Raw genomic sequence first — 109,559 nt, forward strand, 5'->3', positions numbered from 1 at the left:
AAGAGGCGGCTGCTTCTTCGTCACGCAGGCGATGCAGGTGTGCGATGTAGTAACGCATGTGCGCGTTATCGACAGTGCGGTGTGCTTCGGCTTTCCACGCGTCATACGCGGTATCGTAGTCGGGATAGATTCCGACGATGTGGATGTTATCGACATCCTTGAAAACGTTCTTTTCCGGAGTGACCAGTTCACCGCCAAATACAAGGTGAAGTCGTTGCATATCCTGTCCTTTTCGGAGGGTAGAGAGGCAGGCGCGACCCTAGTGATCACACCCGGAAGGTCAAGCTAACAACGCAAAAAGCCGGCAGAAGGGCGATTCGGAAAATTGAACAAAAAGTCAGGAATTCCGGAATTGCCGAACTATCCTTTCGGATAGTATTTTGGTTTCAGTACTTAAAGACTCTCTATGACCTAAAAATTTTCATTAAGTTTTTCTTTGGACGTTCGCCCAAAGAAATTACCGTCTTTGAGTGACCTCTCCCCAAATCTGATCCGGTGCTGCAACGATTCCGTCAGTGTGGGCCTCTGCGCTGTTGAAATGTAAGGTCTGACCGGACTGATCGCTGACTTTTGCACCGGCTTCGGCGCAGATGATTGCACCGGCGGCAATGTCCCATTCCCAGCTTTTGCGGAAGGTGAACATTGCATCGAACCGGCCCTCTGCCACCAGACACAGCCGATACGCAATGGATGGGCGGTGATGGCGTTTGAACGTCGGGATGCCCTGCGGCCAGTGATCAGGCTCCATGTTTTGCTTGGTCGCCAGAATGTTCGCACCCTGAAGCGAGGTCGCGTTCGCAACGGAGATCACCTGCCCGTTCAAATGCGCGCCCGCCCCTTGCGACGCTGTATAAAGCTGATCGCGCATAGGCACGATCACCGCACCGGCCACGACCTCGCCGTTTTTGGCAACGGCCATCGAATGCGACCACGTCTTTTCGCCGTTGATAAAGCTGCGCGTGCCGTCGATCGGATCGACGATAAAACAATACTCGGACGTCAGCCTGTTCGGGTCTTCGGCGCTTTCCTCAGACAGCCAGCCATAGTCCGGACGGGCAGAGCGAAGGATGTCTTCCAGCACCTCGTTCACCGCCAGATCGGCAGCGGTGACAGGCCCCTGTCCGTCATCCTTTTCGCGCACGTCCAACGGCCCGCCGACAAACCCGAGGGATGTTTCGGCAGCGGCGCGGGACGCACGGATCAGCAGTTCAAGATCATTCTCCGGCAAGCGTCATGCCTTCGACTAGCAGAGACGGCACCACGCGGCTTAGCCACGGACGCGCATCATTCGCGGGGATCAGGGTTTTCAACATAGCAGGAAGCGACCCTGCAATTGTCACGCCAGACACCGGATAAGCCAGTTCACCGTTTTCTACCCAATAGCCTGCAGCACCCCGCGAATAGTCGCCTGTGTTGGGGTTGATCGTGGCCCCGATCATCGAAGTCACCAACAGGCCGGTGCCCATATCGCGGATCAGATCTTTGCGGGTTTTGTCGCCTTGGGTCATTTCAATGTTCCAAGGGCTGGGCGACGGTGCGCTGGATGTGCCGCGTGTCGCGTTTGCCGTACTTTCCATGCCCAACTTGCGCCCAGTGGCCAGATCCAGCGTCCATCCCTGCAGCACGCCATCTTTGACAATCGCGCGTTTCTGCGTTGCCAGACCTTCGGCATCGAAGGGGCGCGAGGCCATTTTGCGCGGCGCATGCGGATCTTCCAACAGGTCGAAACCTTCCGGCAGCACCTGAGTTCCCATCGCATCCAGCAGCCAAGATGACCCGCGCGCAATGGCACCGCCGTTCACCGCCGACAAAAGATGCCCGATCAAGCTGGACGAAATACGTTCGTCATACAGAACCGGATAAGCACCGGTTTTCGGGCGGCGGGGATTCATCCGTTCCAGCGTGCGTTTCGCGGCGGTTTGGCCGATCTCTTCGGGGCTGCGCAGGTCGGATTGAAAGATACGGCTGTCACCGTCGTAGTCGCGCTCCATCTCGGTGCCAGTGCCTGCGATCGCGATGCAGGAAATCGAACGGGACGACCGTTTGTAGCCACCGGAAAACCCGTTGCTGGCCGCCAGATGCACATTCGACGACCCATAGCCCGCCGAACATCCGTCAATCTGGGTGATCCCGTCGACGGCAAGCGCCGCCGCCTCGGCGCGGATGGCGTCCTGTTCCAGATCGGCAGGGGCCGGTTCGGCAGAGGCATCGAACAGCTCCAGCGCCTCTACGTCGAAATCCTTGATGATCTGGTCGGCGTCCGCCAGCCCGATATAGGGATCGTCGGGGGCCTCTTGCGCCATGGCGACCGCGCGTTCCGCCATCATCGCCATGGTTTCAGGGCGCACATCCGATGCGGAAATCGTGGCGCTCCGCTGACCCAGAAGAACACGCAGGCCGATTTCCACGCCATCCGAGCGTTCCGCTTGTTCCAGCTTACCGTTACGCACATCAATACTGATCGACGTGCCATCCACGGCCAACGCATCAGCCGCGTCAGCACCGGCCTTTTTCGCGGCCTCAAGCAGTTGCTGTGTCAGGTCGGAAAGATTGTGCGCCATCGCGGTTTTGCCTTTTTGCTGCCTGTCCGAGACCTAGGGCCATGACAGCATTGGCGCAAGTCTATTGACCCAATCGGATCAACGCCAGCGGCCCAAGGGCGGCCTAAACCGCCCGTGGGACTGATATTTATTCGCAGAGATAACCCAAGCTGACCGCACCCGCGCTGACGGCTTCGACCGTCGCAACGCAATCGCTGCCGTCCAGTTCGATCTTGCTGCCACCAGTATAGGTTTCAAGCGTCAAGCCGTTCACGGCAAGGCGCGCGCTGTTGGTCTCGGTGTCGACACCAGAGACATAGATGCGCGCAGCGCCGTCGCCCAGAATGGCGGTTTTGCCGATGCCATAGGTTTCAGCATTGCCGCTAAGCGCAACTTTCTCGTCCGACGCGCCTTCACCACATGCTGCGGACAGAACGGCATGGCCGCGATCTACTGCGTCCAGCGTGATCTGGCAGTCGTCAACCTTTGTAGACCCGCCCACAGCCAGCGTTTTAGCAGACCCGTTCAGGGACAGCGCCACGGCATTGTCATCAACCCGCGACACGAACGCCCGCACGGCACCATCGTTGAAGACAGCGGTCATACCTGGCGTGATGCCTTCCGGTGCGGCCTCAACAGGCGACGATCCCGCAACAGACAGCGCGCTCAGCTGTTCGCCAAGGCTGGCTGCGGTGCTTTCCAACGATGTGGCCACATCTGACGACAGGGTTTCGATTTTGGAACCAAGCTCGGACACAGCATCTTTGGCAGAGCTGGCGCTGACCGTTTCTTCTAGCCCGTCCAGACGTTCAGACAGCCCGTCCATCTTGGCATCCAGATCACCCACCAGCTTGGCCAGAGATTCATTTGCTTCCGCGCTCGGGGCCAGCTTTTCGCTGATGGTGTCGCCAATTTCGCTGAGTTTCGGGGCAGAGGGTGCCGCCACAATCCCAAGACCGAAGCCGATCAATGCAGATACCAAACCCGTGGCAATTACTTTCTGATCCAATGTCTCCTCCTTAAACAAAGACGATCATACTGCGGCTTATGCCGCTTGGGTCCTAGCAGACCCGATTCTGAACGGGGGAGAAACACAAAAATACGCCATCGGGGTCAGATGACGCATCTTGCAAGGGGTCGCCTAGTTTTTAGGTTCGACCACACCGACAATCGGCCCCAGATACCAGCCACGATCCGAGCGATCCAGCGAAGGCGCATGGATACGGGACACATTGCCATCAAGGAAAAGCGCGTTCGGCAGTTTCAGTTCGTCGCGAAACAGGCGCCCGAATTCATGGAACGTGACAGAGCGGTCTGAAATCGCGAACACGGCCTTTTTGCCGTCTTCGGTCGTGCCCACCCCGTTCCGGATATAGCGCGACGTGCTGTCGACCAGAAACCGCGGGTGCAGTTTGCCATCAATCACCAGCATCGGACCGGACTGGGTCGCATAGCGACACTCGGGCCGGTCTTCGTTGTATTCCAGCGTTTCGATCACGCGCACGCTGTCGCTCTGGATGCACAAAACACCATTCGGCAGCATACCGAAATTGCCCGGCCCCGCATTGGGGATCACGCGCATCTGCTCTTTGCCGTTTTCGATGTAGTGGCCAACTGGGCTGCGATCGTCGTGGTACATGCCCGCGTTCATCGCAAAGCCAAGCTGTTGGCCCTTGTCCGACAAGGCCGCGTTAATCGAACTGAAATGCCCAAAGCGTTCGCCATCTTTGTCGTTCAGAAAAAGGCGCAGATCGTCCGCCTCAATATCGACCTCACACAGGGTGAACGGCAGCTTATCAAAGGTGATCTCGCGACACTCCAGCGCCAAGGCCGCCCCTGCCGTCAGGGACAGCGACGCAAGTATAGCGATGAAAGCCGTCAGGTTGCGAAGCACGTCAATCGTCCAGATCGCGACGCACATTTTCCTGCGAAAACAGCCGGCGCGTTTCGTCGAGGCGGTCAAAGGTTTCGTCCAGACGGAAGCGCAGATCAGGCGAATACTTCAGCGTCATATCCTTGGAAATCGCGCGGCGCAGTTCGGCCTTATTGCGGGCCAGCAGCTGGCACACGTCTTCCTGCCCCTTGCCGCCCAAGGGAACAACATAGGCGGTTGCCACTTTTAGGTCAGGCGACACTGTCACTTCGCCCACGGTGATGGACATGCGGTTCAGATCGGGGTCGTGGATGTCGCCGCGCATCAGCACATCGGAAAGCGTCCGGCGAATAAGTTCGCCGACCCGAAGCTGTCGTTGGCTGGGCCCAGGCCCGTCGTGGAATTTGTTTTTTGCCATGTGACCCACTTATGCCGTTACCAGTGCTTTGCCAAGCGCCCCGTCCCGCGATATGAGGGCGGAACCTTGCCGATGAAGGAGTGCCCAGAATGAGCGATTTGCCAGGTGTTGTCATTACAGGTGTGTCCGGCCGTATGGGCCAGATGCTGGTACGCGAAGTTCTGGCCAGCGAAAAGCTGCGTCTTGTTGGGGCCATCGAACGTACGGGCCACGATTGGGTCGGCAAGGATCTGGGCGCAATGATGGGCGGTGCCGATATGGGCGTGACCGTCAGCGATGATGCTGCCTCTGCCTTTGAGGGTGCGAATGCCGTCATCGACTTTACCGCGCCTGCTGCGACGATTGCCTTTGCCAAGGCCGCTGCCGCCGCGAAGGCCGTGCATGTTATCGGCACAACCGGTTTCTCTGAAGACGAATTGGCAGAGCTGTCCAAAGCCGCGCAGGGCGGCGTCCAGATTCGCGCGGGCAACATGAGCCTTGGCGTGAACCTGCTGACGCAGCTGACCAAAAAGGTCGCCGCCGCGCTGGACGAAGACTGGGACATCGAAGTGATCGAAGCCCACCACAACCGAAAGGTCGACGCGCCTTCCGGTACGGCACTTATGCTGGGTGAAGCCGCCGCTGAAGGGCGTGGCGTCAAACTGGCCGACGTATCCGACCGTGGCCGCGATGGCATCACGGGCGCGCGCAAAAAGGGCGACATCGGCTTTACCGCGATTCGCGGTGGCGACATTGTTGGCGAACATGACGTTCTGTTTGCTGCCGCTGGCGAACGCATCGTCCTACGCCATCTGGCAACCGATCGCGGTATTTTCGCCCGTGGCGCATTGAAGGCGGCGCTTTGGGGGCAGAACCGCGAACCGGGTGAATATGACATGCTGGACGTGCTGGGGCTGTAATTAAGCGAATCTCAAGTTTTTGTGATAAAATGAACCAATCGGGGGTGGGAAACGTTCACAGCACAAGTATGTGTTGAGGAGGATCGCCATGACGCCCCCGAAGTTGTTTCAAATCACAACCTTGATTGCCGCCATTTTCGGCAGTGCTGCCTACGCGGAACGATCAACCGTTCAGGACAAGCAGCAGTTTCTGAATCTTGTCTCCGGCAAAACCCTGCAGCGCCCCTTGGTGTCGCTGGTGGTCAAGCCCTCTGGCACCATCACCGGCAAAGGCGCGCTGCGCGAGGTCAAAGGCCAATGGACGTGGAAGGACGGCTATTTCTGCCGGACGCTGTACTGGGGTGGCGATGATCTGGGGTATAACTGCCAGCTTGTCACCTTTGACGGGCGCAAGCTGACCTTCACAGCCGATCAAGGCGCAGGCCAGTCGGCTGCATTTTCGCTCCGCTAAGTGGATCAGAAATCGACAGCGATTCCCTTTTTCTCCCAATCGCCATAGCGCACGGGTTCAGGGCCTTTGCGGCCACCGAGTTCTGTAGGGCGGGGATTCGCGGCTTCTTCGGCCTCGGCCTGCGCCCGGCGTTCGGCGGCTTCGGCCAATGCGCGCTGCGCGGCTGGCGGCAAATCTTCGATCTTACGGTCGTCCGAGGATGTCTCGTCACTCATGTCAGGCGTTTCCTTGTCTGATGACCCTTGATATACGCGCCACTTGTCGCGGGGCAAGGACCCCACCAGACCGGAGTGCGCAATGAACAAGACCCCTTCCCCCCGTGAAGTCGCGGTAAACCTGCTGGATCAGGTGCTGGGCGAAGAACGTTTGCTGTCGGAACTGACCGGCGCACCCCGTTTTCAGAAACTGCCCCCCGCCGACCGCGCCGCCGCCCAGCGCCTTGCATTGGATACGCTGCGGGGCCTTGAACGCGCCGACCGCATCCTGAAGCCGTTCCTGCGCAAACAGCCGCCTTTGCGGGTTTTGAACACGTTGCGTCTGGCGACCGTGGAACTGTGCCAGGGCGGTGCGGCCCATGGAGTTGTGAACGACGCCGTCGATATCGTCGCGAAGGGCAAGAAGACAGCCGGTCTGAAAGGGCTGGTGAACGCCGTCCTGCGTAAGGTCGTGACCAAAGGCCCCGAAGAATGGGAAAAGCTGCGCATCCCGCGCCTGCCGAAATGGCTGCGCGAACCGCTGGTTATGGCGTGGGGCCGTGAAGCGGTTGCCGAAATCGAGGCCGCGCATTTCGCAGGTGCGCCTTTGGATCTGTCTGCACGTGGTGATGCCGAACGTCTGGCCGAAAAGGTTGGCGGTGAATTGCTGCCCACAGGATCGGTGCGCATCCAAGGCCAAGTGCAGGTCAGCGCGCTGGCAGGCTATGACACAGGCGCGTTCTGGGTGCAGGATGCCGCCGCAGCTTTGCCGGTCAAACTGTTGGGCGACGTGAAGGACCTGCGCGTGCTGGACATGTGCGCAGCACCGGGCGGCAAAACGCTGCAACTGGCTTCTGCCGGTGCGCATGTCACCGCTTTGGACATTTCCGAAAACCGCATGGCGCGGGTGCAGGAAAACCTGACGCGTATGGGTCTTGCTGCAGAAATCGTTGTGTCCGATGCGCTGGACCATTCGGCCAAACCCTACGACGCGATCCTATTGGATGCGCCCTGTTCCGCCACCGGCACCATCCGCCGCCACCCGGATCTGCCGCATGCCAAAACGGGCGACGGCATTATGGAACTGATCGGCCTTCAATCAGCGATGATCGACAAGGCGCTGGACCTGCTGAAACCCGGTGGCACGCTGATTTTTTGTACCTGTTCGCTGATCCCGGACGAAGGCGAGGTTCAGATCGAAGAGGCGCTGGAACGTCATCCAAACCTGACCGTAGATACGCCCCTGCCCCAAGGCATCTCTGCGGAATGGAAAAGCAGCGAAGGCGGCATTCGTCTGCGGCCCGATTACTGGGCAGATCGCGGCGGCATGGATGGGTTCTATATGGCCCGCCTGATCAAAGCGGCGTAATCGCGCGCCATCCCGCCAAGACTGTCAAATCGACACGCATTCAAAGGTGACTTTGAAGGTCAACGCAGGTATCTTCTGCCACAATCACACGCCGAAGTGCGGGGTAAGAGGCAGGGTATGTCGATTTTGGAACGCTGGACCGACAGGCGCACGCGTCTGATGAACCGCTTTCACGCGCGTCGTGCGGCGCGCGCAGCGGCTGCGACCGGCTTTCAATCCAATCCCGAACCACGCACCGTCGGCAGTTTCGCCCGTGGCCGTCAGTTGGCCGCTGGCAACCTGATGTTCGCAGGCCACCTGATCGAAGCACCCAAAACAGTGCTGTGGGATATCATCCCCCCCGATCAGGCGTTCGAAGAAGAAACGCACAGCTTTGCATGGCTGGACGACATGGCCGCCGTGAGCGAACTGCACACCCGCAAGGCCGCGCAGGAATGGGTCTGGGGATGGATCGAACGCTATGGCGATGGGTCGGGCCCCGGCTGGTTGCCCGAACTGACAGGCCGCCGCATGATCCGCCTAGTCCACCACGCGCTAATGCTGCTGCGCGGGCGGAATGCGGAACAAACTGAACAATTCTACCGCGCCTTGGCGGCACATGCGCATTTCTTGTCGCGCCGCTGGCACGCGACACCGGCTTGCCTGCCGAGGATCGAGGCGCTGACCGGTCTTTTGTATGCGGGCCTGTCGCTTCAGGGCATGGACCGTTTTGTTGAACCCGCGCGCAAAGCACTGGCACAGGAATGCGCCCGTGAAATCGATGCGGACGGCGGGATCATCACGCGAAACCCCGAAGAACTGCTTGAGGTGTTCACTCTTCTGACATGGGCGGCGGCCGCCTTGGAAGAAGCGGGCAAGACCGTCGACGACGATCTGCGCAACGCCATCCAGCGGATTGCCCCCATCTTGCGCTCGTTGCGCCATTCGGACGGCGCGTTGGCCCGTTTCCATGGCGGCGGTCGCGGGATCGAAGGCCGTCTGGAACAGGCATTGGCCGCATCCGGAGTGCGCAAACGCAAAACCGACGGGCTGGCGATGGGATTTGCCCGTTTGTCGGCAGGCCGCACCAGCCTGATCATCGATGCAGCGCCCCCACCGGTAAAAGAGGCATCTTATAATGCCCATGCCTCGACCCTTGCATTCGAACTGACATCGGGGCGCAGGCCGCTGATCGTGAACTGCGGTTCCGGCGCGATTTTCGGTGAAGAGTGGCGCCGTGCAGGGCGCGCCACGCCGTCTCATTCCACGCTCTGTCTGGACGGCTATTCCAGCGCGCGTCTTGGCAAGGAAAGCAATGTACGCGGTGCCACCCGCGAAATGTTGGAAGACGCACCAAAGACAACGCCGACACAGCTTAGCCTCACCAGCGATGGCGTGCGGTTTGAAGGCGGGCATGACGGTTACGTCAGCACCCACGGTCTGACCCACGCCCGCATTCTGGAAATGACGTCCGACGGGCGCGGCGTGGCGGGCGAAGACATGTTGCTGGCCATCGATCCGCCGCACAAAGCGACGTTCGACACCCGCATGAACGCCACTTTGCTTGAGGGAATCCCCTTTCAGATTCGTTTTCACCTACACCCCGAGGTCGATGCAGAACTGGATTTGGGGGGGACTGCAGTCTCGATGGTGCTTAAATCCGGTGAAATCTGGGTCTTCCGGCACGATTCAAAGGCCGAATTGACCATCGAACCGTCAGTTTATCTGGAAAAAGGCCGTTTGCGGCCCCGTGGCGCACAACAGATCGTTTTATCCGGCCGCGCAATGGAGTATGCGACCAGCATCCGCTGGTCCCTTGCCAAAGCGCATGACACCGCGATCGCGATACGTGACGTTGGAGAGGTAGAGGCGGAAGAACCGATCTGAACCACAGTGGAATCCGAATGTCCGATCTTCATCCCGTCCGCCGCGCCCTCCTTTCCGTTTCTGATAAAACCGGTCTGATCGACCTCGCTAAGGCTCTGTCCGAGCGCGGCGTCGAACTGCTGTCCACAGGGGGCTCTGCCAAGACCCTGCGCGACGCTGGCCTGACCGTAAAAGACGTGTCCGAGGTCACCGGCTTCCCCGAGATGATGGACGGTCGCGTAAAAACGCTTCACCCGATGGTTCACGGCGGCCTGCTGGCGCTGCGCGATGACGAAGGTCACGTGGCATCGATGAACGAACACGGCATCGGCGCGATCGACCTGCTGGTCGTGAACCTGTATCCGTTCGAAGCGACCGTCGCCAAAGGCGCGGACTATGCCACAGCGATTGAAAACATCGACATCGGCGGCCCCGCGATGATCCGCGCCGCAGCCAAGAACCACAAGTTCGTCAACGTGGTTGTCGACGTCGAAGACTATGACGCGCTGCTGGCCGAATTGGATGCCAACGATGGCCAGACATCTTACGAATTCCGCCAGAAACTGGCTCTGACCGCCTATGCCCGCACCGGTGCTTATGACGCGGCAGTGTCCACATGGATGGCCAACGCGCTGGGCGAAACATCGCCGCGCCGCCGTGTGTTTGCTGGCACGCGGGCCCAGACGCTGCGCTATGGTGAAAACCCCCACCAGTCCGCATCATTCTATGTGGATGGCTCGACCCGTCCGGGCGTCGCCCACGCGGAACAGCTTCAGGGCAAGGAACTGAGCTACAACAACATCAACGACACCGACGCGGCCTTTGAACTGGTCAGCGAGTTCCGCCCCGAAGATGGCCCCGCCTGCGCGATCATCAAGCACGCGAATCCCTGTGGCGTAGCCCGCGGCGCGACACTGGCCGAAGCCTACAGCCGCGCGTTCGACTGTGACCGCACATCGGCTTTCGGCGGCATCATCGCCCTGAACCAGACGCTGGACGTGGAAACCGCCAAGCAGATCACCGAAATCTTCACCGAAGTCGTCATCGCCCCCGGCGCGGACGAAGCGGCGCGTGAAATCTTTGCGGCCAAGAAAAACCTGCGTCTTCTGCTGACAGAAGGCCTGAGCGATCCGGCAGCAGCCGGCCTTGCGATCAAGCAGGTGACAGGTGGCTATCTGGTACAAGACCGTGACAACGGGCGCGTTGATCAATGGGAACTGAAAACAGTGACCAAGCGCCAGCCCACACCGGAAGAGCTGAAAGACCTGCTGTTTGCATGGAAGGTCGCCAAGCACGTCAAATCCAACGCCATCGTTTACGTCAAAGACGGCGCAACCGTCGGCGTCGGCGCAGGCCAGATGAGCCGTGTTGACTCCACCCGCATCGCCGCACGCAAATCGCAGGACATGGCCGAAGTCATGGGTCTGGATACACCGCTGACACGCGGTTCGGTCGTCGCCTCTGACGCGTTCTTCCCCTTCCCCGACGGTCTTTTGACCGCCGCCGAAGCAGGCGCCACAGCGGTGATCCAGCCGGGTGGTTCGATGCGTGACGACAAGGTGATCGAAGCCGCGGACGAAGCAGGCCTTGCCATGGTCTTCACCGGCATGCGCCACTTCCGTCACTGATTTCAGCGACCATTCTACAGACGGGCCGAGGAGCAATCCTTGGCCCGTTTTGTTTTGTGACAGTTGATGTGACTTTCGCTTATTCCACGGATTCGCTAGACAGTGGGCAAACAAAGAACAGGACACCTCATGTCAGAGGCGCGTAAGAGCAGGCCCTTTAAAACCGTCGCCATCGTGGCGCTGATCGTATTTGTGCTGGACCAGCTTTCCAAATGGCTGGTGGTGCATGTCATGGGCCTTGCGCAAAAGGGCGCGATCGAGGTGTTTCCGCCGTTCCTGAATTTCCGCATGGCGTGGAACTACGGCATCAATTTCGGACTGTTTTCCGGCCAGCAGGATATGACCCGCTGGATTCTTATCGCCGTAGCCATCGGGATCGTTCTGTTCGTGCTGGTCTGGCTGCGCCGTGATCCCCCCGGTTTCTGGGGTCTGGTCTCGGGCGGGATGCTTGTGGGCGGCGCTATCGGCAATGTGATCGACCGTCTGGCCTATGGCGCGGTCGCGGATTTCCTGAACATGTCCTGCTGCGGGATCAACAATCCCTTTGCTTTCAACGTGGCCGACATCGCGATTTTTGCAGGCGCGCTCGGCCTTGTGCTGTTCCCTGCCTCAAATAGCACGCGCCAAGGGAAAAACGCATCGTGACCTTGCATTCGAGTTCGGATACTGCTGTCTTTGACGGAACTGGAGGGTGGCAATGATCAAGTCACAGGTTTTGATCGCGGTTGCGCTTGTGGCACTTGGTGCCTGCAGCAAACGCGGCGACGGAGAAACGAACCTACGGGATCTGCGGCTGAACCGCGGAGCCCCCGAAGAGTTTGCTATTGTTCCGCCGAAACCGCTTGAAACACCGCCCAGCTACGCTGAACTGCCCCAGCCGACCCCCGGTCAGGCAAACCGTACCGATGCGACACCGCTGAAAGACGCCGTTGCGGCCCTTGGCGGCAATCCGGCAAGTCTGGATGCGTCGGGCGTTCCGGCCTCTGACACCGCACTTCTGAGCTCGGCTGCACGCTTTGGCACACAGGCGAACATCCGTGGCGTGCTGGCTGAAGAAGACCTTGCCTTCCGCAAGCGCAAGTCGATCTTCAACTGGAAACTGGTCAAGGACGACGAATACAACAAAGCGTATCGTGGTCAGGCGCTTGATCCGTATCTCTGGCTGCGTCAGGTGCGCAAACCGGGCAGCAATGTCCGCACACCGTCCGCTCCGCCTCAGCAGTAAGCGTCTTGGCAGTCATGCCATCCGGAAATCATACAAATCAGTAACGTTGCTTGAAGTCTCGGGCAGCCGCCGTAATTTCTTTGTTTAAAGGACTTCAGGGAGAACAATGATGCGTAGACTGGCCACCGCTTGCGTTGCCTTGGTCACATGGGCCCTGCCTGCCCATGCCCAAACCATCGACGACTACGTAACGACCTTCACCTTGGACAACGGCATGGATGTGGTCGTGATCGAAGATCACCGCGCGCCGGTCGTCACCAACATGGTGTGGTACAAAGCCGGTTCCGCCGACGAACCGCCCGGATCGTCTGGCGTCGCGCATTTTCTGGAACACCTGCTGTTCAAAGGCACCGAAACGCTGGCACCCGGCGAGTTTTCGAAAACCGTCGCGGCAAACGGCGGCACGGACAACGCCTTCACCAGCTACGATTACACCGGCTATTATCAGCGCATCGCGGCAGACCGCCTAGAGCTTGTCATGAAGATGGAGGCGGACCGTATGGTCAAACTGCAGTTGGACGAGGCCGACATCCTGACGGAACGCGATGTGATCATCGAAGAACGCAACACGCGCACCGAAAACGATCCCGGCGCGTTGTTCGGCGAACAGCGCAACGCGGCACTGTATCTGAACCATCCCTACGGCACCCCGATTATCGGCTGGCGCCACGAGATGGAGACGCTAAACCTGCAACAGGCGCTGGCCTATTACGAAAAGTTCTATGCTCCCAACAACGCGATCCTGATCGTCGCGGGCGACGTGCTGCCCGAAGATGTGCGTGCACTGGCCGAGAAATACTTTGGCCCCATCCCCGCCAATCCCGAACTTGGCGACCGCGTCCGTCCGCAGGAACCGCCACAAACAGCCGAACGTCGTCTACAATTTAAAGACCCCCGCGTGGCGCAACCCTATGTGATCCGCTCGTACCTTGCGCCGGAACGTGACCCGGGTGCGCAGGAAAAGGCCGCCGCGCTGTCACTGCTGTCCGAGGTTCTGGGCGGGGGGCAGACATCGGTTCTTAGCAAAAAGCTTCAGTTCGACACGCAGACCGCTGTCTACGCGGGCGCGTTCTATCGTGGTCTGTCCTATGACGACACGTCCTTCGGTCTGATCATCGTTCCGTCCGAAGGTGTGACCCTGCAAGAGGCCGAAGATGCGCTTGATCAGGCGGTTGCCGAGTTCCTTGAAGAAGGCATCGACGACGAACAACTGGAACGCATCAAGTTCCAATTGAAGGCCCAGCAGATCTACGCGCTGGACAACATCGAAGGCATCGCGCGCCGCTATGGCTCTTCCCTGACTGCCGGTCTGACTGTGGAAGACGTTCAGGCATGGCCCGACATCCTTCAGGCCACAACCGAAGAAGACATCCTTGCCGCCGCACGCGAGGTATTCAACCGTGATGCATCCGTCACCGGCTGGCTGATGTCCGACACAGAGGTGACGCAATGAAACATCTGATCACCCGCACACTCACAGGCGCGCTGGCCGGCATCGCTACTTACCTGCTGCCCGTGGGTGCCATGGCTGACGTGGACATTCAGGAAATCACCACCGAGGCCGGTTTTCAGGCGTGGCTGGTCGAAGAACCCACCATTCCCTTCGTCTCGCTTGAACTGCGGTTCGAAGGCGGTGCATCGCTCGATCCAGAAGGCAAGCGCGGCGTGACCAATCTGATGGTCGGCCTTCTGGAAGAAGGCTCTGGCGATCTGGACGCACGCGGCTTTGCCGAAGCGCAAGAGGCGCTTGCTGCCTCCTTTGGATATGACGTCAGCGATGACAGCATCTCTGTCTCGGCCCGTTTCCTGACCGAAAACCAGACCGAGGCGATGGCGCTTTTGCGCGAAAGCCTGATCAACCCGCGCTTTGACCAAGACGCGATCGACCGCGTTCGGGCACAGGTGATCTCGTCAATCCGCTCGGACGCCACGGACCCCGACACCATCGCTCGCAAAGCGGCCTCGGCCAAGCTTTACGGCGACCATCCCTACGCCACGATGATCGACGGCACCGAAGACAGCGTCACAGCCCTGACCCGCGATGACCTGATCGCAGCGCACAAAGGCACCATCGCCAAAGACCGCATCTACATCGGGGCCGCAGGCGACATCACTGCTGAAGAACTGTCCAAACTGATCGATGCGCTGCTTGCAGACCTGCCGGAAACCGGCCTTCCCCTGCCCCAAGACGTCGATATCACCACAACAGCGGGCATCACCGTTGTGCCCTTTGACGTGCCGCAATCCGTGGCGCTCTTCGGACATCGTGGCATCCCGCGCGACGATCCGGATTTCTTTCCAGCCTTTGTCCTGAACCACGCATTCGGCGGTGGCGGATTTGAATCGCGCCTGATGACGGAAGTGCGCGAAAAGCGTGGCCTGACCTATGGCATCTATTCCTACATCCTGAACAAACGCCACGCCGATCTGATGATGGGCCGTGTGGCATCCGCCAACGACCGCATCGCCGAAGCGATTGACGTCATCAAGGCAGAATGGGCCGAGGTCGCTGAAAACGGCATCTCCGAAGAAGCGCTGGAAGAGGCGAAGACCTACCTGACAGGTGCCTACCCGCTGCGCTTTGACAGCAACGCGGCAATTGCAGACATCATGGTCGGCATGCAGTTCATGGGCCTGACACCTGAATACATCACCAGCCGCAATGACCGCGTCGACGCTGTTACGATGGATGACATCAAACGCGTCGCCAAACGACTGCTGCTGACGGATGAGCTGCACTTTGTGGTGGTCGGTCAGCCCGAAGGGTTGGAAAGCACCCCGTCCCAATAACGCCAGAACCTGCGTCCAAGGGTACCAAACCCGAGGACGCAGGCCAACGGCCTAAGGACGAGATTAACCTGCGCGGCGCAGCCGCACAATCGGATCAGGAGTTGTCCAGTTTCGGCGACGCGTGATCCAGCACCAGTTCCGCATCCGAAAACTTGAATGGTGACCGGACACCGGGCACACCATCAGGCGAAATCTGCATGCCCCGTGCCTGCACTTGCGGATCGGCAAAGACTTCGGCCATGTCGTTGATCGGACCGGCGGGAACGCCTTGTTCCTCGCAAGCGGCCAACAACTCGGCCTTGCTCATCTTTAGGGTCGCACCGTTCAACCGCTCGGTCATTGCTTCGCGGTTCGCAATCCGGTCCTGATTGGTCAGAAACTCAGGCGCTTCGGCCATGTCATCCAGGCCAAGCAAACGGCACAGACGCTGGTACTGGGGATCGTTGCCTGTGGCGATAATGATGTGGCCATCCGCGCAATCGAACACCTGATAGGGTGTCAGATTGGGGTGATAATTGCCCGTCCGCACCGGCGGCGTACCCGTTGCCAGATAATTCAGCGCCTGATTGGCCGTTACACTCACACCGGTGTCCAGCAGCGACATATCAATGTGCTGACCACGCCCTGTGCGACCGCGCTGATGCACCGCTGCCAGAATGGCTGTGACCGAGTAGATACCTGTGAAAATATCGGTGGTCGCGACGCCCGCGCGCTGTGGCTGGCCATCGGGTTCTCCGGTGATCGACATCAAGCCGCACATGCCCTGAATGATATAGTCATAGCCCGCGCGATGCGCATAGGGGCCGTCCTGACCGAAACCGGTGATCGAACAATAGATCAGGCGCGGATTGACCTTGCTCAGGCTGTCATAGTCCATGCCGTATTTGGCCAGACCGCCCACCTTGAAGTTCTCGATCAGGATATCGGCATCACGCACCAGTTCGCGCATGTACTCCTGACCGTCCTTGGACGCCAGATCGACCGTGACCGAGGTTTTGCCGCGATTACACGAATGGAAATACGCCGCCGAGGTCTGGCCGTCGTGCTCAATGAACGGAGGTCCCCAGCGACGCGTGTCGTCGCCGCGCGGTGCCTCGACCTTGATCACTTCCGCACCAAGATCCGACAGCGTCTGACCGGCCCAAGGGCCGGCCAGAATGCGTGCCAGTTCGATAACCTTCAGCCCTTCAAGCGGGCCCTTCGGTGCCGAAACGCTCATTCTTTGGCAGCGATCTTTTCGTCCAGAGTTTCTGCAAACTCGGCATAGCTCATGTTGGAATAGGGTTCGCCGTCGATCAGGAAGGACGGCGTCGACTGGATGTTATCGCGCTCGGCGTTTGCCTGATACCATTCCACCAGCGACCGAATGTAGTTGGCGTCTGTCAGGCAGGCTTCGACCTCGTCCTGCCCAATACCTGCCAGCTTACCGATTTTGCGCAGCTCATCCGCAATCGCGCCGTCGCTACCTGCACGGGCCCATTCTTTCTGACCCTTATAGATCAGGTCGGTGATACCAAAGAATTTCTCTTCGCCACCACAACGCGCAATCAGCGAAGCCCAGATGCCGTATTTGTCAAAGTACACTTCGCGGTACACGAACTTGACCTTGCCGGTTTCGATGTAGTTCTTTTTGATGTCATCGAACACGTTGGTGTGGAAGTTCGCGCAATGCGGACAGGTGTAGGATGCGTATTCGATGATCTCGACCGGCGCATCTTCGGCGCCCAGCACCATTTCCACGATTTCTTTGGTCTCGGCATTGGCCTCTTGCGCCATTGCCGCGCCGGGAACGGCGAATTGGGATGTGTTCGTGCCGCCGCCCTGCGTCAGCAGAAAACCACCGCCCAGGACCATACCCGCCGTCAAAAGGGCGATCGGGAAGATGCGTTTCATAGTCAAACCTCTTTCATAGAAGCAGGGCTTAGCCCTGTTGTTGTGTTCTGGATAAAACGTTCGTGGCCAACCTTTCAAGCGCTGCCCGCAAATCGTCGTTGGTGACACCCATGGCGGCGGCTTGGGCTTTGGCGCGCGTGGCCTCATCGGGCACAGGCGCAGTCGGCTCTTTCGGGGCGCGGTGCTGGAACGAAACACGGCCCTCGGAAAATCCTGTCGCAGCGGTTTGCGTCACGCGGATACGTGCAATTGCGTTATAGCCGTAGATCGCATTCACCCGTTCGCGCAGCTTTTCCTTCTGCATTTCAAGCAGCGGAGCATTCGCGCCTGTGGTCAGCAACGTCAGCGTTGCGCCCATTCCGTTGCGGGCATAGCTGACATCGACGGGGCGGCTGATTGCGGCCATATCTTCGCCCGCGATTTCGGGCCAATGGGTCAACACACGTGTCTGGGCAAAACCACGACTTTCGGAAACCTTACGAATCTGCGCCTGCATCAGGCTGCTGGCCAGCGTCACTTTGCGTCTGCGCGGACTGTTGTTCGCCATGGGTTGAATCCTCTGCTCTGACGCTATTGTAGTGGTCCAGCGGCGGGCAACCAACCCGCATTCTTTGTCCTTCGTTCAAAGGCTTGTCAGTTATGCGTGAACGCGCCGATAGCAGCGCCCTTTTGGAATGGTATGACCGCCACGCGCGGGCGATGCCGTGGCGCGTGCCGCCCCATGATCGCAAGGCTGGCGTCGTGCCCGATCCCTATCGCGTCTGGATGTCGGAAATCATGCTGCAACAAACGACCGTTGCCGCCGTCAAAAGCTTTTTCGAGGCGTTCACCCAACGCTGGCCGACCGTTACCGACCTTGCCAATGCAGAAGATGCCGATGTCATGGCCGAATGGGCGGGACTTGGATACTACGCGCGTGCGCGAAACCTGCTGAAATGCGCACGGGTCGTAGCAAACGACTATGACGGCAAGTTCCCCGATGATCACGATACGCTTCTGACCTTGCCCGGCGTTGGCCCCTACACGGCAGCCGCGGTGTCCTCGATCGCGTTTGATCGGCCCGAGACCGTGGTGGATGGCAACGTCGAACGCGTCATGGCGCGGCTTTACGATGAACACACGCCGCTGCCCAATGCCAAACCGATCCTGACCGAATATGCCCGCGATCTGACGCCCGACGAACGCCCCGGTGATTATGCGCAGGCGGTGATGGATCTGGGCGCAACGATCTGCACACCGCGCAATCCGGCCTGCGGGTTGTGCCCGTGGCGCAAATCCTGCGCCGCTTGGGAAAACGGCACCGCTGCAGAACTGCCCAAGAAGGCGCCCAAGAAACGCAAACCGACGCGGCACGGCATTGTGTACCTCGCCCGCCGCATTGATGGCGCGTGGTTGTTAGAACAGCGCCCTGACAGCGGTTTGCTCGGCGGGATGTTGGGTTGGCCCGGATCGGACTGGGGCGATGACCCGTCCGAGGCTGCGCCCATCCGCGCCGAATGGAAGACCCTGAACGAAGAAGCGCGCCACACCTTCACGCATTTCCACCTGCGTTTGACAGTAAAGACCGCGCTGGTGCCGCTGGATCGCGAACCGTCCACGGGTATGTTCATTGAGGCCGATGACTTTGATCGTTCGAACCTGCCCACGGTGATGCGCAAGGCCTATGATCTTGTCGCTAAAGGCAAAACTTAACTGCATCGCCTGACGTTTCGTCAGCAATTTACCCACAGGTGCAGACATTGCCGTCGAACATGCTAGAATCGGGTCAACATGGTTGTTTGAAGGTCCGGTCATGGCTGATCAATCCATCCCACCCGTTGCCCGCAATTTCGGTTTTCTCAGCGCGCTTCCGTTCTGGATTTCGCTTGGGCTGATACCATTGGTCTGGCTTGCGGCCACGCAAGGCGGCTGGTGGCTGGCCCTGCCGCCTTTGGTGACGTGGTACCTGTTCAGCGTGCTCGACCTGGTGCTGGGCCAGAATATTGAAAACCCGGACCCGATGACGGATGAGTCAAAGCTGTTCTGGTACAAGCTGATCACCATGATCTGGGTGCCTTTGCAGGTTCTGACGCTGTTCGGCCTGCTGTGGTACGTCACCCGCACAGATCACCTGACCACAGGCGAGGCATTTGGCGTATTCTTTGGCGTGGGCGTCCTGACGGGCACCATCGGCATCAACTATTCGCACGAGTTGATGCACCAGAAATCGGCCTTGGAACGTCGACTCAGCGACCTGCTTCTGGCGATGGTTCTGTATTCGCACTTCCGCTCAGAACACCTGCTGGTGCATCACCGCTATGTCGGCACGCCGCGCGATCCAGTGACGGCGCGCTACAACGAGGGCTTCCACCGCTTTTTCCCGCGTGTGCTGGTGCAATGCTATGCCTCGGCTTTCAAAGCCGAACGGGCGATGCTGGCGCGCAAGAACCTGCCGTGGACGCACCATAAAAACCCGTTCTTCTATTACTGGGGCCTGCAAGCGATCATGCTGGCAGCGTCCTTTGCCATCGGCGGCTGGTTCGGTGTCGGACTGTTCCTGTTCCAAGCGTTCGTGGCCGTCTGGCAGCTAGAGCTTGTGAACTACGTCGAACACTACGGTCTGACGCGGAAACATCTGGGGGATGGTAAATACGAACATGTCAAACCCCAGCATTCGTGGAACGCGCCATATCTGGCGTCCAACTGGCTGTTGATCAACCTGCAACGCCACTCGGACCACCACTATAAACCCGACCGACGCTTCCCGCTCTTGCAGACCTATGACACGGTCGAAGCGCCCAAGTTGCCCTACAGCTATCCGATCATGACAATCGCGGCGATGATCCCGCCCGTGTGGAAAAAGGTGATGAACCCGCAAGTTCGCGCATGGCGGAAAAAATTCTACCCCGAGATAACGGACTGGCTGGCCTATAACAAAGCAAGAAACCCAATGCCCAGATAGGCCGGGACGTGAAACCACGTTTGTTCAGGCTGGTTTCCGAACACCCAAAAAACAAAAAACCCGGCACTAGGCCGGGTTTCTTTTTGATCCTGTCGAAGACTGCTTAGTGCAGTTTCGAACCGACTGTCGCGATTGCGTCGTCGATCAGTTTCGCCTGATCTTTCGCCGCTGTGTTCTTGCTGACGATATCTTCGGCAGCTTTTACAGCAACGGTGATCGCAGCGTTGCGAACTTCTTTGACAGCGCTTGCTTCGGCGGATGCGATCTGATCTTCGGCTGCGGCCAGGCGGCGTGCAACAGATGTTTCAAGATCGGCTTTCGCCTGTGCTGCTGTGGCTTCGGCGTCAACCTTGGCCTGTGCAACAATACGCTCTGCCTGTTCTTTGACTTCCTGCTGCTTACGCTCGTAGGAGGCCAGAAGGTTCTGGGCTTCTTCACGCAGGGCGCGTGCCTCGTCCAGATCCTTTTTGATGCCTTCGGCGCGCTGGTCCAGCAGTTTGCCCAGCATGCCGGGTACTTTGAAGTACACCAGAACGCCAAGGAAAATCAGGAACGAGATCAGAACAACAAAGTCAGTGTTGCGCAGCGAAAAGAAAGGACCCGAAGCAGCGAGCGCGGGTGTCGCGCCCATCATAGCTACAGATGCAACGGCAAGTGTCTTACGCATGTCGTTACCCTTTCAACCGGTTTGTGACCGCAGCGTCGATGTCGGCTTTGCTTGCCGAACCACCCAGCGCCGATACCAGCGCTTCTGCTGTGTCTTTGGCGACCACTTCCACGTTCTCCATTGCAGAGGCGCGGATTTCAGCGATGGCCTTTTCAGACTCAGCCGCTTTCGCAGCGATCTTGGCGTCGGCTTCGGCCTGTGCGGCTTGGCCTTGTGCCTTGATGTCATCACGAGTTGCCTGTGCGATGGCTTGCGCCTCGGAACGGGCATCTGCCAGCGCCTTTTCATAGGCAGCTTCGGCATCAGCAGCCTGAGCTTTCAGGTCTTCTGCCTTGGCAATGTCGTTAGTGATTGTGCCCTGACGTTCCGCAAGAACCGCCGCGATACGCGGCAGCGCGACGCGCGACAGGACAAAGTAGATCACGACCAGCGTGACCAGAAGCCAGAAGATCTGGTTGCCGAAGGTAGAAAAATCAAGCTGGGGCATACCCGGAGCTTGAGCCGCACCTGCAGCGTCTTGTGTTTCAGTCGCCATGTCGTCGTCCTCTCCGTCGGACCTATTCGTTTACTACGGGCGATGCCGGTTGCCGGTACCGCCCGCGCGTAAGGATCGGTCGGAGATGCTTAGACGGCGAACATCAGCAGCAGAGCAACGAGGAACGAGAAGATCCCCAGAGCTTCCGCAAACGCGATGCCGATGAACAGTGTAGCTGTCTGCGAAGCAGCAGCGGAGGGGTTGCGCAGAGCGCCGGCCAGGTAGTTGCCTGCAACGTTGCCCACACCAACAGCCGCGCCGCCCATGCCCATGCATGCCAGACCCGCGCCGATGAATGCGCCCATTTGTACGATATCGCCTTCCATGTCTTCTCTCCTTACGATGGAATTAGTTCGATTGGTTCAGTTGGATGCGCGCGAGGTGCCCCGCACGCCCCAGCATTAGTGATGCGGATGCAGCGCGTCTTTCAGGTAGACGCAGGTCAGGATCGTGAACACGTAGGCCTGAATGAAGGCTACGAGGATCTCAAGACCGTACATCGCAGTGATTGCGAGGATCGACAGCGGTGTCACAACAAGGCCGATGCCTGTCGAAATCAGCACCATCGGTGCGAACGCTGCGAAAACTTTGATAACCGCGTGACCCGCCATCATGTTACCAGCAAGACGGATCGAGTGGCTGACGGGGCGAACGAAGTAGGAAATCACTTCGATCAGCGCAAGAACGGGGCGCAATGCCAGCGGGGCCGAGCTGACCCAGAACAGGCTCAGGAAACCTGCGCCGTTTTTGACAAAGCCCAGAACAGTAACTGCTACGAAGACCAGCATCGCCAGAACCGCGGTAACCGCGATGTGGGATGTGGGTGTGAACGCGCGGGGCAGCAGGCCCAGGAAGTTCGCGAACACGATGAAGATGAACAGGGTCATGATGTACGGGAAGTACTTGACGCCGTCTTTGCCTGTGACGTCTTCAACCATCTTGTAGATAAAGCCGTAGGCCAGTTCCGCGATCGACTGTACGCGGCTGGGGATGATCGCGCGACGCGAGCTACCGACAACCATCAGGCCGATCACACAAAGAACTGTGATGATCATCCAAAGTGTCGAGTTTGTCACCGTGAACATGCTAACGGGGCCATCCCCCATCAGCGGTTTTACGATGAACTGATCCATCGGGTGGAATACCAGACCACCTTCGTCTGCGCCGTGCGATTCAGTCGCCATCGCCTTCCCTCTCATCCATTCTGGCCGTTTCAGCCAGTTTCTTCTCTTGGAGCTCTTGCGCCGAACGGAGCATTGTCTTCACGCCCGCGACGAACCCCAGCAATGTGAACAGCACCAGGAAAATGGGTTTGGTCCCAAAGAGGCTATCCAGCCCCCATCCCATGCCGAAGCCGATCAACAGACCGGCAACTAATTCGATCACCATCCGCCATGCCAGATCGGCTTGGGAATAGGATTTATCCTGATGGCGTTTCGGCGGTTCCTTGGCCTTTTTGTAGGCTTCGATCCTGGCTTCGAGATCTTCGAGCTGCCGTTTTGGATCGTTGTCGGTCACGCAAAATGCCCCAATCGGAATTTGCCCCGTTGCTAGGGGTACGGCGCGCCCGAGTCAAGCGCGATGACCGACAGCGTAAAGCGCTGTATTTTATGAATTATTTTTCACGCCAGAGTCGAAAAACACTATGTCGCAGGGGGTCAAATGCCCGTTTCGGGGGTGTTTTCTATATTCAACCTTGTGGTTGACCTTTCCCGCGCAACGGCGCTTATGGCCTTTATGACCGCCGATCTGGACCTTGTCTTTGCCGCACTGGCCGACCCCACCCGCCGCCGCATCCTGTCGATGCTGCTTGAGGATGATATGGCGGTCACGGACGTGGCGGAACCGTTTGATATGTCGCTGGCTGCGGTTTCCAAGCACCTGACCATTCTGGCGCAGGCGGGACTGATTTCTCAGGAAAAGCGCGGGCGGGTAAAATGGTGTCAGCTTGAACCCAACGCCCTGCGCGATGCCAGTGTCTGGATGCAGGGCTTTGGTCAGTTCGAACCCGTCAATCTGGACGCGTTCGAACGGTTTCTTGAATCCGAGATCAGCCCGCAGACCGACGCCGAGTGATCAGCTGATCAGTTCGGCAGTGTATTCTTTCAGATGTTTCAGGAATGCCTGAACCTTGGCCGTGCGGTGCAGGTCGACGTGCGTCACCAGCCACAAGGGCACGCGCCAGTCTTCCAGAGGCGGCAGGATTTCGACCATATCGGGTCTGCTTGTTGCCTCGCGCACCGACATAAACCCGATGCCTGCGCCCTCGATCACCGCTTCTTCCAGCACACGCTGGTCGCTGCTGCGGAACACGATCTGTTCGGCGGGCACATTAGCGCGCAGCCACGCATAGAACGGCGCACGGCTTTCGGCGTTTTCATGGCTGACGAACTGATGTGACTTCAGCTCTTCGGGCGACCGTGGCTGTCCGTATTTGTCGACATAGCTTTGCGCCGCATACAGCCCGATCGACACATGTTTGAATTCCTGCACCACGTTGTCGGGCTCATTGGGGCGCCCGCCAGCCCGAAGCGCGACATGTGCCTCTCCATACTCCAGACGGAACACACGGTCGTCCGTCAGGTAGCGCACAATCACATCGGGATAGGCATCGCGGAAGGATTTCAGCGCCGGCACAATCGCGGGGGCAAAGTTGATCAGGGATGTCACCAAAAGCTCACCCGACACGCTCGCGCCACGGCCTTTGATGCGCCCGACAAGCTGGTTGAACTGGTCATCCGTGGCCTGTGCCACACGCAGCAGGTCTTCGCCCGCCTCAGTCGCGGTATAGCCACGCGCATGACGCTGGAACAGTTTGACGCCCAAGCGCGTCTCGAGCGCGTCGATATGCCGGATCACAGTCGCATGGTGGACCCCCAGAACATCCGCCGCGCCGCTGACCGTTCCCAGACGCGCCACCTGAAAGGCGGTTCTGATCTCATCCCAATTGTCCATCATCTTACCTGTGCTGTGATTCACATAACCTGTGTAAAGGTGGAAGTTGCGTGTATTTTTGCAAGTGCCATTTCTAGGAAAGACCGCAAAATCCACCAAGGACCCACGAAATGACACACACATTGCTTCGCATCGATGCCTCCGCCCGCCGCGATGGCTCGGTTTCCCGCCAACTGACGGATCAGATCATCGAGAAACTGACACCAGACCATGTGATCGCCCGCGATCTGGCAAATCCGCTGCCCCACGTGAACGAGGCTTGGATTTCCGCCAACTTCACCCCCGTCACCGACCGCAATGACGAACAACATAAGGCGCTGGAACTGTCCGACACGCTGATCGAAGAAGTCCAGCAAGCCGATACCATCGTGATCGGCGCGCCCATCTATAACTTCGGCGTCCCCGCAGGCCTGAAAGCTTGGATCGACCTCGTCGCACGTGCTGGCGTCACCTTCCGCTATACCGAAGAAGGCCCCGTTGGCCTGCTGACCGGCAAACGCACGATTGTTGTCGTGGCATCAGGCGGCACAGAGGCCGGTTCGAACTACGACTTCGCGACAGGTTTCCTGAAACACGTTCTGGGCTTTATCGGCCTGACCGACGTTGAGTTTGTCACCGCTGACAAACTGGCGCTGGACGCAGAAGGCACAATTCGCCAGGCGCAGGAACAAGTCGACCAACTTGCCGCTTGATACAGCTGGGGGCAGTCTCCCTCCTGCCCCCGAACGTATTAATCTGGACGGACCCGCGCGGCGGTTTTGTTGGCGAAGGCTTCAAGGCGGTCGCGGCTGGCCTCTTGCGTGTTCACGATGCCGGCGACCACGGATTCTGCATAGGCCGCATCCAGAGCCGACATGTTTTGCATGTGGCTGATGGCCGAACAGATCGCAAAGTTGGACAGCGGCGGGTTTTGAGCCGCCGTGCGGGCCAGTTCCATCGCCTTAGCGTCGGTGTCGCCGTCGATAAGGTACTGACACAGCCCCACATCAACCGCTTCCTGCTGTTTATAGACACGGCCTGTCAGCATCATGTCGATCATTCGCGCCTTGCCGACCAGATCGGCCACGCGGATTGTGGCACCGCCGCCCGTGAACAGGCCGCGTTGTCCTTCGGGCAGGGCAAAGTAGGTGGACTGATCCGCCACGCGCACATGGGCAGATGAGGCCAGCTCCAGACCGCCACCGACAACAGCGCCTTTCAACGCCACGATCACCGGAACGCCACCGTATTCCATCTTGTTGAACGCCTCGTGCCAGCGCAGACAGACGTGCATGAAGTCTTCAGGGCGCCGTTCTTCTGTGTGGTGTTCCACCAGATCAAGACCGGCGCAGAAATGATCGCCCTCGGCTGCCAGAACAACAGCCCGCGCGCCCATGCGCGGCAGTTTCGAGAAGACCTCGATCAGTTCTTCGATGGTGTCCGCGTTCAAGGCATTCCGCTTTTCCGGACGGGACAGAACCACACGGACAACGCCGTCTTCGGTGCCGGTGACCTTCAGATATGTCAGGTTGAACTGTTCAAGTTTTGCGATGTCCATCCTTGCTCCTCCCGATGCGATTTCGGGCACTCTGTGAGGTGAATGAACGATTGTCCATATAGGACGTTGGGAAACTTCCTTCGAAAAATTTCGTTTTCATGATGGGATAATCGAATTTAAAAGACCCGATTTTCAGATGCCGCGCGATCCGGGAATCGACCGCTACGCCGGTGCGTACAACCATCGCAAAATGCGCGGCGGGTCCAAATGGTCGATGCATGCCTATGGCTGCGCGATTGATTTCTATGCCGAACCGAACGGGCTGCGCACCCGTTGCCCGCAGGCCTTGTTTTGCGGCACTGATTACAAGGACTTCCTTGATATCATGGAAGCCCACGAATGGCTGCCTGCGATCCGCCTGTGGGGTGCGGATGCGATGCACTTCCAAAGGGCGCGCATTTGACCGCTTCCCTTGACTCTGAGCCATATTCAGACTAACCGCGACCTAACTTTCCGGAAGTGCCAAAGCTTCCGGTCCCATGGGCCTTGCCCGGGATCGCCCTCCGTCAGCGCGTTGCGCCCACGGGGGCGCTCGTCGTTTGGTCGATTGGGATTTGCGAAACAAGACGCCCGCCCCCACCTTTCGGGGACAACAGACAAGACCGGCATAGGAGGCCGCGGACATGTTTGAAAATCTTTCCGAACGTCTTGGTGGCGTCTTTGACCGCCTGACGAAACAGGGCGCACTGTCCGAAGACGACGTCAAAACAGCCCTGCGCGAAGTGCGCGTTGCCCTGCTTGAGGCTGACGTTTCGCTTCCAGTGGCACGCCAGTTCATCAAAGCGGTCGAGAAAAAGGCCACCGGCGCGGCGGTGACCAAATCGATCACGCCCGGTCAGCAGGTGGTCAAGATCGTCCATGACGAACTGATCGCAACGCTGGCAGGCGAAGGTGAACCCGGCCAACTGCGCGTCGACAGCCCGCCCGCCCCGATCCTTATGGTCGGTCTGCAAGGTGGCGGTAAAACAACCACCACCGCCAAGCTGGCGAAACGTCTGAAGGAACGTGACGGCAAAAAGGTTCTGATGGCCTCGCTCGACGTCAACCGTCCTGCGGCGATGGAACAGCTGGAAATCCTTGGTAAGCAGATCGGCGTCGATACGCTTCCGATCGTCAAGGGCGAAGACCCCGTCGCCATCGCCAAGCGTGCCAAAACCCAAGCGGGCCTAGGCGGCTATGACGTCTACATGCTTGATACCGCTGGCCGCCTGTCCATCGACGAAGAGCTGATGGCACAGGTCGAAGCGGTGCGCGATGTCGCGAATCCGCGTGAAACGATCCTTGTTGTGGACGGCCTGACAGGTCAGGACGCCGTCAACACCGCCCAGAACTTTGACGACCGTATCGGTATCACCGGCGTTGTCCTGACCCGTATGGACGGTGATGGTCGCGGTGGTGCGGCGCTGTCCATGCGTGCGGTCACCGGCAAGCCCATCAAGTTCGTCGGTCTCGGCGAAAAAATGGACGCGCTGGAAACCTTTGAACCCGACCGTGTCGCGGGCCGCATCCTTGGCATGGGTGACATTGTTGCGCTGGTTGAAAAGGCGCAGCAGACCCTTGAGGCCGAACAAGCCGAGCGCATGATGAAGCGCTTCCAGAAGGGTCAGTTCAACATGAACGACCTGCGCATGCAGCTGGACCAGATGATGAAAATGGGCGGCATGGAAGGCATGATGTCCATGATGCCTGGCATGGGCAAAATGGCCAAGCAGATGGAAGGCGCGGGCATTGATGACCGCATCCTGAAACAGCAGATCGCCCTGATCAACTCCATGACCAAGAAAGAGCGTGCGAACCCGCAGCTTTTGCAGGCCAGTCGCAAGAAACGCATCGCGGCCGGTGCCGGCATGGAAGTGTCCGACCTGAACAAGCTTCTGAAAATGCAGCGCCAAATGGCGGACATGATGAAGAAGATGGGCAAAATGGGCAAAGGCGGCATGCTGAAACAGGCCATGCGCGGCATGTTCGGTAAGGGCGGTATGCCCGCTGGCATGGATCCGTCCCAGATGGACCCCAAAGCGCTGGAAGCGGCGGCCAAACAGATGGGCGCGAAAATGCCCGGCGGTATGCCCGGTATGCCCGGCGGCATGGGTCTGCCCTCTGGTCTGTCCGGTCTGGGCAAAAAGAAGTAAGCACTCATGCCCGCCCCCACCCTTCATACAGAGCGCCTGACGCTCCGTGGCCATGTGATGGCTGATCTCGACGCGCTTTGCGATTTGTTCGAGACCGACCGCGCGGCCTATATGGGTGGGCCGATCCCGCGCAAAGAGGCATGGCGCTGGATGGCGTCCGAGATCGCCATGTGGGACCTGATGGGTCACGGCGCATGGGGCATCGACACCAAGGAAGGCGAATTCCTTGGCCAGATCGGTATCCTGAAGCCACCGCATTTTCCCGAGGCCGAAATCGGCTGGACGCTGTTGGAGACTGCCGAAGGCAAGGGCTATGCATCCGAGGCCGCGCAGGCGGTTCTGGGTTGGGCCAAGGATCAGGGCTTTGAGACCTTGGTCAGCTACATCGATCCGTCAAACGACCGTTCTATCGCGCTGGCGACCCGTCTTGGCGCATCGCACGATCCCAAGGCCGCGCTGCCGAAAGGCGAAACAGCAGACGACACCGTCGTCTATCGCCACACATTGGGGGTCCTGCAATGAGCCTGACACCCGCACCGCGCCTTGAAACGGATCGCCTGATCATCCGGTCTTTCCACATGGATGATTTCGACTCTTTCGCCGAATTCCACGCCGACCCCGTGCGCGCCCCCGGCTTTGGCGAAGTCTACACACGCGACCAAAGCTGGCGCTGGTTTGCCTGCAACATCGGGCACTGGCACATCCACGGTTACGGCTACATGACCGTCGAAGACAAAGAAACCGGTCGCCCCTGTGGCATCTGCGGTATCTGGAACCCCGAAGGCTGGCCCGAACCTGAAATCGGCTGGGTCGTCTATGAAGCATTCGAAGGCAAAGGCATCGCCTATGAAGCCGCCGTGCGGGTCCGCCGTTGGGCCTATGAGGAACTGGGCCTGAAAACCCTGACCTCGAACATCCTGTCCTCGAACGACCGGTCGCAGGCCTTGGCCACACGTCTGGGCGCAAAATACGAACGCACCTACCACAACGTCCACATGGGCGAAGACCAGCTGTGGCGTCACCCCGGCCCCGACGAGGTGCTGGCATGACACAGATGATGCTGAGCGCGCCCCGACTGGAAACCGAACGCCTGATCCTGCGCGGCCCCGAGGAATCGGATTTCGACGCGGTAAAGGCCTTTATGGCGTCCGAGCGCACCAAATACATGGGCGGCAAGTCCTCCAGTGAATGGGAAATTTGGCGCGGCTTCCTGGGTTCTATCGGTCACTGGGCCCTGCGTGGCTACGGCTTCTTCACTGTGCTGGACAAGCAGGGAAACCGCCTTGGTCGTGTTGGTCTGCTCAATCACGTGATGTGGCCGGAACCCGAACTGGGCTGGCACATGTTTGATGGCAGTGAGGGCAAAGGTTTTGCCTACGAGGCTGCCATGGCGATCCGTGATTGGGCCGCGAAAGAGCGTAAGCTCGACCGCCTGATTTCCCAGATCCACCCTGATAACGTCCGGTCTATTGCCTTGGCCGAACGCATGGGCGCGACGCTGGAAAAAGAGACCACTCTGCTGGGCGATCCCTGCCTGATCTACCGCCATCCTTCTGTCGCAGGGGGTGCCGCATGATCGACCGCACCATTACAACAGACCGCTTGGTCCTGCGCCCGTTCCGGCCCGAGGATTGTGCAGGCTACACCGCCTATTACACCGGGCCACGCACACAATTCGTGGGTGGTCCCGTCAGCTGTGCCGATGCAGCAGCCAAGTTCTGCGCCATGATCGGCCACTGGACGCTGCGCGGCTTTGGCCGCTTTGCGATCTGCCGCAAGGGCGCGACGGAAATGCCCATCGGCCATGCCGGCCTGATGCAGATGGACCTGCTGCGCGCCCCTGAAATGACATGGACGCTGTGGAGCGAAGAAGCTGAAGGTCAGGGCTATGCGCGCGAAGCCGTAAAGGCACTCTGCGATGATGCCGAGGCGACCTATGGCTTCAAAACCCTGACCGCGATGGTCCATCAGGACAATGACCGCTCCATCGCGATTGCCAACACCTTGGGCTTTGTCGCCGATCCGTCGACGCCTGCGCCCTTCCGCGAATACCGCGTGTTCCGCCGCACCTCTGACACAGAGGCCGCCGCATGCGCGTGACCCTGACACCCTTGAACCCGAAAGGCGCCCTTGATGTCTGACACAACATCCCAAGACGACGTCGCCCGCGCGGCCGAACTGCTGAAAGAACACCGCAACAGCATTGACCGGCTGGATGCGATCCTTGTCTTTACGCTGGCCGAACGGTTCAAGCACACACAAGCCGTGGGCCTGCTGAAAGCAGAGCACGCGCTCCCTCCTTCCGATCCCGCGCGCGAAGAAAAACAGATCGCGCGGCTCGAAGATTTGGCGGATCAGGCCGATCTCGACCCTGAATTCGCTAAGGCTTTCCTGAACTTCATCATTCAGGAAGTCATCCAGCACCACCAGAAACACCAATCTTGATGGGCCACAGCCCCATCGCCTGAACTTCGCCATTCAAAGGAGAAAACCAATGGCTACAAAAATTCGTCTCGCCCGCGGCGGTTCCAAAAAGCGCCCCCACTACGCAATCGTTGTTGCAGACAGCCGCATGCCCCGCGACGGCCGTTTCATCGAAAAAGTCGGCACATATAACCCGCTGCTGGCCAAAGACGACGAGCGTCGCGTTGTCATGAACGTAGAGCGCATCCAGTACTGGCTGGGCCAAGGCGCTCAGACAACTGACCGCATCCAGCGTTTCCTCGAAGCCGCAAACCTGGCCGAGAAGAAAGAGCGCAACAACCCGAAAAAAGGCACACCGGGCAAAGCTGCTCAGGACCGTGCAGAAGCAAAAGCTGAAAAGGCGCGTGAAGCAGAAGAAGCTGCAAACGCACCGGCAGAAGAAGCAGCCGCAGAAGAATAAACCCTTCTGCCTGTTTCAGGCTTTCGAACGGCGGATCAGGAAACTGGTCCGTCGTTTTTTATTGGGTGTCCGGTATTGTCGCGCATCGACGACGCGCGCGGCGGCCTACGGCCTTTGCGCCGCGCTTTCCAAAAAAATCTACCCCGAAGCGGACAATGCCGCCAAACCATTGCCCTTGCCCCTGAACCCGCGCTATTTGAAACTCAACACGGCCTGAGGGACACACCATGAGCGACATGATCTGCGTAGGGGTAATCGGCGGCGCCTTTGGCGTGAACGGCGAAGTGCGCATCAAAAGCTATACGGCCGATCCCGAAGCCATCGAAGACTATGCGCCCCTGCAAACCGAAGACGGCAGCAAGACCTTCGACATCCAGATCACACGCGGTGTCAAACAGGGCTTTGCCGCCCGCCTTAGCGATGTGCGCACCAAGGAAGAGGCCGACGCCCTGAAAGGCGTGCGCCTGTTCGCCCCGCGTGATCGTCTGCCGAACCTGCCCGACGACGAATACTACCACGCCGATCTGATCGGCCTGTCTGTCTATGACACGGGCGGTCAGTTGATCGGCAAGGTGCGCAATGTGCTGAACCACGGCGCGTCCGACATTCTGGAAATCGCGATCGACGGCAAAAGCGGCACGACATTGCTGCCCTTTACCCTTGCGGCTGTTCCGACCGTCGATCTGACCGCCGGACGCATTGTTGCAGATCCGCCAGATGGTCTGTTCGACGACGAATAAACCATAAAATCCGCAGCAAAAGACCCGTTTTAGCCACAATCATCCCGTATGAATCGGCTGAAAGTTATTGAGGTTTTTTGGTGCGTCGTTTTTGCATTCGCGGTGTTGTGCTGGGGATAGCGGTATTCCCTGCCGCTTTTCTGTTGTCGCTGGCAACGGAAACTCGCGTTACGTTGGTGCAAACGGTGGGCGCATTCGGCCTGATCGCTTTCTTTTTCCTACTTGCCAGCGTCGCCATCCATTTTTCGTCGCTAAGCCGGAAACGCCATGCGACCACACCCGAAGACCCGCAGCCCGTCGCCCTTTTGACAGGCCGCGCCCGACGGGCGTTGCAGGCCACTTTGCCGCCCGTGGATGAGCAGCGCCAAGCGGTTGATCAGCACCTTCAACGCCACGGCACCATCAACACCCACGCGGTGTTTGGCAAAGAGCCCGAAAGCCGCGACAGCGCGATCACCCGCGTTGTGCGCCTGATTGCCGATACGTGGCACGCGCCGACGACCGCGCAAATGACCCCCGATCAGGTCACCGATATCTTTGTGCTGGAAAAGCTGCTGCGCGCATCGCCAGAAGAGGCGGGCGCTTTGGCGCAGATGTTCCGCGATCCGTCGCGCGTTCTGGAAATCCGCGACCAGATCGCCGCCTTGGCGCGGCAGCGGGCGCAATACGAACAGCAACGCGATGCGTTTTCCGCCAGCTGGACGCTGTGGCGGACCCAAACGGTGAACCTGTCGCCTTTGTCCCTGATCGACGATCTGGCCGCCATGGCGCACCCTGATCCCGACCTTTGGCACAAGGTTATCAAAGACCACGACCCAGACGATAAAACCCAACGGGACGCTGCCCTGTGGTGTGCCCTACAACCCGATTGCGACCGCGCCTCTGTCGCGTTGTTTCTGGCGCGGATCGCTGCGCAATCAACGTTGGTCTATGCCGCCGAAACGGGTGATCGCGTCTATCTGGACGGTGTTCATCAAGTGATCCGACAATGGAACGAGGCGATGTATCAGCACCACGACCTTGCCCTTGATCCACCCGAAGCGGTTCTGGACGCTGCCAAGGATTTCCATCAGGCGCTGGCGGATGTGGCGGACATTCTGGAACAACCCGAATGGCCCATGCCCAAATCCGCGTTCACCGAATACGCGGGCCGCATGCCCCTGCCACGCAGCGCGTGGGATATTGCAGACGGCGGGCTGATGCGGAAACCCGTGGTTAGCGACTATATGATCTGATCTCTGACCGTTGCCTTTTGCCTTCGCCCGCCAAGGGCGCTAGAGAACGGCGCAAACACCCTTAACCGCAGTCAGGTGGCCCCATGTCCAACCCTTCCCGCTCACTCGGACGCAAAAGCATTTCAGTCAGCCTGAAACCCCGCGACCTGATGGCCGAGCGCGCTGATCTGCACAATGTCTGGAAGGCGCAGGTGATCACCCTGATGCCCGAGGCCTTCCCCGGCATCCTTGGCGAATCTCTGACTGGCCGCGCCCTGAAAGACGGGCTGTGGCAGCTGGAAACCGTGCCGCTTCGCGAATTCGGCGAAGGCAAACACCGCAACGTCGATGACACGCCCGCAGGCGGCGGCGCGGGTATGGTCCTGCGCCCCGACATCATGGGCGCCGCCATCGAAGACGCCCGCCAGCGCATGGCACCGGGTGCGCCGCTGATCTATCTGTCTCCCCGTGGCCGCCGGTTTGACCAATCCATGGCACGCATGCTCAGCGAAGGGCCGGGCATGACGCTGATCTGTGGCCGGTTCGAAGGTTTGGACCAGCGTGTGATGGATCATTACAACGTGGTCGAGGTGTCTTTGGGCGACTTTGTCCTGACGGGCGGAGAGCTCGCAGCACAGGCCTTGATTGACGCGACGGTTCGACTTATACCGCGCGTGCTTGGGAATCAGGCATCCATCGAAGAAGAATCCTTCTCGCACGGATTGCTGGAACATCCCCAGTACACCAAACCCGCCGTCTGGAATGGCCGCGCGATCCCTGACGTTCTTCTGTCAGGACATCACGCGAATATCGCTAAGTGGCAGCGGGCTATGGCCGAAAGGCTGACTAAAGAACGACGACCTGACCTCTGGCGGGCTTATTGTGCGAACCACGATAGGGACCCGGATGAAGACCAAGAGCTCTGAGGACGCGCACACCTTTGCGGAACAAACCGCAAGCAAAATAGGAGAAGGTCAGATGGATCTGATCGCACAGCTGGAAGCAGAACAAATTGCTTCCCTCGGGAAAAACATTCCCGATTTCAAAGCCGGCGACACCATTCGCGTAGGCTATAAGGTGACCGAAGGTACGCGTACTCGTGTGCAGAACTACGAAGGCGTTTGCATCAGCCGTAAGAACGGCAAGGGCATTGCCGGTTCGTTCACCGTTCGCAAGATTTCCTTCGGTGAAGGCGTGGAGCGTGTGTTCCCGCTGTTCTCGACAAACATCGAGTCGATCGAAGTTGTCCGCCGTGGCCGTGTACGCCGCGCCAAGCTGTACTATCTGCGTTCGCGTCGTGGTAAGTCCGCGCGTATCGCCGAGGTCACCAACTACAAAGCGCCCAAAGGCGCCGAAGCGTAAGGAACCGGCGAGATGAAAAAAGACATCCACCCCGATTACCACACAATCACTGTCAAAATGACAGATGGTTCCACTTTCGAAACACGTTCGGTCTGGGGCAAAGAAGGCGATACAATGTCGCTGGAAATCGACCCGACAGCACACCCGGCATGGAACGGCGGCTCGTCCCGCCTGATGGACCAGGGTGGTCGCGTTTCCAAGTTCAAAAAGAAATACGAAGGTCTGGGCTTCTAATTCAGCTCAACCTTATGGTTACGAAAGGCCCACGCATTTGCGTGGGTCTTTTGTTTTGGGCGGTATGGTTTGTGAATTAGCCGACGCTGGGACGTTTGAACAAATCACCGTAAACTGGAATAATAGGCCAGTGATCTACTCCCCTTCCGGGTTCGTAAGAGAAAAGAAGGTACACGCTCCGGATACTCGGATGAGGCTCGATTTTTTCACCTGAAATCCACGCCCCCGCTTCATTCGAATTCAGCCAAGTCTCACCTGTGTGAATGAGCAAAACATCGATTCCCAATTCTGCTTTTTGGTACTTTTCGCCCTTCTTGAAAATAAGCTGGCGCAACTTCGAGAGCAGCCTCTCTCTGGACCATTGCATGTCCAAGAACAATTGGCCCGCGAATGGCGTTTCTCCCTTCATAGCCCTCTTTTTGTGTTCTTGCTCAACTAGCTGCACGAGTTCGACATTCAGTTTTTCGCCTCTTACCGAAACGAAGAAATCTGGCGGGTCATTTGGATTCATTTGTGGCGCATCCACCTGGACTCCAAACTCCGCAGCCATCGAACTGCGCCATTCTTCAATAGTGAAAGTCTCAACACGGCGTTTGTCGTCGCTGGTCTCGTAATTGAAAATGCCGGCGTATCCACTGCCTTTGTTCACGATGCGAACCCATCGGTATAAACGGTCATTTCCGTCGCTTCCGGCCATCGATCGAACTCCGCTCCCCAAAAATACACGAGATTATAAAGGACTCAAAACGAGACTATCACAGTTAACAAGCACACCCTTTCGTTTCCGCGGTCGCGATACCTTAGACCCTCACGCAAATATGCAGTGATCCAGTATCGCCCCTATGGCAGGGTTTCCTTCATAGGACACAATCGGGGGCGGCATGGGGATCATAAGACGGATACGCCTGTGGGGCACGCTGGTGCTGGCGTCGATGCTGTTGGTGGCTTGTGCGCTTCAGATCAGCCATTCGACCGATACCGCGATCCCTGCCCGTCCCGCCGACAGTCTGCGCGTCGCGACCCACAACGCCCATTACATCATCCTGTCCAAGGAAACCGGCGCTTGGTCGGTCGCCGATTGGAACGAACGCGCCCCTGCGATGGATGCCGCCTTCAAGGCGATGGATGCCGACATCATCGCCTATCAAGAGATGGAGAGCTTCTCGGGCGGGGATTCAGACGATGTCAATCTGGCCCGCAGCTATCTGGCCGACCGCAATCCTGATTACAGCATCGCGGCCATCGGCGACTGGCGGGAGTTTCCGTCGACCCAGCCGATCTTTTACCGCAGCGCGCGGCTGACCCTTCTGGACCAAGGCTGGTTCTTTTTCTCGGACACGCCCGACGTGATCTATTCACGCACCTTCAACGGGTCTTGGCCAGCATTCGCCTCATGGGCCGAATTTCAGGACCGTCAGAGCGGCAAGCGGCTGGCTGTTATGAACCTGCATTTCGAATACAAAAGCGCGTCGAACAGGCTGCAATCGGCGGCGCTGGTGGTTGCCCGCACAGCCCCCCTTGCCGCCCGCAACGATGCGATGATCCTGCTGGGCGATCTGAACGCAGTGGCCGGGTCCGAGACGATGGAAATCCTTGAAACCGTAGGCTACCGCTTTGCCCCCGTTGATGGCGCGACCTATCATATGAATCGCGGCATGAACCTGTTTGGTGCGATTGACCACATCGCCACCATCGGCGCGGTAGAGCCCGTCAATACGCCTGTCATTGTCCAACAAAAGTTCGCAGGCGACTGGCCGTCAGATCACTATCCTGTCCTGATGGACCTGCGTCTGGCCCCCTGAAACAGGGCAATTCGGTTGTGGCCCTGACGCCCCTATTTTTTTCGCGTTTCGCCGCAAAATTGCACCACGCTTTTCTTGCCGAGGTCCACAAGATACCGTAGGTGGCAAAGCCCGCAGGCAAACATGCGGATATAAATGAGGGACGGCAAGTGGCGCATATTATAGTTGTCGGAAACGAAAAGGGCGGTGCGGGGAAATCGACGGTTTCCATGCACGTTGCAACGGCCCTGTGCCGCGCGGGGCATCGCGTGGGCGTCTTGGATCTGGACCTGCGCCAGCAAACCACCGGCAGCTACATCCGGAACCGGAAGAAGTTTCTTGAGGCAGAAGGGCTCGATCTGCCCAGCCCGATCTATCAGGAATTGCCCGAGATTGATCAGGCGTCGCTCCAGCCCGGCGAAAACGTCTATGATCACCGCCTGTCCGCCGCTGTGGCCAAACTGGAACCCGAAACGGACTTTATCCTGATCGACTGCCCGGGGTCGCACACCCGCCTGAGTCAGGTCGCCCATTCGCTGGCCGACACGCTGATCACACCGCTGAACGACAGCTTTGTCGATTTCGATCTGCTGGCCCATGTGGACTCGATGGGAGACAAAATTCTCGGCCCGTCGGTCTATGCCGAAATGGTCTGGAACGCGCGTCAGCTGCGGGCGCAAGCCGGGCTAAAGCCCATCGACTGGATCGTTCTGCGCAACCGGCTTGGTGCCCAGAACATGGTGAACAAGCAAAAGATGGAAAAGGCGCTGGAACGTCTGGCCAAGCGGATCGGTTTCCGCATCGCGCCGGGCTTTTCCGAACGTGTTGTGTTCCGTGAACTGTTCCCGCGTGGTCTGACGCTGCTTGATCTGAAGGACGTGGGCGTCAAACAGCTGAACATCTCGAACATCGCGGCGCGGCAAGAGCTTCGTGATCTGATCAAGGAACTCAACCTGCCGGGCGTCGAGATCAACTTTTAAATAAGCCCGAATAGTTTTTATCGTGGTTCTCGGTCGCAACGAGAGCCGCGATGAAGATCGCGTAGACGCCTTTGACACAAGCGTAGACCGACAGGACAATCATCAAAATCCAAGCGTCGCGTTCGTTGCCAAGTGTTGCGGTCAGCGCCGCCATCGCCAACCAGAACACCCCTGAAAGCGCCATCATCCCGCGGCCATCCAGTGTTCTGCTGAAAAGGACGGCACCCAGATTGCCCAAACCGGCCAGCCCCATCGCTGCCGAGATGAACAAGCCAGCCTGATCAAACGGGATCGCCGTGCAGATCGCCAGAACGCCTGACGCAATCAGGGCCATCACACCAAAGCTGTAGATTTGTGTCATCGACCCCCAAAGGACCGGAATGTACCGCGCGTGCAACACCACGATAAGACCCGCCATTGCCAAGGACAGTGTTGTTACGAACGGGCTGAACGACCAATGCCAAGACACATCGCTTAATAGAAGAATACCTGCGACAGCCATCAGCCATCCGTATCCGATCAACGCCGCAAAACCGCGTTTCGTCCCTTGCTCGGGCGGGTTCTTTTTTGAATTGTTTGTCACTATCGCGATCCCCTACCGGAAAAACGAACAAAAAATGTCTACAATCAAACCGGCCCCGCGTGACAGAAACTGCCGCTAGGGATGTCGCGCAAAAGGTCGTCAAGTTACCGTACGAAACCACGCGCGACAAAGCCGATCAGGGCGTTTAAAAATCTTTACGCGCGCCAAACCAGATCGGATCACACAAAATTTAAGAAAATCGCAGGCACAGCCCGAAGGCCGTCGTGCTTGCCTTCAGTTAAGTGCTTTGCCTAGGGTTTGAACCAGCGCACTCTGCCAGAAAGGCCAGCATATGCCCGCACCGATCAACCAGTTCAAACAGCAGCTATTGGCAGGGACCCGCACCGTTGGGCTTTGGATGGGATTTTGTGATCCCTACGTGGCAGAATTGGTCGGCAAGTCCGGTTTCGACTGGGTGGTGATTGACGGAGAGCACACGCCGAATGACATCCCGCTTTTGACACGGCAGCTTCAGGTGCTGGATCCCCTGCCGACCTCGGCGATCGTGCGGCTGCCTGTGGGGGATGTGAACCTGATCAAGCAAGTGTTGGACGGCGGGGCGCAGACATTGCTGATCCCGATGGTGAACACAGCCGAACAGGCAAAGCAGCTTGTCGCCGCCATGCGCTACGCGCCCGAGGGTATCCGGGGCATGGGCGGGGCGCTGGCCCGCAGCACGAACTTCGGGCGCGATGCCGACTATGTCGCGACAGCCAACGATCAGATGTGCCTGCTGGTCCAGATCGAAACGCGCCAAGGGCTGGAAAATCTGGATGAGATTCTGGCGGTCGACGGGGTAGATGGCCTGTTTGTCGGCCCTGCTGATTTGTCCGCCGAAATGGGATACCCCGGCCGCCCCGATGCCCCCGAGATGCAGGCATTGATTTCGGAAACGCTGGGCCGGATCAGGGATGGAGGCAAAGCGGCGGGTATCATCGACTTCAGCGAAGATGCCGTCACCCGCCATTATGCCAGTGGCGCGCAGTACGTGGCTGTCGGCGCGGATATCACCTTTCTGTCACGCGGCCTGCGCGATCTGGCAACGCGGTGGAAAGATCAGGTTTCGGCCTTCGATTAACCGCCTGTTTACCATGTGGCGGCAGTCTGACGGCTATGAAGCGGTCTCTCACATTCTGCTTGCTGCTTGCAGCCTGCAACACCCCCAGTCAGGGGTATTGGGGCGCTGACAAAATGCAGTTCACCGAAGGCGGCATGCGCTTTACCGCCTATCGCAAAGGCAACCTGATCGAAGTTCTGCGCACCTCGCCCGAGGTGTTGCCGACCTTTCCGCAGGTCGCCTTGCGCGCCGTTCCGGGCGTTGAGCGCCTGACCGGATGCAAGGCTGTCTGGGCCGAAGGGGATCAGGCCCTGATGGAGATGGGGCTGTCCTGCGACGGGGCCAAAGCCCCGAAACGCAAACGCCGCCCAAAGACGCTTTATTGCGATATTGTCACCGGACCGGCGCGTGATGGCGTGACCTATGGTGATATGCGCTGCGAAACTGGCTAAGACATCATCACCCCTTGATGGATGCCCAATATCTTGTGGATAACCCGCCGATACCAGCCAGATGATGCGCAAAACGTTTGACTCAGCGCCTTTCGGCCCCGCAAACTTGATGAATATCAGGAATCGGGGTGCCATTTGCGCTTTTCGCGACTCAAACTTGCAGGCTTCAAAAGCTTCGTTGATCCGACGGATCTGGTCATTGCCGAAGGGCTGACCGGTGTCGTGGGCCCGAACGGATGTGGCAAGTCCAACCTGCTTGAGGCGCTGCGCTGGGTGATGGGCGAAAACCGCCCGACCGCGATGCGTGGCGGCGGCATGGAAGACGTGATCTTTGCCGGTGCCTCCAGCCGCCCTGCCCGCAACTTCGCCGAAGTCACGCTAACCATCGACAACTCTGACCGGCTTGCGCCTGCAGGGTTCAACGATCAGGACCAGCTGGAAATCGTCCGCCGCATCACCCGCGATGTGGGGTCTGCCTATAAGGCCAACGGCAAGGATGTCCGCGCCCGTGATATCCAGATGTTGTTTGCGGATGCGGCCACCGGTTCGACATCGCCCGCTTTGGTGCGTCAGGGCCAGATTTCGGAACTGATCAACGCCAAACCCAAGGCGCGCCGCCGCATTCTGGAAGATGCTGCTGGCATCGCGGGTCTCTATCAGCGCCGGCACGAAGCCGAGCTGAAGCTGAAGAACACCGAAGCCAACCTGCTGCGCGTCGATGACGTGATTGAACAGCTGGCCGGTCAGCTGTCGCAATTGGCCCGTCAGGCCCGCCAAGCCGCCCGCTACCGCGCGATTGGCGAAGACCTGCGCCGCGCCGAAGGCATGCTGCTGTATCGCCGCTGGAAAGAGGCGGACCTGACCCGTGCCACCGCCGAAGAACAGCTACGCACCCGCCTGACCGACGCCGCCCGCGCCGAAGCCGCCGCGCGTGAGGCCGCGAAGCTGCGCGAAACGCAGGAAAACGCCCTGCCGCCCCTGCGCGAGGAAGAGGCCATCGCCGCCGCCATTCTGCAACGCCTGATCGTTGAACGCGATGCGCTGTCGGAACAGGAAAAGCGTGCGGCGGAGACCATCGAAACGCTGAAACGCCGCATCACCCAGTTGACGCAGGATATCGACCGCGAAGGCGGGCTGAACCGCGACGCGGGCGAAACCATCGAACGGTTGGAATGGGAAAGCCGCGAATTGGCCAAGGCCAGCGAAGGCCATCAGGACAAGCTCGACGCCGCGTCTGAAGGCGCAACAGAGGCCGCCAGTGTTCTGCAAGACCGCGAAGCCGATCTGGGTCAGCTGACCGAAGACGTCGCCCGCCTTGCCGCCCGCCACCAGTCTGCGCAGCGTTTGTTGGCCGACACGCAGAAAACGCTGGAACGCAGCGAAACAGAATCGCAGCGTGCGCGGGATGCGGTGGAAGAGGCCAAGGAAAAGCTGGTCGAACTATCCGACACGTTGGAAGCCGCCGTTGAGGCCCGCGAAGCCGCGCAGGAAATGGTCGACCGCGCCGATGCCGTTCTGACGGAAACCGAAGCGCAGCGGTCCGAGACGCAATCGCGCGAAGCAGACGCCCGTGGTGAACGATCCGAGGCGGAAGGCGAACTCAGCGCACTGCGCGCCGAGGTCACGGCCCTTGCCCGCCTGCTGGAACGCGACACGGCTGAAGGTGGCCAGATCCTTGACCGCCTTCAGGTGGAACAGGGCTTTGAAAAAGCGCTGGGTGCGGCACTGGCCGACGATCTGCGCGCGCCCGAGGTTGAGGCCGACGGCCCCTCTGGCTGGACCGTTCTGGCAGCTTACGACACCGAACAATCGCTGCCTGCGGGCGTGACATCGCTGGCGCAACACGTGTCTGTCCCCGATGTTCTGGCCCGCCGCATGAGCCAGATCGGCCTTGTCGACAGCGACGACGGCGACCGCATCCAGCCGCTTTTGAAACCCGGTCAGCGCGTGGTCAGCCTTGAAGGCGACCTGTGGCGTTGGGACGGTTACCGCGCTTGGGCCGAAGACATGCCCTCGGCTGCTGCCCTGCGTCTGGAACAGCTGAACCGACTTGAGGCGCTGAAACAGGAAATGGCCAGCGCCACCGCCCGAGCGGAAGGCGCGATTGCCGCGCATGAGACACTGCAGAACCGTTTGGCCGAACTGAACCGCGCCGATAAATCCGCGCGCGAGGCGCGTCGCGAAGCCGAACAGCGCCTGACCGATGCCACCCGCGCCCTGAACCGCGCCGAAGCGGACCGGTCCGTGGCCGAGGGCCGCGTAGAAAGCCTGACTATGGCGGTTGCCCGTCACGAAGACGACGCCACCGAGGCCCGCAAACAGGTGACCGAAGCGCAGCGCGCAATGGGTGATCTGGACGATCTGGACGCCGCCCGCGCCAAGGTCGAAGACGTCAAAATGACAGTCGAAGCCGCGCGGATGACGATGATGGCCCGCAGATCTTCGTTCGACGAACTGCGCCGCGAAGGCGAGGCTCGTACAGCCCGCAGCCAGCAGGTCACCAAGGAACTGTCCGGCTGGCGCCACCGTCTGGAAACCGCCAAATCCCGTAGCGCGGAACTGGAAGACCGCCGCGCCGCAGCCGAGGATGAGCTTGTCGATGCGTCCTCCGCACCCGAGGAAATCGCCGAAAAACGCGCCGAAATGGCCGACGCGATCGAGGCGGCAGAAGAACGCCGCTCCGCCGCCGCAGATGCCTTGGCGCAGGCGGAAACCATCCTGCGCGAAGCGGTAGCGACCGAGCGCGATGCGGAACGTCTGGCGTCCGAGGCCCGCGAATCCCGCGCTGGTGCCGAGGCCCGCGCAGAAGCCGCGCGCGAAGCCGTTCAAACCGCCGCCGCGCGCATCCGCGAAGAACAGGAAACCACGCCCGACAAGCTTCTGGAACAGCTTGATGCCAACCCCGAAGACATGCCGCCGTCAGACGAGATCGAGACACAGGTCAACAGCCTGAAACGCCAGCGCGATGCCTTGGGCGCGGTGAACCTGCGGGCCGAGGAAGACGCGATGGAAGTCCAGGAAGAACACGACACGTTGCTGGCCGAAAAGATCGATCTGGAAGAGGCGATCAAGACCCTGCGCACCGGTATCGCCAGCCTGAACAAGGAAGGCCGCGAACGCCTTCTGACCGCGTTCGAGCAGGTGAATTCGAACTTCACACTGCTGTTCCGTCACCTGTTCAACGGTGGCGAGGCGAACCTAGTTATGGTCGAAAGCGATGACCCGCTTGAGGCCGGTCTGGAAATCCTTTGCCAGCCCCCGGGCAAGAAGCTGTCGACCCTGTCGCTGCTGTCGGGTGGGGAACAGACCCTGACGGCGCTCGCGCTGATCTTTGCGGTGTTCCTGGCCAACCCCGCGCCGATCTGTGTTCTGGACGAGGTCGACGCGCCGCTGGATGACGCGAACGTCACGCGTTTCTGCGACATGCTGGATGAGATGTGCCGCCGCACCGACACGCGCTTCCTAATCATCACGCACCACGCCGTCACCATGAGCCGCATGGACCGCCTGTTCGGCGTGACCATGCAGGAACAGGGCGTCAGCCAGTTGGTGTCGGTGGATCTAAAAAAGGCCGAAAAACTGGTCGCCTGAACCGCCTTACAGACGGTTCAAAAGCGCCGGTGTCGGCCACGCGTCGGCAGGCATCCCCAGTTTTCTTTGCACATCACGCACCGCCGCACGCGTACCCGCGCCCAAGATGCCGTCGATATCCCCCACGTCGTACCCACGCTGTGCCAGCTTTTGCTGCAACTGCTTCATCTGCGCACCGTTCAGGCCGGTCGCTGGGTTGCCTGCGTTATAAACCGGCGCACCATCCAGACGGGTGGCGAAATAGGCGGCGGTCAGAACGTAGGTAAAGCTTTGGTTCCATTCGAAATAAACGTTGAAGTTCGGATAGGCGATAAAGGCCGGTCCACCCACGCCCTGCGGCAACAGGATCGACGCCCGCAGCGCCGGATTGCCCAGTTTGCCGCTGCGCGGCTGAACGCCCATCTTGGCCCAGTCCGAGACCGAGCGCACAGTGTGCAGGCCCGCGTCATAGGGATCAAACCCGGCGGGCAACACGACCTCTTGCAACCACGGCTGGCCTGCTTGCCAGCCCAAGGATGACAGCATCTTGCCGCCGGACATCAGCGCATCAGGGGCGGATGTTTTCAGCGACACATGCCCGTCGCCATCGCCATCGACACCGTTTTCGATGATATCCTCGGGCAGCATCTGAACCATGCCGATTTCGCCCGCCCATGCGCCGGTGGTGGTCGCGGGGTCGAAATCGCCGTGTTCGAACAACTCAATCGCCGCCATCAATTGCGGGCGGAACAGTTCGGGACGGCGGCAATCATGCGCCAAGGTTGCCAAGGCATTGGCAGTGTTGAAATCCCCCTGAAACGCGCCGTAGTCGGTTTCAAACGCCCAGAAGGCCAGCAAAACACCGCGCGGCACGCCATAGACCGCTTCGATCCGGTCAAACACAGCATCGTATTTGCGCGACATCGAAATCCCGCGATCAATGCGGTTCTGCGAAATCAGCTTGCGCGAAAATTCAATGAACGGCGTCTGGAAGATACCCTGCTTGCGATCTGCCGCCAGCACCGCACTGGAAGGCGCGACAGTGCGGAAAAACCGGTCCACTGTGGCCTGCGAATGGCCGCGCTGCATGGCTTCGGCCTTAACGCCCTGAATGAAGGTGCCAAAGTTTCCGCCGCATGGAACAGACTGCGCCATTGCTGCGGTGGGCAGAAACAGACTGAAAGCGATGTTACGTAAAAGCATAGGACCCTCTATTTTTGGCTGTCCAACACCCTAGCGGATGGCCCATAACCTGCAACCGAACTGATCGTTATCGGCGGACTTCCCCTAGGGGGACCGATGATGCTCGTCTTGAATGGTAACTTCGGATATGTGGAATGAATGGTAAAAAGGCATTCAGTTCTCGGATGAAAGTTCTGGTCGTCGAAAGTAATCAGCCGCTTGCCGGGATTTGGCAAAAGCACCTTGAACGCCACGGCGTCGAGGTCGTTCTTGCGTCTGGGTATGACGATGCCACCGACAATCTGCGCGAAGCGGATTTCAATGTTCTGATTCTGGATGCCGCACTTGAAGACGGCAGCGCGCTGTCTGTGGCCGATTTCGCCAGCTACCGACGCCCTGAATGCGACGTGATCTTTGTCAGCAAGAACAGCTTTTTCTCGGACGGGTCGATTTTCAAGCTATGCGCCAATGCCCGCGCCCATGTGTCCAGCGCGACAAAGCCCGAAGACCTTGCCACGATGGTTCTGCATTACGGTCAGCGAAACAGCTGATCAGCCACGCCCGTGGGGTGACATCAGATCAAGTTCCGGCCCGATGGGCACGATCCGGTTCGGATTGATGGTGTCGTGGCTGTAGTGATAGTGCCGCGTGATGTGATCAAAGTTCACCGTCTCGGCGACGCCGTCCCACTGGTACAGTTCACGCAGGTAGCCCCAGATATTCGGATAATCCACGATCCGGCGGCGGTTACATTTGAAGTGACCGTGATAGACCTTGTCAAAACGGATCAGCGTCGTGAACAGACGCCAGTCGGCTTCGGTCACACGATCACCCATCAGATAGCGGTTTTCCGACAGGATGCCTTCGATCCAATCAAGGCTTTCAAACAGCGGATAGACAGCCTCTTCGTAGGCTTCTTGCGTGGTGGCAAAGCCCGCTTTGTAAACGCCGTTGTTCACGGTGTCATAGATGCGCGCATTGACGGGTTCGATGGCTTCGCGCAGGTCTTCTGGCCAGAAATCCTGTGTGTCACCCGTAATGCCGTCAAACGCACTGTTGAACATGCGGATGATTTCCGAGCTTTCGTTCGACACAATGGTTTCGCGTTCTTTGTCCCACAGGATCGGCACGGTCACGCGGCCTGACATGTCGGGCTTGGCTTTCAAATACACATCGCGGGCAAAGGGCAAGCCGTACAGCGTGTCGCCGGTTGACCCGTCAAAATCTGTGTCAAAGGTCCAACCGTCACCCAGCATATCGGGATGAACAACGGACACGTCGATCAGGTCGGTCAGGCCCTTCAGCGCGCGGAATACCAGCGCACGGTGCGCCCAAGGGCAGGCAAGCGACACATACAGGTGATAACGACCTGCTTCGGCCTTGAACCCGCCCTCACCGGATGGCCCCGCGCTGCCGTCGGCGGTGATCCAGTTGCGGAACGCCGCTTCGGATCGCTTGAATTTACCACCGGTGCTTTTGGTGTCGTACCACTTGTCTTCCCAGTTGCCGTCTACCAACAGGCCCATTCTTACATCCTTCCATTTCGTTGGGATGCAATCTAGGCCATTTGCAAAAATGAACAATCGCACGGATGCGCAGGCTGTACCTGCGCACGCGCACAGACGGCTATTTACGCCAGTGTGTCGGGACGATGATCAAGGCGCCGATAGATGCCGCGATGGCATTCGCACCGGGCGAGCCAAAGCCGATGCGGAACATGATCGTGACGAAGTAGAACAGAAACGCCCCGCCCACACAGATGATGATCGAGGGCAAAACGCCATTGCGGGTAAAGCCTGTCCGCTCGGATGCGTAGCCAACGATGCCCGCAATAACGACGGTGCCGATCAGAACTGGAAACATGGCTTATCCTTCACCCAACTGCGTGCCCTTGGGCACGGCGAACCCCCGCAGGAACACATCGGCATCTTGCGCCGCCTTGCCTGCCTTCTGCAAGCGTGTCAGCGAGACAGCCCCGTCGCCACAAGCGATTGTCAGCCCATCATCCAGCGCCACGCCTGCATCTCCTGCCCCTTGAGCCAGCTTTGAACCCAGCAGTTTGACGCGCTCGCCATTGATCAGCGTCCATGCACCAGGAAAGGGCGACAGGCCGCGGATCTGGCGATCCACCTCGGCCGCAGGGCGGGACCAGTCGATGGCCGCTTCGGCCTTGTCGATCTTTTTGGCATAGGTCACGCCGTCTTCGGGTTGGATGTCTGACGTCAGCGACGGCAGTTTTTCCAGCGCCTGGACGATCATACGCGCGCCCATGTCTTGCAGACGGTCGTGCAGTTCGCCGGTGGTTTCCGTCTCGCCAATCTTGGTCGCCTCACGCAGCAGGACAGGTCCGGTGTCCAGCCCCGCGTCCATCTGCATGATGCAAATTCCGGTTTCTGCATCGCCCGACATGATCGCCCGATGGATCGGCGCCGCACCGCGCCAGCGGGGCAGCAGGGACGCGTGGATATTCAGACAGCCGTGTTTCGGCGCATCCAGCACCGCCTGCGGCAGCAGCAAACCATAGGCCACAACAACCGCCACATCGGCGTTCAGCGCGGCAAAGTCTGCCTGCTCGTCTGCGCCCTTCAAAGACACCGGATGGCGCACGGTCAGGCCCAGCGCCTCGGCCCGTGCGTGGACGGGTGTGGGGCGGTCTTTCTTGCCACGGCCTGCAGGGCGCGGCGGTTGGCAGTAGACGGCGGCGATGTCGTGGCCCGCGTCAACCAGCGCATCCAGCACCGGAACCGAGAAATCAGGCGTACCCATAAAAACAACGCGCATGTTCAGCCCACCCTTTTTCTGTTCAACCGGATCAGCGCGCCAGTTTGCGCGACTTCTTCACCAGCATATCGCGCTTCACCTTGCTCAGGTGGTCGATATACAGCTTGCCGTTCAAATGATCGATCTGGTGTTGCACGCTGGTGGACCAAAGGCCCACGAAATCGCGCTCTTCCATCTCACCCTGCTCATTCATGAACCGCACCGTCACAGCGCGCGGGCGCGAGATTTTGGCGGAGACCCCGGGCAAGTTCGGCGATGCTTCTTCATGATCGCGCAGCTTCACGCTGGCATGCAGGATTTCGGGGTTCGCCATACGCACGACCTGCCCGCGTTCCTCGGACGCATCCACAACGGCCAGTCGCAGCATCACACCGATTTGCGGCGCACCCATTCCGACACCGGGCATTGCCTCCATCGTGTCGACCATGTCCTGCCATGTCGCGCGGACCTCATCCGTGATCTCGGTCACGGGGTCTGCGACCGTTTTCAGACGTTTGTCAGGATAAGGGATACAGGGGCGGACGGGCATGTCATTTCCTTGTATTCTGAAAATATACCTCGATCGAACAGCGCCTTACGTCCGCGCCAGTTCGCGCTTCAGCTTAACCATCTTACGGGTGATCAACTGGCGTTTCAGCGGCTTGAGGTAATCAATAAACAGCTTGCCGTTCAGGTGATCGATCTCGTGCTGGACGCAGGTCGCCCACAGCCCGCCAAAGTCGGCCTCTTGCGGGTTGCCGTCCTTGTCGATCCACGTGACCGTCACATCCGCAGGGCGCGTCACCTCGGCGAACTGGTCGGGAATGGACAAGCAGCCCTCTTCGTAGACGTTCAGATCGTCCGACGATGCCTTGATCTCGGGGTTGAACATCACGATCGGTTTAGCATCGGTCGTGTCGTCTTTTTCGCAATCCAGAACGATCAGGCGCTGAAGCACACCGATTTGCGGCGCAGCCAGACCGATGCCCGGCGCGTCGTACATGGTTTCCAGCATATCATCGGCCAGCGTGCGGAGATCGTCATTGATGTCCGTAATCGGGTCACAGACCTTTTTCAGACGCGGGTCGGGATGGATCAGAATAGGGCGTTTCATGCAGTGTGATGTAGGCGATGGGGCTTGCGGGCGCAACTGCGCTTCATTCGGGGTTGCGCCTGCCATCCATCGGGATAGCCTGCGCACCAAATCCACCTATGAGGACAGATATGACCAGCCGCTTTGACGAAATCATCGACCGTGTAGGAACGGCTTGCGCCAAATGGGACAAGATGGAAGCGCTTTATGGTGTTTCGCCCCAGGAAGGTCTGTCGATGTGGGTGGCTGACATGGACTTCCGCCCCCCTGCCGTTGTGCAGAAAGCGGTCGAGGATATGGCCGCGCATGGTGTCTATGGCTATCTGGGCGACGAAAGCGCCTATCGCGCAGCAATCCAGTGGTGGATGAAAAACCGCCATGGGTGGGATGTTCCGGCAGACGCGATTTTCTCGACCCACGGGTTGGTCAACGGCACGTCGATGTGCCTCCATAGCTTCACCCAACCCGGCGACGGTGTGGTCCTGTTCACCCCCGTCTACCACGCCTTTGCCCGCGTGATTAAGGCATCGGGACGCGAGGTGGTGGAATGCCCGCTGGCGATGGTCGATGGCAAATACCAGATGGATTTCGACGCCTACGATGCGCAGATGACCGGCAACGAAAAGATGGTCATCCTGTGTTCGCCCCATAACCCCGGTGGCCGCGTCTGGACGCGCGAAGAGCTTCAGGGTGTTGCCGACTTTGCCAAACGCCATGACCTGATCCTGGTTTCCGACGAAATCCACCATGACCTGCTGATGCCCGGTCAAACGCACACTGTGATGTCTCTGGTCGATCCGTCCATCTCGGACCGGCTGGTGATGATGACGGCGGCGACCAAGACGTTCAACATCGCGGGCAGCCACGTGGGCAACGTGATCATCGAAGATGAGGCACTGCGCGCGAAATTCGCGGGCCAGATGGCAGCGATGGGCATGTCGCCCAATTCGTTCGGCGTCTTCATGACGACCGCCGCCTATTCGCCGGAAGGGGCCGCATGGGTGGATGAACTGGTCACATATCTGGATGGCAATCGCCAAGCCTTTGATGAAGCGGTCAACACGATTCCGGGCGTTACATCGATGCCGATGGAATCCACCTATCTGGCATGGGTCGATTTCCGCGACACCGGCATGAGCGCCGAGGAAATAAACAAACGCGTTCAGGATGGCGCGAAGATCGCCGCGAACCACGGGCCGACCTTTGGCCTTGGGGGTGAAGGATTTATGCGTTTCAACTTTGCGACGCCACGGTCGCGGGTGATTGAGGCAGGGGAACGTCTGAAGGCGGCCTTTGCCGACCTTCAGTAACCGTCACTGGCGCGGCGGACGCGATTTGTAGACAGGTAGGCTCCAACCAAAGCGGATGGAGCCTGCGCGCAACACGAATGTCGAAGCGCCGCACACCAATGCCGCGATCAGCGCCGATGCGCCCAGTTGCGTGGACACAGACGTGCCCAGCGCACCGACAAAGGCGCAGGTGACGTAGAGCTGGCCCTGTTTCAGTACCAGAGGCACCTCGTTCGCCACCACATCCCGCGCCAAACCACCCATACAGCCGGTGATCACGCCCATCACCACCACAATGGTTGCGGGCGCATCCACCGCCACTGCAATGCCAGACCCCGCCGCCACCGCGAAAGACAACGCGGCCGCATCCAGCCATTCCAGCACGGTGTAGCGGCTTTCCAGCATATGCGCGGTGAAAAACACGATCACAGCCGTTGCCGCCGCGACGAACAGATAGGTCGGGTCTGCAATCCAGAACACAGGGTTCCGATCCAACAGAACGTCGCGAAACGTGCCGCCGCCGACCGCTGTCAGGCTGGCCAGAAACACAAAGCCGATGATGTCCAACTGCGCCCGACTTGCCACCAGCGCCCCCGTGGCCGCAAAGACCAGGACCGAGCTGTAGTCAAGTATGGCGAAGAGCGTCATCCGGTACTTTTCTTCGATTTGAAGGGCGCCATCCCAGCGCGCGCCAGTTCATCGGCGCGTTCGTTTTCGGGATGGCCGGCGTGGCCTTTGACCCATTCCCACGTCACATCGTGACTTGCCTGCGCCTCATCCAGACGCTGCCATAGCTCGACGTTTTTCACGGGCTTTTTGTTGGAGGTTTTCCAGCCATTCCGCTTCCACCCGTGGATCCAACTGGTCACGCCGTTTTTCACATAGGCGCTGTCGGTGACGATGGTGATCGGGGAAGACCGGCTCAGGCTTTCCAGCGCGCGGATCGCGGCCAGCAATTCCATCCGGTTGTTGGTTGTCTCGGGCTCACCACCGGAAAGTTCCTTTTCCTTAACAATGGTTTCGCCGTCCATAGCGCGCAGCAGAACACCCCAGCCCCCCGGGCCGGGATTTCCGGAACATGCGCCGTCGGTATATGCAAAAAGTTCTGGCATGGTCTGATGGGGTAAGCCACGCACACCCCGCGCCGTCAAGCCCTGCGTCGCCTAGATGACAACCGTCAGCAGGCAGGCCACGACCAATGTGGTCAGCAAAACGCGCAGCTGCATCCACCATGCGGGTGCCAGCCCCCAGCGCCAGAAAGTGAAATCAAGGCCCAGAAGCGCGATGAAACCCACGATCAGGTTGATCGCCGCAGACACAGGTCCGCCACCCACCATGAAGAACGCCCAGAGCGCAGGGAGAGCCGACAGCGCATAGCCCGTGGCGGCCATGGAGCCATCGGCTTTGGTCGAAAAGCCCCACAAAACACCGGACATGAAAGCAAGGATCACAGTGCCGTAGGACAGTTGCACATAGGGCCCGATGAACCGCGGCCCGAGTGTTTCCAGCGTCAGCGTCACAGCCGGATCGGAATAAATTGTCAGCGCGCCCCAGATGAACGGAAGCACACCAGCAAGGCCAAGCAGCAAGGCGGAACGGGGGATTTGTGTCACGTCACTGTCCTAAGCGTTGTTCTGGTCAGGATCATAGGGCAAAAACCGCCCCGTACCAATCACTCAGGCCGGTTCGCGCAACACGCGGGGCACCTTGAATTCAACGTTTTCCTTGGCCGTTTCGACCACCTCGACGGTGGTGTCATACCGGTCGCGGAAAGCATCGATTACTTCTTGGATCAGCACATCAGGCGCTGATGCACCGGCTGTCACGCCAACTGTTTTGATCCCGTCCAAGGCGCGCCAGTCGATATCTGTGGCCCGCTGAACCAGCTGCGCATAGGCACAGCCTGCTTTGGATGCGACTTCGACCAGACGCTTGGAGTTCGACGAGTTCGGCGCACCCACAACCAGCAGCGCGTCACACTTGGGCGCGACAGCCTTCACCGCCTCTTGGCGGTTGGTGGTGGCGTAGCAGATGTCTTCTTTGTGCGGGCCCACGATGTTCGGGAACCGGTCCTTTAGCGCGGCGACCACATCGGCGGTGTCATCAATCGACAGTGTGGTCTGCGTGACATAGGCCAGTTGATCGGGATCACGCACAATCAGGCCCGGCACATCATCAGGTGTTTCGACCAGCAGCACTTCACCGTCGGGCAACTGCCCCATGGTGCCGATGGTTTCGGGGTGGCCTGCGTGGCCGATCATCACCATCTGCAACCCGTTTTCCGAATGGCGCGCAGCTTCGATATGCACCTTACTGACCAGCGGGCAGGTCGCATCGACATAGACCATCTCGCGGCGCGCGGCCTCGGCCGGAACGGCTTTGGGAACGCCATGGGCCGAAAAAATCACAGGGCGATCTGCCGGGCATTCTTCCAGCTCTTCGACGAACACGGCCCCTTTGGCGCGCAGATCATCCACCACGTATTTGTTGTGAACAATCTCGTGCCGCACGTAGACAGGCGCGCCCCATTTTTCGAGCGCCATTTCCACGATCTTGATCGCACGATCCACGCCCGCGCAAAACCCGCGCGGTGCAGCAAGATACAGAGTAAGGGCTGGCTTGTTCATGGCGTCTCCTTCGGGCAGACAGGTATGCGATCAGGGGCGTTCGGTCCAGTACCTAGGGCGTTTTCATTGCGCTCACATGGGTGTGACTTGCCTTCCACCAAGGGGAAGGTTGCATCTATACTTCAAGCCAAAGGGAGCCATCATGATACGAGCCATTCTTCTAGCTACAGTTTTGCCTATGTCTGTCTCGGCGCAGGGCATCTTTCCCTATCAGGATGCCGAGCGCGTCGCGAACGGGAAGATCGTGTATGAAAACAATTGCGCCGCGTGCCATGGCGCAAATCTGGAAGGCGAACCTGATTGGAAATCGCGCGACGAAAATGGCTTTCTCCGCGCGCCGCCGCATGATGAAACTGGCCACACGTGGCACCACCCCGACATGCAGCTGTTCGCTATTGTCGCGCTTGGGTCCGAGGCCGTTGTCGGGAACGGATACAAATCCCGCATGATGGGCTTTCGCGACATCCTGACAGAACAAGAGGTTCTGGACGTCATGGCCTATATCAAAAGCACATGGCCTGAAGAAATTCAGGAACAGCACAACATGATCAACGCCCGCAGCCAGTAAGGCCTAAACGACCTGCGCCGTCAGCCATGCAAGGATGATGAAGCGGCCTGTTTTGGCGATGGTCACAAGCAACAGGAACAGCCAGACGGGCGTGCGCATGATCCCTGCGATGACAGTGAAGGCGTCACCCAAAGGTGCCCAGCTTAGCAGCAGCGTCCAGACACCGTATTTGCGCCACCATTTGCGCGCACGTTCGATCTGGCTGTCGCTGACCGGAAACCAGCGTCTGCCGCGATAGCGTTCGAAGAATGTGCCAAGGAAATAGTTCAGGACCGAACCCAGAATGTTGCCGAAGCTAGAGACGGCAATCATCACCCAGATCGGGACGGTTCCTGCGGCCTGAACGGCGACAAACACCACTTCCGACTGGAACGGAAGAATTGTAGCCGCCCCGAAGGCGGCTACAAAAAGCGAAACTAGCGATGTTAAGTCACCCATAAAGCACCCAGACCTTCATCCCTAAGGTCCGGGCGTTATGGTCTTAGCCGGCTGCGCTTGCAACGTCGAACTCACGTTCGTTCGACTGTTCGCGGGGCGGGCGGCCGATGACGTCGCGCAGTTCATCAAGCTCGATGAAGTTATCGGCTTGGCGGCGCAGTTCGTCAGCGATCATCGGGGGCTGGCTGCGGATTGTCGAAACAACAGATACGCGAACGCCCTGACGTTGCAGGCTCTCGACCAGCGGACGGAAATCGCCGTCACCCGAGAACAGAACGATGTGATCAACACGCGGAGCAAGCTCCATCGCGTCGACGGTCAGTTCGATGTCCATGTTGCCTTTGACTTTCCGACGACCTTGGGCGTCGGTGTATTCCTTGGCGGGCTTGGTCACCATGGTAAAACCATTGTAGTGAAGCCAGTCTACAAGCGGGCGGATCGGTGAATACTCGTCGTTTTCCAACAGCGCAGTGTAATAAAACGCGCGCACCATTTTACCACGACGTACAAACTCCGTTCTCAAAAGCTTGTAGTCAATGTCAAAACCCAACGCCTTGGCTGCTGCGTAGAGATTTGACCCATCGATGAACAGCGCCAGCCGTTCGTCTTTGTAAAACATAAAATGTCCTTTCAGTGAATTGCCAGCGCCAGATAAGAAGTGAGTGAAAAAAACTGACACTAACAGACTTTATACAATGTATGGAGCGATCCTTAGGATCAACCCTTGCGAACGTTCAAAAAAGGATAGGTCCTTACTCAAAATGGAGCAAGAAATTCTAATCGCCTTAGGCGCGAATCTGCCTCAGTCACACAACCGACCTTCGGACACTCTGAAGGCGGCGATCACCGCTATCGGGCAAAGCACGTTGACGTTGAAAGCTGTTAGCCGCTTCTTCAAAACCCCCTGCTTTCCACCCGGCGCCGGACCGGATTATGTCAATGCTGTCATACGGTTACGAGCAGGCAAAGGGGAAAAGGCCAGTCAAATTCTCGCTATTTTGCATGAGATCGAAGAGGAATACGGCCGGACTCGCGATGTACGTTGGGGCATGCGGACGCTGGACCTTGATCTGCTAAGCTACGGAAATCAGGTGGCTCCTAGTCGAGACGATTATCTGTATTGGCAGCAGCTTCCGGCGGATGAACAGACCGTGCGCGCACCCGAATCGCTTATCCTGCCGCACCCCCGAATCCAGGACCGCGGGTTCGTGCTGGTGCCTGCGATGGATGTGGCCCCGGACTGGTGTCATCCGGTGTTGAAGCTGACCATATCCCAGATGTGTGCTGCACTGCCGCAAGAGGTACGAGATGAAGTGGTGCCGATTTGACCGTTATGCCACCTTGCCATTCGGCCTTTGGCGCGTTAAATGTGCGCCTTCTGACAGAAATCCATATGAATGGAGACCTCCATGGCCCGCGTGACGGTTGAAGATTGCGTTGACAAGGTACCTAACCGGTTCGAGCTTGTTATGCTTGCTGCACATCGTGCGCGCGAAATTTCGGCGGGTGCTCCGATCACTGTGGACCGCGACAACGACAAGAACCCTGTCGTTTCCCTGCGCGAGATTGCAGAAGAAACCCAGTCTGCCGACGAACTGCGTGAGCGTCTGATTGAATCCAACCAGACACAGATCGAAGTTGATGAGCCTGAAGATGACGCAATGGCGCTTCTGATGGGTGCAGAGCCGGACAAGCCGCAAGACGACGACATGTCCGAAGAGAAGCTGCTCCGCGCACTGATGGAAGCACAAGGCGAAGGCTAAGGTCCGCTTTTTGCGGGCCGGGTTAAGGAATACTGGCGCATGATCGCGGCCGAAGACCTGATTGCACTGGTCCGCAATTACAATCCCAAGACCAACGAAGCATTGATCCACGCGGCCTATGATTATGGCCGCGAGATGCATGAAGGGCAGTTCCGTCGTTCTGGCGAGCCCTATTTCACGCACCCTGTCGCCGTCGCCGCCATCCTGACCGAACAGAAACTGGATGACGCAACGCTGATCACCGCGTTGCTGCACGACACGATCGAAGACACCAAATCGACCTATGGCGAAGTGGCCGACAAGTTCGGCGACGAAATCGCTTCGCTGGTCGATGGTGTGACCAAGCTGACCAACCTTCAGCTGTCGTCGACCGAGACCAAACAGGCCGAAAACTTCCGCAAGCTGTTCATGGCGATGTCCAAGGACCTGCGCGTTATTCTGGTGAAACTCGCCGACCGTCTGCACAACATGCGGACGATCAAGGCGATGAAGCCTGAAAAGCAGCAGCAAAAAGCCCGCGAAACCATGGATATCTACGCGCCGCTGGCTGGCCGCATGGGTATGCAGTGGATGCGCGAAGAGCTTGAGGATCTGGCCTTCCGCGTGCTGAACCCCGAGGCGCGCGCGTCGATCATCCGCCGCTTTATCACGCTGCAGCGTGAAACCGGCGATGTGATCCACCGCATTACATCGGACATGCGCCACGAGCTGGACAACGCACATATCGAGGCAGAGGTTTTTGGCCGTGCGAAAAAGCCCTATTCGATCTGGCGCAAGATGCAGGAAAAGGACATGGGCTTTTCCCGCCTGTCCGACATCTATGGCTTCCGCATCATCACCCGATCCGAGGCCGACTGTTATGCCGCCCTTGGTGTGATCCACCAGCGCTGGCGCGCGGTTCCGGGCCGGTTCAAAGACTACATCAGCCAGCCTAAATCTAACGGCTACCGGTCGATCCACACCACCGTGTCGGGCCGCGACGGCAAACGGGTCGAGGTTCAGATCAGAACCCGCCAGATGCACGAGGTTGCCGAAACCGGTGTTGCTGCGCACTGGTCCTATCGCGACGGTATCCGCGCACAGAACCCCTTTGCCGTGGATCCCGCCAAATGGATCGCATCGCTGACCGAACAGTTCGACGCAGAAGAAGACCACGATGAGTTCCTCGAAGCGGTCAAGCTCGAGATGTATTCGGATCAGGTGTTCTGCTTTACGCCCAAAGGTGACGTAGTGAAGCTGCCGAAAGGCGCGACACCGCTGGACTTTGCTTATGCGATCCACACGCGGATCGGTGCGGCCTGTGTGGGTGCCAAGGTTGATGGTCTGCGCGTACCTTTGTGGACACGTTTGAAAAACGGCCAGTCGGTCGAAATCATCACCGCCCAAGGCCAGACACCGCAGGCCACATGGCTGGACATCGCCAAAACCGGCAAAGCCAAAACTGCGATCCGCCGGTCGCTGCGTGAAGCGAACCGCGAACGTTTCATCAAGCTGGGTCAGGAACTGGCGCGTTCGGCGTTCGAGCATGTAGGCAAGAAAGCGTCGGACAAGGCGCTGGAAAAAGCGGCCCGCACATTGCGCCTTGAAGACCGCGAAACGCTGCTTGCCCGTCTAGGCAGTGCTGAACTGACATCGCGTGAGGTCATTCAGGCAGTTTACCCCGATCTGGCCCCGAAAGATGACGTTCAGGTCGACACAGAACGCGCCGTTATCGGTCTGACCCCCGGTCAGGGCTTTACCCGTGCGCGATGCTGTCAGCCGCTTCCGGGCGAACGGATCGTGGGCATCGCCCAACGCGGCAGTGGCGTGACCGTTCATGCCATCGATTGCGAGGCGCTTTCGGAACTCGAAGACCAGCCGGATCGTTGGTTGGATCTACACTGGGCAGACGGCACGCATCCTGCAGCTTATGACGTGACCCTGATTTTAACGATTGGTAACGATGCAGGCGTTTTGGGTCGGATCTGCACATTGATTGGCGAACGTGGCGCAAATATCTCGGATCTAGAATTTTTGGATCGTAAACCTGATTTTTATCGGCTTCTCGTCGATATAGACCTGAGCGACGCCGAGCATTTGCATTCGGTTATTTCCGCGCTCGAAGCGGAAAGTGATGTTGCCTCGATCGAGCGCCGCCGCGACGCGACACTGTTAAAGCCATCGGTCCCTACCGAATGAGGCACGAGGAAGGATAGAGTTTGGTCTTTAAGCGCCGCGACAGGCAGCCGTTATATCAACGGGCTCTCCGTGCGCTCTGGCCAAAGGGTGGCTGGGCGCGTGCTGCGCGGTACATCAAACACCGAATCCATCGTCTTCCCGACCCCCCCGAAAAAATCGCACGCGGCATTTTTGCCGGTGTCATGACCACTTTCACGCCTTTCTACGGCTTCCACTTTTTCTTTGCGTGGATTCTGGCGCTTGCAGTGCGGGGTAACGTGGTTGCCGCGCTTCTGGGCACGTTCTTTGGCAATCCGCTGACCTACGTGCCGATTGGCGTGATTTCGATGAAGACCGGCTATTGGATGCTGGGCATCGAACGCGACCCTGAACACCACGGATCACTTGGGAAAAAATTCATACGGGCTGGTCAGGATTTGTGGGACAACCTGATGTCTCTGTTCACCGGCGCGTCGCCCGACTGGACCGATCTGGCGATTTTCTATCGCGAAGTGTTCTACCCCTATCTGGTCGGCGGTATTGTTCCCGGCATCATCACCGGTCTGGTGGCCTACTACCTGTCCGTCCCCCTGATCCGCGCTTATCAGAACCGTCGCAAGGGTGCGCTGAAAGCACGCTTGGCCAAATTGAAAAAACGGGCTGACGAGACACTGTCATCAGACTAGGTTCACCCTGAACAGCGGGAGCGAACAGATGACCGAATTCAAAGGCAAATTGCGGCTTGGCGTGAACATCGACCACGTCGCCACGGTACGGAACGCGCGTGGCGGGGCCTATCCCGATCCGGTGCGCGCGGCCAAAATCGCCGAAGAGGCCGGCGCTGACGGAATCACCGCTCACCTGCGCGAAGACCGCCGTCACATCATGGACGCCGATATCGATGCGCTGATGGAGCAGCTGAGCGTTCCGCTGAACTTTGAAATGGCCGCGACAGAAGAGATGCAGAAGATCGCCCTGCGCCACAAACCGCATGCGGTGTGCATCGTTCCGGAAAAGCGCGAAGAGCGGACCACCGAAGGCGGGCTTGAGGTTGCGCGCGAGGAAAACAAGCTGGCCCATTACATCGCGCCGCTGCGTGACGCTGGTTGCCGCGTGTCGATTTTTATCGCCGCCGACAAGCGCCAGATCGAAGCCGCCCATCGCATCGGGGCCGAGGTGATCGAACTGCACACCGGTGCCTATTGCGATTACCACGCAGAGGGCCGTTTCGACGAACGGGACAAGGAACTGGCCGCGCTGACAGAGATGGCGGCCTTTGCCGACAGCCTGGGGCTCGAGGTGCACGCCGGTCACGGCCTGACGTACGACACGGTCACGCCGATTGCCGCCCTGCCCCAAGTGATGGAATTGAACATCGGCCACTTCCTGATCGGTGAATCTATCTTCCGAGGCTTGGCCCCCGCGATCACGGAAATGCGCCGCGTGATGGACGCGGCCCGCGCATGATCCGGTTCGCGGCACTGGCCGCCGCCTGCGCGATGGCAGGTGCGGCCTCGGCCGAGCCTGCGACGCTGTCCGAATGCGACGGTTTCACGGCCAGCGCCCGCAATCTGATGATGCCGCCATCCGAAAGCATCCGCCAGTTCGCCAATGGCGCAGTGCGCTTGTACTGGCTGGATACCGTAGAACCCGCCTGCTGTTCGTCGCACCTGATGGTGATCCAGCCCGCGCCGAACGACCCCTATGAGATGTGCACGCTTGTCTCTGCCTCGGAAAACCTGGGCTTCGGGGGCATGGACCTGTCTGGTGCTGCGGCGAACTACGAACCGACCGTTGGCCTGACAGTCAGCATTCCCGTCAATGTCTGGGAAGGCGACGGCCCTGACCCTGCGACGCTGTATGTGGTGATCAACCAGGGCGCAGGCACTGTCGAAACCGAGGTCGTTCAATGATCTTGGGGATCGGCAGCGATCTGGCCAATATCGACCGGATTCAAGGCACGCTTGACCGCTTTGGCGACAGGTTCCGCAACCGTGTGTTCACCGAAACCGAACAGCGCAAATCGGAATCCCGCGCGGATGTGGCAGGCACCTACGCCAAACGCTGGGCCGCAAAAGAGGCGTGCTCCAAGGCGTTGGGCACCGGCCTTCGGATGGGGATCAGCTGGAAAGACATGGCCGTGTCGAACCTGCGCACGGGCCAGCCCGTGATGGCGGTTACCGGTTGGGCCAAAGAACGTCTGGATGAGATGACCCCCGAAGGCCATGAAGCCATCATTCACGTTACCCTGACCGATGATCACCCTTGGGCGCAGGCCTTTGTGGTGATCGAGGCGCGGCGGATCACAGCGCCATAGAGGCGCAGCAGCTCTAGCAACCTTGACTTCACCATGCCTGCCCCGCAAGAAGCCAGCGACCTAATCGACGAGGAAGCCAAGTCATGACAACCGAGACCAAATCAGGCGGATTTCTGGAAACCGTCAAAACGGTCGTCTATGCACTGCTGATCGCGGGTGTCATCCGCACCCTGTTCTTTCAACCGTTCTGGATCCCGTCGGGGTCGATGAAAGACACGCTGCTGATCGGCGACTTCCTGTTCGTGAACAAAATGGCCTACGGCTATTCCTATGCATCCTGCCCGTCGATTTATATTCCCAACTTTGGCATCGACATCGATGCCGAGGATGTCTGCGGCATGTTCGACGGCGACAACACACGTCTGTTCGGCAGCGAACCCGAGCGCGGTGATGTGGTGGTCTTCCGCCACCCTGTGACGGGCCGCGACTTTATCAAACGTCTGATCGGTCTGCCGGGTGACAAGGTTCAGGTGCGCGAAGGTCTGGTCTACATCAACGACGTCCCGGTCGAGGTCACACCCGACGGCACGTTTGAGGAAACCGCCGCGCCCCAAGGCCCCCATGCGCTGCGTCCGCGTTGTGCGAACGGCCCTGTCGGTGATGGCGGCGTCTGCATCAAGCAGAAATTCGTTGAAACCCTGCCAAACGGTGTCAGCCACAGCATCCTGAACATCGGCACGCAAGGGTCCGATAACACCCCCGTCTACGAAGTGCCCGAAGGCCATTACTTCTTCATGGGCGACAACCGCGACAACTCGTCTGACAGCCGTGTGCCGACCATCGCGAATGGCGTGGGCTTTGTGCCGTTCGAAAACCTCGTCGGTCGCGCCGACCGCGTCATGTTCTCGTCTGCGGGCAGCTCGATGCTGTTCTTCTGGACATGGCGGGGGGATCGTTTCTTTAAGGCGATCCAGTGAAACGCTCGGCCGAAATAAGCGCGCTTGAGGGCCGCATCGGCTATGAGTTCAAGCAGGTCCAGCTGTTGCAGCGGGCCCTGATCCATTCGTCCATGTCCGGCCCCAACCGCGAAGACAACCAGCGGCTGGAATTTCTGGGCGACCGTGTTCTTGGCCTTGTGATGGCCGAAGCGCTTCTGGACAAGGACAACAAGGCAACCGAAGGCCAGCTGGCCCCGCGCTTTAATGCCTTGGTGCGCAAGGAAACCTGCGCCGATGTCGCGCGCGAGTTCGAATTTGGCGAAGCGTTGAAGCTTGGCCGATCCGAACGCCTGTCCGGTGGCCGCCGCAAAATGGCGCTGTTGGGCGACGCGATGGAGGCGGTGATTGCAGCCGTCTATATGGACGGCGGGTTTTCCGAGGCCAAATCGCTGGTCCTGCGGTTGTGGGGCAAACGGATTGATTCCGTCGAAGAAGACGCGCGCGATCCCAAAACCTCGCTTCAGGAATGGGCCCAAGCCCGCCGCATGCCGCCCCCCGCCTATATCGAGGTGTCCCGCAGCGGCCCCGACCACCAGCCGGTCTTTACCATCGAGGCACGTCTGGAAAACGGCGAAACCTGTCAGGCGACCGCGGGCAGCAAACGACTGGCGGAACAAGCCGCCGCAAAGGCACTGCTGGAACGGTTGGAAAAGTCCTGAGCCGGCCGATCTAATCCCTTCATCGAGGTCACAGTAGCTGGGGCCTGAAAGAATAAGGGCAGCCATAAAGGCTGCCCCATTCCAAGATCTTCATGCGGCGCGGGGAGAAGGGTGCGCCGCATTTCTTAGCGGCCGTTTTCGGCACGCCACTTTTTGAAGATCTCAAGGTTTTCTTCCTGTGTTGCAGGATAAAGACCGATGATCGTCGCCCCGCCTTTGACGCGTTCCACGACAAAGTCTTCGTAGGCTGTCATCTCAACCGCTTCATCGGCGATCTCGTCGGCGATTTCGGCAGGGATCACGATAACGCAGTCTTCATCACCCACGATCACATCACCGGGGAATACCGGCGCGTCGCCACAGCCGATCGGGCCATTGATTTCGATCGCTTCGTGCAGCGTCAGGTTTGTCGGGCTGGACGACTGTGTGTGGTAGGCGGGAATATCCAGTTCGCCAATCGTTGCCGCATCACGGAAGCCACCGTCAGTCACGATGCCAGCACCACCACGGACCATCAGGCGTGTGACAAGGATATCACCCGCAGACGCGGCGCGCGCATCCTTGCGGCTGTCGATGACCATAACGTGGCCTTCGGGGCACTGTTCGATAGCAACGCGCTGGGGATGTTCCGGATTGCGGAATTCGACCAGCTGGTTGCGGTCTTCGCGGGCCGGCATATAGCGCAGCGTAAAGGCCGGACCGACCATGTTCACGCCTTTGCCTTTGACCGGATGCACGCCCTGAATGACCTGATTGCGCAGGCCGCGTTTGTACAGCGCCGTGGCAAGCGTCGCGACGGAGACACCCATCAGCTTTTCGCGGGTTTCCTGTTTCATTTCTCGGTTCTCCTCGACCGTCGTAATCGTTGTGTGGCTTAGGCCAGATCGTCTGGCAGAATGCTGGCGGGCAGGTTCTGGTAACAAACGGGGCGCAGGAAGCGACGGATCGCCAGCGTGCCGACCGATGTCGCACCAAAGTTGGTCGAGGCAGGGTAAGGCCCACCGTGAACCATCGTGTCAGCCACCTCGACCCCTGTTGGGAAGCCGTTGACCAACACGCGACCAGCCTTGCGTTCCAGAACGGGCAGCAGGCGGCGCGCCAGATCGGTGTCGCCCTCATCCATATGCATGGTTGCTGTCAGCTGGCCTTCAAAGCCACGGGCCAGCGTTTCCATTTCTTCCGGACCAGACACACGCACGACCAGACCAAGTGGGCCAAACACCTCTTCACCCAGAGCATGGTCCTGCAGGTAGTTTTCGGCGTCTGTTTCATACAGGTTCGGGCTGGCGTTGCGGCCTTCGCTGTCTGTGACCAGCACGGGTTTCACCGCGTTGCGGCCATCGAAACGGGTCTTGCCGTCTTTGTAGGCCTGCGCGATGCCGTCTGTCAGCATGCACTGCGTCTGAACACCTTTCAGCGCTTCGGCGGCGGCACTGACAAAGGCGTCGCCTTCAGCACCTGTTTGAACCACCGCGATACCCGGGTTGGTGCAGAACTGGCCTGCGCCCATGGTCAACGATCCGGCCCAACCTGTACCGATATCCGTACCACGCGAAGAGGCTGCGTTCGGTAGAACGAACATCGGGTTGACGGACCCCAGTTCACCAAAGAACGGGATCGGTTCGGGGCGCGCGGCGCACAGATCGAACAGCGCACGGCCACCGCCCAGCGAACCGGTAAAGCCCACGGCCTTGATCAGCGGGTGCTGAACCAGCGCGGTGCCCACGTCACGTTTACCGCCCTGAATCAGGCTGAACACACCGGCTGGCATGCCACAGGCTTTGATCGCGGCATGAATGGCTTCGGCCACGATTTCACCGGTGCCGGGGTGGGCCGAGTGACCTTTGACGATAACAGGGCAACCAGCGGCCAGCGCGGCGGCGGTGTCTCCACCGGCGGTCGAAAACGCCAAGGGGAAGTTCGATGCACCAAAGACAGCCACAGGGCCAATCGGACGCTGCATCATAAACAGTTCGGGGCGCGGCAAAGGCTGACGATCTGGCAGCGCCGCGTCATGGCGACGGTCCAGAAATTCGCCGCTACGGATGTGCGATGCGAACAGGCGCAGCTGGCCCGTTGTGCGACCGCGTTCGCCTTCAAGCCGTGCGGCGGGAAGACCGGTTTCCGCGCTGCCGATCCATGTGATCTGCGGGCCGCGTGCCTCGATCTCGTCTGCGATTTTGTCCAGAAACGCAGCGCGGGTTTCGCGCGATGCATAGCCGTAGGTCCAGAAGGCGTCTTCTGCCGCTTGGCAGGCCTGATCCACCAGATCGGGTGTCCCGACCGAGAAATCAAAGGCGTCGCCAGTCGCAGGTTCGGAAGCAAAGGTCTGTTCGCCCGCAACCCAATTGCCCGCGATCAGATGTTTGCCGTGCGGCGTGAATGTTTCATCAAGCATGTCTTAAATCCTTTTTCAGATCAGGCCGTTGGCCTTTAGGAAATCACCAAGTTGGGCCTGCTGTGTGTCTGTCAGCGGCCAGGCCGATGGCGGGCGGGTCGGACCACAGTCCTGCCCCAGCGCCTGAAGCGCCGCCTTCACACCGGTCACGTTGGTGCCATTCATTTCTTCGGCGCGGATATCTTCGAACGCGCGCATTTCGCGGATCAGCTGGTTCGCGGTGTCATAGTCACCACCATCCAGTGCTGCGTGGATCGCCACCGACCGTTCCGGCCAGACGTTGATCAAACCCGAGGTAAAGCCGCGCGCGCCGACCGCGTAAAGCGGCGGGGCCCAGACCTCGGCCAGACCGCCGACCCAAACGATGGACGGATCGCAGGCTGCTTTGGCCTCGGCTAGTTTCAGGGGGTTCGGGGTCGCCCATTTGACGCCCTTCACACCGGGGATGGCGCAAAGATCAGCAATCGCTTTGGTCCCGATGGCATCGTTGCGCAGGTACAGCATCATCGGCAAGCCGCCAGAGGCATCGGACACGGCCTTGACGTAATCAACCGTGCCGCGCGGGGCCACGAAGGGATCCGGCGGCTGGTGGATCATCAGCGCAGACGCACCGGCATCAGCCGATGCTTTGGCCAGACGGCAGGCATCGCGAATACCACGGCCAACGCCCGCCAGAACCGGCGCGCGGTCGCCGACCATGCCGCAGACCTCTGTCGCCATGGTGACAGCTTCGTCCGTGGTCAGCGCATAGAATTCGCCCGTGTTGCCGTTCACAACAGGAATATGCATGCCCGCGCCCAGCGCACGGTCGATAATCGGGTTCAGTTTCGACGGGGCGATTTCGCCCGCGTCATCATAAGGGGTGACCAAGATGCCGGAGATACCGGTCAGGGTCTTATCAAGATCATGAGCCATCTGCGGTCTCCTCAGAAAATATCGGGCTCGCCTGCGACCTTGCCAAAGCCGCGTTCGAGGTAGTCAAAGTCACAACCCTTGTCGGCTTGCAGAACGTGTTTCGAGAACATCCAGCCATAGCCGCGTTCGAAACGGGGTTCGGGCGGTGTCCAGGCCGCGCGGCGCTTTTCCAGCTCTTCTTCATCGACCAGCATGTCGAGCGTCCGGTTCGGCACGTCCAGTTTGACGATGTCACCGGTTTTCAATAGCGCGAGCGGACCGCCGACAAAGGATTCCGGCGCAACGTGCAAAACGCAGGCGCCATAGGACGTGCCGGACATCCGCGCGTCGGAAATACGCAGCATGTCACGGTGACCCTGTTTGATCAGCGCCTTGGGGATCGGCAGCATGCCCCATTCCGGCATACCCGGACCGCCCTGCGGACCTGCGTTACGCAGAACCATGATTGTATCCGGCGTGACTTCGGCGTTTTCGTCGTCAACGAAGGCCTTCATTTCGGGGTAGCTGTCAAAGACCACGGCCGGGCCTTCGTGCTGGTAGTATTTGGGGTTGCAGGCAGCAGGTTTGATCACCGCGCCATCGGGGCAAAGGTTGCCGCGCAGCAGGGCAAGCGAGCCTTCGTGATACACAGGGTTCGACAGCGGGCGAATGACGTCGTCGTTATAGACCTCGGCCCCTTCAAGGTTTTCACCCATCGTTTTGCCGTTCACTGTCATACAGTCGGTGTGCAGGCGTTCCTCAAGCTGCTTCATCAGGGCGCGCAGACCGCCTGCATAGAAGAAATCTTCCATCAGGTAATCTTTGCCCGACGGACGCACGTTCGCGATCAGTGGCGTGGTGCGGCCCAGCGCATCCAGATCATCCAGCGTGAAATCAACGCCCGCGCGACGCGCCATGGCGATCAGGTGAACAACCGCGTTGGTGGAACAGCCCGTGGCCATCGCCGTGATCGCGGCGTTCTGGACGGCTTCGCGTGTCACGATCTTGTCCGGTGTCAGTTCCTCGCGGACCATATCGACGATACGGCGACCGCAGTCTGCCGACATCCGCTGGTGGCCCGAATCGACGGCAGGGATCGACGACGCACCTGGTAGCGTCAGACCCATCGCATCGGTGATCGCCGTCATGGTCGAAGCCGTGCCCATGGTCATACATGTGCCTGCAGAACGCGCGATGCCGCCTTGGATACCAAGCCACTCTTCGTCGGTGATATTGCCCGCGCGGCGTTCGTCCCAATATTTCCACGCGTCCGAGCCGGAACCGAGGATCTTGCCCGCATAGTGGCCGCGCATCATCGGACCGGCAGGTAGGTAGATCATCGGAATGCCAGCGGTCAGCGCGCCCATCACCAGACCCGGTGTAGTCTTGTCACAACCGCCCATCAGAACAACGCCGTCAAACGGGTGCGACCGGATCATTTCCTCGACTTCCATGGCCAGCATGTTGCGATAGAGCATCGAGGTCGGCTTGGTGAACGATTCGTCGACAGACAGCGACGGCATCTCAACGCCCAGACCACCGGCCTGCGCCACGCCGCGCTTCACATCCTGCGCGCGTTCGCGGAAGTGGCTGTGGCACGAATTGATCTCGGACCATGTGTTCAGAATGCCGATAATCGGCTTTCCGCGGAACTCTTCTTCGGAAAAGCCCAACTGCATCATCCGCGAACGATGGCCGAACGACCGCAAATCATCCGGCGCGAACCAGCGGTCGCTCCGCAATCCCCCGGCAGGCTTTTTGTCCGACTCTGACATGATCGATCTCCAAATGACGCAAATTTCTGACACTTGTGTATGCGCATACATAAATAAACGTCAACGCGAAACAGCAGCGCGGGACGCAACAATTATTGAATTAAAACTTTGCTTGACAGGTATAGTCGAGTCGTGATCAACAAAAATGTATGCGCATTCATTTACGCATCCGGACGGGTCCCACACACCCGAAACCTGATCTTTCGCCGCATCGCGGCCCTTGGGAGGAAACCATGAAACTTACACGCAGAACCCTTCTTGCTGCCGTATCGGCAACAGCGCTTCTGGCGCAGCCGGTCACAGCATTCGCACAGGACCTGCCCCGCAATATCCGTATGGTGATCGGTTCGACATCGACCGGCGGTGACACCTACCAGAACTCGGCCATCGTTGCCGAAGCGCTGTCCGAAAAGCTGGGCGTGAACATCAAAGTCGACGCCGTCGGTTCATCCGAAGGCTTTAAGGCGCTGAGCCGTGACAAGCGCGGCACAACCATCATGATCTTCCACGATCAGGCGTATCTGGGGAACCTTTATGGCCGTCAGGGCTATGACGATCCGTTCGAAAACTACGCCGTTGGCCCGACCGTCGCGATCAACCCGGGCAATGCCTATCTGGTGCCAGCAAACAGCCCCTACCAGTCGATGGAAGACATCCTGAAAGCCGCTGAAGCAGGCACAAAGGTTCGCGTGGCGATCCAGCCGGGCGGCGTGTCTGAAATCGGTTTCTCGGCGATGAAAAACGCGGCCAAAGTGCGCGCACCGGGTTCCGAGGAAAACATCGTCGCGGTCAACACCGGTTCGCAGTCTGACAAGAACCAAGCGATGTGGGACGGCCTTGCAGACGTGATCAACGGCTCGATCCAGGCGAACGAACAGTTCACACAGTTGTCGGCAGACGACCAGAAAGCCATGCGCTTTGTCTGGATCACAGCGCGCCCCGCAACCTTGGGCCAAGCGCCTGAGGCAGGCATGGGCGGCACCACACGTGACGACATGCTGGCATATGCCAGCCCGCAGACAAGCGTGACACTGGACGGCACCGAAGATTTCACCTTCGACAAGGAATTCTTCATGCTGTTCAACAAAGACATGGATCCGGCCATCGCGGAAAAGATCGACACAGCCCTGAGCGAGATTTTCGCAGAAGGCGCCATTCAGGAACGCCAGAAAGCGTCGTTCTTTATTCCGAACTATCTGTCCATCAAGGATGCGAACGAGCATCTTCTGAAAAAGCGTAACACCTACGGCAAGGTTATCGCGGACATCACCGGCGAATCCTGATCCTTGATCAGGTGAAAATCAGGTCCCGGCCGGGTTTCTGGCCGGGGCCGTTGTGCTTACTTTCAGGGAGGTAACCATGGGTCAGCTTACCCAGGTCACGATCGATTTCGAAACGTCCCATCTGCTTTTCCCCACTATCATTGCCTGCGTGCTTGGCCTGCTGGGTCTGGCCATCGTGATCCGTGATCGCGCCAAGATCGCGACGGCTGGCACATATTGGAGCGGGATTTGGCAGAGCATGGACAAGCCCCGCTTTCTTGGCACGATCGTGCTGACCTTGCTGTACTTTTCCCTGATGGTTCCGGTGGGCGACATCTGGCCCAACACAGGCCGCGGCTTTCTGTTCTGCTCCATCCCGTTTGTGTTCCTGACCGGCCTTCTTTTCATGCACGAGCGGACGATAAAATCGATCCTGCCACTGGCTGTCGTGTCGCTCGTCGGCCCTGTTTTCGTGTGGTGGCTGTTCACCTACCCGCTGTTCCTGACCCTTCCCTGAGGCGCAAAGTTCATGTTCGAGATCCTTACCCCCATGTTCCTGTCGCTGATCGTTGGCGGCACTCTGATCGGCATCATCTTTGGCGCAATCCCCGGTATGACCGCGACCATGGCTGTCGCCGTATGTTTGCCGCTGACCTACTCGCTTGGTCTGGAAAACGGTCTGGCGCTGCTTTTGGGCCTATATGTCGGCGGCATTTCAGGCGGCCTTGTGCCCGCGATCCTGCTGGGCATTCCCGGCACGCCATCGTCGATTACCACCACCTTTGACGGCTACCCCATGGCCAAAAGGGGAGAGGGCGAAAAGGCGCTGCGGATCGGCATCGTGTCGTCCTTTGTGGGCGGCATCATCAGCCTTGCGATCCTGTGGCTGTTTGCACCCACGCTGGCGGACTTTGCGATCAAGTTTTCCTACGTTGAAAAGTTCCTGATCATCTTCTTTGCCCTGACCGTCATGGCGGCGCTGTCCTCGGACATGTTGCTGGGCATTTTCTCGGGCGTACTGGGGATTTTCGTGGCGCTGATCGGCACCTACGACATCACCAAAGGCGGCAACGGCAACATGCGCCTTGTGCCACCGGGAACGGAATACTGGCTCGACAGCGGCTTTTCCTTGCTGCCCGTTCTGATCGGCCTGTTCGGCTTAGCGGCCATCCTTGAGCAGGCAGAGATTGGTGTTCCGAAGGGCCATTCGCTGGACGAAATCGATGTGGGCAAAAAGTCCGGCTTTTCGTTTTCGATCTTCAAAGGCCAGTCCGTAAACCTGACACGCTCGTCGCTGATCGGAACATTCGTGGGCATTCTGCCCGGCGTTGGCGGCTCTGCTGCGTCGATCATTTCCTACACCAACGCCAAAACCTTTTCGAAGACCCCCGAAAACTTTGGCAAGGGCGAACCCGCAGGCATCATGGCGTCGGAATCCGGCAACAACGGTCTGACAGGTGGTGCGTTGGTGCCCCTGTTGTCATTGGGTATTCCGGGCGACTCGACAACGGCCTTGCTGATCGGGGCGTTCACGCTTCAGGGCATTCAGGTGGGTCCGCTGTTTATCGGCAACAACCCCGGTACGTGGGATGCCATGATCATCGCTATGCTGATCGCCAACATCGCGATGCTGGTCATGATGTATGTGGCGATCCGCTACTTTGCGCTGGTCGTGACCATCCCCAAGCACATCCTGTTCCCAGTCATCCTGATGATGTGCGTGATTGGCGCTTATACGATCAACTACGGCATCATGTTCGATGTCTGGACGCTGCTAATCTTTGGCCTGTTCGGCTGGCTGGTCGTGAAGCTGAAACTAGAGGTCGCGCCTTTCATTATCGGCTTCATCCTCGGGCCCTCGGCCGAAGTCTATTTCGTCAAAAGTCTGGAAAGCTTCGGCGACGTCACGATCTTCATCACCAAAAGCTGGATCGCGGTTGTTCTTTGGCTGTTGATCATCGGATCGGTGACTGGGTCGATCATGTTGTCGCGGCGTGCGAAACAGAATGCAGCGACCAGCTAAATCTTGTATTCGGGGGCGGAAATCAGAACTATATCGCTCATGGATCAGACAAAAGACACCCGGCCCGAGGCCAGTGAAAAGCGCCAGCGCGGCGTCACAATGGAGACCGTCGGCCGTATGGCCGGCGTGTCTCAGGTTACGGTGTCGCGGGCGCTGAGCGACCCGTCCAAGGTCTCCGCCAAGACGATGCGCAAAATCCAAGACGCCATCGCGGCGACCGGCTTTGTGCCGAACGCCATCGCGGGGGCGCTTGCGTCAAACAAAAGCAAACTGATCACGGCGCTGGTGCCGTCGATCACCAACATCGTCTATTCCTCGATGATCCGGTCTTTCAGCCTGCGGATGCGGGAAGAGGGCTATCAGATCTTGCTCTCTGAGACCGGATTTGACCCCGAAGACGAAGAGGTCGCGATTGCCGCCCACCTGTCGCGTCGCCCGGATGCACTATTGCTGACAGGTATCCATCATTCGGCACAGGCACGCCGGATGCTTCTGGCCTCTGGTCTGCCGGTGGTCGAGGTTTGGGATTACACGGATTCCCCCATCGATATGTGTGTGGGCTTCCGTCACGCCGAAACGGGCTATGCCGCCGCGGACTATGCGATCGAGCGCGGCTACACCAAGGCCGCCACCATCGCGGCAGGTGACGAACGCGCGCTGCGCCGCAAGGATGCTTTCAAATCCCGCTACGAACAGAAAACAGGCAGCTCGGTTCTGGAAATGAACTTTGAATCCAACGCGACACTGGCACGGGGCCGCGAAGGGCTGGCGGCGCTGTTGGACAAGGGCTTTGACACCGGTCTGATCTTTTGCAGTTCGGATATTCTGGCCCACGGCGTGATTATCGAGGCCACAGCACGAGGCATGCGCATCCCCGAAGATGTTGCCGTGATCGGTTTCGGCGATCAGGAATTCGCCGCAGACGTCGAACCGTCGATCACCACGATCAAGGTCGACCGCGAAGCCTTCGGCAGCGCCGCTGCCGATGTGTTGCTGGCGCGCTTTCACGGGGAAACCGTCGAAGAGCCGGAAATCGACCTGGGATTTGAAATCATCCGCCGGAAATCTGCGTAACGGGTTACAGGCCGCATGAAGCCCGCAGAATACTAGCGCTGGCACATATAAACCAATTAGGCTAAAGGCGACGCTTCACTAGGAAAGTAGCACCCATGAGCACACGCGCAGGATTTGTCGCCCTGATCGGAGAGCCGAACGCAGGCAAGTCTACACTGACCAACCGCATGGTCGGTGCCAAAGTGTCTATCGTCACCCACAAGGTTCAGACAACCCGCGCCCGCATCCGTGGTGTGGCACTGGAAGGTGACGCGCAGATCGTGTTCGTGGATACCCCCGGCCTGTTCAAACCGCGCCGCCGTCTGGACCGCGCAATGGTGGCTGCGGCTTGGGGCGGTGCTGCGGATGCCGATATCACTGTGCTGCTGATCGAGGCTCATCGCGGCATCACCCAAGGCGTCAAAGCGATCATCGAACGCCTGAACGAATTCGAAGGCAAACAGCGCGTTGCGCTGGCCATCAACAAGATCGACCGCGTGAAGGCCGAAGAACTGCTCGCGCTGTCCAAAGCCATGAACGAAGCCTTCCCGTTCGAGCAGACCTTCATGATCTCGGCTGAAAAAGGCCACGGTGTTGACGGTCTGAAAGAATGGCTGGGTCAGGAAATGCCCGAAGGCCCGTGGCTGTACCCCGAAGACCAGATTGCCGATCTGCCCATGCGCATGATCGCCGCGGAAATGACCCGCGAAAAGCTGACCCTGCGCCTGCATCAGGAACTGCCCTACCAACTGACGGTCGAAACCGAAAGCTGGGAAGAACGCAAAGACGGATCGGCCCGCATCGACCAGATGATCTATGTCATGCGCGATGGTCACAAGGGCATCGTGCTGGGCAACAAGGGCGAAACGATTAAGGCGATTTCCAAAGCCGCCCGCGAAGAGCTGGAAGAATTCCTTGGCCGTCGCGTGCATCTGTTCCTTCAGGTCAAGGTCCGCGAGAAATGGCTGGAAGAGGCTGAGCGTTATTCGGAAATGGGTCTGGATTTCCGCGACGGCGACTAAGGTGGCGTCATGACACCCAGACTGACCGCCCGCTTTTGGGTCGATGCCTATCGCCAGCGCCTGTCGCTGCTGAATATTCCCTGTTTTGTGGTGGCCCACGGCGACGACACTGCCGGTGCGGTGTTGGTCAAGCTGTCCACGCTGGACGGTCAGGCCCGCGCCTATACCCGCACCTTCGATCTGATGTCAGGTGATCGCGTTTGGGCGGTTTTGTCGGAAGGCGACGAATACGCCGTGGATGAAGCCATCACCAAACAGCGCAGCTTTGACCCCGATCTTTGGGTTATCGAAGTTGAGGATCGCGAAGGGCGGCATCTGCTGGATGAGGACGGCCTTTCGTAAGCAGCTTCGCTAAGGCGATCATGACAATGCCGCCAACAAAGAACGCCGCGCACAGACCAGCCGACCAACCCGCAACGCCCATCCAGCCGGACTTTTCCGGATTTAGGAAGAAGTAGGGGTATCTGCCGTCAAACGCCCCCCGTCCCAAGGCATAGACCACATAAAGCGCAGGCCACCCAAGCCACGACAGCCCGTCAACAAAGCGCAGGCCCGCCTTCGGTGCGAACACCAGCCACCAGAGCACGTAAGATACGGGCACGAAGGTGTGCAGGCCAAAGTCCGGCCACCAATCGATGCCGGACAGGTCCCGCGCCAGCAGCAGGTGATAGACGATGCCCACAATCGCAATCCACAGCGCAACAGCTGCTGTCCAGAAAGGGGCCACACGACGCCCCGACGCCACCCAAAAACACAGGCCCGCCAGCATCAGGTTGGTCAGGATCGTGAAGTACCGCAACAGACGCCAGAATTCGGCCAGAAACGTCCGGTCGGGATAGGCCGACAGGCTGATCCACATGTCCAGACCGATCGAGCCTACAGCAAAAAGGCCAATCAATCCGGCTGTGATGCGGGCAATCGCTGACATGGGTCCTCTGAATCGGTGGTTCCTGAACACTCACATGGGTTGAATAGGCGAAATTTCATCCCCTTTGTGAATGACCTCGCGTCAGAGACTTGTCGCCATGCAAAACGGGGTAAATAGTGCCGCAATGGAATGGCGCGACACTGGGATATTGCTTTCGGTCAAACGGCACGGCGAAACGTCGGCCATCCTGGATGTTTTTACCAAAGACCATGGCCGACACGCAGGCGTTCTGCGCGGGGCATCGTCACGCAAGATCGCAGCCGCGCTTCAACCGGGGTCCGATCTGGACGTCAGTTGGCGTGCACGGCTTGAGGATCACATCGGGTCTTACACGATAGAACCCGTGAAAACCCGCGCAGGTATGGCGATGGCCAACCGTCTGACGCTAGCCGGGCTGAACAGCGTGATGGCGATCCTTGCCTTTGCGCTGCCCGAACGGGAAAGCCAGCTGCGGCTCTATAACGACACGGTCCTGTTGCTGGACCTACTGGATCACGCAGATGTCTGGCCGCTGGCCTATCTGAAGTGGGAACTAGCCCTGCTTGAGGAATTGGGCTTTGGACTTGATCTAAGCGAATGCGCAGCCACGGGACGGAATGACGAACTGATCTACGTCTCGCCCAAAAGCGGGCGGGCGGTGTCACGTCATGGCGCGGGCGAATGGGCGGACCGCATGCTGCCCCTGCCCCCTGTTCTTGCAGGAAAAGGTCACGCGCCTGATGACGAAATCCTGTTGGCCCTGAAAACTACGGGCCATTTTCTGGAAAACAAACTGGCGCCCGCGCTTGGGTCGAAACCGCTACCGTCGGCCCGCGCGGCGTTTATCGACCGTTACCACCGTCATTGCGGAACCCTGCCGCAAAGTGACGCCAAACCGGAATAGGCCTATAGACGGGCTTCCGCCTGTCTCCGAGACGCGCTAGGGATGTTTTTATGATGTGGACTGTACCCAATATCCTGACCATGCTCCGGCTTCTGGCCGCGCCCGGCATTGCTGTCATGTTCCTGTATTTCGCGCGTCCTTTTGCAGATTGGTACGCACTGGCGCTCTTTGTCGGCGCCGCCATCACCGACTGGTTCGATGGTTATCTGGCGCGCAGCTGGAAACAGGAAACGAAACTGGGCGCGATGCTGGACCCGATCGCCGACAAGGCAATGGTGATCATCGCCTTGATGGTCATCGTTGGGTATTCGTCGATGTCGCCTTGGCTGGTTCTGCCCACAACCGTCATCATGTTCCGCGAAGTGTTTGTCTCGGGCCTGCGCGAATATCTGGGGGACACGGCGGGCACATTGAAGGTCACAGCCTTGGCCAAATGGAAAACCACAGTCCAGATGATCGCCATCGCCGTCCTGTTTGCCCAAGGGGTGTTCGAACACTATCTGGGAATGTCGGTGATGGGCATGGACGAACAGATCGTCGAAGGCATTCTGAACGGCAGCATCACGGATGAAATCGGTCTGTGGTGGAAGAAAATCGGCATGATCTGGACAGGCAACGCGGGCATCGCCCTGTTGTGGATCGCAGCTGCGCTGACACTGATCACAGGTTGGGATTACCTGAACAAAGCGCTGCCACATCTGTCGGAGGAGACATGATGGACATTCTTTATTTCGCTTGGGTCCGTGAACGCATCGGCGTGCCGCGCGAAACGGTGACGACAGAGGCCAAGACGGTAAACGATCTTGTGCAGGAACTGATCGCCAAGGAAGAACGCTATGCCGCAGCCTTCGCTGATATCTCGGCGCTGCGCGTGGCTTTAGATCAGGACCTGTCCGACTTTGACGCCCCGCTGGACGGTGTGCGTGAAGTGGCCTTCTTCCCGCCGATGACAGGCGGCTAACCCATGAAGATCGTCGTTCAGGAAGCTCCATTCAATTTCGCCGCCGAGGTTGAAGACTTCGGCCAAGGCCGAGCCGATATGGGGGCGATTGTCACCTTTACGGGCGTGGTGCGCGACAATGATGCTGGCGATCTGGATGCGATGGAGATCGAACACTATCCCGGCATGACACAAAAGGCGCTGGAAAAGATCGCATCCGACGCAAGCGCGCGTTGGGATCTGGGCGACGTGCTGATCATCCACCGCTATGGACGGCTTGAGCCGGGCGAAAAGATCATGATGGTCGCAACGTCGTCGCCCCACCGCAAAGATGCCTTCGAGGCCGCTGATTTCCTGATGGACTACCTGAAATCCCGCGCGCCGTTCTGGAAGAAAGAACATACCGGCGGCGATGCATCCTGGGTGGATGCGAAAGACTCCGACGAGGACGCGCTGAACCGTTGGTAAGCGGCGCGGCTTCGCCGCACAGGTCATCTCGTCCTTGGCCTTTGGCCTGCGTCCTCGGGTTTAGCACTCTGATCACAGGTATTTTCTTTCCCCAAATACCTTGGGGGAATTGGCCGTAGGCCAAGGGGGCAAAGCCCCTATAAATCCAGCAATTCAGCCGCCAGATACGCGGGTCGCATCAACAAACGGCGGCTTTTGCCCAATGGAAACCTGCGCGGTTCTTTCGCCATAAGCGCCGGAATATCTGTGCTGTTGCCTGCGATCAAATCTGCGGCCAGCTTGCCAGAATGGCTACCCATCGCGACGCCGTTACCGTGGTACCCGAAGGCCGCGAACATGCCCTTCATCCCCGAAACCGGCCCGACGTAGGGCGCAAGCTTGGATGTCAGGCACAGCAGGCCAGACCATTCGTGGGTGATCGGCACGTCGGACCATGCCGGAAACAGGCGATGGAAATTCTCTCGGATTTTGCGGGAAATCTTGGTCTGTTCGCGCGGCGTCGCCGTCAGGCCACCCCGCATACCGAACAGGAACCGACCACCTGGCAACATGCGGAAATAGTGCAGCATCGTGCGGGTGTCGTAGCACATCTGCGACGACGACCAGCCCTGCGCCTGCTTTTCTGCATCCGTCAAAGGATGCGTCAGAATGATAGAGGACTGGACCGGCATCGTGCGGGAGGCCAGCCAGTCTGGCACGTCCTCAGACGAATAGCCGTTGGTTGCGATAAGAACCTTATCGGCCTGCACCTGCCCCGGTGCCGTTTTGCAGATCCAATGCCCGTTTTCCTCGCAGATACTGTCGCAGGGACTGTTCTGGAACAGCCGTGCGCCTGCGGATTGGGCGGCAATCGCCAGCCCCGCGTGGTACTTTCGCGGGTTCAGGGCAAAGCCGATCGGCAGTGTCAGCGCCCCATAAAAATCACCGCCAATTCCCAGCCCTGCCAGATCGAATTTACTGGCAAATTCAGGTGTCACGCCATAAAGCGTTTTCTGTTCGATCGCGTGTTTCTGAAGGCCCGCAAAGGCCCGCGCATTGTGGGCCAGAAGCGTTTCGCCATCGCTATGCACATCCGCGTCGATCCGGTGGTTTTCCAGAATGCCGCGAACGGTGTCCACCGCCGCGACCTCGGTTCTGACCCAATCGCGCGCGCCCTCCGGCCCGTGTTGTCGGGCAATGGCGCTATTGGAAAGTTTCGATCCGCCAAGGCAGCAGAACCCGCCATTGCGGCCCGACGCCCCGTAGCCCGGCGTTTCGGCCTCTAGCACGACCACGTCCATGCCTGCCTGCGCCAGATGCAAAGCCGCCGACAGGCCGGTGAAGCCCGCGCCGATGATCACGACATCCGCGCGGGTGCTGTCCTCCAAAACGGGCCAGTCCATCGCAGGCACCGTTTCCGCCCAGAAGCATCCCTGTTGCGGGCCGTAGGCCGCGGGTTCGTAAAGGCGTTTCATCCCGTGGCCTGCGCAGCCGCCTGTTCGTCCCTCTGCTGTGCAACAGCCGACCGTTTCGACAGGATCGACGCGGTGATCACGCCAACGGTCACCACGCTGATCATAATCGTCGAGAGCGCGTTGATCTCGGGGCTGACGCCCAGACGCACCGCCGAGAAGATCTTGATCGGCAGGGTCGTGGCCGACGGGCCGGTGGTGAAGCTGGCGATGACCAGATCGTCGAGCGACAGGGTAAAGGCCAGAAGCCAGCCGGAAATCACCGCAGGCGCGATGATCGGCAGGGTCACAAGGCGGAACGCCTGGAAGGGTGTGCAGCCAAGGTCCAAAGCGGCCTCTTCCAGCGATTTGTCAAAGCTGACAAGGCGCGAGGAGACGACGACCGACACATAGCACATGGCAAAGGTTGTATGGGCCAGAACGATGGTGAACACGCCACGATCCAGACCGATGCCGATGAACAGCAGCAGCAAGGACAGGCCTGTAATCACCTCGGGCATCACCAGCGGCGCATAGATCATGCCAGAAAACAGACCCCGCCCCATAAAGCGCCCTGCGCGGACCAGAACGGTCGCGGCCATCGTGCCCAGAACCGTTGCCAGAACCGACGAAAAGAACGCCACACGGATTGTGACCCAAGCGGCATCAAGGAAATCTTCGTTCTGAAGAAGCTCTCCGTACCATTTGGTGGAAAAGCCCGCCCAGACAGTGACCAACTTCGATGCGTTGAAGCTATAGATGACCAGAATGACCATCGGCAGATAGAGGAACGCAAAGCCCAGTGTCAGCGAAGTGGCGTTGAACCATGAAAAACGTCTCATCCCTCGGCCTCCCGCTGAAGCTGCTGGTTGCGCTGGAACAGCACAATCGGGATCACAAGGATCAACAGCAGGATGATCGCCACCGCAGAGGCCACCGGCCAGTCGCGGTTCGAGAAGAACTCTTCCCACAGAACCTTACCGATCATCAGCGTGTCAGAGCCGCCCAGAAGCGATGGGATCACGAATTCACCGATGGTCGGGATGAACACCAGAAAACAGCCCGCGATTATGCCGCTTTTCGACAGCGGAATGGTGATCAACCAAAAGGCCGACATGCGCGAACAGCCAAGGTCCTCGGCCGCTTCGATCAGGGAATCGTCCATCTTTTCCAGCGCGGCATAGATCGGCAGGATCATGAACGGCAAATAGGTGTAAACGATGCCGATATAGACGGCGGTGTTTGTGGACAGGATTTTCAGCGGCTCGTCGACGATCCCCAGAAACGACAGGAACTGGTAGAGCACGCCCTCGGACGCCAGAATGCCCATCCACGCGTAAACGCGGATCAGGAAAGACGTCCAGAACGGCAGGATCACCAGCATCAGCAACGTCGGGCGCCATTCAGGGGCCGCACGTGCCATGCCGTAAGCAATCGGATAGCCCACCAGCAGCGTCAGAACCGTCGAAATCAGCGCGATCTTCAGGGACGAGAGGTACGCTTTCCAATAAAGCGCATCCTCGGTCAGGAAGACGTAGTTTTCGAAATCAAGCTTGGACAGCAGATCCTTGATCCCCTGCCAGCCAGCCGAGAAATCCAGCGTCGGGGCATAGGGCGGGATCGACAAGGCGTAGTCGGACAGCGAGATTTTCAGAACGATCAGGAACGGCACCAGAAACAGCGCCAGAAGCCACAGGTAGGGGACCGCGATCAGGGTAAAGCGACGCATGCCCCTAGCCCTCCAACAACACGCCAGCGGTTTCGGTAAACGTCAGCCAGACGCGGTCTTCCCATGTGATATCGCGGTTCGCCAGACGACGGGTGTTGGCGCTTTGTGCCTTGATGATCTGGCCGTTACCGACCTTGACGTGGAAGGTCGAGATGTTGCCGAGGTAGGCGATATCGATGACCTCGCCTTCCAACAGGTTGCGGCGGTCTTCGGGTTTCTCTTTGGAGATGGTCACTTTTTCAGGGCGGATCGCAAAGCTTATCCGCTCGCCGGATGCGACGGGTTTTTGCGCAGTGCCCCAAATCGCAGGCTGCCCTTCTGCCCAGTCGATACGAACGCGGTCGCCATCGGGTGTGGCGTTGCCTTCGATGATGTTCACGTCACCGATAAAGTCGGCGACATAGACGGAATTCGGGGCCTCGTAGATATCAGCGGGGGTCGCGACCTGCACAAGGCGGCCTTCGTCCATCACGGCAACGCGGGACGCGACAGTCATCGCCTCTTCCTGATCGTGGGTGACGATCACAAAGGTCGTGCCGGTCTTTTCCTGAATGTCCATCAGCTCGAACTGCGTTTCTTCGCGCAGCTTTTTATCCAGCGCGCCCAGAGGTTCATCCAACAACAGAAGCTTGGGCGATTTTGCCAGAGAACGGGCCAAGGCCACGCGCTGACGCTGACCACCGGAAATCTGATGCGGTTTGCGTTTCGCGAATTTGCCCAGCCTCGTCAGGCGCAGCATTTCTTCGACACGGGCCGCGATGGCATCCTTGTCCTTGCTTTCGCGCTTGAGGCCAAAGGCGATGTTTTCCCAGACCGACAGATGCGGGAACAGCGCATAGCTTTGGAACATCATGTTCACAGCGCGTTTGTTCGGCGCGGTTTGGCCAAGGTCCTGTCCCGACAGACGAATGGTGCCCGATGTCGGCGTCTCGAACCCCGCCAGCATCCGCATCATCGTCGTTTTCCCGCATCCCGACGGCCCCAGAAGGGCAAAGAACTCGCGTTCATAGATGTCCAGGCTAAGGTCGTCGATCGCGGTGAATGTTCCGAACTTTTTGGTGACGTTCTGAAACTGGATCAACGGCTTTTGGTTCGGGTCATCCCAAGGGGCAAAGACCTTTTGGTTCATGATCAGTCCAATACTGCATAGAAAAACGGCGCGCCCCGTGGGACGCGCCGCAAACAGGCGTGGTTAGACGCCGGATTTGATCTCGGTCCACATACGGGTGACCGTGCGCTGCAGGCGCGGGTCGTAGGGCGAGAATGTATAGAGGTTTTCCAGCGTGGCTTCGTCCGGATAAATCGCGGTGTCGCCGATCACGTCCTCGATCAGGAATTCCTGAGACGCTTTGTTGCCGTTGGCGTAGTAAACATAGTTCGACGCCGCCGCCATGTTTTCCGCGTCCATGATGAAGTTCAGGAACTTGTGCGCGCCTTCGGGGTTCGGAGCATCCACCGGAATGGCCATCTGGTCGAACCACATCAGAGCACCCTCAGAAGGTGCGTTATAGGCAATCTCGACGCCGTTTTCGGCTTCTGCCGCGCGGTCGCGGGCCTGAAGCACGTCACCGGACCAGCCGAACGCCACACAGATTTCGCCGTTCGCCAGTGCGTTGATGTATTCCGAGCTGTGGAATTTGGCCACGTAGGGACGCACCGCCTGAAGAACCGGCTTGGCCTTTTCGATGACATCCGCATCCTTGCTGTCGGGATCTTCGCCAATATAGGCGAGAGCCGCCGGGATCACCTCGGTCGGGGCATCAAGGAAATGCACGCCGCATTCGGCCAGCTTTTCCATGTTCTCGGGGTTGAAGATCAGATCAAGGCTGCCGATCGGGGCATCTTCGCCCAGAATTTCCTGAACCTTGCCAACGTTCACACCGATACCCGTGGTGCCCCACATGTAGTTGATCGAATACTCGTTGGCGGGGTCATACTGCGCTGTGCGCTCTTCGATGACCGACCACAGGTTGCCTTTGTTCGGCAGCTTAGAGGCATCCAGTTTTTGGAACGCACCCGCTGCGATCTGGCGCTGAAGGAAGCTGCCCGTGGGCACAACCACGTCGTAACCGGATCCACCGGCCAGCATTTTGGTTTCAAGAACTTCGTTGGAATCGAAGACGTCGTAGACCAGCGTCAGGCCGGTTTCCGCCTCGAACTTTTCAAGAAGGCTTTCGTCGATGTAATCGGACCAGTTGTAGACCCGCACTTCTTCGGCACCGGCGACCCCGGCGACCAGCGCGGTTACGGCGGTCATTGTCATCAGCTTGGTTTTCATCTGTGGCTCCCAGTTGGATACGAGGTCTTTCGCCCCGGCTGTCTGTGAATTTGATCAAAAATATTCAAACAGAGCAACAAGAAGATGTTTTCATGACGTTCAGACCCATGCAAGATAGACAGAACAGGCGACATAATGCGGATGATTTGATGAATATTCAGGCAGAGCAAAATCAAGGCACAGCCAAGGCAGGTTTGCCAGTGCACGAGACGGTTTACCGGTCGTTGCGCGACATGATTTTGTTCGGCGAATTGGAGCCCGGACAGCCGGTGACCATTCAGGGCCTGACCGAACATCTGGATGCCGGCATGACCCCTGTCCGCGAGGCGCTTCGCCGCCTGACCGCCGCTGGCGCGCTCGAGTTTATGGGCAACCGCAGAATCATCGTTCCGGTGCTGAACCGCTCCGCGATTGATCAATTAAAGACGGCTCGTTTGGCGCTAGAGCCCGAGTTGGCGGGGCGTGCGACCGCGTTGATTAAAGACGAAGATATCGTTGCCATGAAGCAGGCTGACGACCGCCTGGACCGCGCCATCGCCCGTGGCGATGTGCATGGTTATCTGGTCGAAAACTACCTGTTTCACAGCCACCTGAATGCCGCCGCGCAGGCCCCGATTCTGCAGGGTATGGTCGAAGGTCTGTGGCTTCGGTTTGGCCCGTCGATGCGCGTTGTGTGCGGGGTGATGGGCACCAGCAGCCTGCCCGATCTTCACAAAGACCTGATCAACGCCTTGGAATCAGGGGATGCGGCAGCGGCCTCAAAGGCGATGGCCGAGGACGTGAAACAGGGTATGGATCAGATGCTTGCCGGAATAAGCGATTCGATTGACACAGAATAATTTGATCATATTCTAGTGGGCAGTCGCCATTTTGATCGAAAGGCCCCCTGAAAATGGTCCAATCCCCGAACCTGTTGCCCACCGCCGAACTTCAGGCGCGTGACGCCGCGCACCACATGCACCCGTTCACGCACGGTGCCGAGCTTGGCAAAAAGGGTGCGCGCATTATCACGTCTGCAGATGGCTGCTGGCTGACAGACAGCGACGGCAACCGGATTCTGGATGCGATGGCGGGCCTTTGGTGTGTCAACATCGGCTATGGCCGTCAGGAACTTGTCGATGCCGCCGCGCGCCAGATGCAGGAACTGCCGTTCTACAACACCTTCTTCCAGACCACCCACGTGCCGGTCATCGAACTGGCCGAACGTCTGGCGCAACTGGCGCCCGGTGATCTGAACCATGTTTTCTTTGCATCGTCCGGCTCTGAAGCGAACGACACCAACCTACGAATGGTGCGCACCTATTGGGAGATGAAAGGCCAGCCATCGAAAAAGGCCATCATCTCGCGTTGGAACGCCTATCACGGGTCGTCTGTTGGTTCAGGTAGCCTTGGCGGCATGAAAGGTATGCACGCCCAAGGCGGCATGCCGATCCCCGACATTCATCACATCGACCAGCCCAACTGGTGGTCCGAAGGCGGCGACATGACGCCGGAAGAATTCGGCATTGAACGCGCCCAGCAGCTTGAAGCAAAGATCAAGGAACTTGGCGCGGATAACGTGGCCGCGTTCATCGCCGAACCCGTTCAGGGCGCTGGCGGCGTGATTGTACCGCCCGACAGCTACTGGCCGGAAATCCAGCGTATTTGCGATAAATACGACATTCTGCTGATCGCGGATGAGGTGATCTGTGGTTTTGGCCGCACCGGCAACTGGTTCGGGTCGCAAACCATGAACATCAAGCCGCACATCATGACCATCGCCAAGGGCCTGAGCTCGGGCTACCTACCCATCGGCGGGTCGATTGTCTGTGACGAAGTGGCCGAGGTCATCGGTTCGGGCGAATTCAACCACGGCTACACTTATTCGGGTCACCCTGTGGCCTGTGCGGTTGCCTTGGAAAATCTACGCCTTCTGGAAGAAGAACAGATCATCGACACGGTCCGCACCGAAACTGCGCCCTACCTGAAAGAAAAGTTCGAAAGCCTGACCGATCACCCGATGGTGGGCGAGGCCAAGATCGTTGGCATGATGGGATCAATCGCGCTGACACCCGACAAAGCCACCCGCGCGGCGTTCGCGTCCGAGGCTGGCACTGTCGGCTACATCTGCCGCGAACGGTGTTTCAGCAATAACCTGATCATGCGCCACGTCGGCGACCGCATGATCATTTCGCCGCCGCTGGTGATTTCCAAAGGCGAGATTGACACATTGATCGAACGCGCACTCCTGTCGCTGGACGAAGCGATGGCCGAGGTTGAAAAGCAGGGCCTGATGGTCGCTGCGACGCGTAACTAAGAAACTGGCGGGTCAGCCCTGAGGGGTCAGGCCCGCCTTTCGCGTTTGGCCACGCTTCAGGCCCAGTTTGCGTTCGCGCCAGATGATCAGAACGCCCGCCGCAATCACGACGCCCGAGCCTACCAACGTGTAAACCGTCGGCACCTCGGCAAAGACGACATAGCCCAAAACCACCGCAAACAGCATCGACGCATAGTCAAACGGCGCGACCACGCCTGCCTCGGCATAACGGTAGGCGGATGTCAGCAGGATTTGCGCAAAGCCGCCAATAAGACCCGCGCCGATCAGCATCGCGGCCTCTTGTGCGGTGGGCATGACCCACCCGAAGGGCAGCGTGAACAGCGACAGGATTGTTGCCGTCAGCGAGAAGTAGAACACGATCGCGGATGTTTCCTCGCGCCCGGCCAGGCGGCGGATCTGGATTTGTGCCAACGCGCGGAACACAGATGACAGCAGCACCACAACAACCCCGATCATCACGGCACGATCCAGATTGTCGACGGACAATAGCGGCCACAGGATGATCAGAACACCCACCAGACCAAAAGCAACCGCCCCAAGCCGGAACGCGCGCACGCGTTCGCCCAACAGGAAGGCCGCAAAAACTACGGTCAGAAGAGGTGCGGCAAACCCGATGGCCGTCACCTCGGGCAACGGCAACATGCCAAGTCCGGTAAAGGTGAACCCCATCGCCGTCACACCGATCAACCCGCGCCACAGATGGCCCATGGGGTTTTTCGTTTTCAGACCTGTCTTCAGATCATGACGCAGCAGCAACCAGACAATGATCACCGGCATCGCAAACAGCGACCGGAAAAACACCGCCTGACCCGAAGGGATGTTGTCCGAGGCCGCTTTGACCAGCGCCGCCATTACTGTGAACAGCGCAACTGATCCGAGTTTAAGAAGAATTCCGCGCGTAGGAGACATGGGTTACCTGTAAATCCGCAGCGCCAACGTGATGTCAGATTGTCGCAGGGTCAATCCCGTTGCAGTGCAATCGCGCACTTACATCAGTGATTTACATGGTTTCCACGCAATGGCGACGGAACGCGCGCTTCAGCATATCGAGTTCTTCGCGAAGCAACGCCATTTCAACGCGGATGTCATCCGCCAGAACATCCCCGCCCATCAGCGTGAAAGACCCCAGAACCTGCGACGTGCCTGTATCGTGCAGCAGGAAGGTAAACACACCATCGCCCACGGCAAAATCCGGCACCGGCACATCGACCAGCCATTGGTTGGTTTCGTCCGTTTCAATGACATTCACGCCGTCTACCGCAATATCCAACACGGTGACCGAGATTTGCGGCGGCGGGCAATCCTTGCCCTCGCCCTGAAGGCTGCCCTGCCAGACGCCATCTTTGAACCGCAGCTTGGTCAACTTGTAGGTGCTCATCGCTGATGTCCTTTACAACTCGGCTCGGGGGCGACGACTGAATGTCAGGTCGCGCAGGGTGACTTGGTTCATTTCGGGGCCTTCAAAAATCAGGTCCAACCACAGTTTCTCGACGCGCTTTTCGTTCAGCTTGGTGTAGGCAAGGTCAAATTCGACCATGACTTCCTTTTCGTGCAGCGGCAATTCACGCACGACCTGTTCCACGTTTGGCCCGTGCTTGATGTTCAGACGCGCAAAGATTTCGATGGGTTTTTCCATCTCAAGGATCGTATCCAGACGGATCAGGTGACGGCGCTTCAGGCCCTCGGCAGCCTCAGGCGGCAAGTCCAGCGCCAGCGACAGATAAGAACCGTCAAACCGGAACACGTCCAAACGTACGCCGAATGCTGCAAGATCAGCCTCACGCACGTTGCGGATCTGGCGCAGGGTGATTTCGGACCGTGCGCAATCGTGGAACATCGTCGCTTCACGACCCAACATCGCCTTGCTTTCGACCGAAGCGATGCCCGGAGATGGCAAGGGGCCGCTCCATAACTCGGGCCGCCAAGACCAATCGGCGTCATGGGGTTTCGGAAAGGATTGGTTGCCGATGGCCGGCAAGGCCAGCCTCCCGTCTGCGTAGAAAATCAGGGAATCGATATGACGTTTGATTTCTCGCGCCTGCGCACGCTGTTTGCGCAAATCCCGCAGATCGGCAACGGTGGCCTCTTTCGCCAGCTTGGCCCAGCGCCGGACGGACCGTTTGGTCAAAATCCGGCTAAGAAATCCGATATCTTCGGCCATACGTCAGGTCGATCTCTCTGGGCCGGCATTCCGGCAATTGTTCACAAAAACGGGTTAACGCACATCGTTAAGTTTACGCGCGTTAGCTTACGGGCAAGTACGAGTCGCGATCAAGAGCTTGATTCGTCGGATTTTTCACGACTTGCGTTTTTGATCGCTTCTACGACCGTTTCCAGAAAGTCCGCGCCGTCGCTACCGGCAAGATGACTTCCTTCTGGAAGGTACATAGCCAAGCTTACAAGGTGTTCGGCCCGAATAAACGCCGCGCGCCAATAGCGGTCTTCGCCATCGGAAATCAGCGCTTTCCCACCGCCAGCCAGTTGCACAAAGACGCTGCCATCACGTGTTTCGGACTGTTGCAGGGTGCCACCCGCCAAAGCTGCAATTGTTTCCGCACTGGGAACAGTTGCTTCGTCCTCACGCGGGCCGACTGTGACAGTGACAAGCAACGCCGGAACCCGCGGGCCGGTCGCGCCGTCCGACAGGATGTTGCAACTGGCAATCATGGCAAAGCCGCTGTTGCCACGCTTTTCGACCGTAACAGGATCTACGCAATAGCCGCGCGGGCCTTGGACAACGACATCGCCACGCGCCAAAGCCGTCCACACCATAGGCGCACCAGCGGCACGGGCTTGACGTTGTGCATCGTTCTGAGGGGAAGACAGGGCGGCCAGAAACCCGGGCGCACCGCCGCCGGTTCCTGTGGTGCTATCGCAGGCCGCAAGACCCGCGATAGCCAGTATCATAAGCGCTTTGCGCAGCACTGGATCACAGATCCATGTAGATGTGCTTTTCTTCCTTGGCGCCCGGATGCGTGACCGCACCTTTGTAGGTTTCGCCGACCAGCTGCGCGTACTTCCAGAGGGCACCGGACGAATAGATCGTCTCTTTCGGGCCCTTCCAGCTTTCTTTGCGCTTGGCCAGTTCGTCGTCGGACAGCGCCACGCTGATTTCACCCTTGATCGCGTCGATGGTGATCACGTCGCCATCTTGCAGCAGGGCAATCGGACCGCAATGCGCGGTTTCGGGGCCGACGTGACCCACACAGAAACCACGGGTCGCGCCCGAGAAACGGCCGTCTGTGATCAGCGCCACTTTCTTACCCATGCCCTGACCGGACAGGGCCGCTGTGGTCGCCAGCATTTCGCGCATACCCGGGCCGCCTGCGGGGCCTTCGTTGCGGATGACCAGAACTTCACCTTCTTTGTACTGGCGCGCTTTGACGGCTTCGAACGCGTCTTCTTCGCATTCGAACACACGTGCCGGACCGGTGAAGACCTGCTCTTCGGTAGACATGCCTGCGACTTTTACGATCGCGCCTTGCGGGGCAAGGTTGCCCTTCAGGCCGACAACGCCGCCTGTTGGTGTGATCGGCTTGTCGATCGGATAGATGACCTTGCCGTCCGCTTCGCGTTCGATCTTGTCCAGTTCTTCGCCGATGGAATAGCCCGACGCGGTGATGCAGTCTTCGTGGATCAGACCCGCTTTGCGCAGCTCCTTCATCACAACCGGAACGCCGCCTGCCTCATAAAGGTCTTTCGCGACATAGTTGCCGCCCGGCTTCAGGTCGACAAAGTACGGCGTGTCGCGGAAGATTTCGCAGACGTCATCAAGGAAGAAGTCGATGCCTGCTTCGTGCGCAATGGCGGGCAGGTGCAGACCAGCGTTGGTCGAACCACCTGTACAGGCCACAACACGCGCCGCGTTCTGCAGCGATTCCAGCGTGACGACGTCACGGGCACGGATGTTTTTCTCAAGCAGATTCATAACCGCCAGACCGGACGCAGTCGCGTACTGGTCGCGGCTTTCATACGGCGCGGGCGCACCGGACGAGTTCATCAGCGCAAGGCCGATCGCCTCGGACACACAGGCCATGGTGTTCGCGGTGAACTGACCACCACAGGCACCAGCAGACGGACACGCCACACGCTCCAGCGCGGACAGTTCTTCGTCCGAGTTCTGGCCCGCCTGGTGACGGCCAACAGCCTCGAACACGTCCTGAACGGTCACGTCCTTACCCTTGAACCGGCCCGGCATGATCGAACCGCCGTAGATGAAGACGGACGGCACGTTCAGACGCACCATCGCCATCATCATACCCGGCAGGGATTTGTCACAGCCGGCCAGACCGACAATCGCGTCATAGCAGTGGCCGCGCATTGTCAGTTCAACGGTGTCGGCAATCGCTTCGCGCGATGCCAGAGACGAACGCATGCCTTCGTGGCCCATCGCGATACCGTCGGTCACGGTGATCGTGGTGAATTCGCGCGGCGTGCCGGAACCCTCTTTGACGCCCAGCTTAACAGCCTGCGCCTGACGGTTCAGCGAGATGTTACAAGGCGCTGCTTCGTTCCAGCAGGTTGCAACACCAATCAGCGGCTGGTGGATTTCATCTTCGCTCATGCCCATCGCGTAATAGTACGAACGGTGCGGCGCGCGGGCCGGACCCTCGGTTACGTGACGGCTGGGCAGTTTCGTCTTATCGAAGGGGCGCTTTAGCATGGTATCCTCCCGCTGGAGCGTGAACTTTCGCACCGGAATACAAAAGCGCCCCTAAGTTCACAAGCGTGATGGTGCAGATCAAACGGCCCGTTGATCGGTTTTCCACGGTTTATCGCATTTGACCCGCCATTGACGCAGGCTGGCAAACCGTCATTTATGCTGCGCATGTTCAAATCATACGCCCCTTACGAAGTGTTGGCCGCGCCCGGTCGGGAAAAACCCGAAATCTGGCGGCTGGTTGTTGGTATCGTGTTGTGCCTGATCGTCATGATTGCGGGCCAAGGTATCCTGATTGCGATCTATGGTTTTGCCCTTGGCAGTCATGGAGAGGCCATGATGCAGATGGGGCTGCTGGACACCCCCGGCGCGATGATCGCTGCTTTGCTGGGGATTGCCTGCTTTATTCCCGGCGTGATGCTGGTGCTGCGCTGGCTGCACAAACGGCGGTTCTGGGGTGTGATCGGCGATCCGGTCCGCACGCTTAAACTCGGCGCGCGCGTTGCGGCCTATGCGGCTGCTATCCAGTTGTTGCTGATGCTGCCCGCTGTGCTTTTTGCCGAAGAAGAGTTGATCCTGAACACACCGCCGATGCTGTGGCTGGTTCTTCTGCCGATTGGCGCGTTGGTGGTTCTGCTTCAGACCTCGGCCGAGGAAATCTTTTTCCGCGGCTATATCCAAAGCCAGATGGCCGCCCGTTTTCAAAGCCCGATCATCTGGATGGGCATCCCCGCGATCATCTTTGCCATCGGGCACTACGCGGCCGTCATGTACGGCGACAATGCAGCGATGGTTGCCGTCTGGGCTGGCCTGTTCGGCCTTCTGGCTGCCGACCTGACCGCACGCACAGGCTCGCTTGGTCCTGCGATGGGGTTGCACTTTATGAACAACGCGCTGGTGATCCTGTTCGTGTCCATGGATGGCCCGATGTCCGGCCTGTCGCTTTACGTGCTTCCGTTCAGCGCACAGGACGCAGAAGAGGTTGCCAAGGTCATGCCATTGGACTTTGTCGCCCTTGGGGTAAGCTGGCTGGCCGCGCGGGTCGCTGTGCGCGCGTGATTGCAATTCAGGCGTCGCAGGCTTAAGTGACGCCACGACACTGACGAACGGGGCACCCGATGAACTGGATCAGCAACTACGTCCGCCCACGGATCAATTCGATCTTTTCGCGCCGCGAAACGCCGGACAACCTTTGGACCAAGTGCGACGAGTGCGGAACCATGTTGTTCCACCGCGAACTGTCGGACAATCTGAACGTCTGCAGCAACTGCAACCACCACATGGGCATCACGCCCCGTGCGCGGTTCCAGGCGCTGTTTGATGGCGGTGTGTTTGTCGAAGTGGACGTACCCGAACCGGTCGCTGACCCGCTGCATTTCCGCGATCAGAAGAAATACCCTGACCGCATGAAATCCGCGCAAAAGAACACCGGCGAAAAAGAGGCGATGCTGGTCGCGACCGGCGAAATCGGTCGCACGCCGATCGTTGCCGCCGCGCAGGACTTTTCGTTCATGGGCGGCTCCATGGGCATGTACGTCGGCAACGCGATCATCGCCGCTGCGGAAGAGGCCGTGAAACTGGGCCGTCCGCTGGTTCTGTTTTCTGCCGCCGGTGGCGCGCGTATGCAGGAAGGCATCCTGTCGCTGATGCAGATGCCGCGCACGACCGTTGCAATCCAGATGCTGCGCGAAGCGAACCTTCCCTACATCGTTGTCCTGACACACCCGACCACAGGCGGTGTGACCGCGTCCTACGCGATGCTGGGCGACATCCAGATTGCCGAACCCAACGCACTGATCTGCTTCGCGGGCCCCCGCGTCATCGAACAGACCATCCGTGAAAAGCTGCCCGAAGGCTTCCAGCGTGCGGAATATCTGCTGGATCACGGCATGCTGGACCGCGTGACCGACCGTCGTGAAATGCGCAAGGAATTGATCACGGTTCTGCGCATGCTGATGGACATGCCACCGCCGGTCTGGGGCGATCTGCCTGCACCGACCGACACGCCGGAGCTTCCGGCGCCTGACGCAGCTGGCGAAAAATGACGACAGGTTCGGACGCCATCCTTGAACGGATGATGGCGCTGCACCCCAAGGTCATTGATCTGACTTTGGACCGCGTCTGGACGCTGCTTGAAAAGCTGGGCCATCCCGAACGCCAGTTGCCGCCGGTCATTCACCTTGCGGGCACCAACGGCAAGGGATCGACCCAAGCCATGATCCGCGCGGGTCTTGAGGCCGAGGGAAAGCGCGTGCACGCCTATACCTCGCCCCACTTGGCGCGGTTTCACGAACGTATCCGTTTGGCGGGCGAGTTGATCAGCGAAGAGCATCTGACCGAGGTGCTGGACGAATGCTATGTCACCAACGGCCCTGATCCGATCACCTATTTCGAAATCACGACCTGCGCCGCGCTGCTGGCCTTTGCCCGCACACCTGCGGACTATGTGCTTTTGGAAACCGGTCTGGGCGGACGGCTGGACGCGACGAACGTGGTTGAAACACCCGCGCTGACGATCCTGACGCCGATTTCGATGGATCACGAACAATTCCTTGGCAACACCATCGCCAAGATCGCAGGCGAAAAGGCGGGCATCATGAAACGCAGCGTGGCTTGCGTTGTCGGCCCGCAGCCCGATGAAGCGCTTGAGGTGATCGAGGCCACCGCCGCACGCCTTGGTGCGCCTGTCATTGCGCAAGGCCAGCACTGGCATGTCTGGGAAGAACGCGAACGCCTGATCTATCAGGATGAAACCGGCCTTCTGGACCTGCCCCTGCCGGTTCTGCCGGGTCGCCACCAGTACGAAAACGCAGGCGCGGCGCTGGCCGCTTTGCGCCACCTTGGTTTTGGCGAGGCCGCGTTCGAAGGCGCGATGACCAATGCCCAGTGGCCCGCACGCATGCAACGCCTGCGCACCGGTCCGCTGGTTGAGGCCGCGCCGCAGGTGGAACTGTGGCTGGACGGCGGGCACAACCCCGCTGCGGGCATTGCGCTGGCCGACCACCTTGGGCGTTTGCCGAAACGCCCCACCCATCTGATCTGCGGGATGCTGAACACCAAGGATGCCAGCGGTTACATGACGCCCTTGGCCAAGGTCGCCAATAGCCTGACGGGCGTGTCGATCCCCGGCGAGGCAAATACGCTGAGCGGCGAGGATACCGCCCGTTTTGCGTCCGATGCCGGTATGCCCGCCAGCACCGCCGACAGCGTGCTGGACGCGCTACAAACGATCACCGCGCAGGACCCACATTCAAGGGTGCTCATATGTGGGTCTTTGTATCTGGCGGGGGCGATCCTGCGCGAGAACGGGTAAAACGCCCTCAAGCCTTGAAAAAACGCCATTATATTGACGAAATGGCGTTTTTACCCCTATATATGGCGTAACAAAAAGTACCGCGCCTGTATTGCGGATTTCGAGGACGAGTAGATGCGGAATTTTCTCTGCCTGATGGCCGCGATGGCCTTCTTGCCAAGCGTGCCTGCGCTGGCGCAGGACAGCGCCATCACCCCCGATCTACCCCGTTTTGAAACGAACCTGTCCGGTCTTGCTGTGTCGATCACACGGTCCGGCCCGAACTGTCCGCCCGCCTGTGTCGAGCCGCTCTACATCATGGACGGGGTCGAAACGGTTGCGGAACTGGATGTGATCGAATTTCTGGATGTAACCGCCAGCAACGGCACCGGCCTGTTGGTGGATACCCGCGCGCAATCCGATTTTGCCAAAGCAACCCTGCCCGGCGCTGTCAGCGTGCCAGCGGCGACCGTTTCGCCGGAAAACCCCTATCGTGGCGATCTGTTGGCGGCACTTGGCTTTAGCGGCCAAGGCGGATCGGCCAGCACATATACGCTGCTGGTGTTCGATCAGAACGCTGCATCGCCTGAAGCGGCGCAAGCGGTTCGCGATCTGGTTCAGGCGGGCTACCCTGCCGATAAAATCCTGTACTATCGGGCCGGCATTGACGGCTGGACGGCGCTGGGGCTTTCGACCCAGCCTGGAACATAGGGGGCCTGCAGATGATCCGCGCCGCGCTTTACTTCATCGGATTTGTCGCCGTTACTGCTGCGTTGATCTTCCTTCAACCAGCCGCCAAAACGTTTGACGAGGCACCGGTTCAGGCCGTGACCCGTAATGAACCGGACCTGACCGCAATCACACCGGCCTTTGACGCAAGCGGCGAACGCCGGATCGTGGCCGAGATGGTGGATGCCACAGACACCGCGCCAATCGCCGTTGATCTGCCAGATGTCGAACCGGTTTTGACAACGCGTCAGCCCATGCCGCCCACCGCAGACCCCAGCGACATGCGTGCGCTGACATGGGACACCGTTGCACGTCTGAACGCCGCGACAGGCCGTGACGCGCCCGCGGGCCGCCCCGGCAGCCTGCTGCATACGATCATCAAACGATCGGTCGCGGACGCAGGCCAAGGCGGCACTGTCCAGCGCTATGTGGTCAAGCCCGGCGACAGCCTGATCAGCATCGCGCAAGCCATCTATGGCGACGCGAATATGACCGGTCCGCTGTATGCCGCGAACCAGTCTTTGCTGTCCGGACCCAACGATTTGAAGGCCGGACAGACGCTTATTCTGCCAAATCGCTGAGGTCTGAGTGCCACTATATGTGGCTTATCAATGGCTTGTTAGTTAATTGCCTTGACGGCAATACTAAATATTGACGGCGAATCGCATTAGTCGCTATGATTCGCTGGAAAGGTGTCAGGAATTACAACGCGTACACCTTCGAACGGGGACGAGCATGACCAGAAGACTGCCTTCATACCAAGGCTTCTTGCCTGATTGTACTTACGCACCCGTTCCGTTTTCCGCTCTTACCTTTGCGTATTCCGGCCAATCCCGATTTGGCCGGTCTGCGGACGATCAAGACTTTCCTCAATAAAACGACAGGCACGTCAGAAACTATCAAGAGCAGCAAACTTCAGGGGTCCTTCGGGACCCCTTTTTCTTTGGCACTCAGGCGTCGTTGCCCCATGTTTCGGACTGCATTTCGCGCAGACGGCTGGCGGTGCGTTCAAATTCAAACGCGCCGGTGCCTTCAAGGTACAGAAACTCGGGCTCGGCTGCGGCGGTCACGATCAGTTTGGTGCCTGCCTCGTACAGCGCGTCAATCAGCGTCACAAAGCGTTTCGCTTCGTTGAAATTGCTGCGCCCCAGTTGCGGCACGTTTTCAAGGATCAGAACCCGCACCGTTTCCGCCAGCTTCAGATAATCCGCAGGACCAAGCGGTTTGCCGCAAAGATCAAAGAACGACACACGCGCGACACCGTTGGCAAAGCGCGGCAGTTCAACCTCACGCCCCTTAACCGTCAGTGTCAGCGTGCCTTCCTTGCCACCTGACAAGTCCTGCCAGATCGATTCAATCGCCGCACGGGATGCTTCATTGGCTGGCGAGAAGTAGCTTTGCGCACCTTGCAGGCGGTCCTGCCGGTAATCCTTGGCCGACACCAGTTCATGCACGACCATCTGTTCCTTCAGAAGCGCGATGAAGGGCAGGAACAGCTGCCGGTTCAGGCCGTCTTTGTACAAATCGTCGGGGATGCGGTTGGATGTCGTCACCACAACGCAGCCCGCCGCGAAAAGCTGCTCGAACAGTCGGCCCACGATCATCGCGTCGGCGATGTCGGTGATCTGCATTTCGTCAAAGGCCAGCACCTTAACCGCGTCAGACACCGCCTTGGCCACCGGCTTGATCGGGTCCTCGGTGCCCTTTTCGCGTTCGGCATGAACGCCCGACTGGATTTCCTGCATGAAGGCATGGAAATGCACACGACGCGCAGGCACATCCAGCGTTTCCACGAACATATCCATCAGCATGGATTTGCCGCGACCGACGCCACCCCACAGATACAGCCCCTTGGGCGGTGGCGGGGCCTTGCGGAAAAAGCCGCGTTTGACGGGCTGGTTCAGTTCATCACGGATGCGGTCGAACTGGGGGATCGCCGCCAATTGGACATCATCCTGCATCAGCGCGCCGCTTGCGACACGCTCTGCGTAAACCTCGGCCATCGACTTAGACATTGGGTTCGCCCTGCAGACCAAGGATCTTGCGGAAGGTCGTCCAATAGCCCGGAAGGCGCGGCGGTTCGTTCAGTTCGGCCAGCGCCTCTTCCTGCCAGCGGGGCATCCGGCGGGCGACGAAATCGCGGCCCCAATCCAGATAGGCTTCGGCATCGTCAGGGCGCAGGCGGCAAGCCGAGCCGACCAGACCGACCAGCGTTTCCGGCGCGGAATACCATTCGTCCTGAATGCCCGTGACCTTCTTTTGAAGGAACGGCCCCACAATCCGCATCAGGCGTTTCTCTGAAAACAGCAGCAACATTCGACCCATTTCTTCGCGCGTGTAATGGATCAACGGCGGAAATGTATCAAAGAATACCGCCTTGCCATCGATGATCGCGAAATTGCGGATCGACGGGTGGAACCCGATGCGCGTGTCAAACTGGTCGGCATTGTTCCAAAAGGTCGCGATCACATCGCCCGCAGCCTCCATCATGGCCAGCGTTTCGACCTGCGTGCCCGTCTGCATCAGGGGCCGCATCAGCGACGGGATGGGCAGCGCCTCTTGCACAATCACGGGAATGCGCGCGCCGTCGATGTCGAGCAGGTGAAACTCGGTCTCGGGCAACGGCACACCGGCCTTCAGCAGTGCCCCGACATAGTCGTCGTGGCAGACCTTCAGACGGTCCAGGGCCGCTGGGTTAGACAACCCGCGATAGACCTTGATCACGCGGTCCGCCAAGGGGCCGCTTTTGGGCTGGAACGGGGTGCAGAAATAGCCAAGCTTGGAAATCGGCTTGCCGCGTGCATCGCTGTCGGCACGGATCACATCGCGCAGCGCATCAAGATCGGTCATGGGCACCCTCGTTGAAAACTTGTGCCCCGTTTACCGCGAAGCCCAAGGGGGTGCCATACCCCTAAGGCCTATTGCGCGGATGCTGGACCATGCGCGCCACGGCACCTAAGATCGGCGCATGGAAAAGAACCCTATCAACCCCACCGATGACGACGCCCGCGCACTGGCCCGCGATCTGATCGGCGCGGCCCGTTTCGGCGCGTTGGGGGTGATTGATCCGGACACAGGCAGCCCCATGGTCAGCCGCGTGGCCGTGGTGCCGGATCAGGCAGGTCTGCCTATGTCGCTGGTGTCGGACCTGTCGCACCACACCAAAGCACTCAAGGCTGATCCGCGTTGTTCGCTGCTGTTGGGCGAACCGGGGGATAAGGGCGACCCCCTAACCCATCCGCGCATCACGCTGATGGCCACGGCCCAGTTCATCCGCCACGGCGATCCTGAACACGAAAAACTGGCGGCGCAGTTTCTGCACCACCAGCCCAAAGCCAAGCTTTATATCGGGTTCGCCGACTTCCAGATCCTGCGCTACGATATCAGCGCGGCGCATCTGAACGGCGGGTTTGGCAAGGCCTTTGTGCTGACGCCCGACGACCTTGCCCCGACCCGTTAGTCCATCCGGATCAGCGCGTTGATGTCGCCCAGAACAGGTTCCGGGAAAATCACATGCACCTGATTGTCCGCCGCCCCCTGCAGGGTCGAGGTATAGGGCATGAACCACTCACTGACATTGGCCGCGTTACGCAGTCGCGAGCGGAAGACAAGGCTGTCCACCTCGGTCGCATAGCCATCAAACGGCAGTTCGTTGCCCGTATCCAGGACCCACGTATCCGCATGGCTGTTCTGGTCATGGCTAACCAGCAGCGGGTTTCGCGACGCGTATTCTACGTTGTGGAACGTGTTGTTCGAAAAGCTCAGGCGCTTCATGCGATTCAGGTCTAGCGGCGCATAACTGTCATCGACGCGTTCGACCCGATCAATCTTGCCTCCTGATGACCGAAAGGTATTGCCGGACACGTTCATGCCATTCACGAAATGCCCGCTACCGAACGGTTTGACCACAATATAGCTGAACCACGGCGCGACGTTCGAACACAGGAACACGTTGTCCGTAATTGACAAGCCCGCAAAGCCGAAGCCCGACACAAAATCCGGCTCAGGTTCCCGTTCGTTCGTCCATTCCACAAAACAGTTGTCGATGTAATTGCCAGAAATCTGCGTGTTGCACGCCCGCAGCGCGACCACGATGCCAGCAGAACGGATACCATCCGCCTGTTCGTCCCCTTGGAAGAAATGGTTGCCCGAAATCAGACCCTGCGCCCCTGACATCACAAGGAAATGGCGAAACTGCGAGGCGCGACAATCGCGGATTTTCACGTCATTGCCGTTGGTGTTGATCGCAACCGACTGGCGGTTCTGCGTCAGCTCGCCACCTTCGTGGCTGATGAACTGGCAGTGCTCGACCAGCATGCCCTGACAGCCTTCACCATGGCTGGAAATGCCGCGATGGGCGGGGCGGTTAAAGACACAGTTGCGGATGTGCATGACCGTGCCGCTCGGGGCCAGCAGAACGCCGTTCGCCACCGTGCTGCACTGGAATTCGATGTCATGCAGCTGGAACACGTCCAGACGGCTGAAACCCGAGAAATCCAGCATGTATTTGTAACGCGTAAACGTATAATTCTGCGTGCCCACCGCATCGGACAGCGGCTGGGACAGGGTGATTTCCTGCGCGGATTCGTCCTTGGACTTCACATAGATTTCGCGCCCGACACCGGCCCCTTCGACCAGCGAGCCCACCGCGATATTGGCAATGTTGGTCACACCCGTTAGCCGCGTCTGGTTCGCCGCAGAGTAGGTCGCGATCGACGTCACCACATCAGGATCCCACGCCGCGCCCGAATTGGCCTGCAACTGGCCATTCCGGATAACACGACGCTGGGCAAAGCTGTCACGGTTCGGCACCGCCGCCTGCACGTCCAGCGGGCCGGACAGCGCCACGCGACGCCCGCACATATCCAGACTTTCATGGTCCGAGTTGTTCATCAGCGCCTGAATGGCCTTTTTCAGACCGGTTTCTTCGTCGCCGAACGCATCGATATAAGCGGGCAGATTGTAGCTTTTGGTCAACGACAGGATCGCTGTGCTGGGCATCGTCACGGTGCCCTCAAACTCTGCCCGATTGTCCAGCGTTACGCTTGATCCAAGGAAATAGGTGCCCTTCGACACCAGAACCGTGCGCCCGTCAGCGGCGGCATCTGCGGCCTCGAACGCAGCGGCATCGTCGGTGATACCGTCACCCACCGCACCGAAATCGCGCACATCGACCCAGTTCATCATGGTGCGCAGGAATACACTGGTGACATCCTCGATCTCGATGTCGTCAACGCGCACAATGCCACCGGTCGGACCGGTCAGATCAATGCCGAAATGGCCGTAAACCGGTTGCGGACCCCAAACCATATCAACGCCAGAACGATTGCCTGCACCCACGATGGCCGTCACTTCGACGACATCGCCATAGCTGGTCAGCGGTTTGGCCGGCCCCACCTGCACAACGGACGCCACATTGGCCCCGTTCGCATCGCCAGCCCAAGCGGCGATCTGCACGTTGGGCAGATTGCCCGCAATCGCCTTCACCCGCGCCGTCACACGCAGATAGCAGCCGGGCAGCATCGGCGTCTGCCCCATGTAACGCAGCTTCTGTGTCGCGGTTGTCTTGATGATCTCCAGCGCGCCGCCGAAGTCCTGATCTGCGGGCACAAATGACGCGCCAACCACGTTTGCGTAGGTATCCGATCCCGGAGTGCCGTCGCCGCTCGACCAGACACCCAGACCCGCCGAATACGGGGTCGGCATCAGCACCACGCCATCTGTAACCGCCTTGTTCATGTCATCCCTTTCCTATGCGCTTGGGCACGGCCCAAAACGGGGCCATTCGCGAAAGGGTGTCTCAGGTTTTCGGTTAAAGCGGCTTTGGACCTACGTCACGGTCCCCGTTGCGCACAGGCCTCAGGCGGCCACGTCCGGCGCAGGGATCAGCTGTACGCCCGCAATGCGCCACTGCCCGCCAATGTCCTCCATCGCGTAGTCCAGCACATGCAAACGGCCTTCCTGATCTGTGACGATCACTTGCTGCCACAGCGTGCCATCAATGGTGCGTAACGGACCAAACCGAACGCCAGCCGGACGCCAGACCATAGGATAGCCGCGACGCACCATCATTCCGAAGTTGTCCGAGTTCCGGAAAATCATCTGGATGTTCGGGGCCGCGTAACCAAACGCAGTGTCGAAATCATCCGCCTCAAAGGCGGTCATCTGATCCCGAATGACGCTTTCAATCTCGGGGTCCGGCAGCATCTCGGCCCGCACGAGCGTGGTCAAAGCAAGAAATGCCGGTATCAAAAAGGCCAAGATGCGCATGCCGAAATCCTCTGCGTGGTTCCAGTATGCAAAGTGAAGTAGCTCAGAGTTACAAGTAGACAAATACCGCTCAAACTCAGGTCAATATTCACGAGTTTTCGGCCACAGATGCTCGCCCTATGTACTTGTAGACATATGCATCAAATGCAAACCTTGAAAAAATAATGCCTTTTTCCAGATTCATGTTGGTCGGCCCCCACGGTTTTTCTACCGTCTTCGTCTCCTTTATCTCATACTTTGGCAAACCCTTTCGACCAAAGACAAATCGGCTTCTGAACAATTCATCATAAATTGTTGCATACTCAATTTCGCCAAAAACTCCCAATCCATGTTCGCCTATGTCCAATTCTCCACAGTAAGCTTTATCCACTTGCTCCTTTTCAAAATCGGTAATTAGGTAAAATTCAGAACTCATCAACTGATCTGGGCTCACTCCACACCACGGCCCGCGAAAACCATCTTCAAAGACGATTTCATCCCAAGAATTTTTCCGTTCTCCTGGTTGAGGTTCATTGTGCTTGTATGCGAAAATGGAAATCCGCATTCGATACCAGACAACTGGCGTCTGGCCGCAATTCTTAACCCATACCTTTACTCTTGGTTTGGACCTTGTGGCGCCGCCCCAAAAGAATTCCAACTTGTCTGCATGTAAATACGCCCGACTTTGAGATTCCCCAATTCGTGTTGTTTCACGAGCCATGCGTTGTGTCGCCCACAACGTCAGCAGCAAAAGCACCGAGGCGATTATTGAGAAGAGAGTCATGATCCATTGAGCCGCCGTATCACGTGTCTCAACAAATCCATTCCAAAAACATAAAGGCGTTTTGCGAACCTCTTCGGATTGTACTTGAGTCAATTCTCCGTCTGCACACATCACTCCAAAAACTGTGAAATAGAGCACAAACAGAAATGCTGCACTGATGCCCGCGATCAAACCGAGTGCAAAGTAACCGCTATCGTTTTTCCAAAACATGTTAATTGAAGAGCCCGATAAAAAAGAGTGATTTAGTCTCGAACTACCGATCCCAAAATATGCATCCAATGCCTGACACCCTCTCAACAAACGAAGGGGCTGTCACGGTATTTCGCTTTTGCAAAGAAAAAGGCGGGGTCGCCCCCGCCTTCAGCATTCCAATTGTCGGACCAAATCAGCCCAGTTCGCCGTTCAGACCTTTTTCAATCAGGGCAACGGTTTCCTGCACGCCGTAAAGCGCGACAAAACCGCCGAAACGCGGGCCTTGGGACGCGCCCAACAGCACTTCGTACAGCGTTTTGAACCAGTCGCGCAGCGGGTCGAATTCGTGGTCCTTACCAACCGCAAAGACAAGGCTTTGAAGCGTTTCGTCATCGGTCGCACCATCATGCGCGGCCAGACGATCCGCCAGATCACGCAGCGCGGCGGCCTCTTTTTCGGTCGGGGCGCGATATGTTTTGCCCGGCTTCACAAAGTCTTCGTAATACTTAATCGCAAAGCCAGCCGCCTGATCCAGATCGGGGTTCGCCTCGGGCGACGCATCAGGCGCATAGCGGTTGATAAAGCCCCACAGCGTTTCCTTGTCCTCGGCACCCGATACGGACGCAAGGTTCAGAAGCATCGCAAACGGCACCACCATTTTGGATTCAGGCACGTTGCCGGAATGAATGTGCCAGACAGGGTTGTTGGCCTGCTGCTCAGGCGTCTGACCCGGGAAGGCGCGCAGTTGCTGGTGGTATTCATCCACCGCTTTGGGGATCACATCCCACCACAGACGTTTGGCTGTCTTGGGCTTTTGATACATGAAGTACGACAGCGATTCCGATGCCGCATAGGTCAGCCATTCGTCGATCGACAGGCCGTTGCCCTTGGACTTCGAAATCTTCTCGCCCTTGTCATCAAGGAACAGTTCATAGGTGAAATGCTCGGGCTTCTTGCCGCCAAGGATTTCACAGATTCGGTCGTAGATCGGCGTGTTGGTGGAATGGTCCTTGCCGTACATTTCGAAATCGACATCCAACGCCGCCCAGCGCGCGCCAAAGTCCGGCTTCCACTGAAGTTTGACGTTGCCGCCTGTGACAGGAAGCGTCCATTCCTTGCCGTCTTCGTCGTCAAAGGTGATCAGACCGTCCTTTGCGTCAACGTTCTTGATCGGAACATACAGAACGCGGCCGGTTTCCGGATGGATCGGCAGGAAGATCGAATAGGTCTGCGCCCGTTCATCCCGCAGCGATTTCAGCATCACGGCCATGACATCGTCATAGCGCTCGCAGGCGCGCAAAAGCACCTCGTCAAACTGGCCGGATTTGTAGAACTCGGTCGCCGAATAGAATTCGTAGTCAAAGCCGAAAGTGTCCAGAAACCGCTTCAGCATCGCATTGTTGTGGCCGCCAAAGCTGTCGTGCGTGCCGAACGGATCGGGCACGGATGTCAGCGGCTTTTGCAGATGTTCGTGCAGCATCTCTTGCTGCGGTACGTTTTCAGGCACCTTCCGCATGCCGTCCATATCGTCTGAAAAACAGATCAGACGGGTCGGAATGTCGGAAATCACTTCAAACGCGCGACGAATCATCGTTGTGCGCGCGACCTCGCCGAACGTGCCGATGTGCGGCAAACCCGACGGGCCATAGCCCGTTTCAAACAGAACGTGGTCCTCGGGTGTCTTCGACGATTCCACCCGTTTAAGCACCCGACGTGCCTCTTCAAAAGGCCAGGCCTTTGACTTCATGGCAGCGTCACGGAATGCGGACATCGGTTTTCTCCTGTTTGCGCGGCAGGCCGCCACACGGGGTTTCAGCGTGCGCTACCTATTGCGGCAACGATGCAGCGTCAATATTTTGCAATTGCAGAACACCGAATGAAAGCAAATGACGCATGTCTGACAACATCGAACACCCGCTGAGCCCGCAGGACTGTCTGGTCGCAATCATGATCGCGATTTCCGCATCGGATGAAAACATCCGCACAGCTGAGTTGGTCAAAATCCAAAGCGCCGTAAACACCCTGCCGGTCTTCGAAGACTACGACAGCGACCGGACCAAGCTGGTGTCCCAAACCGTGTTCGATCTTTTCGATCAGGAAGACGGGCTTGATGCCCTGTTCGGCCTTGTCCGTGACAACCTGCCGGAACGTCTGTTTGAGACCGCTTATGCGCTAGCCTGCGATGTCGCGGCGGCGGACGGGTCATTGGCCGAAACCGAGCTGCGCCTGCTAGAAGAAATGCGCTATGAGCTGAACATCGACCGTCTGCACGCGGCTGCCATCGAACGCGGCGCGCGCGCACGTCACCTGCGTATGTGATCTTTTGCAACGCCACTCTTTCCGTTTGGATGATTGACCTTCCCTGCTCTGGCGCGCAGTGTCGCGCCGTTCCGGGAGGGTCCTCATGTCGAAATCTCAAAGCATCTTCACGCCTGTTCTGATCGCAGGCGCACTGATCATTCTGGTGTCTTTCGCCATTCGCGCCAGCTTTGGCGTGTTCCAGATCCCGATTTCCGAAGAATTCAACTGGCCCCGCGCCGAATTTTCGCTGGCCATCGCCATCCAGAACCTTGCCTGGGGCATCGGCCAGCCACTGTTCGCGGCCTTTGCCGAACGGTTTGGCGACCGTAAGGCGATCTTCCTTGGCGCAATCTTTTATGCAGTGGGCCTTGTCCTGTCGTCCTTCGCTGTCTCACCCGGTGCCATCCAGCTTCTTGAGGTGATGGTAGGCTTCGGTGTCGCGGGTACCGGTTTCGGCGTTATCCTTGCGGTTGTTGGCCGCGCCTCGACCGACGCAAACCGATCCATGTCCCTCGCCATCGCGACAGCGGCTGGCAGCGGCGGGCAGGTCATCGGCGCACCCATTGCCGAATGGATGCTGGGTTTCATGAACTGGAGCGAGGTCTTCCTGATCTTCGCCGCTGCGATCCTGCTGGTGCTTCTGTCCCTGCCTATGATGCGCGCACCGGTTCAGCCCAAGGCAGAGGTTGATGAAAGCCTGCGCAAAATCCTTGGCACCGCGCTGCGTGATCCGTCCTACGCGATGATCTTTATCGGCTTCTTTTCCTGCGGCTATCAGCTGGGCTTTATCACGGCCCACTTCCCTGCGTTCGTCACCGAAATGTGCGGACCGATCCAACCGGGCGGCGTGCTTCACACACTGGGGATCACCACCACTTCGGCCCTCGGCGCGGTTGCGATTTCCATGATCGGTCTGGTCAACATCGGCGGCACGCTTTTGGCGGGCTGGGCAGGCAACCGCTACAGCAAGAAGTACCTGCTGGCAGGCATCTACCTGACACGCACCATCGCCGCTGGCCTGTTCATCATGATGCCGATCACCCCCACAACAGTCATCGTCTTCTCGGTCGTCATGGGTGCCACATGGCTGGCGACAGTGCCCCTGACGGCAGGTCTGGTCGGCTACATCTTTGGCCTGCGCTTTATGGGCACGCTTTACGGCATCGTGTTCCTGTCCCACCAAATCGGCAGCTTCATCGGCGTCTGGCTGGGCGGTCGTCTGTACGACATCTATGGCGACTACACGCTGGTCTGGTGGGTTGGCGTGGGCGTTGGCCTTCTGTCGGCGATCATCCACCTGCCCATCCGCGAAAGCCGTTCGCCCGCGCTGGCGCAGGCGTAAGCCAGACTATTCGTCTGACAAATCAAGCAGCGTGGCCAGAACTTCGGCCACCTCTGCGGGATGGGTGTAGGGCACACCGTGACCTGCACCATCAATCACCTCATGGATCGCGTCGCGGTGCCACTGCGCCAATTGTCCCAGCGCATCAATCGGGATTGTCTGATCGTCCCGCGCCCAGATCGCGTACACGGGCAAAGGAAGCTTGGCCAAGGCCTTGAACAGCTTCGGCCCAGGTTTGCGCAGCGACCCACGCAGGCTGGATAGAACCGCCCGCAGAAATCCCCGCCGGTGCAATTCGCCCTGCTGTTGGTCGATAATATCGCCCACCTCGGGGTGTTTCGCCCGTTCGGCCTCGGTCGCCTTAAAGAACGCGTTCGGGAACACCATGTCGAACAGCCAATCACCCACAAAAGGCCAGTTCATCGCCCATGCGATCACCGGATGAAAATTGATCAGCATCCCAGCAGGGGCCAGCAGCACCAACTGGCGCAACCGGTCCGGATGGGCCACGGCAAAACGCGACGCGATCACGCCACCCATCGAATAGCCCAGCAGGGTGATATCATTCCTGACCTCAAGATGATCCAGCAGTTCCTCAAGCTGGTTGGCAAAGAATTCGGGCGTCTGCGCACGACGGGATCGGTCCGAATACCCGCGTCCGTACAGGTCATAGACCAGCACCCGAAACCCGAGGTTGCCCAACAGCGGCGCAATCCTGTCCCAAACAAACGACGGCGTCGTCAGACCATGCACACAGACCAAAACAGGTCCACGCACTCGCCCAAGCCAGCGGTAATGCGTTGTGCCGGATTTCAGCTTGGCAAACGATCCCGGCGCCGATTTCCGCATTCGCCGTCCCACCGGTTTGCGCCACCTATCCCTGAAAAACGGGATCAGCGCGATGCTGATCAATATGATCCACAGCCAACCGGTCATGCGCCGTTCCAGCAATCCAGAATATAGCGGCTGGTCATCAAATCCAGATGCGCGCCACCGCCGTTTTTGAACAACGTGATGTCATCATCCGCGCGATTGAACGAGGCCAGATCGTAGTAATCAGCCAGCACATCGGCCCGCGTGATCACGCCCTCGGACAGAGGAATTTTAAGCTCACCGATATGATCAATCGTCGTGTCAAAGCTGTCGACGAAGATACGGGCTCGCTTCAATGCGACATCATCCGCCTCTCGCATATCCGGACGATACGCCCCGATCAGATCGACGTGCTGTCCGGGACGCAGCCATTCACCACGCAACACCGGCTGTGTCGACATAGTCGCGCAAGCCACGATATCCGCCTGCCCCACGGCCTTCTCCAAATCCGTCGCGACAGTGACATTGCCAAACCGCACTGCCGTCTCTTCGGCGCGCGATGTTGTGCGGTTCCAGATCGTGAACTGCGCATCGGGGAACCCCGCGCCGTAAGCTTCGATCAACGACGCAGCGACTGTACCCGCGCCAACGATCAGAATGTTCCGGCTGTCCGCCCGAGCCAAACGTCGCGCGGCCAACAAACTGTCGCCTGCTGTCTTCCACTTGGTCACCAGATGGAAATCGATCAGCGCCTGCATCATGCCGTCCTGATCGCTCATGACACAGACCGCGCCGTTCACCCCTGGCAGGCCCAGCGCGTTGTTGCCCGGAAAGATCGTCGCCGCTTTGGTCGCGATCCCCAGACCATCGATCCATGCCGCGCGGCTAAGCAATGTGTCGTCGCCACGATACAGAAAGCTGTCCGACACTTCCGCCTTAGGCAGGTCGTGCCCCGCCGCCAACGCATCGGTCAACGCGATCCAGTCCAGTCGCGCCTCGCCCTCGGCAAAGGGAATCACCGTCGGACCGCTCATTGCGCTTGCTCCTCGGTCAACAAACCATCCGCCACCAACCGCTTGGCAAAACCTTCGGGCCCGTCAAACAAATGCCCCTGCCAGCCCCGCGCCACTGCCGCCGCGATGTTTTCGTGGCGATCATCTGCGAACAAAAGACCTTCGGGCGGAACACCGCAATCAGCCTCGACGGCGGCGTAAACCTCGGCATCCGGCTTCGCCATTCCCATGTAACCCGAGATATAGCGCCGATCGAATTCCGACAGAAAAGGGTACACGGGCTCGGCCAATTCAAACGTGCCGATTCCGAAATTCGACAAGGCAAACACAGGCACGCCGTTCCCCTTCAACGCCCGCAGAATACGCACGGAATGCGGAATGTCCGGCCCGGCGATATCCAGCCAGCGATCATGCCACATCATGACCTCATCGTGCCAATCGGGGTGCTTGGCTGCGCAGTCGGCAATAGTCGTTTGGAAATGCCCGCCCCGATCCACAAGGTCGTTGGCGTAATGCAGGTCGACGCTGGCAAACAGGTCTTTGCGACGGGCCTCTCCGATCTCGGCGTCAAAGAACCGTTCGGGCAACCATTCGATCAGAACGTTGCCGATATCAAAAACCACGGCCCTAGGCGTCATCCGTCAAACTCCTTTAAGCGCGGCCCGCATTTCCCGTTCCAGCGCATCCAGAAACCGCGACCTGTCGGCCTTGGTGAACCCGCGCCCACCGCCCTGTCGAAACGGGTCAGCGGCGCGCAGATCAGCCATCAGATCACGGGTGGCCAGCGCCTGACCGACATTTGCCTGTGTCAGCGCCTCGCCATTGTGTTTCAGAACCCGCGCACCGGCTTCGACGCATTTCGCGGCCAGAGGGATATCGCCGGTCACAACCACATCCCCCGCACCACAGCGGTCCGCGATCCACATGTCTGCCACATCGGGGCCTTCGGGTACGATAACATGTTCGACCAAGGGGTTGCGCGACGGGCGCAACCCACCGTTCGATACCACCTTCATCGGCACCTTATGACGGGTCGCGACACGCTCGGCCTCTTCCTTGACCGGACAGGCATCCGCATCGATGAACAGGGTCGTCATGCCAGCCTCAGGTATACAGCGCCTCGGCGTGGAAGGTGACGTGATCTTCCATGAAGGACGAGATGAAGAAATAGCTGTGGTCATAGCCCTTCTGCATCCGGAACAGGCCTTCCTGACGGCGCGCCATCATGGCATGTGCAAGCGCCTCGGGGCGCAGCAGATCAAGGAAGTTGTCCGACGCGCCCTGATCAATCAGGACAGGCCCATCAAAGCCCACTTCTTTCATCTGCAACGACGCATCGTGCTTGGCCCACTGGCCTTTGTCTTCGCCCAGATACGCACCCAGCTGTTTCTTGCCCCAGTCGCTGGCCGTCGGGTTCGCAATCGGCGCGAACGCGGACACCGATGCAAAGCGATCCGGATGTGCCATGGCGATGGTCAGCGCACCATGGCCGCCCATCGAATGGCCGGTGATCGACTGACGATCCATATCCAGTTCGAAATTCCGGCCCAAGAGCGACGGCAGTTCGTCTGCGATATAGCTCCACATCTTGAAATTCGAGGCCCAGGGGTTTTCGGTCGCGTCCACATAAAAACCCGCGCCCTTACCCAGATCATAGGCCTCGTCATCGGCGATGCCTTCGCCGCGCGGGCTTGTGTCGGGGAAGACAATCGCGATGCCCTGCTCGGCGCACCACTGTTGGGCTGCCGCTTTGGTCATTGCGTTTTCGTGGGTGCAGGTCAGACCCGACAGATACCACAGAAGGGGCACAGGGCCGCTCTTGGCGTCTTCCGGCAGGAACAGGCCAAAGGTCATGTCACATCCACAGACCTCGGACGCGTGTGTGTACACACCCTGCACACCATCAAATGACTTGTTTTCGGATACCGTTTCCATTGCCCTAATCCCCTCGAATTGCAGTTACCAACTGGCTAACGAACGGGGGCCGATGCAGCAACCTTTTTCCCGTCAGTAGGCCGTGACCCACGCGATGACAGCAGACACCGTAAAGATGCTGAGCGCAGTCGAAATCAGGATGGATGCAGACACCCGTTGCGGGGCGACGCCATAGTGCTGCGCCAGAATAAATACGTTCCCCGCCACAGGCAAAGCCGCAGCCGACACAACAACCGCCGCCAGATAGGGATCGACAGGAAAAAACAGATAAGCCCCCGCCGCCACAAACAGCGGATGCAGCACAAGCTTACAGAAACTCAGCCAACCCGCGATTTCGATCCGTTCTGCCGATTTACTGGCCAGCGACGCGCCGATGGCAAACAACGCACCCGGCGTCGCGGCAGCGCCAAGGATCGACAGGAATTCATTTGCAGGCACCGGAATAGGCAGGCTTAGACCCGACACAATCAGGCCTAGCGTGATCGACACGATCATCGGGTTTTTCAACAAACCCACGCCCACGGTGCGGAAAATCTTGGGGCTCATGCTGCCTTCGCGGGAGCCGACCACAAGGATCACCAGCATCGACGAGAAGACGATCAAATCAATTGCCAGCACAAGGATGATCGGGCCAATCGCTTCTTGCCCCAAAAGCAGCGCCAGCATCGGCACGCCCAGAAATCCGGTGTTCCCGATAGCCGCGCATTGCGCCTCGATCGCCGCGATTTCCACCGACGCACCGCGCCAGAACGCCACCGCCATCGCCACACCATAGGCAAAGGCCGTGCCCCATAGATAGGCCGCCGCCAAACGCGGATTGAAGATTTCCGCCATCGACAGGTTTGCCGAAAACCTGAACAACATTGCCGACAGGGCAAAGTAGAAAACGAACTTCGTCAGATAGGCAGTCGCCTCTTCGGTAAAGAACCGCGTGCGTCCTGCGCCATAACCCAGACCGATCAGGGCAAAAAACGGAAGCGTTTTCAGGAAAATCTCAAACATGTGATCGTGTTAACATGACGCTAGGATAGGTCAATCTGCCTTCTGCCCTAAAAGATCGACATAACCCGCTCTAGCGGCTTCTTTCGCTTGGCCACCGCAGGAACAGTTGCATCGTCTGCCGGATAGCCTACCGGCAGGATCATCACCGCCTTTTCCCGTTCAGGCCGACCACACATTTCGGGCAGGAATTTCATTGGATTGGGCGTGTGTTCCAGACACACAAGCCCCGCGTGATGCAGTGCCGCAATCAAAAACCCTGTCGCGATCCCCACGCTTTCCGGCACGTAGTAGTTCTTATACCGCTCGCCATCGTCATTCACGCCCCAGCGTTCGGCAAAGACCACGATCAACCACGGTGCGGTCGTCAGATGCGGTTTGTCCACGCCCGTCCCGATGGGTTCCAATGCAGAAAGCCATTCGTCACTGGCGCCGCCGCCATAGAACTTGCGCTCTTCTTCTTCCGCCGCTTCGCGGATGCGCGCCTTCATCTCGGGGTTCCGGATGGCCGCGAAATGCCAAGGCTGGTGGTTGGCCCCCGACGGCGCACTGACCGCAGCCTCGATACAGGCGCGAATAACTTCTTCGGGAACATCCCTGTCGGAATAGTCGCGCACCGAGTGGCGTTTACGCATGTAATCGCGAAATGCGGTCGAGGCCGCGATGGCATCGACCTCGTCCAACTGCACACGATCCGGCAGCGGCAGCGCCTGATACGTCACTTCGCCTTTTTTATACATTGCGGGCCTCCCAATTCCTCAGAAGGCATTTGTTCCCCGCAATTCAGGTGCCGTCAACCTAGCCTGAGCCGATCAACACACCTGCCGCGAAGACAAGCGCGCCACCCAGAACCACCTGGAATGCCGCACGGAAGAACGGGGTTTCCATGTATTTGTTCTGGATCCAGGCAATGGCCCAAAGCTCGACAAACACCACGACAAAGGCGGTCAGCGTCGCTGTCCAGAAATGCGGGATCAGATAGGGCAATGCATGCCCCAACCCGCCAACGGTGGTCATAACGCCGGATGAAATCCCCCGTTTGAACGGCGATCCACGTCCCGAAAGCTGCCCGTCATCTGATGCAGCTTCGGTAAAGCCCATCGATATACCCGCACCCACAGACGCGGCCAGACCGACCAGAAACGTGGTCCATGTGTCCTGTGTGGCAAAGGCCGTCGCAAAGATCGGCGCGAGCGTCGAAACCGATCCGTCCATCAATCCTGCCAGACCGGGCTGGACCCACGTCAAAACAAACTGCCGCTTGGCGGTTTCCTTTTCCGTGTCCAGCTGTTCCTCGCCCAGATTGGCTTCGGTCAGATGTTCGGCCTTGTCCTGATGCCCAGCCTCTGCAGCAGCCAGATCGCCCAACAGCTTCCGTGTCGCGGCATCCGTGCTGTTTTGAGCGGCGGCCAGATAGAACCGTTCGGCATCCCGCTCCATCAAGGCCGCTTCTTCGCGGATGCGTTCGAGACCAAGGTTTTCAACCAACCAAACAGGGCGTCGCGCATAATAGCCCGCCACATGTTCACGGCGGATCAGGGGGATCACCTCGCCAAATCGTTCGCGATGCAGTTCGATCAACCGGCGACGGTGTTCGTCTTCTTCCTCGGCCATGCCGTCAAAAATCTTGGCGGTATCAGGAAAATCGGGACGAAGCCGTTCCGCATAGCTGCGATAGATGCGGCCGTCATCCTCTTCGGAGGAAATCGCAAGAGCGATGATTTCCTGTTCACTCAGATCTTTGAAATGCCGCCGCTGTGCGAAAAAGCGCATACCGAGCCCCCAGCTTAGATTACTTTGACCGTATGATTTTTAAATTTGCCCGCAAGTCAAAAAAATGAACTGATCAGTTCAGAATCATATTGAAACTAAACTGATCGGTTCATATTAATAAACCATACAGTTTAGAAAGGAATCGATATGATCCGCCCCGCACTTACCGCCATCATGCTTTTCGCCCTTACTGCGCCGGCCTATGCCAACTTCCCGTCCCCGATCCCCTCGGATATCTGGTGGCCGCAGGACGGCGCGCCCGTCGTGACGCAAGATAAGGGCGGCATTTGACCGACTTTCCCCTGTTCTGCTTGTCCCATCTGAACCGAACAGTTTATACTGAAGGTCCGGTAAGGGGATGAACATGGACGGCACAGAGCCTCAGGCCCGCAAGGGTCGCAAATACGATCAGGTTATCGCAGGTGCCCTTGAAATCTTCCTTCGGGATGGCTTTGAGGGTGCAAGCGTCGATGACATCGCCAAAGCGTCGGGCGTGTCCAAGGCCACGCTATACAGCTACTTCCCCGACAAACGCTTTCTGTTCATGGAAGTCGCGACATCGCAATGTCTGCGCCAGGCTGACGACGCGATCCTGACGATCGACCAGTCGCGCGACCCTGAATACGTGCTGACCCGCGCTGGTGTCAGTCTGCTGGGCATCCTGTTCTCGAAACTCGGCCTGCAAACCTTCCGCGTCTGCGTGGGAGAGGCTGAACGCTTTCCCGAACTGGCCCATGAATTCTACCGCACCGGCCCGATGCGCCTGCGCGGCGAATTGATCAAGTATTTCGTTAAGGCGATGGCCCGCGAAGAACTGGTCATTCCCAACTGCGAACTGGCCGCCGATCAGTTCGGTGAACTGTGCAAAGCGCGGCTTTGGCCCGAATTCCTGTTCGGCATCCGCAACAGCGCAACCGATGCTGAAATCCGCGATGTTGTGGACGAAGCGGTTAAGACATTCCTTGCCCGCTACGCGGCCAAGTAATCACAGCATCTTGTACATGACATAGGCATCGACCAGCCCATGTTCGGGGTGGTTGAAAGCCTTTGGCAAAGTGCCGACCACGTCAAAGCCAGCCCGTTTCCAAATATCCACCGCCCGCGTGTTCGTAGACACCACGAAATTGAACTGCATGGCGGTGAAACCCATCGATTTCGCGGTCTCTAACGCATGGGCAAGCATCTTGCGGGCGATTCCTTTGCCACGCGCGGCGGGGCCGGTGACAAAGCCGCAGTTGCACACATGCCGCCCGCCACCTTTCTGGTTGGGCGTCACATAGTAGGTGCCCAGAACCTGCCCGTCACCCTCGACCATGAACACAGTACGCGGTGCGCCGGTCCAATAGGCCAAGGCGTCTTCGCGGCTGATATCGGCGTCGATCGTATAGGTGTCGCCCGCGCGAAACGTCGGCTCTAACACAGCCCACAGCGCGTCTGTTTCGGCCTGATCGTCAAAAAGAAAGGGGCGGATGGTGACCGCCCCTTGGGATTGCTCTATCATAGCACTGGCCCTGTCATGCGGTGTTACCAAAAGGCG

General features: G+C 58.9%; 127 protein-coding genes (1 of these 127 only partly in view). 66 read left to right on the forward strand and 61 right to left on the reverse strand.

The window, feature by feature from the left end:
- From C4S59_RS04490 to rbfA, 6 genes are all read right to left on the reverse strand, one after another.
- Window positions 1–220, reverse strand: the 5' portion of a protein-coding gene (locus C4S59_RS04490; RefSeq protein WP_103909242.1) for a DUF4170 domain-containing protein. 20 nt of this gene lie to the left of the window's left edge; only the first 220 of its 240 coding nucleotides appear in the window; its start codon is at window positions 218–220; its stop codon lies beyond the left edge, outside the window.
- Window positions 221–457: 237 nt separating this feature from the next.
- Window positions 458–1,228 (reverse strand): 3'(2'),5'-bisphosphate nucleotidase CysQ, encoded by a 771-nt coding sequence (locus tag C4S59_RS04495; RefSeq protein ID WP_103909243.1) that lies wholly within the window; start codon window positions 1,226–1,228, stop codon window positions 458–460.
- Window positions 1,215–2,561, reverse strand: a complete 1,347-nt coding sequence (locus C4S59_RS04500) for a TldD/PmbA family protein (protein ID WP_103909244.1) — start codon at window positions 2,559–2,561, stop codon at window positions 1,215–1,217. The genes C4S59_RS04495 and C4S59_RS04500 overlap by 14 nt, the downstream gene beginning before the upstream one ends.
- Before the next feature lie 127 nt (window positions 2,562–2,688).
- Complete coding sequence (locus C4S59_RS04505; RefSeq protein ID WP_103909245.1) at window positions 2,689–3,549, reverse strand: hypothetical protein; 861 nt, start codon at window positions 3,547–3,549, stop codon at window positions 2,689–2,691.
- Between the two features lie 132 nt (window positions 3,550–3,681).
- Window positions 3,682–4,461 (reverse strand): phosphodiester glycosidase family protein, encoded by a 780-nt coding sequence (locus tag C4S59_RS04510; RefSeq protein WP_103909246.1) that lies wholly within the window; start codon window positions 4,459–4,461, stop codon window positions 3,682–3,684.
- A complete protein-coding gene (gene rbfA / locus C4S59_RS04515; RefSeq protein ID WP_103909247.1) occupies window positions 4,436–4,831 on the reverse strand; it encodes a 30S ribosome-binding factor RbfA in 396 nt (131 codons plus the stop codon). The genes C4S59_RS04510 and rbfA overlap by 26 nt, the downstream gene beginning before the upstream one ends.
- A gap of 89 nt (window positions 4,832–4,920) precedes the next feature.
- Here rbfA and dapB point away from each other — a divergent pair, with 89 nt between their 5' ends.
- Window positions 4,921–5,730 carry a 4-hydroxy-tetrahydrodipicolinate reductase gene (dapB, locus tag C4S59_RS04520; RefSeq protein WP_103909248.1) on the forward strand — a complete coding sequence of 270 codons (810 nt, stop codon included), beginning with the start codon at window positions 4,921–4,923 and terminating at the stop codon, window positions 5,728–5,730.
- Between the two features lie 88 nt (window positions 5,731–5,818).
- Entirely contained in the window at window positions 5,819–6,181 is a 363-nt protein-coding gene (locus tag C4S59_RS04525) for a dihydrodipicolinate reductase (RefSeq protein ID WP_103909249.1), read from the forward strand.
- Between the two features lie 5 nt (window positions 6,182–6,186).
- On the opposite strand, the gene C4S59_RS04530 is transcribed toward C4S59_RS04525, so the two are convergent.
- Complete coding sequence (locus C4S59_RS04530) at window positions 6,187–6,396, reverse strand: DUF1674 domain-containing protein (RefSeq protein ID WP_103909250.1); 210 nt, start codon at window positions 6,394–6,396, stop codon at window positions 6,187–6,189.
- Window positions 6,397–6,478: 82 nt separating this feature from the next.
- On the opposite strand from C4S59_RS04530, the gene C4S59_RS04535 reads away from it, so the two are divergent.
- From C4S59_RS04535 to C4S59_RS04565, 7 genes are all read left to right on the forward strand, one after another.
- The gene (locus tag C4S59_RS04535; RefSeq protein ID WP_103909251.1) at window positions 6,479–7,744 is read left to right on the forward strand and encodes an RsmB/NOP family class I SAM-dependent RNA methyltransferase; all 1,266 of its coding nucleotides are present in this window, start codon (window positions 6,479–6,481) and stop codon (window positions 7,742–7,744) included.
- 117 nt (window positions 7,745–7,861) lie between these two features.
- A complete protein-coding gene (locus C4S59_RS04540) occupies window positions 7,862–9,610 on the forward strand; it encodes a heparinase II/III family protein (protein WP_103909252.1) in 1,749 nt (582 codons plus the stop codon).
- A gap of 17 nt (window positions 9,611–9,627) precedes the next feature.
- Window positions 9,628–11,217, forward strand: coding sequence for a bifunctional phosphoribosylaminoimidazolecarboxamide formyltransferase/IMP cyclohydrolase (gene purH / locus C4S59_RS04545; protein WP_103909253.1), 1,590 nt, complete (start codon window positions 9,628–9,630; stop codon window positions 11,215–11,217).
- Window positions 11,218–11,346: 129 nt separating this feature from the next.
- Window positions 11,347–11,862: a signal peptidase II gene (gene lspA / locus C4S59_RS04550; protein WP_103909254.1), complete on the forward strand. Its 516-nt coding sequence runs from the start codon at window positions 11,347–11,349 to the stop codon at window positions 11,860–11,862.
- 52 nt (window positions 11,863–11,914) lie between these two features.
- Window positions 11,915–12,442, forward strand: a complete 528-nt coding sequence (locus C4S59_RS04555; protein ID WP_103909255.1) for a DUF3035 domain-containing protein — start codon at window positions 11,915–11,917, stop codon at window positions 12,440–12,442.
- Between the two features lie 106 nt (window positions 12,443–12,548).
- Window positions 12,549–13,895, forward strand: coding sequence for a M16 family metallopeptidase (locus C4S59_RS04560; RefSeq protein WP_103909256.1), 1,347 nt, complete (start codon window positions 12,549–12,551; stop codon window positions 13,893–13,895).
- Window positions 13,892–15,232, forward strand: coding sequence for a M16 family metallopeptidase (locus C4S59_RS04565; RefSeq protein WP_103909257.1), 1,341 nt, complete (start codon window positions 13,892–13,894; stop codon window positions 15,230–15,232). The genes C4S59_RS04560 and C4S59_RS04565 overlap by 4 nt, the downstream gene beginning before the upstream one ends.
- 94 nt (window positions 15,233–15,326) lie before the next feature.
- On the opposite strand, the gene C4S59_RS04570 is transcribed toward C4S59_RS04565, so the two are convergent.
- From C4S59_RS04570 to C4S59_RS04580, 3 genes are read right to left on the reverse strand one after another with little or no spacing between them, the layout of a single operon-like run.
- On the reverse strand, window positions 15,327–16,451 hold the full coding sequence (locus tag C4S59_RS04570) for a CaiB/BaiF CoA transferase family protein (RefSeq protein WP_103909258.1): 1,125 nt from the start codon (window positions 16,449–16,451) through the stop codon (window positions 15,327–15,329).
- Window positions 16,448–17,125 carry a DsbA family protein gene (locus C4S59_RS04575; RefSeq protein WP_103909259.1) on the reverse strand — a complete coding sequence of 226 codons (678 nt, stop codon included), beginning with the start codon at window positions 17,123–17,125 and terminating at the stop codon, window positions 16,448–16,450. The genes C4S59_RS04570 and C4S59_RS04575 overlap by 4 nt, the downstream gene beginning before the upstream one ends.
- 28 nt (window positions 17,126–17,153) lie before the next feature.
- On the reverse strand, window positions 17,154–17,672 hold the full coding sequence (locus C4S59_RS04580) for a DUF721 domain-containing protein (protein ID WP_103909260.1): 519 nt from the start codon (window positions 17,670–17,672) through the stop codon (window positions 17,154–17,156).
- A 92-nt stretch (window positions 17,673–17,764) separates the two neighbouring features.
- Between C4S59_RS04580 and mutY the strand changes: the two genes are divergently transcribed.
- Both mutY and C4S59_RS04590 read left to right on the forward strand, forming a co-directional pair.
- A complete protein-coding gene (gene mutY / locus C4S59_RS04585; RefSeq protein ID WP_103909261.1) occupies window positions 17,765–18,817 on the forward strand; it encodes an A/G-specific adenine glycosylase in 1,053 nt (350 codons plus the stop codon).
- Between the two features lie 100 nt (window positions 18,818–18,917).
- Complete coding sequence (locus C4S59_RS04590) at window positions 18,918–20,066, forward strand: alkane 1-monooxygenase (protein ID WP_103909262.1); 1,149 nt, start codon at window positions 18,918–18,920, stop codon at window positions 20,064–20,066.
- 103 nt (window positions 20,067–20,169) lie between these two features.
- Here the strand turns inward: C4S59_RS04590 and C4S59_RS04595 are convergent, their stop codons facing one another.
- From C4S59_RS04595 to C4S59_RS04615, 5 genes are all read right to left on the reverse strand, one after another.
- Window positions 20,170–20,733, reverse strand: coding sequence for a F0F1 ATP synthase subunit B (locus C4S59_RS04595; RefSeq protein WP_103909263.1), 564 nt, complete (start codon window positions 20,731–20,733; stop codon window positions 20,170–20,172).
- A gap of 4 nt (window positions 20,734–20,737) precedes the next feature.
- Window positions 20,738–21,268, reverse strand: a complete 531-nt coding sequence (locus C4S59_RS04600; protein WP_103909264.1) for a F0F1 ATP synthase subunit B' — start codon at window positions 21,266–21,268, stop codon at window positions 20,738–20,740.
- A gap of 89 nt (window positions 21,269–21,357) precedes the next feature.
- Window positions 21,358–21,594, reverse strand: coding sequence for a F0F1 ATP synthase subunit C (locus tag C4S59_RS04605; RefSeq protein ID WP_076447653.1), 237 nt, complete (start codon window positions 21,592–21,594; stop codon window positions 21,358–21,360).
- A 75-nt stretch (window positions 21,595–21,669) separates the two neighbouring features.
- Window positions 21,670–22,452, reverse strand: a complete 783-nt coding sequence (locus C4S59_RS04610) for a F0F1 ATP synthase subunit A (RefSeq protein ID WP_103909265.1) — start codon at window positions 22,450–22,452, stop codon at window positions 21,670–21,672.
- Window positions 22,442–22,786, reverse strand: coding sequence for an AtpZ/AtpI family protein (locus C4S59_RS04615; RefSeq protein WP_103909266.1), 345 nt, complete (start codon window positions 22,784–22,786; stop codon window positions 22,442–22,444). Before C4S59_RS04615 ends, C4S59_RS04610 begins: the two co-directional genes overlap by 11 nt.
- Window positions 22,787–23,005: 219 nt before the next feature.
- Here C4S59_RS04615 and C4S59_RS04620 point away from each other — a divergent pair, with 219 nt between their 5' ends.
- Window positions 23,006–23,344, forward strand: coding sequence for an ArsR/SmtB family transcription factor (locus tag C4S59_RS04620; protein ID WP_103909427.1), 339 nt, complete (start codon window positions 23,006–23,008; stop codon window positions 23,342–23,344).
- On the opposite strand, the gene C4S59_RS04625 is transcribed toward C4S59_RS04620, so the two are convergent.
- A complete protein-coding gene (locus C4S59_RS04625; protein ID WP_103909267.1) occupies window positions 23,345–24,223 on the reverse strand; it encodes a LysR family transcriptional regulator in 879 nt (292 codons plus the stop codon).
- A gap of 110 nt (window positions 24,224–24,333) precedes the next feature.
- On the opposite strand from C4S59_RS04625, the gene C4S59_RS04630 reads away from it, so the two are divergent.
- Entirely contained in the window at window positions 24,334–24,915 is a 582-nt protein-coding gene (locus tag C4S59_RS04630; protein ID WP_103909268.1) for an FMN-dependent NADH-azoreductase, read from the forward strand.
- A gap of 38 nt (window positions 24,916–24,953) precedes the next feature.
- Here C4S59_RS04630 and C4S59_RS04635 read toward each other — a convergent pair whose 3' ends face one another.
- On the reverse strand, window positions 24,954–25,760 hold the full coding sequence (locus C4S59_RS04635) for a crotonase/enoyl-CoA hydratase family protein (RefSeq protein WP_103909269.1): 807 nt from the start codon (window positions 25,758–25,760) through the stop codon (window positions 24,954–24,956).
- Between the two features lie 136 nt (window positions 25,761–25,896).
- Here C4S59_RS04635 and C4S59_RS04640 point away from each other — a divergent pair, with 136 nt between their 5' ends.
- From C4S59_RS04640 to rpmE, 14 genes are all read left to right on the forward strand, one after another.
- Entirely contained in the window at window positions 25,897–26,163 is a 267-nt protein-coding gene (locus C4S59_RS04640) for a M15 family metallopeptidase domain-containing protein (protein ID WP_234994672.1), read from the forward strand.
- Between the two features lie 220 nt (window positions 26,164–26,383).
- A complete protein-coding gene (ffh, locus tag C4S59_RS04645) occupies window positions 26,384–27,892 on the forward strand; it encodes a signal recognition particle protein (protein WP_103909270.1) in 1,509 nt (502 codons plus the stop codon).
- Window positions 27,893–27,898: 6 nt separating this feature from the next.
- The gene (locus C4S59_RS04650; protein WP_103909271.1) at window positions 27,899–28,414 is read left to right on the forward strand and encodes a GNAT family N-acetyltransferase; all 516 of its coding nucleotides are present in this window, start codon (window positions 27,899–27,901) and stop codon (window positions 28,412–28,414) included.
- Window positions 28,411–28,941 carry a GNAT family N-acetyltransferase gene (locus tag C4S59_RS04655; protein ID WP_103909272.1) on the forward strand — a complete coding sequence of 177 codons (531 nt, stop codon included), beginning with the start codon at window positions 28,411–28,413 and terminating at the stop codon, window positions 28,939–28,941. Before C4S59_RS04650 ends, C4S59_RS04655 begins: the two co-directional genes overlap by 4 nt.
- On the forward strand, window positions 28,938–29,468 hold the full coding sequence (locus C4S59_RS04660; protein WP_327345874.1) for a GNAT family N-acetyltransferase: 531 nt from the start codon (window positions 28,938–28,940) through the stop codon (window positions 29,466–29,468). The genes C4S59_RS04655 and C4S59_RS04660 overlap by 4 nt, the downstream gene beginning before the upstream one ends.
- Window positions 29,465–29,992 (forward strand): GNAT family N-acetyltransferase, encoded by a 528-nt coding sequence (locus C4S59_RS04665; RefSeq protein WP_103909273.1) that lies wholly within the window; start codon window positions 29,465–29,467, stop codon window positions 29,990–29,992. The genes C4S59_RS04660 and C4S59_RS04665 overlap by 4 nt, the downstream gene beginning before the upstream one ends.
- 33 nt (window positions 29,993–30,025) lie before the next feature.
- A complete protein-coding gene (locus C4S59_RS04670) occupies window positions 30,026–30,337 on the forward strand; it encodes a chorismate mutase (RefSeq protein WP_103909274.1) in 312 nt (103 codons plus the stop codon).
- Window positions 30,338–30,386: 49 nt separating this feature from the next.
- The gene (gene rpsP, locus C4S59_RS04675; RefSeq protein WP_103909275.1) at window positions 30,387–30,776 is read left to right on the forward strand and encodes a 30S ribosomal protein S16; all 390 of its coding nucleotides are present in this window, start codon (window positions 30,387–30,389) and stop codon (window positions 30,774–30,776) included.
- Window positions 30,721–30,993 carry a hypothetical protein gene (locus tag C4S59_RS19480; RefSeq protein WP_146064506.1) on the forward strand — a complete coding sequence of 91 codons (273 nt, stop codon included), beginning with the start codon at window positions 30,721–30,723 and terminating at the stop codon, window positions 30,991–30,993. Before rpsP ends, C4S59_RS19480 begins: the two co-directional genes overlap by 56 nt.
- 10 nt (window positions 30,994–31,003) lie before the next feature.
- Window positions 31,004–31,516, forward strand: coding sequence for a ribosome maturation factor RimM (gene rimM, locus C4S59_RS04680; protein ID WP_103909276.1), 513 nt, complete (start codon window positions 31,004–31,006; stop codon window positions 31,514–31,516).
- A gap of 80 nt (window positions 31,517–31,596) precedes the next feature.
- Window positions 31,597–32,751 carry a hypothetical protein gene (locus C4S59_RS04685; protein WP_146064507.1) on the forward strand — a complete coding sequence of 385 codons (1,155 nt, stop codon included), beginning with the start codon at window positions 31,597–31,599 and terminating at the stop codon, window positions 32,749–32,751.
- A gap of 83 nt (window positions 32,752–32,834) precedes the next feature.
- Window positions 32,835–33,656 carry a tRNA (guanosine(37)-N1)-methyltransferase TrmD gene (gene trmD / locus C4S59_RS04690; protein WP_103909278.1) on the forward strand — a complete coding sequence of 274 codons (822 nt, stop codon included), beginning with the start codon at window positions 32,835–32,837 and terminating at the stop codon, window positions 33,654–33,656.
- 52 nt (window positions 33,657–33,708) lie between these two features.
- Window positions 33,709–34,092, forward strand: coding sequence for a 50S ribosomal protein L19 (rplS, locus tag C4S59_RS04695; RefSeq protein ID WP_103909429.1), 384 nt, complete (start codon window positions 33,709–33,711; stop codon window positions 34,090–34,092).
- A gap of 12 nt (window positions 34,093–34,104) precedes the next feature.
- Window positions 34,105–34,326, forward strand: coding sequence for a 50S ribosomal protein L31 (rpmE, locus tag C4S59_RS04700; protein ID WP_103909279.1), 222 nt, complete (start codon window positions 34,105–34,107; stop codon window positions 34,324–34,326).
- A gap of 76 nt (window positions 34,327–34,402) precedes the next feature.
- Here rpmE and C4S59_RS04705 read toward each other — a convergent pair whose 3' ends face one another.
- Window positions 34,403–35,023: a hypothetical protein gene (locus C4S59_RS04705; protein WP_103909280.1), complete on the reverse strand. Its 621-nt coding sequence runs from the start codon at window positions 35,021–35,023 to the stop codon at window positions 34,403–34,405.
- Window positions 35,024–35,207: 184 nt separating this feature from the next.
- On the opposite strand from C4S59_RS04705, the gene C4S59_RS04710 reads away from it, so the two are divergent.
- Window positions 35,208–36,128 (forward strand): exonuclease/endonuclease/phosphatase family protein, encoded by a 921-nt coding sequence (locus tag C4S59_RS04710; RefSeq protein WP_103909281.1) that lies wholly within the window; start codon window positions 35,208–35,210, stop codon window positions 36,126–36,128.
- A gap of 149 nt (window positions 36,129–36,277) precedes the next feature.
- A complete protein-coding gene (locus tag C4S59_RS04715; protein WP_103909282.1) occupies window positions 36,278–37,087 on the forward strand; it encodes a division plane positioning ATPase MipZ in 810 nt (269 codons plus the stop codon).
- Here C4S59_RS04715 and C4S59_RS04720 read toward each other — a convergent pair.
- Complete coding sequence (locus C4S59_RS04720) at window positions 37,077–37,670, reverse strand: hypothetical protein (protein WP_103909283.1); 594 nt, start codon at window positions 37,668–37,670, stop codon at window positions 37,077–37,079. The genes C4S59_RS04715 and C4S59_RS04720 overlap by 11 nt on opposite strands.
- A gap of 292 nt (window positions 37,671–37,962) precedes the next feature.
- Here C4S59_RS04720 and C4S59_RS04725 point away from each other — a divergent pair, with 292 nt between their 5' ends.
- The 3 genes from C4S59_RS04725 to smc all read left to right on the forward strand — a co-directional run bounded on the left by C4S59_RS04725 (window position 37,963) and on the right by smc (window position 42,770).
- Window positions 37,963–38,748: an HpcH/HpaI aldolase family protein gene (locus tag C4S59_RS04725; RefSeq protein ID WP_103909284.1), complete on the forward strand. Its 786-nt coding sequence runs from the start codon at window positions 37,963–37,965 to the stop codon at window positions 38,746–38,748.
- 35 nt (window positions 38,749–38,783) lie between these two features.
- Window positions 38,784–39,179: a hypothetical protein gene (locus C4S59_RS04730; RefSeq protein ID WP_146064508.1), complete on the forward strand. Its 396-nt coding sequence runs from the start codon at window positions 38,784–38,786 to the stop codon at window positions 39,177–39,179.
- Between the two features lie 135 nt (window positions 39,180–39,314).
- Window positions 39,315–42,770: a chromosome segregation protein SMC gene (gene smc / locus C4S59_RS04735; protein WP_103909286.1), complete on the forward strand. Its 3,456-nt coding sequence runs from the start codon at window positions 39,315–39,317 to the stop codon at window positions 42,768–42,770.
- 6 nt (window positions 42,771–42,776) lie between these two features.
- Here smc and C4S59_RS04740 read toward each other — a convergent pair whose 3' ends face one another.
- A complete protein-coding gene (locus C4S59_RS04740) occupies window positions 42,777–43,952 on the reverse strand; it encodes a lytic murein transglycosylase (protein WP_103909287.1) in 1,176 nt (391 codons plus the stop codon).
- Between the two features lie 134 nt (window positions 43,953–44,086).
- Here C4S59_RS04740 and C4S59_RS04745 point away from each other — a divergent pair, with 134 nt between their 5' ends.
- The gene (locus C4S59_RS04745) at window positions 44,087–44,482 is read left to right on the forward strand and encodes a response regulator (RefSeq protein ID WP_327345884.1); all 396 of its coding nucleotides are present in this window, start codon (window positions 44,087–44,089) and stop codon (window positions 44,480–44,482) included.
- Here the strand turns inward: C4S59_RS04745 and C4S59_RS04750 are convergent, their stop codons facing one another.
- The 5 genes from C4S59_RS04750 to def (C4S59_RS04770) form a co-directional block, all read right to left on the reverse strand.
- On the reverse strand, window positions 44,483–45,457 hold the full coding sequence (locus C4S59_RS04750; RefSeq protein WP_103909289.1) for a glutathione S-transferase family protein: 975 nt from the start codon (window positions 45,455–45,457) through the stop codon (window positions 44,483–44,485).
- Between the two features lie 100 nt (window positions 45,458–45,557).
- Window positions 45,558–45,794 (reverse strand): hypothetical protein, encoded by a 237-nt coding sequence (locus C4S59_RS04755; protein WP_103909290.1) that lies wholly within the window; start codon window positions 45,792–45,794, stop codon window positions 45,558–45,560.
- Window positions 45,795–45,797: 3 nt separating this feature from the next.
- The gene (fmt, locus tag C4S59_RS04760; protein ID WP_103909291.1) at window positions 45,798–46,712 is read right to left on the reverse strand and encodes a methionyl-tRNA formyltransferase; all 915 of its coding nucleotides are present in this window, start codon (window positions 46,710–46,712) and stop codon (window positions 45,798–45,800) included.
- 31 nt (window positions 46,713–46,743) lie between these two features.
- Window positions 46,744–47,241 carry a peptide deformylase gene (gene def, locus C4S59_RS04765; RefSeq protein ID WP_103909292.1) on the reverse strand — a complete coding sequence of 166 codons (498 nt, stop codon included), beginning with the start codon at window positions 47,239–47,241 and terminating at the stop codon, window positions 46,744–46,746.
- A 45-nt stretch (window positions 47,242–47,286) separates the two neighbouring features.
- Window positions 47,287–47,805: a peptide deformylase gene (gene def, locus C4S59_RS04770; RefSeq protein ID WP_103909293.1), complete on the reverse strand. Its 519-nt coding sequence runs from the start codon at window positions 47,803–47,805 to the stop codon at window positions 47,287–47,289.
- A 110-nt stretch (window positions 47,806–47,915) separates the two neighbouring features.
- Between def (C4S59_RS04770) and C4S59_RS04775 the strand changes: the two genes are divergently transcribed.
- The gene (locus tag C4S59_RS04775) at window positions 47,916–49,094 is read left to right on the forward strand and encodes a MalY/PatB family protein (RefSeq protein ID WP_103909294.1); all 1,179 of its coding nucleotides are present in this window, start codon (window positions 47,916–47,918) and stop codon (window positions 49,092–49,094) included.
- Between the two features lie 3 nt (window positions 49,095–49,097).
- On the opposite strand, the gene C4S59_RS04780 is transcribed toward C4S59_RS04775, so the two are convergent.
- The 4 genes from C4S59_RS04780 to ispH all read right to left on the reverse strand — a co-directional run bounded on the left by C4S59_RS04780 (window position 49,098) and on the right by ispH (window position 51,700).
- Window positions 49,098–49,721: a trimeric intracellular cation channel family protein gene (locus tag C4S59_RS04780; protein WP_103909295.1), complete on the reverse strand. Its 624-nt coding sequence runs from the start codon at window positions 49,719–49,721 to the stop codon at window positions 49,098–49,100.
- Entirely contained in the window at window positions 49,718–50,185 is a 468-nt protein-coding gene (gene rnhA / locus C4S59_RS04785) for a ribonuclease HI (protein ID WP_103909296.1), read from the reverse strand. Before rnhA ends, C4S59_RS04780 begins: the two co-directional genes overlap by 4 nt.
- A 51-nt stretch (window positions 50,186–50,236) precedes the next feature.
- Window positions 50,237–50,686: a DUF3429 domain-containing protein gene (locus C4S59_RS04790; RefSeq protein WP_103909297.1), complete on the reverse strand. Its 450-nt coding sequence runs from the start codon at window positions 50,684–50,686 to the stop codon at window positions 50,237–50,239.
- 63 nt (window positions 50,687–50,749) lie between these two features.
- Window positions 50,750–51,700 (reverse strand): 4-hydroxy-3-methylbut-2-enyl diphosphate reductase, encoded by a 951-nt coding sequence (ispH, locus tag C4S59_RS04795; protein ID WP_103909298.1) that lies wholly within the window; start codon window positions 51,698–51,700, stop codon window positions 50,750–50,752.
- 142 nt (window positions 51,701–51,842) lie between these two features.
- Here ispH and C4S59_RS04800 point away from each other — a divergent pair, with 142 nt between their 5' ends.
- Window positions 51,843–52,268 carry a c-type cytochrome gene (locus C4S59_RS04800; protein ID WP_103909299.1) on the forward strand — a complete coding sequence of 142 codons (426 nt, stop codon included), beginning with the start codon at window positions 51,843–51,845 and terminating at the stop codon, window positions 52,266–52,268.
- A gap of 3 nt (window positions 52,269–52,271) precedes the next feature.
- Here the strand turns inward: C4S59_RS04800 and C4S59_RS04805 are convergent, their stop codons facing one another.
- Together C4S59_RS04805 and C4S59_RS04810 are read right to left on the reverse strand one after the other, a co-directional pair.
- A complete protein-coding gene (locus C4S59_RS04805; protein ID WP_103909300.1) occupies window positions 52,272–52,706 on the reverse strand; it encodes a YqaA family protein in 435 nt (144 codons plus the stop codon).
- A 43-nt stretch (window positions 52,707–52,749) separates the two neighbouring features.
- The gene (locus C4S59_RS04810) at window positions 52,750–53,325 is read right to left on the reverse strand and encodes a LabA-like NYN domain-containing protein (protein WP_103909301.1); all 576 of its coding nucleotides are present in this window, start codon (window positions 53,323–53,325) and stop codon (window positions 52,750–52,752) included.
- A gap of 142 nt (window positions 53,326–53,467) precedes the next feature.
- Between C4S59_RS04810 and folK the strand changes: the two genes are divergently transcribed.
- The 9 genes from folK (at window position 53,468) to rnc (ending at window position 60,540) form a co-directional block, all read left to right on the forward strand.
- Window positions 53,468–54,034, forward strand: a complete 567-nt coding sequence (gene folK, locus C4S59_RS04815; protein WP_103909302.1) for a 2-amino-4-hydroxy-6-hydroxymethyldihydropteridine diphosphokinase — start codon at window positions 53,468–53,470, stop codon at window positions 54,032–54,034.
- Window positions 54,035–54,115: 81 nt separating this feature from the next.
- Window positions 54,116–54,469 carry a DNA-directed RNA polymerase subunit omega gene (gene rpoZ, locus C4S59_RS04820; protein ID WP_103909430.1) on the forward strand — a complete coding sequence of 118 codons (354 nt, stop codon included), beginning with the start codon at window positions 54,116–54,118 and terminating at the stop codon, window positions 54,467–54,469.
- A 39-nt stretch (window positions 54,470–54,508) separates the two neighbouring features.
- On the forward strand, window positions 54,509–56,647 hold the full coding sequence (locus tag C4S59_RS04825) for a RelA/SpoT family protein (RefSeq protein WP_103909303.1): 2,139 nt from the start codon (window positions 54,509–54,511) through the stop codon (window positions 56,645–56,647).
- Between the two features lie 20 nt (window positions 56,648–56,667).
- The gene (locus C4S59_RS04830) at window positions 56,668–57,312 is read left to right on the forward strand and encodes a DUF2062 domain-containing protein (RefSeq protein WP_103909304.1); all 645 of its coding nucleotides are present in this window, start codon (window positions 56,668–56,670) and stop codon (window positions 57,310–57,312) included.
- Window positions 57,313–57,340: 28 nt separating this feature from the next.
- On the forward strand, window positions 57,341–58,093 hold the full coding sequence (locus tag C4S59_RS04835) for a pyridoxine 5'-phosphate synthase (RefSeq protein WP_103909305.1): 753 nt from the start codon (window positions 57,341–57,343) through the stop codon (window positions 58,091–58,093).
- Window positions 58,090–58,539 (forward strand): hypothetical protein, encoded by a 450-nt coding sequence (locus C4S59_RS04840; RefSeq protein WP_103909306.1) that lies wholly within the window; start codon window positions 58,090–58,092, stop codon window positions 58,537–58,539. The genes C4S59_RS04835 and C4S59_RS04840 overlap by 4 nt, the downstream gene beginning before the upstream one ends.
- The gene (gene acpS, locus C4S59_RS04845) at window positions 58,536–58,943 is read left to right on the forward strand and encodes a holo-ACP synthase (RefSeq protein WP_103909307.1); all 408 of its coding nucleotides are present in this window, start codon (window positions 58,536–58,538) and stop codon (window positions 58,941–58,943) included. The genes C4S59_RS04840 and acpS overlap by 4 nt, the downstream gene beginning before the upstream one ends.
- Before the next feature lie 83 nt (window positions 58,944–59,026).
- Window positions 59,027–59,860 (forward strand): signal peptidase I, encoded by an 834-nt coding sequence (lepB, locus tag C4S59_RS04850; protein ID WP_103909308.1) that lies wholly within the window; start codon window positions 59,027–59,029, stop codon window positions 59,858–59,860.
- The gene (rnc, locus tag C4S59_RS04855; RefSeq protein WP_103909309.1) at window positions 59,857–60,540 is read left to right on the forward strand and encodes a ribonuclease III; all 684 of its coding nucleotides are present in this window, start codon (window positions 59,857–59,859) and stop codon (window positions 60,538–60,540) included. Before lepB ends, rnc begins: the two co-directional genes overlap by 4 nt.
- Before the next feature lie 125 nt (window positions 60,541–60,665).
- Here the strand turns inward: rnc and C4S59_RS04860 are convergent, their stop codons facing one another.
- From C4S59_RS04860 to araD, 4 genes are read right to left on the reverse strand one after another with little or no spacing between them, the layout of a single operon-like run.
- On the reverse strand, window positions 60,666–61,376 hold the full coding sequence (locus tag C4S59_RS04860) for a ribonuclease activity regulator RraA (protein WP_103909310.1): 711 nt from the start codon (window positions 61,374–61,376) through the stop codon (window positions 60,666–60,668).
- 38 nt (window positions 61,377–61,414) lie between these two features.
- On the reverse strand, window positions 61,415–62,938 hold the full coding sequence (locus C4S59_RS04865; RefSeq protein ID WP_103909311.1) for an aldehyde dehydrogenase (NADP(+)): 1,524 nt from the start codon (window positions 62,936–62,938) through the stop codon (window positions 61,415–61,417).
- Window positions 62,939–62,953: 15 nt separating this feature from the next.
- A complete protein-coding gene (locus tag C4S59_RS04870; RefSeq protein ID WP_103909312.1) occupies window positions 62,954–63,853 on the reverse strand; it encodes a dihydrodipicolinate synthase family protein in 900 nt (299 codons plus the stop codon).
- An 11-nt stretch (window positions 63,854–63,864) separates the two neighbouring features.
- Window positions 63,865–65,607: an L-arabinonate dehydratase gene (gene araD, locus C4S59_RS04875; RefSeq protein ID WP_103909313.1), complete on the reverse strand. Its 1,743-nt coding sequence runs from the start codon at window positions 65,605–65,607 to the stop codon at window positions 63,865–63,867.
- Window positions 65,608–65,840: 233 nt separating this feature from the next.
- On the opposite strand from araD, the gene C4S59_RS04880 reads away from it, so the two are divergent.
- The 6 genes from C4S59_RS04880 to C4S59_RS04905 all read left to right on the forward strand — a co-directional run bounded on the left by C4S59_RS04880 (window position 65,841) and on the right by C4S59_RS04905 (window position 71,309).
- Window positions 65,841–66,890: a type 2 periplasmic-binding domain-containing protein gene (locus tag C4S59_RS04880; RefSeq protein WP_103909431.1), complete on the forward strand. Its 1,050-nt coding sequence runs from the start codon at window positions 65,841–65,843 to the stop codon at window positions 66,888–66,890.
- A 52-nt stretch (window positions 66,891–66,942) separates the two neighbouring features.
- Window positions 66,943–67,386, forward strand: coding sequence for a tripartite tricarboxylate transporter TctB family protein (locus C4S59_RS04885; protein ID WP_268810618.1), 444 nt, complete (start codon window positions 66,943–66,945; stop codon window positions 67,384–67,386).
- Between the two features lie 12 nt (window positions 67,387–67,398).
- A complete protein-coding gene (locus C4S59_RS04890; RefSeq protein ID WP_103909315.1) occupies window positions 67,399–68,892 on the forward strand; it encodes a tripartite tricarboxylate transporter permease in 1,494 nt (497 codons plus the stop codon).
- A gap of 39 nt (window positions 68,893–68,931) precedes the next feature.
- Window positions 68,932–69,966 carry a LacI family DNA-binding transcriptional regulator gene (locus tag C4S59_RS04895; RefSeq protein WP_234994673.1) on the forward strand — a complete coding sequence of 345 codons (1,035 nt, stop codon included), beginning with the start codon at window positions 68,932–68,934 and terminating at the stop codon, window positions 69,964–69,966.
- Between the two features lie 95 nt (window positions 69,967–70,061).
- Complete coding sequence (gene era, locus C4S59_RS04900) at window positions 70,062–70,967, forward strand: GTPase Era (protein WP_103909316.1); 906 nt, start codon at window positions 70,062–70,064, stop codon at window positions 70,965–70,967.
- A gap of 9 nt (window positions 70,968–70,976) precedes the next feature.
- The gene (locus C4S59_RS04905; RefSeq protein ID WP_103909317.1) at window positions 70,977–71,309 is read left to right on the forward strand and encodes a DUF1491 family protein; all 333 of its coding nucleotides are present in this window, start codon (window positions 70,977–70,979) and stop codon (window positions 71,307–71,309) included.
- On the opposite strand, the gene C4S59_RS04910 is transcribed toward C4S59_RS04905, so the two are convergent.
- Entirely contained in the window at window positions 71,251–71,895 is a 645-nt protein-coding gene (locus C4S59_RS04910) for a Pr6Pr family membrane protein (RefSeq protein ID WP_103909318.1), read from the reverse strand. The two genes, C4S59_RS04905 and C4S59_RS04910, sit on opposite strands and share 59 nt — an antisense overlap.
- A 124-nt stretch (window positions 71,896–72,019) precedes the next feature.
- Here C4S59_RS04910 and recO point away from each other — a divergent pair, with 124 nt between their 5' ends.
- Genes recO through C4S59_RS04930 form a run of 4 tightly spaced genes read left to right on the forward strand, consistent with a single transcriptional unit; the run spans window position 72,020 to window position 74,186 of the window.
- Window positions 72,020–72,778, forward strand: a complete 759-nt coding sequence (gene recO, locus C4S59_RS04915; RefSeq protein ID WP_103909319.1) for a DNA repair protein RecO — start codon at window positions 72,020–72,022, stop codon at window positions 72,776–72,778.
- Window positions 72,779–72,828: 50 nt separating this feature from the next.
- Window positions 72,829–73,494 carry a CDP-diacylglycerol--glycerol-3-phosphate 3-phosphatidyltransferase gene (gene pgsA, locus C4S59_RS04920; protein ID WP_103909320.1) on the forward strand — a complete coding sequence of 222 codons (666 nt, stop codon included), beginning with the start codon at window positions 72,829–72,831 and terminating at the stop codon, window positions 73,492–73,494.
- Window positions 73,494–73,739, forward strand: coding sequence for a molybdopterin converting factor subunit 1 (gene moaD, locus C4S59_RS04925; RefSeq protein WP_103909321.1), 246 nt, complete (start codon window positions 73,494–73,496; stop codon window positions 73,737–73,739). The genes pgsA and moaD overlap by 1 nt, the downstream gene beginning before the upstream one ends.
- A 3-nt stretch (window positions 73,740–73,742) precedes the next feature.
- Window positions 73,743–74,186, forward strand: a complete 444-nt coding sequence (locus tag C4S59_RS04930; protein WP_103909322.1) for a molybdenum cofactor biosynthesis protein MoaE — start codon at window positions 73,743–73,745, stop codon at window positions 74,184–74,186.
- A gap of 137 nt (window positions 74,187–74,323) precedes the next feature.
- Here the strand turns inward: C4S59_RS04930 and C4S59_RS04935 are convergent, their stop codons facing one another.
- The 5 genes from C4S59_RS04935 to C4S59_RS04955 all read right to left on the reverse strand — a co-directional run bounded on the left by C4S59_RS04935 (window position 74,324) and on the right by C4S59_RS04955 (window position 79,623).
- Entirely contained in the window at window positions 74,324–75,640 is a 1,317-nt protein-coding gene (locus C4S59_RS04935) for an NAD(P)/FAD-dependent oxidoreductase (RefSeq protein WP_103909323.1), read from the reverse strand.
- Window positions 75,637–76,458, reverse strand: coding sequence for an ABC transporter permease (locus C4S59_RS04940; protein ID WP_103909324.1), 822 nt, complete (start codon window positions 76,456–76,458; stop codon window positions 75,637–75,639). Before C4S59_RS04940 ends, C4S59_RS04935 begins: the two co-directional genes overlap by 4 nt.
- On the reverse strand, window positions 76,455–77,345 hold the full coding sequence (locus tag C4S59_RS04945; RefSeq protein ID WP_103909325.1) for an ABC transporter permease subunit: 891 nt from the start codon (window positions 77,343–77,345) through the stop codon (window positions 76,455–76,457). The genes C4S59_RS04940 and C4S59_RS04945 overlap by 4 nt, the downstream gene beginning before the upstream one ends.
- Window positions 77,346–77,349: 4 nt before the next feature.
- Window positions 77,350–78,474, reverse strand: coding sequence for an ABC transporter ATP-binding protein (locus C4S59_RS04950; protein ID WP_103909326.1), 1,125 nt, complete (start codon window positions 78,472–78,474; stop codon window positions 77,350–77,352).
- A gap of 63 nt (window positions 78,475–78,537) precedes the next feature.
- Window positions 78,538–79,623 carry a polyamine ABC transporter substrate-binding protein gene (locus tag C4S59_RS04955; protein WP_103909327.1) on the reverse strand — a complete coding sequence of 362 codons (1,086 nt, stop codon included), beginning with the start codon at window positions 79,621–79,623 and terminating at the stop codon, window positions 78,538–78,540.
- Between the two features lie 149 nt (window positions 79,624–79,772).
- On the opposite strand from C4S59_RS04955, the gene C4S59_RS04960 reads away from it, so the two are divergent.
- Both C4S59_RS04960 and C4S59_RS04965 read left to right on the forward strand, forming a co-directional pair.
- On the forward strand, window positions 79,773–80,462 hold the full coding sequence (locus C4S59_RS04960; protein WP_200813162.1) for a GntR family transcriptional regulator: 690 nt from the start codon (window positions 79,773–79,775) through the stop codon (window positions 80,460–80,462).
- A 53-nt stretch (window positions 80,463–80,515) separates the two neighbouring features.
- Complete coding sequence (locus tag C4S59_RS04965; RefSeq protein WP_103909329.1) at window positions 80,516–81,919, forward strand: aspartate aminotransferase family protein; 1,404 nt, start codon at window positions 80,516–80,518, stop codon at window positions 81,917–81,919.
- Between the two features lie 12 nt (window positions 81,920–81,931).
- On the opposite strand, the gene C4S59_RS04970 is transcribed toward C4S59_RS04965, so the two are convergent.
- From C4S59_RS04970 to ilvD, 5 genes are all read right to left on the reverse strand, one after another.
- Window positions 81,932–82,849, reverse strand: coding sequence for a DMT family transporter (locus tag C4S59_RS04970; RefSeq protein ID WP_103909330.1), 918 nt, complete (start codon window positions 82,847–82,849; stop codon window positions 81,932–81,934).
- A 91-nt stretch (window positions 82,850–82,940) separates the two neighbouring features.
- A complete protein-coding gene (locus C4S59_RS04975) occupies window positions 82,941–83,318 on the reverse strand; it encodes a hypothetical protein (RefSeq protein ID WP_103909331.1) in 378 nt (125 codons plus the stop codon).
- A 12-nt stretch (window positions 83,319–83,330) separates the two neighbouring features.
- Window positions 83,331–84,101, reverse strand: a complete 771-nt coding sequence (locus C4S59_RS04980; RefSeq protein WP_200813163.1) for a DUF6478 family protein — start codon at window positions 84,099–84,101, stop codon at window positions 83,331–83,333.
- Window positions 84,102–84,211: 110 nt separating this feature from the next.
- Window positions 84,212–84,847: a dihydroxy-acid dehydratase gene (locus C4S59_RS04985; protein ID WP_146064509.1), complete on the reverse strand. Its 636-nt coding sequence runs from the start codon at window positions 84,845–84,847 to the stop codon at window positions 84,212–84,214.
- Window positions 84,848–84,869: 22 nt separating this feature from the next.
- Window positions 84,870–86,603: a dihydroxy-acid dehydratase gene (gene ilvD / locus C4S59_RS04990; protein WP_103909333.1), complete on the reverse strand. Its 1,734-nt coding sequence runs from the start codon at window positions 86,601–86,603 to the stop codon at window positions 84,870–84,872.
- Window positions 86,604–86,768: 165 nt separating this feature from the next.
- Between ilvD and C4S59_RS04995 the strand changes: the two genes are divergently transcribed.
- The 5 genes from C4S59_RS04995 to C4S59_RS05015 all read left to right on the forward strand — a co-directional run bounded on the left by C4S59_RS04995 (window position 86,769) and on the right by C4S59_RS05015 (window position 91,202).
- Window positions 86,769–87,659: a CPBP family intramembrane glutamic endopeptidase gene (locus C4S59_RS04995; protein ID WP_160006748.1), complete on the forward strand. Its 891-nt coding sequence runs from the start codon at window positions 86,769–86,771 to the stop codon at window positions 87,657–87,659.
- Between the two features lie 59 nt (window positions 87,660–87,718).
- Window positions 87,719–88,645, forward strand: a complete 927-nt coding sequence (gene accD, locus C4S59_RS05000; protein ID WP_103909335.1) for an acetyl-CoA carboxylase, carboxyltransferase subunit beta — start codon at window positions 87,719–87,721, stop codon at window positions 88,643–88,645.
- A complete protein-coding gene (locus tag C4S59_RS05005) occupies window positions 88,642–89,913 on the forward strand; it encodes a bifunctional folylpolyglutamate synthase/dihydrofolate synthase (protein WP_103909336.1) in 1,272 nt (423 codons plus the stop codon). Before accD ends, C4S59_RS05005 begins: the two co-directional genes overlap by 4 nt.
- A 114-nt stretch (window positions 89,914–90,027) precedes the next feature.
- Window positions 90,028–90,603 (forward strand): rhodanese-like domain-containing protein, encoded by a 576-nt coding sequence (locus C4S59_RS05010; RefSeq protein ID WP_103909337.1) that lies wholly within the window; start codon window positions 90,028–90,030, stop codon window positions 90,601–90,603.
- 11 nt (window positions 90,604–90,614) lie between these two features.
- Window positions 90,615–91,202, forward strand: coding sequence for a LysM peptidoglycan-binding domain-containing protein (locus C4S59_RS05015; protein ID WP_103909338.1), 588 nt, complete (start codon window positions 90,615–90,617; stop codon window positions 91,200–91,202).
- Window positions 91,203–91,571: 369 nt separating this feature from the next.
- On the opposite strand, the gene zapE is transcribed toward C4S59_RS05015, so the two are convergent.
- Both zapE and C4S59_RS05025 read right to left on the reverse strand, forming a co-directional pair.
- Entirely contained in the window at window positions 91,572–92,636 is a 1,065-nt protein-coding gene (zapE, locus tag C4S59_RS05020; RefSeq protein WP_103909339.1) for a cell division protein ZapE, read from the reverse strand.
- A complete protein-coding gene (locus tag C4S59_RS05025) occupies window positions 92,629–93,471 on the reverse strand; it encodes a DUF6206 family protein (RefSeq protein WP_103909340.1) in 843 nt (280 codons plus the stop codon). The genes zapE and C4S59_RS05025 overlap by 8 nt, the downstream gene beginning before the upstream one ends.
- Before the next feature lie 118 nt (window positions 93,472–93,589).
- Here C4S59_RS05025 and C4S59_RS05030 point away from each other — a divergent pair, with 118 nt between their 5' ends.
- The gene (locus tag C4S59_RS05030) at window positions 93,590–94,081 is read left to right on the forward strand and encodes a HugZ family pyridoxamine 5'-phosphate oxidase (protein WP_103909341.1); all 492 of its coding nucleotides are present in this window, start codon (window positions 93,590–93,592) and stop codon (window positions 94,079–94,081) included.
- On the opposite strand, the gene C4S59_RS05035 is transcribed toward C4S59_RS05030, so the two are convergent.
- The 4 genes from C4S59_RS05035 to C4S59_RS05050 all read right to left on the reverse strand — a co-directional run bounded on the left by C4S59_RS05035 (window position 94,078) and on the right by C4S59_RS05050 (window position 99,617).
- On the reverse strand, window positions 94,078–96,360 hold the full coding sequence (locus C4S59_RS05035) for a right-handed parallel beta-helix repeat-containing protein (RefSeq protein WP_103909342.1): 2,283 nt from the start codon (window positions 96,358–96,360) through the stop codon (window positions 94,078–94,080). The genes C4S59_RS05030 and C4S59_RS05035 overlap by 4 nt on opposite strands.
- 120 nt (window positions 96,361–96,480) lie before the next feature.
- Complete coding sequence (locus C4S59_RS05040) at window positions 96,481–96,891, reverse strand: DUF4864 domain-containing protein (RefSeq protein WP_103909343.1); 411 nt, start codon at window positions 96,889–96,891, stop codon at window positions 96,481–96,483.
- 88 nt (window positions 96,892–96,979) lie between these two features.
- Window positions 96,980–97,933, reverse strand: coding sequence for a hypothetical protein (locus C4S59_RS05045; RefSeq protein ID WP_160006750.1), 954 nt, complete (start codon window positions 97,931–97,933; stop codon window positions 96,980–96,982).
- Window positions 97,934–98,039: 106 nt separating this feature from the next.
- Window positions 98,040–99,617 (reverse strand): lysine--tRNA ligase, encoded by a 1,578-nt coding sequence (locus C4S59_RS05050; RefSeq protein WP_103909345.1) that lies wholly within the window; start codon window positions 99,615–99,617, stop codon window positions 98,040–98,042.
- A 122-nt stretch (window positions 99,618–99,739) separates the two neighbouring features.
- Between C4S59_RS05050 and C4S59_RS05055 the strand changes: the two genes are divergently transcribed.
- Together C4S59_RS05055 and C4S59_RS05060 are read left to right on the forward strand one after the other, a co-directional pair.
- On the forward strand, window positions 99,740–100,165 hold the full coding sequence (locus C4S59_RS05055) for a tellurite resistance TerB family protein (protein ID WP_103909346.1): 426 nt from the start codon (window positions 99,740–99,742) through the stop codon (window positions 100,163–100,165).
- 85 nt (window positions 100,166–100,250) lie between these two features.
- Window positions 100,251–101,489, forward strand: a complete 1,239-nt coding sequence (locus C4S59_RS05060) for an MFS transporter (RefSeq protein ID WP_103909347.1) — start codon at window positions 100,251–100,253, stop codon at window positions 101,487–101,489.
- Between the two features lie 6 nt (window positions 101,490–101,495).
- Here C4S59_RS05060 and C4S59_RS05065 read toward each other — a convergent pair whose 3' ends face one another.
- The 8 genes from C4S59_RS05065 to mbfA form a co-directional block, all read right to left on the reverse strand.
- Window positions 101,496–102,425 carry an alpha/beta fold hydrolase gene (locus tag C4S59_RS05065; RefSeq protein ID WP_103909348.1) on the reverse strand — a complete coding sequence of 310 codons (930 nt, stop codon included), beginning with the start codon at window positions 102,423–102,425 and terminating at the stop codon, window positions 101,496–101,498.
- A complete protein-coding gene (locus tag C4S59_RS05070) occupies window positions 102,422–103,336 on the reverse strand; it encodes an ornithine cyclodeaminase family protein (protein ID WP_103909349.1) in 915 nt (304 codons plus the stop codon). The genes C4S59_RS05065 and C4S59_RS05070 overlap by 4 nt, the downstream gene beginning before the upstream one ends.
- Window positions 103,333–103,953, reverse strand: a complete 621-nt coding sequence (locus C4S59_RS05075) for an HAD-IA family hydrolase (RefSeq protein ID WP_103909350.1) — start codon at window positions 103,951–103,953, stop codon at window positions 103,333–103,335. The genes C4S59_RS05070 and C4S59_RS05075 overlap by 4 nt, the downstream gene beginning before the upstream one ends.
- A gap of 3 nt (window positions 103,954–103,956) precedes the next feature.
- Window positions 103,957–104,412, reverse strand: coding sequence for a YaiI/YqxD family protein (locus tag C4S59_RS05080; RefSeq protein ID WP_103909351.1), 456 nt, complete (start codon window positions 104,410–104,412; stop codon window positions 103,957–103,959).
- Window positions 104,413–104,419: 7 nt separating this feature from the next.
- Window positions 104,420–105,250, reverse strand: coding sequence for an S-formylglutathione hydrolase (fghA, locus tag C4S59_RS05085; RefSeq protein ID WP_103909352.1), 831 nt, complete (start codon window positions 105,248–105,250; stop codon window positions 104,420–104,422).
- Between the two features lie 72 nt (window positions 105,251–105,322).
- The gene (locus C4S59_RS05090; protein ID WP_103909353.1) at window positions 105,323–106,252 is read right to left on the reverse strand and encodes an AEC family transporter; all 930 of its coding nucleotides are present in this window, start codon (window positions 106,250–106,252) and stop codon (window positions 105,323–105,325) included.
- A gap of 47 nt (window positions 106,253–106,299) precedes the next feature.
- Window positions 106,300–106,989 carry a nitroreductase family protein gene (locus tag C4S59_RS05095; RefSeq protein ID WP_103909354.1) on the reverse strand — a complete coding sequence of 230 codons (690 nt, stop codon included), beginning with the start codon at window positions 106,987–106,989 and terminating at the stop codon, window positions 106,300–106,302.
- Window positions 106,990–107,047: 58 nt separating this feature from the next.
- The gene (gene mbfA, locus C4S59_RS05100) at window positions 107,048–108,022 is read right to left on the reverse strand and encodes an iron exporter MbfA (protein ID WP_103909355.1); all 975 of its coding nucleotides are present in this window, start codon (window positions 108,020–108,022) and stop codon (window positions 107,048–107,050) included.
- 147 nt (window positions 108,023–108,169) lie between these two features.
- On the opposite strand from mbfA, the gene C4S59_RS19560 reads away from it, so the two are divergent.
- Window positions 108,170–108,313 carry a hypothetical protein gene (locus tag C4S59_RS19560; protein ID WP_160006752.1) on the forward strand — a complete coding sequence of 48 codons (144 nt, stop codon included), beginning with the start codon at window positions 108,170–108,172 and terminating at the stop codon, window positions 108,311–108,313.
- 73 nt (window positions 108,314–108,386) lie between these two features.
- On the forward strand, window positions 108,387–109,007 hold the full coding sequence (locus C4S59_RS05105) for a TetR/AcrR family transcriptional regulator (RefSeq protein ID WP_103909356.1): 621 nt from the start codon (window positions 108,387–108,389) through the stop codon (window positions 109,005–109,007).
- Here C4S59_RS05105 and C4S59_RS05110 read toward each other — a convergent pair whose 3' ends face one another.
- A complete protein-coding gene (locus tag C4S59_RS05110; RefSeq protein WP_103909357.1) occupies window positions 109,008–109,523 on the reverse strand; it encodes a GNAT family N-acetyltransferase in 516 nt (171 codons plus the stop codon). It lies immediately after the preceding gene.
- Window positions 109,524–109,559 lie beyond the last annotated feature (36 nt).

Origin of the sequence: Thalassococcus halodurans (assembly GCF_900108225.1) — a bacterium.
Taxonomy (GTDB): domain Bacteria; phylum Pseudomonadota; class Alphaproteobacteria; order Rhodobacterales; family Rhodobacteraceae; genus Thalassococcus; species Thalassococcus halodurans.

Bases quoted from the DNA above. Each gene is read 5' to 3' on its own strand.
- C4S59_RS04500 (WP_103909244.1), bottom strand. From the start codon at position 2,561: ATGGCGCACAATCTTTCCGACCTGACACAGCAACTGCTTGAGGCCGCG.
- C4S59_RS04510 (WP_103909246.1), bottom strand. From the start codon at position 4,461: ATGTGCGTCGCGATCTGGACGATTGACGTGCTTCGCAACCTGACGGCT.
- rbfA (WP_103909247.1), bottom strand. From the start codon at position 4,831: ATGGCAAAAAACAAATTCCACGACGGGCCTGGGCCCAGCCAACGACAG.
- dapB (WP_103909248.1), top strand. From the start codon at position 4,921: ATGAGCGATTTGCCAGGTGTTGTCATTACAGGTGTGTCCGGCCGTATG.
- C4S59_RS04525 (WP_103909249.1), top strand. From the start codon at position 5,819: ATGACGCCCCCGAAGTTGTTTCAAATCACAACCTTGATTGCCGCCATT.
- C4S59_RS04530 (WP_103909250.1), bottom strand. From the start codon at position 6,396: ATGAGTGACGAGACATCCTCGGACGACCGTAAGATCGAAGATTTGCCG.
- C4S59_RS04535 (WP_103909251.1), top strand. From the start codon at position 6,479: ATGAACAAGACCCCTTCCCCCCGTGAAGTCGCGGTAAACCTGCTGGAT.
- C4S59_RS04540 (WP_103909252.1), top strand. From the start codon at position 7,862: ATGTCGATTTTGGAACGCTGGACCGACAGGCGCACGCGTCTGATGAAC.
- purH (WP_103909253.1), top strand. From the start codon at position 9,628: ATGTCCGATCTTCATCCCGTCCGCCGCGCCCTCCTTTCCGTTTCTGAT.
- lspA (WP_103909254.1), top strand. From the start codon at position 11,347: ATGTCAGAGGCGCGTAAGAGCAGGCCCTTTAAAACCGTCGCCATCGTG.
- C4S59_RS04555 (WP_103909255.1), top strand. From the start codon at position 11,915: ATGATCAAGTCACAGGTTTTGATCGCGGTTGCGCTTGTGGCACTTGGT.
- C4S59_RS04560 (WP_103909256.1), top strand. From the start codon at position 12,549: ATGATGCGTAGACTGGCCACCGCTTGCGTTGCCTTGGTCACATGGGCC.
- C4S59_RS04565 (WP_103909257.1), top strand. From the start codon at position 13,892: ATGAAACATCTGATCACCCGCACACTCACAGGCGCGCTGGCCGGCATC.
- C4S59_RS04570 (WP_103909258.1), bottom strand. From the start codon at position 16,451: ATGAGCGTTTCGGCACCGAAGGGCCCGCTTGAAGGGCTGAAGGTTATC.
- C4S59_RS04575 (WP_103909259.1), bottom strand. From the start codon at position 17,125: ATGAAACGCATCTTCCCGATCGCCCTTTTGACGGCGGGTATGGTCCTG.
- C4S59_RS04580 (WP_103909260.1), bottom strand. From the start codon at position 17,672: ATGGCGAACAACAGTCCGCGCAGACGCAAAGTGACGCTGGCCAGCAGC.
- mutY (WP_103909261.1), top strand. From the start codon at position 17,765: ATGCGTGAACGCGCCGATAGCAGCGCCCTTTTGGAATGGTATGACCGC.
- C4S59_RS04590 (WP_103909262.1), top strand. From the start codon at position 18,918: ATGGCTGATCAATCCATCCCACCCGTTGCCCGCAATTTCGGTTTTCTC.
- C4S59_RS04595 (WP_103909263.1), bottom strand. From the start codon at position 20,733: ATGCGTAAGACACTTGCCGTTGCATCTGTAGCTATGATGGGCGCGACA.
- C4S59_RS04600 (WP_103909264.1), bottom strand. From the start codon at position 21,268: ATGGCGACTGAAACACAAGACGCTGCAGGTGCGGCTCAAGCTCCGGGT.
- C4S59_RS04605 (WP_076447653.1), bottom strand. From the start codon at position 21,594: ATGGAAGGCGATATCGTACAAATGGGCGCATTCATCGGCGCGGGTCTG.
- C4S59_RS04610 (WP_103909265.1), bottom strand. From the start codon at position 22,452: ATGGCGACTGAATCGCACGGCGCAGACGAAGGTGGTCTGGTATTCCAC.
- C4S59_RS04620 (WP_103909427.1), top strand. From the start codon at position 23,006: ATGACCGCCGATCTGGACCTTGTCTTTGCCGCACTGGCCGACCCCACC.
- C4S59_RS04625 (WP_103909267.1), bottom strand. From the start codon at position 24,223: ATGGACAATTGGGATGAGATCAGAACCGCCTTTCAGGTGGCGCGTCTG.
- C4S59_RS04630 (WP_103909268.1), top strand. From the start codon at position 24,334: ATGACACACACATTGCTTCGCATCGATGCCTCCGCCCGCCGCGATGGC.
- C4S59_RS04635 (WP_103909269.1), bottom strand. From the start codon at position 25,760: ATGGACATCGCAAAACTTGAACAGTTCAACCTGACATATCTGAAGGTC.
- C4S59_RS04640 (WP_234994672.1), top strand. From the start codon at position 25,897: ATGCCGCGCGATCCGGGAATCGACCGCTACGCCGGTGCGTACAACCAT.
- ffh (WP_103909270.1), top strand. From the start codon at position 26,384: ATGTTTGAAAATCTTTCCGAACGTCTTGGTGGCGTCTTTGACCGCCTG.
- C4S59_RS04650 (WP_103909271.1), top strand. From the start codon at position 27,899: ATGCCCGCCCCCACCCTTCATACAGAGCGCCTGACGCTCCGTGGCCAT.
- C4S59_RS04655 (WP_103909272.1), top strand. From the start codon at position 28,411: ATGAGCCTGACACCCGCACCGCGCCTTGAAACGGATCGCCTGATCATC.
- C4S59_RS04660 (WP_327345874.1), top strand. From the start codon at position 28,938: ATGACACAGATGATGCTGAGCGCGCCCCGACTGGAAACCGAACGCCTG.
- C4S59_RS04665 (WP_103909273.1), top strand. From the start codon at position 29,465: ATGATCGACCGCACCATTACAACAGACCGCTTGGTCCTGCGCCCGTTC.
- C4S59_RS04670 (WP_103909274.1), top strand. From the start codon at position 30,026: ATGTCTGACACAACATCCCAAGACGACGTCGCCCGCGCGGCCGAACTG.
- rpsP (WP_103909275.1), top strand. From the start codon at position 30,387: ATGGCTACAAAAATTCGTCTCGCCCGCGGCGGTTCCAAAAAGCGCCCC.
- rimM (WP_103909276.1), top strand. From the start codon at position 31,004: ATGAGCGACATGATCTGCGTAGGGGTAATCGGCGGCGCCTTTGGCGTG.
- trmD (WP_103909278.1), top strand. From the start codon at position 32,835: ATGTCCAACCCTTCCCGCTCACTCGGACGCAAAAGCATTTCAGTCAGC.
- rplS (WP_103909429.1), top strand. From the start codon at position 33,709: ATGGATCTGATCGCACAGCTGGAAGCAGAACAAATTGCTTCCCTCGGG.
- rpmE (WP_103909279.1), top strand. From the start codon at position 34,105: ATGAAAAAAGACATCCACCCCGATTACCACACAATCACTGTCAAAATG.
- C4S59_RS04705 (WP_103909280.1), bottom strand. From the start codon at position 35,023: ATGGCCGGAAGCGACGGAAATGACCGTTTATACCGATGGGTTCGCATC.
- C4S59_RS04710 (WP_103909281.1), top strand. From the start codon at position 35,208: ATGGGGATCATAAGACGGATACGCCTGTGGGGCACGCTGGTGCTGGCG.
- C4S59_RS04725 (WP_103909284.1), top strand. From the start codon at position 37,963: ATGCCCGCACCGATCAACCAGTTCAAACAGCAGCTATTGGCAGGGACC.
- C4S59_RS04730 (WP_146064508.1), top strand. From the start codon at position 38,784: ATGAAGCGGTCTCTCACATTCTGCTTGCTGCTTGCAGCCTGCAACACC.
- C4S59_RS04740 (WP_103909287.1), bottom strand. From the start codon at position 43,952: ATGCTTTTACGTAACATCGCTTTCAGTCTGTTTCTGCCCACCGCAGCA.
- C4S59_RS04745 (WP_327345884.1), top strand. From the start codon at position 44,087: ATGAATGGTAAAAAGGCATTCAGTTCTCGGATGAAAGTTCTGGTCGTC.
- C4S59_RS04750 (WP_103909289.1), bottom strand. From the start codon at position 45,457: ATGGGCCTGTTGGTAGACGGCAACTGGGAAGACAAGTGGTACGACACC.
- C4S59_RS04755 (WP_103909290.1), bottom strand. From the start codon at position 45,794: ATGTTTCCAGTTCTGATCGGCACCGTCGTTATTGCGGGCATCGTTGGC.
- fmt (WP_103909291.1), bottom strand. From the start codon at position 46,712: ATGCGCGTTGTTTTTATGGGTACGCCTGATTTCTCGGTTCCGGTGCTG.
- def (WP_103909292.1), bottom strand. From the start codon at position 47,241: ATGCCCGTCCGCCCCTGTATCCCTTATCCTGACAAACGTCTGAAAACG.
- def (WP_103909293.1), bottom strand. From the start codon at position 47,805: ATGAAACGCCCTATTCTGATCCATCCCGACCCGCGTCTGAAAAAGGTC.
- C4S59_RS04775 (WP_103909294.1), top strand. From the start codon at position 47,916: ATGACCAGCCGCTTTGACGAAATCATCGACCGTGTAGGAACGGCTTGC.
- C4S59_RS04780 (WP_103909295.1), bottom strand. From the start codon at position 49,721: ATGACGCTCTTCGCCATACTTGACTACAGCTCGGTCCTGGTCTTTGCG.
- rnhA (WP_103909296.1), bottom strand. From the start codon at position 50,185: ATGCCAGAACTTTTTGCATATACCGACGGCGCATGTTCCGGAAATCCC.
- ispH (WP_103909298.1), bottom strand. From the start codon at position 51,700: ATGAACAAGCCAGCCCTTACTCTGTATCTTGCTGCACCGCGCGGGTTT.
- C4S59_RS04800 (WP_103909299.1), top strand. From the start codon at position 51,843: ATGATACGAGCCATTCTTCTAGCTACAGTTTTGCCTATGTCTGTCTCG.
- C4S59_RS04805 (WP_103909300.1), bottom strand. From the start codon at position 52,706: ATGGGTGACTTAACATCGCTAGTTTCGCTTTTTGTAGCCGCCTTCGGG.
- C4S59_RS04810 (WP_103909301.1), bottom strand. From the start codon at position 53,325: ATGTTTTACAAAGACGAACGGCTGGCGCTGTTCATCGATGGGTCAAAT.
- folK (WP_103909302.1), top strand. From the start codon at position 53,468: ATGGAGCAAGAAATTCTAATCGCCTTAGGCGCGAATCTGCCTCAGTCA.
- rpoZ (WP_103909430.1), top strand. From the start codon at position 54,116: ATGGCCCGCGTGACGGTTGAAGATTGCGTTGACAAGGTACCTAACCGG.
- C4S59_RS04825 (WP_103909303.1), top strand. From the start codon at position 54,509: ATGATCGCGGCCGAAGACCTGATTGCACTGGTCCGCAATTACAATCCC.
- C4S59_RS04835 (WP_103909305.1), top strand. From the start codon at position 57,341: ATGACCGAATTCAAAGGCAAATTGCGGCTTGGCGTGAACATCGACCAC.
- C4S59_RS04840 (WP_103909306.1), top strand. From the start codon at position 58,090: ATGATCCGGTTCGCGGCACTGGCCGCCGCCTGCGCGATGGCAGGTGCG.
- acpS (WP_103909307.1), top strand. From the start codon at position 58,536: ATGATCTTGGGGATCGGCAGCGATCTGGCCAATATCGACCGGATTCAA.
- lepB (WP_103909308.1), top strand. From the start codon at position 59,027: ATGACAACCGAGACCAAATCAGGCGGATTTCTGGAAACCGTCAAAACG.
- C4S59_RS04860 (WP_103909310.1), bottom strand. From the start codon at position 61,376: ATGAAACAGGAAACCCGCGAAAAGCTGATGGGTGTCTCCGTCGCGACG.
- C4S59_RS04865 (WP_103909311.1), bottom strand. From the start codon at position 62,938: ATGCTTGATGAAACATTCACGCCGCACGGCAAACATCTGATCGCGGGC.
- C4S59_RS04870 (WP_103909312.1), bottom strand. From the start codon at position 63,853: ATGGCTCATGATCTTGATAAGACCCTGACCGGTATCTCCGGCATCTTG.
- araD (WP_103909313.1), bottom strand. From the start codon at position 65,607: ATGTCAGAGTCGGACAAAAAGCCTGCCGGGGGATTGCGGAGCGACCGC.
- C4S59_RS04880 (WP_103909431.1), top strand. From the start codon at position 65,841: ATGAAACTTACACGCAGAACCCTTCTTGCTGCCGTATCGGCAACAGCG.
- C4S59_RS04890 (WP_103909315.1), top strand. From the start codon at position 67,399: ATGTTCGAGATCCTTACCCCCATGTTCCTGTCGCTGATCGTTGGCGGC.
- C4S59_RS04895 (WP_234994673.1), top strand. From the start codon at position 68,932: ATGGATCAGACAAAAGACACCCGGCCCGAGGCCAGTGAAAAGCGCCAG.
- era (WP_103909316.1), top strand. From the start codon at position 70,062: ATGAGCACACGCGCAGGATTTGTCGCCCTGATCGGAGAGCCGAACGCA.
- C4S59_RS04905 (WP_103909317.1), top strand. From the start codon at position 70,977: ATGACACCCAGACTGACCGCCCGCTTTTGGGTCGATGCCTATCGCCAG.
- C4S59_RS04910 (WP_103909318.1), bottom strand. From the start codon at position 71,895: ATGTCAGCGATTGCCCGCATCACAGCCGGATTGATTGGCCTTTTTGCT.
- recO (WP_103909319.1), top strand. From the start codon at position 72,020: ATGGAATGGCGCGACACTGGGATATTGCTTTCGGTCAAACGGCACGGC.
- pgsA (WP_103909320.1), top strand. From the start codon at position 72,829: ATGATGTGGACTGTACCCAATATCCTGACCATGCTCCGGCTTCTGGCC.
- moaD (WP_103909321.1), top strand. From the start codon at position 73,494: ATGGACATTCTTTATTTCGCTTGGGTCCGTGAACGCATCGGCGTGCCG.
- C4S59_RS04930 (WP_103909322.1), top strand. From the start codon at position 73,743: ATGAAGATCGTCGTTCAGGAAGCTCCATTCAATTTCGCCGCCGAGGTT.
- C4S59_RS04935 (WP_103909323.1), bottom strand. From the start codon at position 75,640: ATGAAACGCCTTTACGAACCCGCGGCCTACGGCCCGCAACAGGGATGC.
- C4S59_RS04940 (WP_103909324.1), bottom strand. From the start codon at position 76,458: ATGAGACGTTTTTCATGGTTCAACGCCACTTCGCTGACACTGGGCTTT.
- C4S59_RS04945 (WP_103909325.1), bottom strand. From the start codon at position 77,345: ATGCGTCGCTTTACCCTGATCGCGGTCCCCTACCTGTGGCTTCTGGCG.
- C4S59_RS04950 (WP_103909326.1), bottom strand. From the start codon at position 78,474: ATGAACCAAAAGGTCTTTGCCCCTTGGGATGACCCGAACCAAAAGCCG.
- C4S59_RS04955 (WP_103909327.1), bottom strand. From the start codon at position 79,623: ATGAAAACCAAGCTGATGACAATGACCGCCGTAACCGCGCTGGTCGCC.
- C4S59_RS04960 (WP_200813162.1), top strand. From the start codon at position 79,773: ATGAATATTCAGGCAGAGCAAAATCAAGGCACAGCCAAGGCAGGTTTG.
- C4S59_RS04965 (WP_103909329.1), top strand. From the start codon at position 80,516: ATGGTCCAATCCCCGAACCTGTTGCCCACCGCCGAACTTCAGGCGCGT.
- C4S59_RS04970 (WP_103909330.1), bottom strand. From the start codon at position 82,849: ATGTCTCCTACGCGCGGAATTCTTCTTAAACTCGGATCAGTTGCGCTG.
- C4S59_RS04975 (WP_103909331.1), bottom strand. From the start codon at position 83,318: ATGAGCACCTACAAGTTGACCAAGCTGCGGTTCAAAGATGGCGTCTGG.
- C4S59_RS04980 (WP_200813163.1), bottom strand. From the start codon at position 84,101: ATGGCCGAAGATATCGGATTTCTTAGCCGGATTTTGACCAAACGGTCC.
- C4S59_RS04985 (WP_146064509.1), bottom strand. From the start codon at position 84,847: ATGATACTGGCTATCGCGGGTCTTGCGGCCTGCGATAGCACCACAGGA.
- ilvD (WP_103909333.1), bottom strand. From the start codon at position 86,603: ATGCTAAAGCGCCCCTTCGATAAGACGAAACTGCCCAGCCGTCACGTA.
- C4S59_RS04995 (WP_160006748.1), top strand. From the start codon at position 86,769: ATGTTCAAATCATACGCCCCTTACGAAGTGTTGGCCGCGCCCGGTCGG.
- accD (WP_103909335.1), top strand. From the start codon at position 87,719: ATGAACTGGATCAGCAACTACGTCCGCCCACGGATCAATTCGATCTTT.
- C4S59_RS05005 (WP_103909336.1), top strand. From the start codon at position 88,642: ATGACGACAGGTTCGGACGCCATCCTTGAACGGATGATGGCGCTGCAC.
- C4S59_RS05010 (WP_103909337.1), top strand. From the start codon at position 90,028: ATGCGGAATTTTCTCTGCCTGATGGCCGCGATGGCCTTCTTGCCAAGC.
- C4S59_RS05015 (WP_103909338.1), top strand. From the start codon at position 90,615: ATGATCCGCGCCGCGCTTTACTTCATCGGATTTGTCGCCGTTACTGCT.
- zapE (WP_103909339.1), bottom strand. From the start codon at position 92,636: ATGTCTAAGTCGATGGCCGAGGTTTACGCAGAGCGTGTCGCAAGCGGC.
- C4S59_RS05025 (WP_103909340.1), bottom strand. From the start codon at position 93,471: ATGACCGATCTTGATGCGCTGCGCGATGTGATCCGTGCCGACAGCGAT.
- C4S59_RS05030 (WP_103909341.1), top strand. From the start codon at position 93,590: ATGGAAAAGAACCCTATCAACCCCACCGATGACGACGCCCGCGCACTG.
- C4S59_RS05035 (WP_103909342.1), bottom strand. From the start codon at position 96,360: ATGAACAAGGCGGTTACAGATGGCGTGGTGCTGATGCCGACCCCGTAT.
- C4S59_RS05040 (WP_103909343.1), bottom strand. From the start codon at position 96,891: ATGCGCATCTTGGCCTTTTTGATACCGGCATTTCTTGCTTTGACCACG.
- C4S59_RS05050 (WP_103909345.1), bottom strand. From the start codon at position 99,617: ATGTCCGCATTCCGTGACGCTGCCATGAAGTCAAAGGCCTGGCCTTTT.
- C4S59_RS05055 (WP_103909346.1), top strand. From the start codon at position 99,740: ATGTCTGACAACATCGAACACCCGCTGAGCCCGCAGGACTGTCTGGTC.
- C4S59_RS05060 (WP_103909347.1), top strand. From the start codon at position 100,251: ATGTCGAAATCTCAAAGCATCTTCACGCCTGTTCTGATCGCAGGCGCA.
- C4S59_RS05065 (WP_103909348.1), bottom strand. From the start codon at position 102,425: ATGACCGGTTGGCTGTGGATCATATTGATCAGCATCGCGCTGATCCCG.
- C4S59_RS05070 (WP_103909349.1), bottom strand. From the start codon at position 103,336: ATGAGCGGTCCGACGGTGATTCCCTTTGCCGAGGGCGAGGCGCGACTG.
- C4S59_RS05075 (WP_103909350.1), bottom strand. From the start codon at position 103,953: ATGACGCCTAGGGCCGTGGTTTTTGATATCGGCAACGTTCTGATCGAA.
- C4S59_RS05080 (WP_103909351.1), bottom strand. From the start codon at position 104,412: ATGACGACCCTGTTCATCGATGCGGATGCCTGTCCGGTCAAGGAAGAG.
- fghA (WP_103909352.1), bottom strand. From the start codon at position 105,250: ATGGAAACGGTATCCGAAAACAAGTCATTTGATGGTGTGCAGGGTGTG.
- C4S59_RS05090 (WP_103909353.1), bottom strand. From the start codon at position 106,252: ATGTTTGAGATTTTCCTGAAAACGCTTCCGTTTTTTGCCCTGATCGGT.
- C4S59_RS05095 (WP_103909354.1), bottom strand. From the start codon at position 106,989: ATGTATAAAAAAGGCGAAGTGACGTATCAGGCGCTGCCGCTGCCGGAT.
- mbfA (WP_103909355.1), bottom strand. From the start codon at position 108,022: ATGCGCTTTTTCGCACAGCGGCGGCATTTCAAAGATCTGAGTGAACAG.
- C4S59_RS19560 (WP_160006752.1), top strand. From the start codon at position 108,170: ATGATCCGCCCCGCACTTACCGCCATCATGCTTTTCGCCCTTACTGCG.
- C4S59_RS05105 (WP_103909356.1), top strand. From the start codon at position 108,387: ATGGACGGCACAGAGCCTCAGGCCCGCAAGGGTCGCAAATACGATCAG.
- C4S59_RS05110 (WP_103909357.1), bottom strand. From the start codon at position 109,523: ATGATAGAGCAATCCCAAGGGGCGGTCACCATCCGCCCCTTTCTTTTT.